The organism is Celeribacter halophilus (genome assembly GCF_018860305.1).
Lineage (GTDB): Bacteria > Pseudomonadota > Alphaproteobacteria > Rhodobacterales > Rhodobacteraceae > Celeribacter > Celeribacter halophilus_A.
In genome coordinates this window covers 1-111,601 of sequence record NZ_JAHKPE010000013.1, presented here as the reverse complement: position 1 = coordinate 111,601, position 111,601 = coordinate 1, and the positions used below count along the sequence as shown (strand labels likewise).

115 protein-coding genes and 2 tRNA genes (1 of these 117 cut by a window edge) are annotated in these 111,601 nt (G+C 57.7%); 40 read left to right on the top strand and 77 right to left on the bottom strand.

Annotated features, from left to right (window positions below; all coding sequences use genetic code 11):
- The 7 genes from KO492_RS02260 to KO492_RS02230 form a co-directional block, all read right to left on the bottom strand.
- Nucleotides 1-432 carry the 5' portion of a holin family protein gene (locus tag KO492_RS02260; protein ID WP_216043474.1) on the bottom strand. 168 nt of this gene lie to the left of the window's left edge, so only the first 432 of its 600 coding nucleotides appear in the window; it begins with the start codon at nucleotides 430-432; the stop codon falls past the left edge of the window.
- Complete coding sequence (locus tag KO492_RS02255) at nucleotides 423-1,034, bottom strand: holin-associated N-acetylmuramidase (protein WP_216043473.1); 612 nt, start codon at nucleotides 1,032-1,034, stop codon at nucleotides 423-425. The genes KO492_RS02260 and KO492_RS02255 overlap by 10 nt, the downstream gene beginning before the upstream one ends.
- Before the next feature lie 149 nt (nucleotides 1,035-1,183).
- The gene (locus KO492_RS18845; protein ID WP_354668218.1) at nucleotides 1,184-1,558 is read right to left on the bottom strand and encodes a thermonuclease family protein; all 375 of its coding nucleotides are present in this window, start codon (nucleotides 1,556-1,558) and stop codon (nucleotides 1,184-1,186) included.
- A 369-nt stretch (nucleotides 1,559-1,927) separates the two neighbouring features.
- On the bottom strand, nucleotides 1,928-2,371 hold the full coding sequence (gene ccmE, locus KO492_RS02245; protein WP_216043705.1) for a cytochrome c maturation protein CcmE: 444 nt from the start codon (nucleotides 2,369-2,371) through the stop codon (nucleotides 1,928-1,930).
- A gap of 52 nt (nucleotides 2,372-2,423) precedes the next feature.
- Nucleotides 2,424-3,452 (bottom strand): N-acetyl-gamma-glutamyl-phosphate reductase, encoded by a 1,029-nt coding sequence (gene argC, locus KO492_RS02240; protein ID WP_216043472.1) that lies wholly within the window; start codon nucleotides 3,450-3,452, stop codon nucleotides 2,424-2,426.
- A gap of 142 nt (nucleotides 3,453-3,594) precedes the next feature.
- A complete protein-coding gene (murI, locus tag KO492_RS02235; RefSeq protein ID WP_216043471.1) occupies nucleotides 3,595-4,407 on the bottom strand; it encodes a glutamate racemase in 813 nt (270 codons plus the stop codon).
- 1 nt (nucleotide 4,408) lies between these two features.
- Complete coding sequence (locus tag KO492_RS02230; RefSeq protein WP_216043704.1) at nucleotides 4,409-5,332, bottom strand: lysophospholipid acyltransferase family protein; 924 nt, start codon at nucleotides 5,330-5,332, stop codon at nucleotides 4,409-4,411.
- A 313-nt stretch (nucleotides 5,333-5,645) separates the two neighbouring features.
- On the opposite strand from KO492_RS02230, the gene KO492_RS02225 reads away from it, so the two are divergent.
- The 5 genes from KO492_RS02225 to grxD all read left to right on the top strand — a co-directional run bounded on the left by KO492_RS02225 (nucleotide 5,646) and on the right by grxD (nucleotide 10,503).
- On the top strand, nucleotides 5,646-6,557 hold the full coding sequence (locus tag KO492_RS02225; protein ID WP_216043470.1) for a LysR family transcriptional regulator: 912 nt from the start codon (nucleotides 5,646-5,648) through the stop codon (nucleotides 6,555-6,557).
- Between the two features lie 451 nt (nucleotides 6,558-7,008).
- Nucleotides 7,009-9,168 carry a phosphoribosylformylglycinamidine synthase subunit PurL gene (gene purL, locus KO492_RS02220; RefSeq protein WP_216043469.1) on the top strand — a complete coding sequence of 720 codons (2,160 nt, stop codon included), beginning with the start codon at nucleotides 7,009-7,011 and terminating at the stop codon, nucleotides 9,166-9,168.
- A gap of 66 nt (nucleotides 9,169-9,234) precedes the next feature.
- Nucleotides 9,235-9,720 (top strand): hypothetical protein, encoded by a 486-nt coding sequence (locus KO492_RS02215; RefSeq protein WP_216043468.1) that lies wholly within the window; start codon nucleotides 9,235-9,237, stop codon nucleotides 9,718-9,720.
- A 65-nt stretch (nucleotides 9,721-9,785) separates the two neighbouring features.
- Nucleotides 9,786-10,016, top strand: coding sequence for a BolA family protein (locus tag KO492_RS02210; protein WP_216043467.1), 231 nt, complete (start codon nucleotides 9,786-9,788; stop codon nucleotides 10,014-10,016).
- Nucleotides 10,017-10,143: 127 nt separating this feature from the next.
- Entirely contained in the window at nucleotides 10,144-10,503 is a 360-nt protein-coding gene (gene grxD / locus KO492_RS02205; RefSeq protein WP_216043466.1) for a Grx4 family monothiol glutaredoxin, read from the top strand.
- Between the two features lie 82 nt (nucleotides 10,504-10,585).
- Here grxD and KO492_RS02200 read toward each other — a convergent pair whose 3' ends face one another.
- Together KO492_RS02200 and KO492_RS02195 are read right to left on the bottom strand one after the other, a co-directional pair.
- A complete protein-coding gene (locus tag KO492_RS02200; RefSeq protein WP_216043465.1) occupies nucleotides 10,586-10,999 on the bottom strand; it encodes a cell division protein ZapA in 414 nt (137 codons plus the stop codon).
- A 3-nt stretch (nucleotides 11,000-11,002) separates the two neighbouring features.
- A complete protein-coding gene (locus KO492_RS02195; protein WP_216043464.1) occupies nucleotides 11,003-11,683 on the bottom strand; it encodes a hypothetical protein in 681 nt (226 codons plus the stop codon).
- 334 nt (nucleotides 11,684-12,017) lie between these two features.
- On the opposite strand from KO492_RS02195, the gene tkt reads away from it, so the two are divergent.
- From tkt to KO492_RS02165, 6 genes are all read left to right on the top strand, one after another.
- Nucleotides 12,018-14,039 carry a transketolase gene (tkt, locus tag KO492_RS02190; protein ID WP_066605926.1) on the top strand — a complete coding sequence of 674 codons (2,022 nt, stop codon included), beginning with the start codon at nucleotides 12,018-12,020 and terminating at the stop codon, nucleotides 14,037-14,039.
- Between the two features lie 193 nt (nucleotides 14,040-14,232).
- Nucleotides 14,233-14,385 (top strand): hypothetical protein, encoded by a 153-nt coding sequence (locus tag KO492_RS02185; protein WP_170125643.1) that lies wholly within the window; start codon nucleotides 14,233-14,235, stop codon nucleotides 14,383-14,385.
- Between the two features lie 167 nt (nucleotides 14,386-14,552).
- Nucleotides 14,553-15,551, top strand: coding sequence for a type I glyceraldehyde-3-phosphate dehydrogenase (gap, locus tag KO492_RS02180; protein ID WP_216043463.1), 999 nt, complete (start codon nucleotides 14,553-14,555; stop codon nucleotides 15,549-15,551).
- A 338-nt stretch (nucleotides 15,552-15,889) separates the two neighbouring features.
- Complete coding sequence (locus KO492_RS02175) at nucleotides 15,890-16,033, top strand: hypothetical protein (RefSeq protein ID WP_170125642.1); 144 nt, start codon at nucleotides 15,890-15,892, stop codon at nucleotides 16,031-16,033.
- Between the two features lie 150 nt (nucleotides 16,034-16,183).
- On the top strand, nucleotides 16,184-17,185 hold the full coding sequence (gene gap / locus KO492_RS02170; protein ID WP_216043462.1) for a type I glyceraldehyde-3-phosphate dehydrogenase: 1,002 nt from the start codon (nucleotides 16,184-16,186) through the stop codon (nucleotides 17,183-17,185).
- 335 nt (nucleotides 17,186-17,520) lie between these two features.
- Entirely contained in the window at nucleotides 17,521-17,679 is a 159-nt protein-coding gene (locus tag KO492_RS02165) for a hypothetical protein (protein ID WP_170125641.1), read from the top strand.
- An 82-nt stretch (nucleotides 17,680-17,761) separates the two neighbouring features.
- On the opposite strand, the gene coaD is transcribed toward KO492_RS02165, so the two are convergent.
- The 3 genes from coaD to KO492_RS02150 form a co-directional block, all read right to left on the bottom strand.
- A complete protein-coding gene (gene coaD, locus KO492_RS02160; RefSeq protein ID WP_216043461.1) occupies nucleotides 17,762-18,271 on the bottom strand; it encodes a pantetheine-phosphate adenylyltransferase in 510 nt (169 codons plus the stop codon).
- 122 nt (nucleotides 18,272-18,393) lie between these two features.
- Nucleotides 18,394-18,828, bottom strand: coding sequence for a CBS domain-containing protein (locus KO492_RS02155; protein WP_066605910.1), 435 nt, complete (start codon nucleotides 18,826-18,828; stop codon nucleotides 18,394-18,396).
- Between the two features lie 88 nt (nucleotides 18,829-18,916).
- Nucleotides 18,917-19,810, bottom strand: coding sequence for a LysR family transcriptional regulator (locus KO492_RS02150; protein ID WP_216043703.1), 894 nt, complete (start codon nucleotides 19,808-19,810; stop codon nucleotides 18,917-18,919).
- A 168-nt stretch (nucleotides 19,811-19,978) separates the two neighbouring features.
- Between KO492_RS02150 and KO492_RS02145 the strand changes: the two genes are divergently transcribed.
- On the top strand, nucleotides 19,979-21,478 hold the full coding sequence (locus KO492_RS02145; protein ID WP_216043460.1) for a CoA-acylating methylmalonate-semialdehyde dehydrogenase: 1,500 nt from the start codon (nucleotides 19,979-19,981) through the stop codon (nucleotides 21,476-21,478).
- A gap of 212 nt (nucleotides 21,479-21,690) precedes the next feature.
- Entirely contained in the window at nucleotides 21,691-21,885 is a 195-nt protein-coding gene (locus KO492_RS02140; RefSeq protein WP_216043459.1) for a YgaP family membrane protein, read from the top strand.
- Between the two features lie 106 nt (nucleotides 21,886-21,991).
- Here the strand turns inward: KO492_RS02140 and KO492_RS02135 are convergent, their stop codons facing one another.
- The 3 genes from KO492_RS02135 to KO492_RS02125 all read right to left on the bottom strand — a co-directional run bounded on the left by KO492_RS02135 (nucleotide 21,992) and on the right by KO492_RS02125 (nucleotide 23,561).
- Nucleotides 21,992-22,648 carry a Crp/Fnr family transcriptional regulator gene (locus tag KO492_RS02135; RefSeq protein WP_216043458.1) on the bottom strand — a complete coding sequence of 219 codons (657 nt, stop codon included), beginning with the start codon at nucleotides 22,646-22,648 and terminating at the stop codon, nucleotides 21,992-21,994.
- Between the two features lie 149 nt (nucleotides 22,649-22,797).
- On the bottom strand, nucleotides 22,798-23,127 hold the full coding sequence (gene soxZ, locus KO492_RS02130; protein ID WP_216043457.1) for a thiosulfate oxidation carrier complex protein SoxZ: 330 nt from the start codon (nucleotides 23,125-23,127) through the stop codon (nucleotides 22,798-22,800).
- 26 nt (nucleotides 23,128-23,153) lie between these two features.
- Nucleotides 23,154-23,561: a thiosulfate oxidation carrier protein SoxY gene (locus KO492_RS02125; protein ID WP_216043456.1), complete on the bottom strand. Its 408-nt coding sequence runs from the start codon at nucleotides 23,559-23,561 to the stop codon at nucleotides 23,154-23,156.
- Between the two features lie 423 nt (nucleotides 23,562-23,984).
- Between KO492_RS02125 and KO492_RS02120 the strand changes: the two genes are divergently transcribed.
- Nucleotides 23,985-24,317: an ArsR/SmtB family transcription factor gene (locus KO492_RS02120; RefSeq protein WP_216043702.1), complete on the top strand. Its 333-nt coding sequence runs from the start codon at nucleotides 23,985-23,987 to the stop codon at nucleotides 24,315-24,317.
- A gap of 127 nt (nucleotides 24,318-24,444) precedes the next feature.
- Here KO492_RS02120 and KO492_RS02115 read toward each other — a convergent pair whose 3' ends face one another.
- Entirely contained in the window at nucleotides 24,445-25,689 is a 1,245-nt protein-coding gene (locus KO492_RS02115) for a glycerate kinase type-2 family protein (protein ID WP_216043455.1), read from the bottom strand.
- Nucleotides 25,690-25,807: 118 nt separating this feature from the next.
- Here KO492_RS02115 and KO492_RS02110 point away from each other — a divergent pair, with 118 nt between their 5' ends.
- Entirely contained in the window at nucleotides 25,808-26,959 is a 1,152-nt protein-coding gene (locus tag KO492_RS02110) for an FAD-dependent oxidoreductase (RefSeq protein ID WP_216043454.1), read from the top strand.
- 12 nt (nucleotides 26,960-26,971) lie between these two features.
- Here KO492_RS02110 and KO492_RS02105 read toward each other — a convergent pair whose 3' ends face one another.
- The 15 genes from KO492_RS02105 to KO492_RS02035 all read right to left on the bottom strand — a co-directional run bounded on the left by KO492_RS02105 (nucleotide 26,972) and on the right by KO492_RS02035 (nucleotide 40,633).
- Nucleotides 26,972-27,565 (bottom strand): pentapeptide repeat-containing protein, encoded by a 594-nt coding sequence (locus KO492_RS02105; protein ID WP_216043453.1) that lies wholly within the window; start codon nucleotides 27,563-27,565, stop codon nucleotides 26,972-26,974.
- Complete coding sequence (locus KO492_RS02100) at nucleotides 27,562-28,014, bottom strand: flavodoxin domain-containing protein (RefSeq protein ID WP_216043452.1); 453 nt, start codon at nucleotides 28,012-28,014, stop codon at nucleotides 27,562-27,564. The genes KO492_RS02105 and KO492_RS02100 overlap by 4 nt, the downstream gene beginning before the upstream one ends.
- Entirely contained in the window at nucleotides 28,014-29,267 is a 1,254-nt protein-coding gene (locus tag KO492_RS02095) for an FAD-dependent oxidoreductase (RefSeq protein WP_216043451.1), read from the bottom strand. Before KO492_RS02095 ends, KO492_RS02100 begins: the two co-directional genes overlap by 1 nt.
- Before the next feature lies 1 nt (nucleotide 29,268).
- On the bottom strand, nucleotides 29,269-30,777 hold the full coding sequence (locus tag KO492_RS02090; RefSeq protein WP_252735181.1) for an aldehyde dehydrogenase: 1,509 nt from the start codon (nucleotides 30,775-30,777) through the stop codon (nucleotides 29,269-29,271).
- A gap of 55 nt (nucleotides 30,778-30,832) precedes the next feature.
- Nucleotides 30,833-31,648 carry an aspartate dehydrogenase gene (locus KO492_RS02085; protein ID WP_216043450.1) on the bottom strand — a complete coding sequence of 272 codons (816 nt, stop codon included), beginning with the start codon at nucleotides 31,646-31,648 and terminating at the stop codon, nucleotides 30,833-30,835.
- Between the two features lie 3 nt (nucleotides 31,649-31,651).
- Nucleotides 31,652-33,325 carry a thiamine pyrophosphate-binding protein gene (locus tag KO492_RS02080; protein WP_216043449.1) on the bottom strand — a complete coding sequence of 558 codons (1,674 nt, stop codon included), beginning with the start codon at nucleotides 33,323-33,325 and terminating at the stop codon, nucleotides 31,652-31,654.
- Nucleotides 33,326-33,335: 10 nt separating this feature from the next.
- Nucleotides 33,336-34,127: an SDR family oxidoreductase gene (locus KO492_RS02075; protein WP_216043448.1), complete on the bottom strand. Its 792-nt coding sequence runs from the start codon at nucleotides 34,125-34,127 to the stop codon at nucleotides 33,336-33,338.
- Complete coding sequence (locus KO492_RS02070; protein ID WP_216043447.1) at nucleotides 34,124-35,062, bottom strand: VOC family protein; 939 nt, start codon at nucleotides 35,060-35,062, stop codon at nucleotides 34,124-34,126. The genes KO492_RS02075 and KO492_RS02070 overlap by 4 nt, the downstream gene beginning before the upstream one ends.
- Nucleotides 35,059-35,877: an alpha/beta fold hydrolase gene (locus KO492_RS02065; protein WP_216043446.1), complete on the bottom strand. Its 819-nt coding sequence runs from the start codon at nucleotides 35,875-35,877 to the stop codon at nucleotides 35,059-35,061. The genes KO492_RS02070 and KO492_RS02065 overlap by 4 nt, the downstream gene beginning before the upstream one ends.
- Before the next feature lie 7 nt (nucleotides 35,878-35,884).
- Entirely contained in the window at nucleotides 35,885-36,625 is a 741-nt protein-coding gene (locus KO492_RS02060; RefSeq protein WP_216043445.1) for an SDR family oxidoreductase, read from the bottom strand.
- Nucleotides 36,622-37,653, bottom strand: a complete 1,032-nt coding sequence (locus tag KO492_RS02055) for an aromatic ring-hydroxylating oxygenase subunit alpha (protein WP_216043444.1) — start codon at nucleotides 37,651-37,653, stop codon at nucleotides 36,622-36,624. The genes KO492_RS02060 and KO492_RS02055 overlap by 4 nt, the downstream gene beginning before the upstream one ends.
- Before the next feature lie 78 nt (nucleotides 37,654-37,731).
- Nucleotides 37,732-38,568 (bottom strand): ABC transporter permease, encoded by an 837-nt coding sequence (locus KO492_RS02050; protein WP_082715416.1) that lies wholly within the window; start codon nucleotides 38,566-38,568, stop codon nucleotides 37,732-37,734.
- Complete coding sequence (locus KO492_RS02045) at nucleotides 38,565-39,539, bottom strand: ABC transporter substrate-binding protein (protein ID WP_216043443.1); 975 nt, start codon at nucleotides 39,537-39,539, stop codon at nucleotides 38,565-38,567. Before KO492_RS02045 ends, KO492_RS02050 begins: the two co-directional genes overlap by 4 nt.
- Before the next feature lie 31 nt (nucleotides 39,540-39,570).
- Nucleotides 39,571-40,341: an ABC transporter ATP-binding protein gene (locus KO492_RS02040; RefSeq protein WP_216043442.1), complete on the bottom strand. Its 771-nt coding sequence runs from the start codon at nucleotides 40,339-40,341 to the stop codon at nucleotides 39,571-39,573.
- Nucleotides 40,331-40,633, bottom strand: coding sequence for a recombinase-like helix-turn-helix domain-containing protein (locus KO492_RS02035; protein ID WP_216043441.1), 303 nt, complete (start codon nucleotides 40,631-40,633; stop codon nucleotides 40,331-40,333). The genes KO492_RS02040 and KO492_RS02035 overlap by 11 nt, the downstream gene beginning before the upstream one ends.
- 324 nt (nucleotides 40,634-40,957) lie before the next feature.
- On the opposite strand from KO492_RS02035, the gene KO492_RS02030 reads away from it, so the two are divergent.
- Nucleotides 40,958-41,764, top strand: a complete 807-nt coding sequence (locus KO492_RS02030; RefSeq protein WP_216043440.1) for an IclR family transcriptional regulator — start codon at nucleotides 40,958-40,960, stop codon at nucleotides 41,762-41,764.
- A 41-nt stretch (nucleotides 41,765-41,805) separates the two neighbouring features.
- On the opposite strand, the gene KO492_RS02025 is transcribed toward KO492_RS02030, so the two are convergent.
- The gene (locus KO492_RS02025) at nucleotides 41,806-42,603 is read right to left on the bottom strand and encodes an IclR family transcriptional regulator (protein WP_216043439.1); all 798 of its coding nucleotides are present in this window, start codon (nucleotides 42,601-42,603) and stop codon (nucleotides 41,806-41,808) included.
- Between the two features lie 202 nt (nucleotides 42,604-42,805).
- Between KO492_RS02025 and KO492_RS02020 the strand changes: the two genes are divergently transcribed.
- Nucleotides 42,806-43,753 (top strand): cupin domain-containing protein, encoded by a 948-nt coding sequence (locus KO492_RS02020; RefSeq protein ID WP_216043438.1) that lies wholly within the window; start codon nucleotides 42,806-42,808, stop codon nucleotides 43,751-43,753.
- 137 nt (nucleotides 43,754-43,890) lie between these two features.
- Here the strand turns inward: KO492_RS02020 and KO492_RS02015 are convergent, their stop codons facing one another.
- The 7 genes from KO492_RS02015 to KO492_RS01985 all read right to left on the bottom strand — a co-directional run bounded on the left by KO492_RS02015 (nucleotide 43,891) and on the right by KO492_RS01985 (nucleotide 51,588).
- Nucleotides 43,891-45,105, bottom strand: coding sequence for a Bcr/CflA family efflux MFS transporter (locus KO492_RS02015; RefSeq protein WP_216043437.1), 1,215 nt, complete (start codon nucleotides 45,103-45,105; stop codon nucleotides 43,891-43,893).
- A 199-nt stretch (nucleotides 45,106-45,304) separates the two neighbouring features.
- Nucleotides 45,305-46,045, bottom strand: a complete 741-nt coding sequence (locus KO492_RS02010) for an ABC transporter ATP-binding protein (RefSeq protein ID WP_216043436.1) — start codon at nucleotides 46,043-46,045, stop codon at nucleotides 45,305-45,307.
- On the bottom strand, nucleotides 46,042-46,899 hold the full coding sequence (locus tag KO492_RS02005) for an ABC transporter ATP-binding protein (RefSeq protein ID WP_216043435.1): 858 nt from the start codon (nucleotides 46,897-46,899) through the stop codon (nucleotides 46,042-46,044). The genes KO492_RS02010 and KO492_RS02005 overlap by 4 nt, the downstream gene beginning before the upstream one ends.
- Nucleotides 46,899-47,810: a nickel transporter permease gene (gene nikC, locus KO492_RS02000; protein ID WP_066605831.1), complete on the bottom strand. Its 912-nt coding sequence runs from the start codon at nucleotides 47,808-47,810 to the stop codon at nucleotides 46,899-46,901. The genes KO492_RS02005 and nikC overlap by 1 nt, the downstream gene beginning before the upstream one ends.
- Entirely contained in the window at nucleotides 47,810-48,883 is a 1,074-nt protein-coding gene (locus KO492_RS01995) for an ABC transporter permease (protein ID WP_216043434.1), read from the bottom strand. The genes nikC and KO492_RS01995 overlap by 1 nt, the downstream gene beginning before the upstream one ends.
- The gene (locus tag KO492_RS01990) at nucleotides 48,884-50,479 is read right to left on the bottom strand and encodes an ABC transporter substrate-binding protein (protein WP_216043433.1); all 1,596 of its coding nucleotides are present in this window, start codon (nucleotides 50,477-50,479) and stop codon (nucleotides 48,884-48,886) included.
- Between the two features lie 47 nt (nucleotides 50,480-50,526).
- Complete coding sequence (locus KO492_RS01985) at nucleotides 50,527-51,588, bottom strand: dipeptidase (protein WP_216043432.1); 1,062 nt, start codon at nucleotides 51,586-51,588, stop codon at nucleotides 50,527-50,529.
- Between the two features lie 114 nt (nucleotides 51,589-51,702).
- On the opposite strand from KO492_RS01985, the gene KO492_RS01980 reads away from it, so the two are divergent.
- Both KO492_RS01980 and KO492_RS01975 read left to right on the top strand, forming a co-directional pair.
- On the top strand, nucleotides 51,703-52,611 hold the full coding sequence (locus tag KO492_RS01980) for a LysR family transcriptional regulator (protein WP_216043431.1): 909 nt from the start codon (nucleotides 51,703-51,705) through the stop codon (nucleotides 52,609-52,611).
- A 90-nt stretch (nucleotides 52,612-52,701) separates the two neighbouring features.
- On the top strand, nucleotides 52,702-53,265 hold the full coding sequence (locus tag KO492_RS01975) for a hypothetical protein (RefSeq protein WP_216043430.1): 564 nt from the start codon (nucleotides 52,702-52,704) through the stop codon (nucleotides 53,263-53,265).
- Nucleotides 53,266-53,357: 92 nt separating this feature from the next.
- Here KO492_RS01975 and KO492_RS01970 read toward each other — a convergent pair whose 3' ends face one another.
- The 15 genes from KO492_RS01970 to KO492_RS01900 form a co-directional block, all read right to left on the bottom strand.
- Nucleotides 53,358-53,693: a hypothetical protein gene (locus tag KO492_RS01970; RefSeq protein WP_216043429.1), complete on the bottom strand. Its 336-nt coding sequence runs from the start codon at nucleotides 53,691-53,693 to the stop codon at nucleotides 53,358-53,360.
- 60 nt (nucleotides 53,694-53,753) lie between these two features.
- Nucleotides 53,754-54,164, bottom strand: a complete 411-nt coding sequence (locus tag KO492_RS01965) for a hypothetical protein (RefSeq protein ID WP_216043428.1) — start codon at nucleotides 54,162-54,164, stop codon at nucleotides 53,754-53,756.
- A gap of 187 nt (nucleotides 54,165-54,351) precedes the next feature.
- A tRNA-Phe gene (locus tag KO492_RS01960) sits at nucleotides 54,352-54,426 on the bottom strand.
- 91 nt (nucleotides 54,427-54,517) lie between these two features.
- Entirely contained in the window at nucleotides 54,518-54,724 is a 207-nt protein-coding gene (locus tag KO492_RS01955; RefSeq protein ID WP_216043427.1) for a DNA gyrase inhibitor YacG, read from the bottom strand.
- Complete coding sequence (locus KO492_RS01950) at nucleotides 54,721-55,761, bottom strand: ribonuclease E/G (RefSeq protein ID WP_216043426.1); 1,041 nt, start codon at nucleotides 55,759-55,761, stop codon at nucleotides 54,721-54,723. Before KO492_RS01950 ends, KO492_RS01955 begins: the two co-directional genes overlap by 4 nt.
- Nucleotides 55,758-56,336: a Maf family protein gene (locus KO492_RS01945; protein ID WP_216043425.1), complete on the bottom strand. Its 579-nt coding sequence runs from the start codon at nucleotides 56,334-56,336 to the stop codon at nucleotides 55,758-55,760. The genes KO492_RS01950 and KO492_RS01945 overlap by 4 nt, the downstream gene beginning before the upstream one ends.
- Nucleotides 56,337-56,353: 17 nt before the next feature.
- Nucleotides 56,354-56,572 (bottom strand): translation initiation factor IF-1, encoded by a 219-nt coding sequence (gene infA / locus KO492_RS01940; RefSeq protein ID WP_009573923.1) that lies wholly within the window; start codon nucleotides 56,570-56,572, stop codon nucleotides 56,354-56,356.
- Nucleotides 56,573-56,653: 81 nt separating this feature from the next.
- On the bottom strand, nucleotides 56,654-57,523 hold the full coding sequence (locus tag KO492_RS01935) for a nitrilase-related carbon-nitrogen hydrolase (RefSeq protein ID WP_216043424.1): 870 nt from the start codon (nucleotides 57,521-57,523) through the stop codon (nucleotides 56,654-56,656).
- A complete protein-coding gene (locus KO492_RS01930; RefSeq protein WP_216043423.1) occupies nucleotides 57,520-58,107 on the bottom strand; it encodes a GNAT family N-acetyltransferase in 588 nt (195 codons plus the stop codon). The genes KO492_RS01935 and KO492_RS01930 overlap by 4 nt, the downstream gene beginning before the upstream one ends.
- A 31-nt stretch (nucleotides 58,108-58,138) precedes the next feature.
- On the bottom strand, nucleotides 58,139-58,597 hold the full coding sequence (locus KO492_RS01925) for a low molecular weight phosphatase family protein (protein ID WP_216043422.1): 459 nt from the start codon (nucleotides 58,595-58,597) through the stop codon (nucleotides 58,139-58,141).
- 4 nt (nucleotides 58,598-58,601) lie between these two features.
- On the bottom strand, nucleotides 58,602-59,078 hold the full coding sequence (locus tag KO492_RS01920) for a UPF0262 family protein (RefSeq protein ID WP_066605804.1): 477 nt from the start codon (nucleotides 59,076-59,078) through the stop codon (nucleotides 58,602-58,604).
- Nucleotides 59,071-60,396, bottom strand: coding sequence for a histidinol dehydrogenase (gene hisD / locus KO492_RS01915; protein ID WP_216043421.1), 1,326 nt, complete (start codon nucleotides 60,394-60,396; stop codon nucleotides 59,071-59,073). The genes KO492_RS01920 and hisD overlap by 8 nt, the downstream gene beginning before the upstream one ends.
- A gap of 61 nt (nucleotides 60,397-60,457) precedes the next feature.
- Nucleotides 60,458-60,937, bottom strand: a complete 480-nt coding sequence (locus KO492_RS01910) for a DUF2948 family protein (RefSeq protein ID WP_216043420.1) — start codon at nucleotides 60,935-60,937, stop codon at nucleotides 60,458-60,460.
- The gene (murA, locus tag KO492_RS01905) at nucleotides 60,937-62,205 is read right to left on the bottom strand and encodes a UDP-N-acetylglucosamine 1-carboxyvinyltransferase (protein ID WP_216043419.1); all 1,269 of its coding nucleotides are present in this window, start codon (nucleotides 62,203-62,205) and stop codon (nucleotides 60,937-60,939) included. The genes KO492_RS01910 and murA overlap by 1 nt, the downstream gene beginning before the upstream one ends.
- Before the next feature lie 9 nt (nucleotides 62,206-62,214).
- The gene (locus KO492_RS01900; RefSeq protein WP_216043418.1) at nucleotides 62,215-62,367 is read right to left on the bottom strand and encodes a hypothetical protein; all 153 of its coding nucleotides are present in this window, start codon (nucleotides 62,365-62,367) and stop codon (nucleotides 62,215-62,217) included.
- A gap of 233 nt (nucleotides 62,368-62,600) precedes the next feature.
- Between KO492_RS01900 and KO492_RS01895 the strand changes: the two genes are divergently transcribed.
- Nucleotides 62,601-62,675, top strand: a tRNA-Thr gene (locus tag KO492_RS01895).
- 248 nt (nucleotides 62,676-62,923) lie between these two features.
- Here the strand turns inward: KO492_RS01895 and KO492_RS01890 are convergent.
- On the bottom strand, nucleotides 62,924-63,583 hold the full coding sequence (locus tag KO492_RS01890) for a cupin domain-containing protein (protein ID WP_216043417.1): 660 nt from the start codon (nucleotides 63,581-63,583) through the stop codon (nucleotides 62,924-62,926).
- Between the two features lie 212 nt (nucleotides 63,584-63,795).
- Between KO492_RS01890 and KO492_RS01885 the strand changes: the two genes are divergently transcribed.
- From KO492_RS01885 to KO492_RS01845, 9 genes are all read left to right on the top strand, one after another.
- Nucleotides 63,796-64,974, top strand: a complete 1,179-nt coding sequence (locus tag KO492_RS01885; RefSeq protein ID WP_216043416.1) for a branched-chain amino acid ABC transporter substrate-binding protein — start codon at nucleotides 63,796-63,798, stop codon at nucleotides 64,972-64,974.
- A 68-nt stretch (nucleotides 64,975-65,042) separates the two neighbouring features.
- Nucleotides 65,043-65,963, top strand: a complete 921-nt coding sequence (locus KO492_RS01880; protein ID WP_066605771.1) for a branched-chain amino acid ABC transporter permease — start codon at nucleotides 65,043-65,045, stop codon at nucleotides 65,961-65,963.
- Between the two features lie 11 nt (nucleotides 65,964-65,974).
- Nucleotides 65,975-67,159, top strand: coding sequence for a branched-chain amino acid ABC transporter permease (locus tag KO492_RS01875; protein WP_216043415.1), 1,185 nt, complete (start codon nucleotides 65,975-65,977; stop codon nucleotides 67,157-67,159).
- Nucleotides 67,156-67,932, top strand: coding sequence for an ABC transporter ATP-binding protein (locus tag KO492_RS01870; RefSeq protein ID WP_216043414.1), 777 nt, complete (start codon nucleotides 67,156-67,158; stop codon nucleotides 67,930-67,932). Before KO492_RS01875 ends, KO492_RS01870 begins: the two co-directional genes overlap by 4 nt.
- 4 nt (nucleotides 67,933-67,936) lie before the next feature.
- A complete protein-coding gene (locus tag KO492_RS01865) occupies nucleotides 67,937-68,644 on the top strand; it encodes an ABC transporter ATP-binding protein (RefSeq protein WP_216043413.1) in 708 nt (235 codons plus the stop codon).
- 22 nt (nucleotides 68,645-68,666) lie between these two features.
- A complete protein-coding gene (locus KO492_RS01860; RefSeq protein WP_216043412.1) occupies nucleotides 68,667-69,791 on the top strand; it encodes a M20 family metallopeptidase in 1,125 nt (374 codons plus the stop codon).
- Nucleotides 69,788-71,062, top strand: a complete 1,275-nt coding sequence (locus tag KO492_RS01855) for an amidase (protein ID WP_216043411.1) — start codon at nucleotides 69,788-69,790, stop codon at nucleotides 71,060-71,062. Before KO492_RS01860 ends, KO492_RS01855 begins: the two co-directional genes overlap by 4 nt.
- Before the next feature lie 359 nt (nucleotides 71,063-71,421).
- Nucleotides 71,422-72,672 carry a metallophosphoesterase family protein gene (locus KO492_RS01850; protein ID WP_216043410.1) on the top strand — a complete coding sequence of 417 codons (1,251 nt, stop codon included), beginning with the start codon at nucleotides 71,422-71,424 and terminating at the stop codon, nucleotides 72,670-72,672.
- Nucleotides 72,669-76,157, top strand: coding sequence for an ATP-binding protein (locus KO492_RS01845; RefSeq protein WP_216043409.1), 3,489 nt, complete (start codon nucleotides 72,669-72,671; stop codon nucleotides 76,155-76,157). Before KO492_RS01850 ends, KO492_RS01845 begins: the two co-directional genes overlap by 4 nt.
- Before the next feature lie 130 nt (nucleotides 76,158-76,287).
- On the opposite strand, the gene KO492_RS01840 is transcribed toward KO492_RS01845, so the two are convergent.
- From KO492_RS01840 to KO492_RS01785, 12 genes are all read right to left on the bottom strand, one after another.
- Nucleotides 76,288-77,268 carry an asparaginase gene (locus tag KO492_RS01840; RefSeq protein ID WP_216043408.1) on the bottom strand — a complete coding sequence of 327 codons (981 nt, stop codon included), beginning with the start codon at nucleotides 77,266-77,268 and terminating at the stop codon, nucleotides 76,288-76,290.
- Nucleotides 77,269-77,279: 11 nt separating this feature from the next.
- Entirely contained in the window at nucleotides 77,280-78,473 is a 1,194-nt protein-coding gene (locus tag KO492_RS01835) for an ABC transporter substrate-binding protein (protein ID WP_216043407.1), read from the bottom strand.
- Nucleotides 78,473-79,594 carry a CobW family GTP-binding protein gene (locus KO492_RS01830; protein ID WP_216043406.1) on the bottom strand — a complete coding sequence of 374 codons (1,122 nt, stop codon included), beginning with the start codon at nucleotides 79,592-79,594 and terminating at the stop codon, nucleotides 78,473-78,475. Before KO492_RS01830 ends, KO492_RS01835 begins: the two co-directional genes overlap by 1 nt.
- Complete coding sequence (locus KO492_RS01825; protein ID WP_216043405.1) at nucleotides 79,591-79,923, bottom strand: hypothetical protein; 333 nt, start codon at nucleotides 79,921-79,923, stop codon at nucleotides 79,591-79,593. The genes KO492_RS01830 and KO492_RS01825 overlap by 4 nt, the downstream gene beginning before the upstream one ends.
- A gap of 74 nt (nucleotides 79,924-79,997) precedes the next feature.
- On the bottom strand, nucleotides 79,998-80,876 hold the full coding sequence (locus tag KO492_RS01820; protein WP_216043404.1) for a polysaccharide deacetylase family protein: 879 nt from the start codon (nucleotides 80,874-80,876) through the stop codon (nucleotides 79,998-80,000).
- A 23-nt stretch (nucleotides 80,877-80,899) separates the two neighbouring features.
- Entirely contained in the window at nucleotides 80,900-81,967 is a 1,068-nt protein-coding gene (locus KO492_RS01815) for an ABC transporter ATP-binding protein (RefSeq protein ID WP_216043403.1), read from the bottom strand.
- 82 nt (nucleotides 81,968-82,049) lie between these two features.
- Complete coding sequence (locus KO492_RS01810; RefSeq protein ID WP_216043402.1) at nucleotides 82,050-83,270, bottom strand: ABC transporter substrate-binding protein; 1,221 nt, start codon at nucleotides 83,268-83,270, stop codon at nucleotides 82,050-82,052.
- Between the two features lie 66 nt (nucleotides 83,271-83,336).
- Nucleotides 83,337-84,089 carry an SDR family NAD(P)-dependent oxidoreductase gene (locus KO492_RS01805; RefSeq protein ID WP_216043401.1) on the bottom strand — a complete coding sequence of 251 codons (753 nt, stop codon included), beginning with the start codon at nucleotides 84,087-84,089 and terminating at the stop codon, nucleotides 83,337-83,339.
- Between the two features lie 33 nt (nucleotides 84,090-84,122).
- Nucleotides 84,123-84,851, bottom strand: a complete 729-nt coding sequence (locus tag KO492_RS01800) for an SDR family NAD(P)-dependent oxidoreductase (protein ID WP_216043400.1) — start codon at nucleotides 84,849-84,851, stop codon at nucleotides 84,123-84,125.
- Nucleotides 84,848-85,693, bottom strand: coding sequence for an ABC transporter permease (locus KO492_RS01795; protein ID WP_216043399.1), 846 nt, complete (start codon nucleotides 85,691-85,693; stop codon nucleotides 84,848-84,850). The genes KO492_RS01800 and KO492_RS01795 overlap by 4 nt, the downstream gene beginning before the upstream one ends.
- Before the next feature lie 3 nt (nucleotides 85,694-85,696).
- The gene (locus tag KO492_RS01790; RefSeq protein ID WP_252735180.1) at nucleotides 85,697-86,629 is read right to left on the bottom strand and encodes an ABC transporter permease; all 933 of its coding nucleotides are present in this window, start codon (nucleotides 86,627-86,629) and stop codon (nucleotides 85,697-85,699) included.
- Nucleotides 86,629-87,666, bottom strand: a complete 1,038-nt coding sequence (locus KO492_RS01785) for an ABC transporter ATP-binding protein (RefSeq protein WP_216043398.1) — start codon at nucleotides 87,664-87,666, stop codon at nucleotides 86,629-86,631. Before KO492_RS01785 ends, KO492_RS01790 begins: the two co-directional genes overlap by 1 nt.
- 251 nt (nucleotides 87,667-87,917) lie before the next feature.
- On the opposite strand from KO492_RS01785, the gene KO492_RS01780 reads away from it, so the two are divergent.
- Complete coding sequence (locus KO492_RS01780; protein ID WP_216043397.1) at nucleotides 87,918-88,928, top strand: GntR family transcriptional regulator; 1,011 nt, start codon at nucleotides 87,918-87,920, stop codon at nucleotides 88,926-88,928.
- 227 nt (nucleotides 88,929-89,155) lie between these two features.
- Here KO492_RS01780 and KO492_RS01775 read toward each other — a convergent pair whose 3' ends face one another.
- On the bottom strand, nucleotides 89,156-90,118 hold the full coding sequence (locus KO492_RS01775) for a LysR family transcriptional regulator (RefSeq protein ID WP_252735179.1): 963 nt from the start codon (nucleotides 90,116-90,118) through the stop codon (nucleotides 89,156-89,158).
- A gap of 262 nt (nucleotides 90,119-90,380) precedes the next feature.
- On the opposite strand from KO492_RS01775, the gene KO492_RS01770 reads away from it, so the two are divergent.
- The 8 genes from KO492_RS01770 (at nucleotide 90,381) to KO492_RS01735 (ending at nucleotide 98,382) form a co-directional block, all read left to right on the top strand.
- Nucleotides 90,381-91,160 (top strand): 5-oxoprolinase subunit PxpA, encoded by a 780-nt coding sequence (locus KO492_RS01770; protein WP_216043396.1) that lies wholly within the window; start codon nucleotides 90,381-90,383, stop codon nucleotides 91,158-91,160.
- A 30-nt stretch (nucleotides 91,161-91,190) separates the two neighbouring features.
- Entirely contained in the window at nucleotides 91,191-91,424 is a 234-nt protein-coding gene (locus tag KO492_RS01765) for an acetyl-CoA carboxylase (RefSeq protein ID WP_216043395.1), read from the top strand.
- Nucleotides 91,425-92,801: an acetyl-CoA carboxylase biotin carboxylase subunit gene (locus KO492_RS01760; protein WP_216043394.1), complete on the top strand. Its 1,377-nt coding sequence runs from the start codon at nucleotides 91,425-91,427 to the stop codon at nucleotides 92,799-92,801.
- The gene (locus KO492_RS01755) at nucleotides 92,798-93,673 is read left to right on the top strand and encodes a 5-oxoprolinase subunit B family protein (protein ID WP_216043393.1); all 876 of its coding nucleotides are present in this window, start codon (nucleotides 92,798-92,800) and stop codon (nucleotides 93,671-93,673) included. Before KO492_RS01760 ends, KO492_RS01755 begins: the two co-directional genes overlap by 4 nt.
- Nucleotides 93,663-94,634, top strand: coding sequence for a biotin-dependent carboxyltransferase family protein (locus KO492_RS01750; protein ID WP_216043392.1), 972 nt, complete (start codon nucleotides 93,663-93,665; stop codon nucleotides 94,632-94,634). Before KO492_RS01755 ends, KO492_RS01750 begins: the two co-directional genes overlap by 11 nt.
- A gap of 89 nt (nucleotides 94,635-94,723) precedes the next feature.
- Nucleotides 94,724-95,788, top strand: a complete 1,065-nt coding sequence (gene torT / locus KO492_RS01745) for a TMAO reductase system periplasmic protein TorT (protein WP_216043391.1) — start codon at nucleotides 94,724-94,726, stop codon at nucleotides 95,786-95,788.
- An 81-nt stretch (nucleotides 95,789-95,869) separates the two neighbouring features.
- On the top strand, nucleotides 95,870-97,372 hold the full coding sequence (locus KO492_RS01740; protein ID WP_216043390.1) for a sugar ABC transporter ATP-binding protein: 1,503 nt from the start codon (nucleotides 95,870-95,872) through the stop codon (nucleotides 97,370-97,372).
- Nucleotides 97,369-98,382, top strand: coding sequence for an ABC transporter permease (locus KO492_RS01735; RefSeq protein ID WP_216043389.1), 1,014 nt, complete (start codon nucleotides 97,369-97,371; stop codon nucleotides 98,380-98,382). The genes KO492_RS01740 and KO492_RS01735 overlap by 4 nt, the downstream gene beginning before the upstream one ends.
- Before the next feature lie 126 nt (nucleotides 98,383-98,508).
- Here KO492_RS01735 and KO492_RS01730 read toward each other — a convergent pair whose 3' ends face one another.
- Nucleotides 98,509-99,090 (bottom strand): cupin domain-containing protein, encoded by a 582-nt coding sequence (locus tag KO492_RS01730; RefSeq protein WP_216043388.1) that lies wholly within the window; start codon nucleotides 99,088-99,090, stop codon nucleotides 98,509-98,511.
- A 144-nt stretch (nucleotides 99,091-99,234) separates the two neighbouring features.
- On the opposite strand from KO492_RS01730, the gene KO492_RS01725 reads away from it, so the two are divergent.
- Together KO492_RS01725 and KO492_RS01720 are read left to right on the top strand one after the other, a co-directional pair.
- Entirely contained in the window at nucleotides 99,235-100,521 is a 1,287-nt protein-coding gene (locus tag KO492_RS01725) for a 4-aminobutyrate--2-oxoglutarate transaminase (RefSeq protein WP_216043387.1), read from the top strand.
- A 1-nt stretch (nucleotide 100,522) separates the two neighbouring features.
- Nucleotides 100,523-101,977, top strand: coding sequence for an NAD-dependent succinate-semialdehyde dehydrogenase (locus KO492_RS01720; protein ID WP_216043386.1), 1,455 nt, complete (start codon nucleotides 100,523-100,525; stop codon nucleotides 101,975-101,977).
- 79 nt (nucleotides 101,978-102,056) lie between these two features.
- Here KO492_RS01720 and KO492_RS01715 read toward each other — a convergent pair whose 3' ends face one another.
- The 8 genes from KO492_RS01715 to KO492_RS01680 form a co-directional block, all read right to left on the bottom strand.
- Nucleotides 102,057-103,481, bottom strand: a complete 1,425-nt coding sequence (locus tag KO492_RS01715) for a gamma-aminobutyraldehyde dehydrogenase (RefSeq protein ID WP_216043385.1) — start codon at nucleotides 103,479-103,481, stop codon at nucleotides 102,057-102,059.
- A gap of 17 nt (nucleotides 103,482-103,498) precedes the next feature.
- Nucleotides 103,499-104,308, bottom strand: a complete 810-nt coding sequence (locus tag KO492_RS01710) for an ABC transporter permease (protein ID WP_216043384.1) — start codon at nucleotides 104,306-104,308, stop codon at nucleotides 103,499-103,501.
- On the bottom strand, nucleotides 104,298-105,251 hold the full coding sequence (locus KO492_RS01705; RefSeq protein ID WP_216043383.1) for an ABC transporter permease: 954 nt from the start codon (nucleotides 105,249-105,251) through the stop codon (nucleotides 104,298-104,300). The genes KO492_RS01710 and KO492_RS01705 overlap by 11 nt, the downstream gene beginning before the upstream one ends.
- Nucleotides 105,248-106,255, bottom strand: coding sequence for an ABC transporter ATP-binding protein (locus KO492_RS01700; RefSeq protein WP_216043382.1), 1,008 nt, complete (start codon nucleotides 106,253-106,255; stop codon nucleotides 105,248-105,250). The genes KO492_RS01705 and KO492_RS01700 overlap by 4 nt, the downstream gene beginning before the upstream one ends.
- 62 nt (nucleotides 106,256-106,317) lie before the next feature.
- Nucleotides 106,318-107,481: an ABC transporter substrate-binding protein gene (locus KO492_RS01695; RefSeq protein ID WP_216043381.1), complete on the bottom strand. Its 1,164-nt coding sequence runs from the start codon at nucleotides 107,479-107,481 to the stop codon at nucleotides 106,318-106,320.
- A 121-nt stretch (nucleotides 107,482-107,602) separates the two neighbouring features.
- A complete protein-coding gene (locus KO492_RS01690; protein WP_216043380.1) occupies nucleotides 107,603-108,505 on the bottom strand; it encodes a LysR family transcriptional regulator in 903 nt (300 codons plus the stop codon).
- A gap of 1,141 nt (nucleotides 108,506-109,646) precedes the next feature.
- A complete protein-coding gene (locus KO492_RS01685) occupies nucleotides 109,647-110,450 on the bottom strand; it encodes a hypothetical protein (protein WP_216043379.1) in 804 nt (267 codons plus the stop codon).
- A 347-nt stretch (nucleotides 110,451-110,797) separates the two neighbouring features.
- Nucleotides 110,798-111,601, bottom strand: an 804-nt coding sequence (locus KO492_RS01680; protein ID WP_216043378.1) for a zinc ribbon domain-containing protein, incomplete at its 5' end; no start/stop codon positions are given.

Here is a 111,601-nt window from a genome sequence, read left to right as displayed (position 1 = left end):
GACTTGTGGAACCTGCGCCACAGAAGCGGCAACAGAGCGTTGAAACTCCTGCGATTTCACTTGATAGCGGGCGCCGAAATAGAAAGACACGATAGTGCCCAAGAGCCACCAGAGCGGCTCGGGGACCAGCGCAATGCCCTGCATCCGTGAGGCAAACCAGACCGGATCGACCATGGCCGAAATACACAGCCCGATGGTGCCGAATGCCATCAAGGGACGCGGCACGCGGTTGAGCCCGTCCATGAACCGGTCGAAATGCCCTTTGCGCTCCATGGCAAATTCGGAGGCGAATTGTTCCAGAGCCGCCGCACGGCTTTTGGCTTCGCGGGAGGCGGAGTTTTCCGAGTTTTCGAAAAACACCTCCGCCGTGTCCTTGAGTACATTGCGCCCCTCGCCGAAAAGCAGTTCGAAGACTTTGCCGATCATCCCCATGAGGCCACCCGCGCCGCATGTTCGGCCTCTGTCAGATGATAGCGCGGCGAGATAAACTCTTCCGCGCGGGTGATCCAGCCGCCCTTGCCACCATCACGCCGCCGCGCATATTTGCGTGCACTGGGCCGCCGGTCTGCCAGCGCATAATAGTAATTCCGCCGCGCAATGCCGTAAGCATCCGCGAGATGATGCGGTGCCAGAGACTGCGCCAGAAACGCCGCCTCGATGGTCTGTGGCCCGATCACACCGTCAATGGCGATGCGCTGCCCCATGTCATTGAGAAGCCTCTGTAAAATCCGCACCGCATTGCTGCCCGCGTTCACATACATGTCGAAAACACTCGCCTGTAAACAGGGGGGCAATTCGTCGATACGCGGGCGGTGAAAGTAATGCTCCACGAAAATGTCGCGGGCTTTCACACGGGTCAGCCGCTTGACATCACGCGCACTCACCTGACCATCGCCGTCGAGATCAATCCCGAGCCGTTGCAGCGTGTCCTGCGTGACCCCGTATTTGGTCGCCCCGCCCGGATCATCCGGATCGTTGACATAGCCACCCTCGCGGGCGACGATTTCCATCGCGATTTGCTGTACTGTTTTCATATGCCTCAATCCCACCAATTGACGGGATCAGGCTGACGCAAAAAGGTTAATACCGGCGGAAACCACCGCACGCCTGCAGATTTACGGTTTGGTTACATTTACGGTTTGGTTTCCATGTCTCCCATCAGGGAAGCGCCGCCACAGAAGCTTCAGGCGTTCTCTTGCCGCTCTTTCTGCTTGGCATCGTATTTGTCCCAAATGTGCATCCGGCCCTTTTGACGGGCATCGGCCAGCCAGAGTTTCTTGCGCACATCCGGCACTTCCAGCGATCTATACGCGCCATCGGAAAATTTAGGCCAGTCTATCGCAAGACCGAGTTTCACCATTTCCGCAGACAGATCGCGCCCGTCCGGCAAAAAGCACTTGGCCACCGTGCGCCCATGCGCATCCACATCCGTGACCTCGGCTTTGACCTCCTGACCTTTGCAAAGTTTCACCAAGGCCCATTTCGCCTTTTTCCCGTAGGGGTGGTTCATTTCGGGAGCATCAACACCAAAGAGCCGGATTTGCGTCTTTCTGATCACAACCGTATCGCCATCCACGACATAGGCCCGCCCCCGAATGACGGGCTTTTCTACCGCATCCCGCGCTGTTTTCTCGTTGAACGGACTGGGCGTTGGCGGCGCATAATAGGTTGGCCGGCTCTCGGATGGTGCCTTCCCGGATGGAGACCTCTTGGGAAAAGGGATCACGGACGGCGGGGTTTCTTCTCGCTCCGAGCGTATTGGATCCTTTTTCTCCCTCAGGAAGAAAAATAGGCCCGCGATTACCGCAATAAAAATAAGTCCCTCAATCAAAATCCCGTCTCCCCTAAAATCAGGAGATATAAAACGCGGGCTTTATTGAGATTTCAAGGAAAACATCGATTTTTATGAGGGCCGTCGTGCGCGCCCTTAGCTCTCCGGCTCTACATAAACGCCGGTTTCCTTGAGCGAATCCATCACCTCTTTGGGCATGTAGGTCTCGTCATGTTTGGCCAGAATTTCAGTCGCCACAAAGACCCCGTCCACCATGGAACCGGTGCCGATCATGCCTTGGTTCTCGCCGAAGAGATCCGGCAGGACGCCTTCAAAGGACACAGGGACACTCTCTGCCCCGTCGGTGACGGTAAAGGTCACATGCGTGCCCTCGCCACGGACCAGAGAGCCCCCTTTGACCAGCCCGCCCAAGCGGAAAATCTCGCCTTCGCGGGGCGGTTCGGAGACAACTTTCGACGGATCGCGGTAGAGGTTGATCCCGTCACGGAAGGCGTAGCCGATGAGCGATACCGAGACGAGCAGAGCCAGAGCCGCGATGAAAACCACCTGAATACGGCGTTTCTTTTTCAAGTTTTTCAAGCCTGCCATGGTGTCTCTCCTCAGCCCCGCTCGGGGTGCGATCAAGGGTGGATTACGGATACACGGGCGCGTTCATGAGACCGGTGGTCTCGTCGAGGCCCAGCATCAGGTTGGCGTTCTGGATGGCCTGACCGGACGAGCCTTTGGTCAGGTTGTCGAGCGTGCCGATCACGATGGTGCGTCCCGCGATCCGGTCCGCGACCACGCCGATATGACAGAAATTCGAGCCGCGCACCTGTTTCATCGCGGGCGTCTGGCCAAAGGGCAGCACCTGAATGAAAGGTTCGTTCATATAGGCCTCGGCCAAAGCATAATGCACGGCACCGGCTTCGCCCTGCACATAGGCGGTGGCGAGGATGCCGCGTGTGGCGGGCACGAGATGCGGGGTGAACTGGATGCGCACGTCCCGTCCGGCAATCTTGGAGAACTCCTGATCGAATTCGCCCAGATGGCGGTGCTTGCCCCCGACCGCATAGCCGAAGGCATTGTCTTCCAGCTCGCCGAAAAGCAGGTGTTCTTTCAGGGACCGCCCCGCGCCGGACACCGCGACCTTGAGATCAAGGATGATCTGGTCGAGATCAATCACACCGGCAGCAATGAGCGGGCGCAAGATGAATTGCCCCGTGGCCGCGTTGCAGCCTGTCCCCGCCACGAGCCGCGCGGTTTTGATCTCGTCGCGGTAGAATTCGGTGAGACCATAGACCGCCTCGCCCTGCAGATCGGTGGCGGAATGTGGCTTGCCATACCATTTCTCATATTCTTCAGGGTCGCGCAGACGGAAATCTGCCGAGAGATCAACCACTTTCGTGGTGGCAGGAAGGTCCTTGATCACCGCTTGCGAGGTGGCATGAGGCAAGGCGCAGAAGGCCAGATCGACCTGCGTGAAGTCAATGTCGGCAATCTTGCACAGTGCGGGCAGGTCCATGTGGCGCAGATGCGGGTAGACCTCCGCCATCTCCATGCCCGCCTTGCGGTCACCGGAGAGCGCCACAATCTCCATCATCGGATGGGTCGCGATCAGGCGGACAAGTTCGGCCCCAGTGTATCCGGAAGCTCCAAGAATGGCGATTTTATAAGTCATGTCTGTCGTCTCTCACATCGGCCCAGCCTGTCCCTTGACCGTGATCAAGTCGGGCCCTCAATTTAGAAGGATTCTGAATTCGGCGCAATTGCGACCCGTGGGCGCAGGCTCCAAGCCATGCGAGGTCACCTGCCATACGGGGTCACGCTTTGGTAAACTCGACTTTTCGTCGCAAAAACTGCGTCGCTCCGCGCGAGACTTTGGCCGGATCACCTGTGGTCAGAAACAGGCTCTCTGTCCCCTCGCCCAACATTTTCGGGTGCCGCGCCAGATAGTCGGCAAGGCTTTCGGCCACCAGATTGGCCTGACTGAACACACGCACGTCCTCGCCAAGCGCCTCCTGAAAGGCCGTTTCCATGATCGGGTAATGGGTGCAGCCCAAAATCGCCGCGTCCGGTGTCGGCATCTTGCGTTTGAGCGCATCGACATGGGAGCGCACCAGCGCATCGGCGAGGATCATATCGCCCTCCTCGATGGCATCGACCACACCGCCACAGGCCTGTGCCTCCACATCAACGCCGATGGCGCGGAAGGCCAGCTCCCGCTGGAAGGCGCGCGAGGCCACCGTCGCGGGCGTGGCAAAAAGCGCGATATGTTTGACAGCCACCTCACGCGGCGGGGAATTGTCGCCCCACTGGCGTTCGGTAAGCGCCTCGATCAGCGGCACAAAGACGCCCAACACACGTTTCTCCGGCGGGATCCAGCTTTCCTGCATCCGGCGCAGCGCGGCGGCCGAGGCCGTGTTACAGGCGAGGATCACAAGATCGCATCCCGCGTCCCAGAGCCGCTCCACCGCTTGGGTGGTCAGGTTGTAGATGTCATCGGCCGAGCGCACACCGTAAGGCGCATGGGCATTGTCCCCGAAATAGACCAAAGGCACATCGGGAAGACGTTTCGAGACCGCGTCATAGACCGTCAACCCACCCAGTCCACTGTCAAAAATGCCCACTGCCATATCAATACCGATCCTTCAGACCCTTGCGAGGCTTGGCCCCATGTTCCGCCTTGCGGTCCGTTCTGTGTTTCGCTTCGAACTCAAAGCCAAGCCCGGCCTCTGCCAAGGGCTTTTGAGATAGTGAATAGGTCTCGGCACGCAGAAAATCCATCAACTTTTTCGGGTCCCCGCGAAATTCGGCCAAACGCTCCGGCCCGATGGGCTCGCCAATTGCCACGCGCACCGGTGTGCCGACCCGCGCGCGGAACTCGCGGATCAACAGCCCCATGCGCAGGGTCGAATGGAGATGGCTTGCCAACTGGAACAGGCGTGAATTGGCCCCGTCAAAATAGACAGGCACCACGGTCGCACCGGATTTTGCCACCATTTTCGCGGTAAACGCCCGCCAGTTCGGGTCCATCGGGCGCCCCAGCGGCTTGGCCGCCGTGGACACCGTGCCGCCCGGAAAAATACCGATACAGCCGCCCTCGGAGAGATAGCGCAGTGCCTCCTTGCGGGTCTCCAGATTGAGCGCCACGGCGTCTTTGCTTTCCTCGAAAGAAATCGGCAGGATCACGCGGTCGATATCTTCGGCCTTCTTGAACACCCGATGGGCCAGAATGCGAAAGTCGCCCCGCGTGACCGACAGCATATGGCCCAGCATCAAGCCGTCAAGAATCCCGTAAGGATGATTAGCCACCACGATCAGCGGCCCCTCTGCGGGAATATCCGTCAATGCGCCGCGCACGACGTCAAGGCTCAACCCGTAGCGCTCCGCCATCACGGCCCAGAAATCACGGCCCTCCGCGACATCCGCATCATAGCCCTCTGCGCGCCGGATCAAGCCGATCCGCCCCGTGGCGTTTTCCATCAGACGGATCAATGTCCGCCCGACGCCGGTCGCCGCCGAACTCGCATAGGAGATGTCGCGGGCAACCTGCCGCATATCCAGCTTTGCCTCTGCGCCCGCCTGCGCCGGCTCGGCGTCCGCCTCACGGTCTTCGACTTGCGTCATTTGTCACCCTTCCCCGATCGTCTGGTGAAGATAGGCAAACATCCACGCAATGCCAAGACGCGGACACCGCCGCCCTACGCCCTAAAAACTTGCATTTGCCCAACAGTTCTGCGGCAATTTGTGTGACCTAACTGCAATTTGCTTGCGATTTATGCAAAAACATCGAAATAAGCGGCCAAAACACATCGTCGTTCCCATGTCCTGTGACTATATGAATGGCGTTGTATGAGAACAGGTGACGGGTATGGACTGGGACAAGCTGAGAATTTTTCACGCGGTGGCGGATGCGGGGTCTTTGACTCACGCAGGCGATACGCTGCATTTGAGCCAGTCTGCCGTCTCGCGCCAGATCCGCGCACTTGAAGAATCGCTCTCCACCACCCTGTTCCATCGCCACGCCCGCGGCCTGATTCTGACAGAGCAAGGCGAATTGCTATTCGAGGCAACCCGCGCCATGGCGAAACGTCTCGACGCTGCCGCTGCCCGCATTCGTGACAGCGAAGAGGAAGTCTACGGCGAGCTGCGTGTCACCTCGGCCACAGGGTTTGGCACGCTCTGGCTCGCGCCGCGCCTGTCGAAACTCTATGACAAATACCCCGAGCTCAAAATCGACCTGATGCTCGAAGAACGCGTGCTTGATTTGCCCATGCGCGAGGCGGATGTGGCCATTCGGATGAAAGAGCCGAGTCAGGCCGATCTGATCCGCAAACGGCTGATGAACATCCGCATGCGTCTTTTTGCGACAAAAGAGTATCTCGACAAACACGGGATGCCCGAAAGCGTGGACGATCTCTCGTCGCATCGCCTGATCTGTCAGAACCCGAATGCACATCAGGTCGCCGCCGGTGCGCGCCTTGTCGAGGAGTTGAATGAACATGACATCCGCTCCAAGCTCTTTGTGAACAACTATTTCGGTGTGCTTCAGGCCGTGCTCAACCATCTGGGCGTCGGGGTTCTGCCCGACTACCTCGTGGAAAGCGCGCCACATCTGGTGCGTGTACTCCCCGATCTGGAAAGCGGCGAAGTGCCTGTTTTCCTCGCCTACCCCGAAGAACTTCGCCATTCGAAACGGATCGAGGTTTTCCGCGACTTCATCACCGAGGAAATCAACGCCCACCGCCGCAACATGCGGGACGAAGATGAGACCAAAGCTTGAGCCATTCCCAGCCGCATTCCACATGCGACACAGACGGATAGCGCGAAACGCGGCGATGGGGACGCACCTACGCCCTATGCGCCAACCTCTCGGCCCGACAGGTTCCGAGAAATGACCCTCACAACAGCCGCTTCGCAGCCTTCCCGTCAGGCTATGCGATTTCTGCATGGCGGCATTGCGCCGCATGCGCAGAAATTTCCTTGAACGATTCACAAACTGCCCCTAAATGCAGCATTGAGGCCGCCAATTGAGGAAACTCGCGGCGGTTTTACCTCCCTGTTGGACTTAGGCCGAGCTTTGCTCGGCCTTTTTTTTGTTCTCGGATATAAACGGCCGGTTTTGCCGTGCCAGCCCCTGTTCAAACGCGGTTCCAATGCCTTTGCCCCTTCCCCAAAGCCGTCAAACATCTTATGAGGACGCCAAAGACGACGCTTCCGCTTAGGGGACCCCAATGACCGAACCAGCCATCACCGAGGACATTATCGCCGCTCATGGTCTCAAGCCGGAGGAATACGCAGAAATCCTGCGTATTCTGAACCGCGAGCCGACCTTCACGGAGCTGGGCGTCTTTTCGGCGATGTGGAACGAGCATTGCTCCTATAAATCCTCCAAGAAACACCTGCGCGGCCTGCCCACATCCGGCCCGCAAGTGATCTGTGGTCCCGGCGAGAACGCCGGTATTGTCGATATTGGCGACGGGCAATGTGTGGTGTTCAAGATGGAAAGCCACAACCACCCCTCCTACATCGAACCCTATCAGGGTGCGGCCACGGGTGTTGGCGGCATTCTGCGTGACGTGTTCACCATGGGAGCACGACCGATTGCGGCGATGAACTCGCTCTCCTTCGGCGTCAAGGATCACAAGAAGACCAAACAGCTTGTGCACGGCGTGGTCGAGGGCGTTGGCGGCTACGGCAACTGTTTCGGCGTGCCGACGGTCGGGGGCGAGGTGCGCTTCCATGAGGCCTATAACGGCAACTGCCTTGTGAACGCCTTTGCCGCCGGTCTCGCCGATACGGACAAGATTTTCTACTCCGCCGCCTCCGGTGTCGGGATGCCCGTGGTCTATCTCGGCGCGAAAACCGGCCGAGACGGTGTCGGTGGTGCGACGATGGCCTCCGCCGAATTCGACGACACCATCGAGGACAAACGCCCCACTGTGCAGGTGGGCGACCCGTTCACCGAGAAATGCCTGATGGAAGCCACGCTCGAACTGATGGCCACAGGGGCCGTGATTTCCATTCAGGACATGGGCGCCGCGGGCCTGACCTGTTCTGCTGTGGAAATGGGGGACAAGGGCAAGCTGGGCATCCGCCTTGATCTCGAAAACGTGCCGCAGCGCGAAGAGAACATGACCGCCTACGAGATGATGCTCTCCGAGTCTCAGGAACGGATGCTCATGGTGCTCAAGCCGGAAAAAGAGGCCGAGGCCCGCGCCGTGTTCGAGAAATGGGATCTGGATTTTGCTATCGTTGGCGAAACAATCGCAGAAGATCGTTTCCTCATCATGCACAATGGCAAATGCATGGGCGATCTGCCGCTGTCCACACTGGCCTCCTCCGCACCGGAATACGACCGCCCGTGGGAGCCGACCCCCGCTGCCGCCCCCGTCGAGGACGTGCCGCAAATCGATCCGGTAGACGGGCTGAAAGGTCTGATCTCCTCGCCCAACTACACGTCGAAAGCATGGGTCTACGAGCAATACGACACGCAAGTCATGACCGACACGGTCCGCGCACCCGGCCTTGGTGCCGGTGTTGTCCGCGTGCATGACACCGGCAAGATGCTGGCCTTCACCTCCGACGTGACCCCGCGCTACGTCAAGGCCAACCCCGTCGAAGGCGGCAAACAGGCCGTGGCCGAAGCCTTCCGCAATCTCTGCGCCGTGGGGGCCAAACCGCTGGCAACCACCGACAACCTGAATTTCGGCAACCCCGAAAAGCCCGAGATCATGGGCCAGTTCGTCGGCGCGCTGGACGGGATCGCCCAAGCGGTCTCCTTCCTCGACATGCCGATCGTGTCGGGCAACGTCTCGCTCTATAACGAAACCGACGGCGAAGGCATCCTGCCCACCCCCACCATCGGCGCGGTGGGCCTGATCTCCTCGGAAGACGAACTGATCTCCGGTCTGGCTCAAAATGGCGATGTGGCCATTCTCGTTGGCGAGACTGAAGGCTGCCTCGGCCAATCGGCTCTGCTTTACGAAGTGTTTAACCGTCAGGACGGCGATGCGCCGCATGTGAATCTGGCCGATGAAAAGCGCAACGGTGACTTCATCCGCACTAACGGGGCGCTCTTCCATGCCGTGACCGATCTCTCCGATGGCGGGCTGGCACTGGCCGCGTTTGAACTGGCCGATGAAGCGGGCGTCGGCGTCCATCTCGACAGCGATGACACAGCCACGCTCTTTGGCGAAGATCAGGCGCGCTACCTGATCGCCTGCTCCTTTGATCAGGCCGAAGCCCTCATGGTCGCCGCCGCCCAAGCGGGCGTGCCCGTGGCCTCTGTCGGCAAATTCTCCGGCGACACGGTAAGCTTCGGCGCCTCCAGCGCACCGCTTGGTGAGTTGAGCGCGATCTATCGCAACAGCTTCGGTGAAATCTTCGGCTAAGTTTCCTTTGTGCCAAAATACTCAAAGAAAGGCCCGCTCGCGGGCCTTTTGCTTTATGAGACCACTATGACCGACCTGCCCGAACTCACCTCCGATTGTGCAAACTGCGCGGCCCTGTGCTGCGTGGGGTTGACGCTCGACAAAGGCGCGCTGTTCTCTTTCGACAAAGCGGCAGGCACCCCCTGCCCCAATCTGCGCGGGCATCTGTGTTCCTGCCACGAGACGCTCGAAGAGATCGGCAATCGCGGCTGTGTGCTCTATGATTGCGCGGGCGCGGGCCAAAGGGTCACGCAGATGCGGTTCAACGGCGAAAGCTGGCGGGATGATCCGACGCTCTTGCCCGCGATGATCCGCGATTTCAAGCGGCTCAAACCCTTGCATGAGCGGATGAAGCAACTGCGCGAGGCCGGACAGGTCCATCTGCCCGTCGATCTCGAAACCGAACGCCAGCGGCTCCTGCGCAAATGCGCGCGGCTTTGGGCAGACACGCCGACATTGGCCGCAGATTACGACCGGTTCCTGAGCGCCCTTGCACAGCATCACACCGCCTGAACGCTTGCAGCGCCGCCTGACAGTGCTTACATTTCACAACGACGACCAACGAAGGAGCGCCCTACATGGCCATCACCGCCGCCGATATCGAAAACCTGATCCGCGCTGGATTTCCGGACGCAAAAATCATTGTTCAGGGAGATGACGGTCAGCATTTCGCCGCAGAGGTGGTGGACGCCTCCTTTGCGACAATGAACCGGGTGCAGCAACAACGCGCCGTCAATGCGACGCTGAAAGAAAAGCTCGACAGCGGCGAGTTGCACGCACTGGCGCTCACCACCCGCGCCCCCGATTAAGCGGACCCTCTGGTCGAAACGCGGGAAACGCCCTATATACTGCACAAAACCGCGCAAAGCGTCCGCGCCGACCTCAACAAATTCCGACTTCGCGGACTCCGTGGAGATCATCCAAAGGACATTGACCATGACTGCTCAAGAAACCATCCAGAAAACCGTCTCCGACAATGATGTCGTTTTGTTCATGAAAGGCACCTCGCAGATGCCGCAATGCGGTTTCTCGTCGAAAGTGGCGGGAATTCTGAATTTCATGGGGGTCGACTATACCGATGTGAACGTGCTGGCCGATCAGGACATCCGTCAGGGGATCAAGGATTTCTCCGACTGGCCCACCATCCCGCAGCTTTACGTCAAAGGCGAATTTGTCGGCGGCTGTGACATCGTGATCGAAATGACTCTTTCGGGCGAGCTGGACCAGATGTTCGCGGACAAAGGCATCAGTTTTGACACGGAAAAAGCCGAACAGATCCGCGCCGCCAACAGCTGATTGCCGGAAGTCAAAGCACATAGAAAAGGCCTGCGGTCATACCGGCAGGCCTTTTTTTATATCTGTTTCTCTGTCGAGAAAATCAGTTCTCGAAAGTATCCGTCACGCCCAGACGTTCTTCAAAGGCTGCCGCCATGCTTTCAGCCCGTGCGGCCATTTCCGCCAGACTGTCCATCACTTCCCCCGGCACCACCGGCACCTCGATCTTTTGCGGTTCGGGTTCGGGACGCGCACGCATTTCTTCGATCAGCGCCTCTTGTGCGCCAAGTTTGCTTTCGAGATTGCGCATCTGCTCTTCCATACCCGCGGTCTTGTCCGCCAGCATCAGCCCCGCCATCAAAAGCATCCGCTCCGCAGGCAAACGCCCGATCTGGCTCGACAGGACCGAGGCCTCATTGTCCAGAAGCTGCGCCGCCGCTTTGAGGAAATGTTCTTCGCCCGCCTGACAGGCCACTTCAAACTCGCGTCCGCCGATGGAAATTTTCACTTCGGGCATGATTTAAACCTCCTCATCCGGGGTGATCTGCGCAGCGGCGGGATTGGGGGCGGCTTCGAATACGGGGGCTGAGGTGTTGCTCTCCGGCGATGCAGGGGCGGTCTCTGCCCCCTCTTCCGGTGCCGCGTCTGCTGCAGGTGCTTCAGAGGTCTGACCCACGGTCTCCGTATCCTGCTGCTGTCGCGCCATGACGGCTCGCAACTCGGTCAGGATCGCGTCCAGCTCCGTCACATCCGCCGCGCGCGTCACCTTGAGCGCCTCAAGCTCTGCCCGCATCCCGCTGTCGATCAGGTCGGCATTGCCCACCCCTTCGGCATTGGCCTCGCGCAGGGCCGTGTTGTTCTCGCGCAATTGCGTGTTCACAAGGCGCAGTTTCTGCATCTCGCGGTCATGATCCGCCAGTTGCCGCCGGAGTGTCTCCACCTCGGTCTCCAGCGCGGCCACATGGGTCTCCTGACGCTCGTGAATGGCTTTCACGCGGGTCTCCAACTGGCTGTTGGCCGCTTTCTCCTCGTCCAGCGCGTCACGCAGGCGGGCAATCTCCGCCTCAAGCTCCTCGCTGGCGATTCCCCCCGCCGCCTCTGCGGCCATGGTCTCGGCGCGCTCTTCAGCCACCGCAACAGCCCGCCCGATCCGCTCAAGCGCTGCTGTAATCCGGGCTTCGAAATCGGAAATCTCGCTCATTGCCGTCCACTCATACTCTGCTCAATCGGCCCTCTCGCGTCCTTTTGACGCCCTATCCGGAGCCATGAAAGCCGAAACTTCCTTTGTCCTCAAGGGCGAAGCGCGCGGGCTTCATCCGTTTTCTCTTGATTCGCGAGCCTAGCCTATAGGACCGGAATTACCAATATGCGACCGCAAAACCGGCGAAAACCAACCGCAGCCCCTGTTTCCTTTGGTCTCACAGGCCGCTGGCGGCTTGCACTTTGACGCTACATCGGTAACAGAGGGCACAGAGGCCGGAATACGCAGATTTGCTGCGGTTTTGGCACTGTTGGAGCCTAAAGGAGATCCGCCCGTGGATATCGCAAAGCTGCGCGAGGCGCACCCCGATCACTGGATGCGTGCTGCCGCCATCCGCACCCTGACGCTCGATGCCGTCGCTGGTGCCAATTCCGGTCACTCCGGCATGCCGATGGGCATGGCTGATGTGGCCACCGTGTTGTTCGGCAAGCATCTCAAATTTGACGCCGCCGCCCCCACTTGGCCGGACCGCGACCGGTTCATCCTGTCGGCAGGCCACGGCTCCATGCTGATCTATTCCCTGCTCTATTTGACCGGCTACAAGGAAATGCCGATTGAGGAGATCAAGAACTTCCGTCAGATGGGCGCGAAAACCGCAGGCCATCCGGAGAACTTCCTTCTCGACGGCGTCGAAACCACAACCGGCCCGCTGGGTCAGGGCATTTCCAATGCGGTGGGCTTTGCTATGGCCGAAGAGGCCCTGCGCGCCCGTTTTGGCAAGAAGCTTCAGGATCACTACACCTATGTGATGGCCGGTGACGGTTGCCTCATGGAAGGCGTGTCCCAAGAAGCCATCGCGCTCGCCGGTCGTCAGAAACTCGGCAAGCTCGTTGTGTTCTGGGACAACAACAACATCACCATCGACGGCACCGTGGACATCGCGGACCGCACCAACCAGCCGATGCGCTTCAAAGCCGCCGGTTGGCATGTGCAGGAAATCGACGGGCACGATCCGGAACAAATCGACGCCGCCATTGAGGCCGCGAAGAAATCCAAGAAACCGTCGATGATCGCCTGCAAAACCCACATCGCTCTGGGTCACGCGGCACAAGACACCTCCAAAGGCCACGGCGCTCTGACCGATGCGGACCAGCTTGCCGCGGCCAAAGCCGCCTATGGCGTGGACTGGGGCCCCTATCAGGTCGCCGCCGACGTCAAGGCCCAGTGGGAGGAGATCGGCGCCCGTGGTCGCGAAGAACGCACTGCATGGGAAGCCCGTTTTGCCGAGCAAAGCGAGCGCCGTCAGGCCGAATTCAACCGCGTTTTCGCAGGTGAAGCGCCGAAAAAGCTCTCCGCCACGATCAAGGCGTTCAAGAAACAGATTTCCGAAGAACAGCCGAAAATGGCCACCCGCGCCTCGTCGCAAAAAGTGCTTGAAGTGGTCAATCCGATCATGCCCGAGACCATCGGCGGCTCTGCGGATCTGACCGGTTCGAACAACACGCTCACCGGCGATATGGGGGTCTTTGACGAGACCAACCGCAAAGGCCGTTACGTCTATTACGGCATCCGCGAACACGGCATGGCGGCTGCGATGAACGGCATGGCGCTGCATGGCGGTATCCGTCCTTACGCGGGCACGTTCTTCTGCTTCACCGATTACGCCCGCCCCGCGATGCGTCTGTCAGCCTTGATGCAGATTCCGGTGACCTATGTGATGACGCATGACTCCATCGGTCTTGGCGAAGACGGTCCGACCCACCAGCCGGTCGAACATCTCGCCATCTGCCGCGCAACGCCCAACACGATGACGATCCGTCCGGCCGATACGGTCGAGACGGCGGAAGCATGGGAAATCGCGCTCACTTCGCAAAAGACGCCCTCTGTTCTGGTGCTGACCCGTCAAGGCGTTCCAACGCTGCGCACGGAGCACAAGAACACCAACCTCGTCTCCAAAGGCGCCTATGTGCTGGCCGAGGCCGAAGGCAAACGCGAGGCGATCCTGATCGCTACCGGTTCCGAAGTGGCCATCGCAATGGAAGCGCGCAAGATGCTGCAAGACAACGGCATCGGCACCCGCGTGGTCTCCATGCCCTGTATGGAACTGTTTGCCGAACAGGACGAAGCCTACCGTCGCAAGGTTCTGCCCGCAGGTCCGGTGCGCGTCGGCGTCGAAGCCGCTGTGCGTGCTGGCGGCTGGGATCGCTGGCTTCTGGGCGAGCGTGGCCGTGAGGCGAAACAAGCCTTCGTGGGTATGACCCGCTTCGGAGCCTCTGCCCCTGCCGGTGAGCTTTACGAGAAATTCGGCATCACCGCCGACAATATCGTGGCGCAGGTGAAAGCCCTTCTCGGCTGATCGCCTCACAGGGTTCGGATCCTTTGGTTCCACCCAGCCCTTTTCAGGAAACGCCCGCCGATTCGGTGGGCGTTTTTTGTGGCATATGATCCAGATCATCGCTGCAAAGCCTCTGCGGCAGGACACTCCCTCCATTCAATCGCCCCAAAGACCACAGGGGTTTCAAGGCGATCTATCAAAAGGGAGGCTTCTCATGCGTTATCTTCTTATTCTTCTGAGCTTCGGAGTGCTGGTCGGCTGTATGGAAAAAGAGCCGGAGGTTTACCCGGTGACCCACGAAACCTGCGGGCCGGAAGATCCGGTCAAAGATGTTGATGTCATTGATTGCGTTCCGGCGGCCATTTGACCTCCGCCCAGCTTTCGAACCACCGCTGCAAGCGTTGCCTGCGCTTGTGGCGGGAATGTTTGCGATAACACGTATGTTTGCGCCAACATGTTGGCGTTAAACACTTTTCCGAGACCGCACACCTTTGTATACGGCGTTTATCGCCTGCAAAACCTCGGAGACGCATCATGACCATCAAACTCGGTATCAATGGCTTTGGCCGCATCGGACGCTGCACGCTGGCGCACATCGCGGAAGCTGGCCTGAACGAGGTGGAAGTGGTCAAGATCAACGCCACCGGCCCCATCGAAACCAACGCACACCTTCTGAAATATGACTCGGTGCACGGACGCTTTAACGGATCGGTCAAAGTGGCTGGCAACACGATGGATCTGGGTCAGGGTCCGATTGAAGTCATGTCCACCTACAATCCCGAAGAGCTGGATTGGGAAGGTGTCGATGTCGTGCTGGAATGTAGCGGCAAGTTCAATGACGGACACAAGTCGGACGTCCACCTGCGCCGTGGTGCCAAGAAAGTGCTGATCTCTGCCCCCGCGACCAATGTGGCGCGCACCGTGGTCTTTGGCGTGAACCATCGCGACATTCTGGCCGAGGACAAAATCATCTCCAACGGCTCCTGCACGACCAACTGCCTTGCCCCGCTGGCCAAAGTGCTCAACGACGGGATCGGCATTGAAAGCGGGATCATGACGACGATCCACAGCTATACCGGCGACCAGTCCACCCATGACCGCCGTCACAAGGATCTCTACCGCGCACGCGCGGCAGCCATGGCGATGATCCCGACCTCCACAGGCGCGGCCAAGGCGCTGGGTCTGGTGCTGCCGGAGCTTCAAGGCAAGCTTGACGGTTCCGCCATCCGCGTGCCGACCCCGAACGTCTCCTGCGTGGACCTGACGTTCCAGGCTGGCAAGGATGTGACAGTCGAGGATGTAAACGAAATCGTGCGCGAGGCCGCCGCCGGTCACATGGGCGCGGTGCTGGGCTATGACGAGGAGCCGAAAGTCTCCATCGACTTCAACCACACCACCGAATCTTCCATCTTTGCGCCCGACCAGACCAAAGTTGTGGGCCGCACCGTCCGCGTTCTGGCATGGTATGATAACGAATGGGGCTTCTCCGCCCGCATGGCGGATGTTGCCGCGACCATGGGCCGCCTGTCCTAAGCGCTGGCCCAACGGGGCGGAGGAAGAGGAGCCTCCGTCCTGTCTTAATCCGCACACTGCGAAGGACTGGGTGCAGCACTGATTTTCCCGAATTTAGGGGCCGAAGGAAAAACCTCGGCCCTTTTTGCTTTTCGCACACGGCTTGCGGGCACAGATTGCGAACACAGGACGGCCCGAGACCTTGCGTCCTTACCTGTCAAGAAACGCGGCACTCTGTCGCGCTTGTGCCGGTGTAACGCCCGAAACCCGCGACAGATTTCACGAAAAATGCTTTAGCCCCTTTTTTTCTCCCGTCCCCTGACGCATTGTGCCCTCAAGACAGATACAAAGCGTGGAACATGACCAACCCAATCGCCGTCGGGCTTGCCATCGTCATCTTGATTGCGCTCGCCCTTGATTTCGGGATCAACGCAGGCGCCGGATCGCTCTTTCTGGCGCGTGAATTTCTCCGATTGATCCATTGGGTCGCGTTCTGGCGCTGAGTCTCTGATTTCCCGTGGTGTTTCCGCTAACATCGCGCTAAAACTACGGGGACACATAAGGACCGCGAGGCCACGGTGGTCTCCGGTTTTCGTTAGCGAGGGAACATCCTCCCGTTCCCTCTCCTGCCAAAGCGTCAAGGAGGTGCTGTTATGGCCGTGAAAGTCGCAATCAATGGATTTGGACGTATCGGACGCAACGTGTTGCGTGCCATCATCGAATCGGGTCGGACCGATATCGAAGTTGTGGCGATCAACGATCTGGGTCCGGTGGAAACCAATGCCCACCTGTTGCAGTTCGATTCCGTACATGGCCGGTTTCCGGTCGAGGTGAAATTCACCGAGGACACGATCGACGCCGGTCGAGGCCCGATCAAAGTGACCGCCATCCGCAACCCCGAAGACCTGCCTTGGGGTGACGTGGATATCGCGCTGGAATGCACCGGTATTTTCACCGCACGCGAAAAAGCCGCGCTGCACCTGAAAAACGGGTCCAAGCGCGTTCTGATCTCTGCACCGGGGGCCGGTGCCGACAAAACCATCGTCTATGGCGTAAACGACAGCGAACTGTCCGCCGATGACATCGTCGTGTCCAACGCATCTTGCACCACCAACTGCCTTGCCCCTGTTGTCAAAGTGCTCAACGACAACATCGGCATCGTCAAAGGCTTTATGACCACGATCCACTCCTACACGGGGGATCAGCCGACGCTCGACACGATGCACAAGGATCTCTACCGCGCGCGTGCAGCCGCCTTGTCGATGATCCCGACCTCCACAGGCGCCGCGAAAGCCGTGGGTCTGGTGCTACCGGAACTGGCGGGCAAGCTCGACGGTGTGGCCATTCGCGTGCCGACACCGAATGTCTCCGTCGTGGACCTGACCTTTGAAGCGCCGCGCGAAACCTCGGTTGAGGAAATCAACGATCTGATCCGCAAAGCCGCTGATGGCCCGTTCAAAGGTGTTCTGGGCTATACGGACCGCAAGCTCGTCTCCTCGGATTTCAACCACGATCCGCACAGTTCGATCTTCCACACCGACCAGACCAAGGTCATGGAAGGCACTATGGTGCGCATCCTGACTTGGTATGACAACGAGTGGGGCTTCTCGAATCGTATGAGCGATACCGCAGTCGCCATGAGCAAGTTCCTCTGAAGCACTGTATCGGCGGGGCGAAAGCCCCGTCAGAGCCTTTCCCGCGCGAACGGGAGCGCCCCGAAGCATCGCTTCGGGGCTTTTTTCTATGCTGTTTCCATACGGGGCACCTTCCAGCCCTCCCCCTGAGCCGCGACACAGCGGCATTTCACGGCGCCTCTATCCCACGGTTTTGACAAGAGTTTTCAATCTCCGCGCTGAAAACATATGCAAAATGTGAACAACCCATGCATAAATCGCATATCGAACTTGGTGATCCGGCATTGGTGTTAGCGCTAAATCAGGCGCATATAAAAGGCAGAAAGAAACACACCAAACCCGAAAGGACCGGTACGATGAAAACTCTCTCCTCCCTCGCCTCGGCCGCCCGCAAACGGGCCGCCTATCGCCGCACACTCGCCGAACTGAACGGCCTGCCGAGCAAAGTCAAAGCCGACCTCGACATTGACGAAGCCCGCGCATGTGAACTGGCCCGCACCGCCATCTACGGCTAAGACGCAATAGTCTCATTACGCACAGACGCAAGAAAAAGCCCCCGACGGGGCTTTTCTCATGTTCAGGGCTGAGGCTCCGGCCTCAATTCCCGAACTTTTCCCGAATCCGCTTTTCGACCTCGGGGGCGACGAATTTGGAGATATCCCCGTCCAGACGGGCGATCTCTTTCACCAGTTTAGAGGCAATCGCCTGATGCCGCGCGTCGGCCATGAGGAACACCGTTTCGATCTTGCTGTCGAGGGCGCGGTTCATCCCCACCATCTGATATTCATATTCAAAATCCGCCACAGCGCGCAGACCACGCACGATGATTGATGCATTCACGTCGCGCGCGCATTGGATCAGAAGGTTCTCGAACGGATGCACCACGATTTCGCAGCCGGTCTCACGAGACAGCCCCGCCGTGTATTCGGTCAGCATCTCCACCCGTTCCTCCAACGAGAACAGCGGCCCCTTGTCACGGTTGATAGCAACACCGATCACCAGTCGATCAACCAAAGCACAGGCGCGACGAATGATGTCGCCGTGTCCGTGGGTCACTGGGTCAAACGTGCCTGGGTACAATGCAATGCGCCTTGGGCCGGTTGGCATGGGGGATCCTCCTCTTTTCTGCAGCGCACGCAACAATATTGCAGGTGCGAAATCAAGAGGATTGACGCACGAACGCTTCGTTACATGTCATAAACTTGTCGCATCCCGCCCCCTGATCGGGGTCAGTGGCCCATGATCATGCCTTCGAGCGCATTGTTCTCCATCGCAAGCTCTTCGAGCCGAGCCTTGACCACATCACCGATGGAAACAACGCCGAGCATGTCGCCATCATCCATCACCGGCATGTGGCGGAAGCGCCCCGTGCTCATCTTTTCCAACACCGCAAGCGCCGTTTCATCGGGACGGCAGGACACGAGCTTTCGGGTCATGAAGTCCGACACTTTATGCGTCAGGATTTCACTGCCTGTCTTGCCCAGTTCGCGCACGATGTCGCGTTCCGACAGGATGCCTTCGGGATGTTTGGGATCTGTAGCCACGATCAACGCACCGATCTTGCGGCTGGACAACAGTTTGGCCGCCTCTGCGACCGTCGAGTCCGGACGAACCGTGATGGCTTCCCCAATGGCTTTCGTTTTTAGAATCTGACCTACGAGCATAACACCTCCCTGAATTTTAATATGCTGATTTCCCAGCGGCTTTCCCTCTGTCTCCCTACCCTCAGCGTCCAACGCCTGCGCCAATCTGTCAAGCTTCACGTTCGAGCTTGTCCACTTCATCACGCATCCGGCGACAAAATACATCGGCAAAGCGCGACAAACGCTCCACCTTCCGGTCATCCGCGTGGCGCACCAGATAGAATGCCCGTTTCAACCGCAACTCCTGTGGCAGAACGCGGATCATCTCGGGCACGAAGGGCAGGCAGAAATCATGCACAACGCCAAGCCCCAGCCCTGCGCGGATCATATTGAGCTGCACGGAGACCGAATTCGACGTGTAATCCGCCTCGCTCGCGCCGGTTTCCTCCAAGTAATCCAGTTCCTTGTCGAAAATCAGATCGGAGACATAGCCCACAAGCTTGTGCCCCTGCAAATCCCCCAAACCCGCAATCTCTGCGTGCTGTTCGAGATACCAGCGCATCGCCGCCAGTGAGAGATGGTAGTCGGTGATCTTTTGCACCAGAAGACGGCCCGAGGTCGGCGGGGAGACGCTGACAAAAAGATCGACTTCGCGTTTCGACATGTTGAACAGCCGCGGCTGGGCGATGATTTGCATCTCCAGATCGGGATGGTCCTCGGCGATTCGGGCCATGACCCGTGGCAGAACATAGTTCGCACAGCCATCAGGGGCACCGATGCGGATCACCCCTTTTAACCGCTCATCCCCGTCGCCAGACAAATCATCCTGCCCCAGAGACACCGCCTGCTCCGCTGCCTCCGCATGGGCCAGAAGCCGTCCTCCGTCGCGGGTCAACTCGTAGCCTTGCGGAGATTTTGCAAACAGAGACACGCCCAACCCCTCCTCCAGCCGCGCGATGCGCCGCCCGACTGTGGCCGGATCAATCTTGAGCTGCCGCCCCGCGCCGGAGAGGCTTTCGGTGCGTGCAACGGCCAGAAACACCCGCAAATCATCCCAGTTCATCGACATATCCGGCCCTCGTCCTCCCGCATTGCGTCTGGGCACCTGCGCCAGACCTTTGCCGTAGATGACCATAGATCATTGCAAAAATGCAAAATGTTTTTGAAATCTTCTCTCTTTTGAACCCAAAAACGCAAAGTTAAGCTGTCACCAACAGATCAGGAGGATCCCATGGAAGAACTTAAACATTTCATCAACGGCGCATATGTCGCTGGCACATCCGGTCGCTTCTCCGAGGTGCGCAATCCGGCAACCGGCGAAGTCATCGCCAAAGTCCCGCTGGCCACCCCTGCCGAGCTTGACGCCGCCGTAGAAAAAGCCGCCGCTGCGCAAAAGAAATGGGCCAAGGTCAACCCGCAGCGTCGGGCACGGATTTTCATGAAATTCGGCGCGCTGCTGAACGAAAACATGGACCGCCTTGCCGAATGTATGTCGCGTGAACACGGCAAGACGCTTCCCGATGCGCGTGGCGATGTCCAGCGCGGTCTCGAAGTGGTCGAGGTCTGCATGGGCGTGCCCTCGCTCATCAAGGGCGAATACACCGCAGATGCGGGCACCGGCATTGATCTCTATTCCATGCGTCAGCCTCTGGGCGTTGTCGCCGGTATCACGCCGTTCAACTTCCCCGCGATGATCCCGCTTTGGAAAATGTCCCCTGCGATTGCCTCCGGCAATGCGATGATCCTGAAACCCTCCGAGCGCACACCGATGACCTCGCTGATGCTCGCCGAGATTTTCAAGGAAGCCGGCCTGCCCGACGGTGTGTTGCAGGTTGTGCATGGCGACAAGGAAGCCGTGGATGCCATTCTCGACAACGAGACAATTCAGGCCGTGGGCTTTGTCGGCTCCACCCCGATTGCGCAATATATCTACGGGCGTGCGGCGACCAACGGCAAACGCGCACAGTGTTTCGGCGGCGCGAAAAACCACATGATCATCATGCCGGACGCGGATATGGACAAGGCTGCCGATGCGCTGATCGGGGCCGGTTTCGGGGCCGCAGGCGAACGCTGCATGGCGATTTCCGTGGCTGTTCCCGTGGGTAAGGAAACCGCCGATGCGCTGATCGAACGCCTTGTGCCGAAGATCGAAAAGCTCAAGGTTGGCCCTTACACCGCAGGCGATGATGTGGACTACGGCCCTGTCATCACCGCGCAGGCCAAAGAGCGGATCGAGGGGCTGATTGCCTCCGGTGTGGAGCAAGGTGCGAAACTCGTCACCGACGGGCGGAACCTGAACATCCAAGGCTATGAGAACGGCTATTTCGTCGGCCCGACCCTGTTTGACGAAGTGACGCCGGAGATGGATATCTACAAGGAAGAGGTCTTCGGTCCTGTGCTCTCCATGGTGCGCAAGGACAGCTATGAAGATGCGCTTGGCCTGATCCTCGACAATCAGTATGGCAACGGCACCGCGATCTACACCGCCGATGGCGACGTGGCGCGCGACTTTGTCAACAAGGTCGAAGTGGGCATGGTCGGCGTGAACTTCCCGATCCCCGTGCCACTGTCCTACTACTCCTTCGGCGGCTGGAAGAAATCGGCCTTTGGCGATCTGGACCAATACGGGCCGGATGCGTTCAAATTCTACACCAAGACCAAGAAAGTCTCTGCCCGCTGGTTCTCCGGCATCAAGGATGGCGCGGCGATGAACTTCAAATCGATCGACTAAAATTGTCCAAATCGAACATTTCAGGCGGGTCCTCAAAAGAGGTCCCGCCTTTTATATGGCAAAATCCGATATTTCCGCCGCGTCTTTACCTCTGGCGGCGATGCTGGGTTTTCCCTGCCCGTGCAACCTTGCGGGGGTGAGTTTGTCACAGACAGAACGCCCGTTGAGGCGTAGACTCTTTTCAAGATTCATGAGTCACATAGGAGAGTTCCATGAAAAAGAATGTTGGCAACCTCGACCGTATCCTGCGCATTGTCGTAGGCCTTGCTCTTTTGCTGGGCTTCTTCCTGAACCCCGGCGCCTCGCTGCGTTGGCTCTATCTCATCGGGATCATCCCGCTGGTCACCGGATTGATGTCGAGCTGCCCGCTCTATTCGATCTTCGGGATCAACACCTGCAAGAAATAAACGTTTCGCAATCGACTTGATACACACGTCGGTTGCGAAAGCATCCCCGTCTCAACAGGTCGTGCTACGCAGCCCTGTGTCTCAGGGTCTTCGTAATGGGCTTGTGTCAGCCGGAATTCGCAAGCGCGTCGAGCGCCTCGCGATCAATAAGTCGGACCTCGCCGCGGGCGGTTTGCACCCACCCGCGACGCTGGAATTCCTGCAACTGGCGTGAGATCACCTCGCGCGCCGAGCCAAGCTCTGCGGCAAGTTGCGCATGTGTCACCTTCAACACAGGCTCCCCGTTCGTCAGTTCCAGAAGCTTTTGCGCCAGTCGAATATCGACCTTTTGAAAGGCGATCTCTTCGATCACATGGAACAGATCGGTGATCCGGCGCGAATAGGCCGAAAAGACGAAATCGCGAAAGCTCTGGGAGTGCGCGATCAGATCGTCAAAGACGCGACGCGGAATGGCCACCGCATCCACATCCGTTTCCGCGATGCCCTCGGCGGTGTAATCCTCATAGGCCAAGAGGCAGGCCGTGGTCATCACACAGCTTTCGCCGCCGTGAACACGGTAAAGCACGATCTCGCGCCCGCCTTCGGTGGTCTGTTGCACCCGCACCGTGCCCTCGGTCAAAAGAAGCAGGTTTTCAGGGCGCTTCCCCGGACCAAAAAGCACAGTGCCCGCAGGCAGATGGACGATCTGGGATTGGGCCACAAGGCGCGCGCGCAGCCGTGGTTCCAATGTCGAGAGCCCCGCAAACCGGTCGATCCAATCCATCTTTCACCCCTTGTCCGTGAAAGCCCTTCCGCGAAAGGCGTTAAGGGGTCTTAAAAGCTTATCGCGGCTTCGACAATCTCTGTCAGCAAATCTTCGCCCGCGCATTGATTGCAGAGGGACAGGTCCGGCGTCAGATGCGATTGCAGCACTTAGCCAATGGCGATCTCTTGGGCCGTCTCATAGACAGAGCCATCGTCGGCATACCATGTGAAACTGAACACACCGGCTTCAGGCACAGTGGCCGCAAATTCGAAATCCGGATTGGCCGACACCGACGGCTCAAGCCGCACGTCAATCACGCTTTCGCCGTTAAACTCACAGGTAAACCGGTTGATGATCGAGCGCGGGATGGTGTTGCCATCCCTGTCCTTGCGCTGTCCGGATTCCATCGGATGCGGAATCAGGGTCTTGATCGTGATCTCCGCACCCGCCGCAGCGGTGTCGGGCATTTTCACACGCGGTTTGTCACCTGATGCCATAGGGATGCCTCCTGAAATTAAGCCGTTCAGCCGCCGCGGGTCACTTTGACCGTCACAGAGGTTCTCACAAACGCACCGTCAGCCAGCTTCGCAACCGCAACCACATCTTGCGTCGCGGCAAGGCGAATACGGGTGGAGGCAAAGCTGCGACCGGCCATTGGACCAAAGTTAAAGGTCGCCACCTCCGGCGTCGGATTGCCCGAGGCAAAGACCGCAATGGCCACCGCACCGGGAGCTTCGACCGAAATCGGCACCCTGTTGCCATTCTCGATGGTCTCGGGAGCGGTCAGAGTTATATCCCCGGCGCCTGCCTCCACTCCACCGGTGAAAACCGCGATGGCGTCTTCGGCAGCGGCAGTTGCGCTCATCGGCAAAAGCGCCGCAGCGGTCGCACCAAGCCCCAACGTCAGAGCGTCGCGTCGTGTCAGTTTCATGTTCTGCTCCTCCGTTCCACCGTATCAACTCCGCAGTATCAGCACATCAGCGTCCCCGAACAGGAACCACATCCCTGATCTTCTACGCCTTTTGTTTTCACTATACCAGAATTGCACCACACGCATAGCGTCGCGCATCACTATGGCGCAGGGCAAGAAACAAATTCAAATAACCCGATAATTCTGCTCTTCAACACCCCCAACCCGCCTCTTGCTCTTGGAGGCGGCCTTGTGGTTGACGTCGCAAAAGCTATAGTGGCCAAGATCGGTGTTTCGGTGCCACGGCTCCGACCTTGATGCAGACTGTGCCCGAGCAGGCATTGACGCCACCATGGATGACATCGCGTTTTGAACCAGAGCAACTCTTCGAGGACACACAAGGTGGACAAAGTGACTTCGCCTGCCCCCATCACCTCCGGCACCATGTCCGAGACGGAACTGGACGTGATGATGTCAAATGCCTGCGAAGCCTCGCAGCTTTTGAAAGCCCTCTCGCATGAGGGTCGTCTGATGATCCTGTGCCATCTTGTGACCGGTGAAAAATCCGTCACGGAGCTGGAAGAACTGCTGTCGGCACGACAGGCGGCGGTGAGCCAACAGCTTGCCCGACTGCGCCTTGAAGGTCTGGTGACCCCACGACGTGAAGGCAAGGCGATCTACTATTCCCTCACGGATGACCGCCCGAAACGTATCCTTGAGTTGATCCACGACATGTACTGTTCGGTCGACGGCGCAAAACAGGCACAAGACGACTGAACCCTTTTCACGCCCGCGTGCCGGAGCGAGGGAATATGCCCGTCAATACTGGAAGCTGAGAAATTTCACGGCTTGGGCTGCGGCAGTTGAGTGCGGAATTGATGCCGCCCGCTGAGGCTTGCGGGGCTTATTTGCGGATCAGCACCTGAAGATCGGCAACATTGGTGCCCGTCGCACCGATTTGCAGCAAGTCACCCGCCGCCTGAAGCCCGTGATAGCTGTCGTTGCGCGTGAGAACCTCCTGAGGGTCAAGCCCTGCGGCCCGCATCCGATCCAGAGTGCCGGGATCAACCAGACCGCCCGCCGCATCGGTCGGCCCGTCGCGCCCGTCCGTGCCGCCGGACAGGAATACATAGTCAGTCAGCCCCGCCTCTTCGGCCAGCACCGCCACACGCAGCGCCAGTTCCTGATTGCGACCGCCCAAACCGTCGCCTGCAAGCTTCACCGTAGTCTCGCCACCAAAGAGGATTACGCTTGGCGCACCCGTTTCAACAGCCGTATCAACGACAACACGCGCGGCCTCGGAGACGTCGCCTTCGAGCGGCGTCGGGGTCACATGAACATTCTCCCCCTCACCCGCCGCACGCGCCATCGCAGCAACAGAAATCCGGTTCGAGCCGATCAATGCCACCTCGCTGTCGGGCAAGGCGCCGAGATCAGGCTGCGGACGGCTGAGATAGGCGGTGACGGAAGCCGGAATTTTCTCCCAAAGCCCCAGATCCCGCAACACTTGCGCGGCGTCTTCGCGTGTGCCGATGGGAGAAACGGTCGGGCCGGACGCGATGGCGCGCAGGTCGTCCGACACCACATCAGAGAGCAAAAGCGCAGTCACCTTCGCAGGGGCCGCCGCACGCAACAGCCCGCCGCCCTTGAGCCGCGACAATTGCTGGCGCACGAGATTCATGGTGACAATATCGGCCCCGGAGGCCAGCAAAAGCCGGTTGACCTCGGCCTTATCCTCCAAGGAGACCCCCATCACAGGCGCGGGCAAAAGCGCCGAACCGCCGCCGGAAATCAGCGCGATCACATCGCCCTTGGCGTAGGAGAGTGCCTCCTCCACCCGAAGCGCGGCCCGTGCCCCTTCGGCATCGGGCACCGGATGGCCTGCGGCGCGGATTTCCGCACCGTCCAGCGGCTTGGCATTTTCGTAATTCGTGACCACGATCACCGTGTCTGCCGACACATGTTTCATCGCGGCTTCCGCCATCGTTCGCGCGGCCTTGCCCACGGCAATGATCAGCGGATCCTTGAAGCTTCGGCCTTTCAAAGCCGCCTCGACCGCATGGGCCGGATCGGCAGCCTCGACACCTTCGAGGAAGATTTCACGCGCCTTGGCACGCATCGACTCAAACGGAGAAGCATCGTATGTCATGGCGCGATGTTGACACGCCCGCTGCGCCACGTCCAGCACCCTTGCCAAGCAGATCACCTAACGTCAGTTTTACGCCACATACAGGCCCGCACAGACCCGCGACAGATTGGACCCACCGATGAACGCTCTCCCCGCGCCACGAAACCTCGTCCTGATCGGCGGCGGACACAGCCATGCCCTGATCCTCAAACACTGGGGGCTGTCGCCGCTGCCAGATGTGCGGGTGACGGTGATCAACCCCGGTGCAGTGGCGGCCTATTCGGGGATGTTGCCCGGATTTGTCGCCGGACATTACCCGCGCGAGGCGCTGGAGCTTGATATTCTCCGGCTGGCCGAATTCGCAGGCGGGTGCGCGGTGATGGGCCGCGCCACGGCCATTGACCGCGAAAACCGTCTCGTGCATATCGAAGGCCAGCCGCCGATCCCCTATGACATCGCCTCTGTCGACATCGGCATCACCTCCGCCATGCCGGACCTTGCGGGTTTTGCCGACCATGGCATCCCCGCCAAACCGCTGGAAGCCTTTGCAACCCGCTGGGACGCCTTCAGACGCAAGGCCCACGCCGGAGAGATCGCACCGGAGGTTGCCATCATCGGCGGCGGCGTTGCAGGCGCGGAGCTTGCCTTGGCGATGGCCTATGCGCTCCGGTCTGTCAGAAACACGCAGGTTTCCCTGATTGATCACTCGGACATTCTGAGCGAGATGCGACCAGCGACGCGGCGCGCTGTCTTGAAAACACTGGCGAAAGCTGGCGTCCAACTGCGCCCGCAGTCTCGCGTTGCGGAGGTCCGTGCTGATGAGATGGTTTTCGCCGATGGCAGCACACTTCCAGCGCAGTTCACCTTGGGCGCGGCAGGTGCGCGGCCCTATGGCTGGCTCACCCAGACGGGGCTGGCGCTACAGGACGGGTTCATCAAGGTCGGCCCGACGTTGCAATCTTCGGACCCGCGCGTTTTTGCCAGTGGCGACTGCGCCCATCTCACCCACGCCCCGCGCCCGAAGGCCGGTGTGTTTGCGGTCCGGGAAGCGCCCGTGCTGTTCGACAATCTACAGGCCGCGTTGCGCGACGGGAGCGAGGCCAGACTGCGCCCGTATCATCCGCAAAAAGATTATCTCAAACTCGTTTCCTTGGGCCGCAAATCCGCTCTGGCCGACAAATCCGGCCTGCGCGTCTCGGGCCCGTTGATCTGGCGCTGGAAAGACCACATCGACCGCACCTTTATGAAGCGGGTTAAAGACCTTCCGCAAGCCTCTGATAAAGCGATTTAATTAAGAAACGCGTCAGACGTAACTATAGCCAAAGCTGATCTCGAAACTGTCCGTCGGAACAGGCCGGTTACCGAGTTGCGCCTGTTTGAGCCAAAGACGGCCATGCACCAGCATGTCGCCCGTCTCGATGGAGGAAAACCGCGTGTGATCAAGCCAAAGCCCACCGAACCACTCGGAGCGGGCAAGCTGTGTCTGGCCAGAGATCTCTGCGTTTTCCAAGGAGCAATTGCCAAAGCCCTGCACCGCGGAGAGGCCCAATGTGCCGCCGATACGCGCACTGTCGAACTGGCTCACACCGCGGAATTCGGCCTTGGTGAAATCGGCATCTCCCGCGATCTGCGCCCTGTCAAAACGGGCATCGTTGTGAAACAGCGCACCCGAAAAATCCACGTCCCGCGCCGTGATCTCGTGAAACCAGCTCAGACCGAGAAACTCGGTGCCGACCGCGCTGATCCCCTCGGGGAAATGCGCGCCGGTGAAGTCCACCCCCGTGATCCGCGCGCCGTCCAGCACAAGACGCCCCTCACAGGTGATCCCGCGCAGATCGACGCAAGCGCCGAATTCATACGGGATGGTGATGCGGCTCAGGATGTCTTCCGGTGTCATGCGTCCGCTCCCACAGCTTCGACCACAGCCTCCGCCCACGGCAAGGCGACATCTTCGGCCATATCATCGCCGGAGGCATCGTGGGTCACGCGCTCGCCGATCCGCACGGCCCCTGCAGCCACGAGCATCTCTTCGATCTGTTGCGAGCCCATGTTGAAGGTTTCATATTCGCTGTCGCCCAGTCCGAAAATGCCAAAGCGCAAACCGCTCAGGTCCGGCGCGTCTTTCATCGCCTCGCCGAAAGGCTGCGCAGAAGCGGGCAATTCGCCATCTCCATAGGTTGAACAAATCACAAGATGCAGGCGCGACACGTCCAGATCGGCAGGCGCAACATCGGAAAGGTTCTCAACCACAACCTCATGCCCCGCATCTTCGAGCGCGGACTGGACGTCCTCGGCCAGCATCTCGGCATTGCCCGTTTCGGTGCCATACAGAATAGTAATGTCCATCACTTCAACTCCTCAATCTTCTGCGCCAGACGCAGCATGTCCGGCCGCGTCGGGATTTTTGTTCTGCACCGTCCGGCCATCGCCTGTGCTTTTTCGATCGCGTCAAGCCGCTGCCAGCCCGCATGATCCACGGTTTCGCAGGTCAGGCCAAGCCCCTCATGCCCTGCGCGCGACGTCTCGGGCGCGGTTTCCAGATCGTCCACGATCCTGGCCGCAAGCGCCAGACTGTCGGCGCGGTTTTCAGGAATAGTGCCACGCGGACCACGCCGGAACCAGCCCGCAGCGTAAAGCCCCTCCGCGATCCGGCCCGTCTCGGCATCTTCGGCCCCGGACATCACCGCATCCCTCCCGAGGCGACCATCGCAGCAAAACCCGATGGCCGTCACCAGCGCATCACAGGGGAGATATTCGCCCTCGGAACCGTCTGGGCCAGCCGCAAGACCTGTCACTTTTCCGTCTTTTATTTGAATGCTTTGCAACGGCATGTTGAAGCGAAAGGTGATCGGCAGACGCCCTGTCGACAGACCGTCAATTTCGCGCAAGGCAGAAAGCAGCTTCTCCTTGCCCGCATCCGGCATCTCTCCCTCCGGCAAATCCGCCACACGGATCGTCACCGCCTGAAGCTTGGCCAGTTCGCGGATCATCACCGGATCAAACTTTGCCAGTTCAGCCGCAGAGCGCCCGACAATCGTGAGACTGTCGATCCGGCGCGACATCAACCACTCTGTCGCACGCGGCGAAAGGTCGGAGCCTTCCAACTCGCTTTCGCTTTTCGCCAGCAGACGCAGCAGGTCCACGGAGACATTGCCATTGCCAAGGATGACCACATGCCCGCCGATATCGGGCAAATCCCCCGCATCGGGATGGTCGTAAAGCGCGCGCGTCAAAGAGCCTGCGCCGATCATCCCTTCCGGCGGGTCACCACCCTCCACAAGCTCGGGAACGCGGTCCCCCGCAAGTCCCGTGGCCAGCACAACCGCGTCATAGGCCGCGCGCATCTGCTCCAGCGTCACGTCACGGCCCAGCGTCACATTGCCAAAGAACCGCGCCCCTTGCCGCTCGAACACCCGTTCGAACTGTCGCGCGATACCCTTTGTCCCCTGATGGTCGGCCGCCACACCGTAGCGCACCAGACCATAGGGCACCGGCAGGCTGTCATAGACATCCACCTGCCAGTCTGGTCGCGCCTTGAGCAGGCCCTGCGCGGTGAAACAGCCCGAAGGTCCCGCTCCGATGATCGCCACTTTGCGCATGTCAGACCTCCGCAACCGTTGCTGCGGCCCAAGGATGCGGCTCTCCTGTCAAATCGACATAGACCGCTTTTTGCACCATATAGGCCCGCAGACCATCGCGGCCCTTTTCGCGGGCCATGCCGCTGTCTTTCTCGCCGCCGAACGGGGTCGAGACCGAGAATTGTTTGTAGGTGTTGATCCAGACCGTGCCCGTTGTGATCGCCCGCCCGATGCGCAGGCTGCGCGGGAAATCGCGGCTCCAGATGCCACAGGCCAAGGCGTAGTCATTGTCATTGGACTTGGCGATGACCTCGTCCTCGTCGTCAAAAGGCATGACCACAAGCACAGGTCCGAAGACCTCTTCGCGACAGATTTTATCGGTATTGGACACATCCGCCAGAATTGTCGGCAAGTAATAAGCCCCCGAGGCCAGTTCCGGATCATCAGGGCGTTTGCCACCGGCAAGCACGCGTGCCCCTGCGGCGACGGCCTCTTCGACATATCCTTCGACCGAGGCACGATGATCGGGATGCACGAGACAGGACACCTGCGTCGCAGGATCATGGGGATGGCCGACATTCAGCCGCTTGGTGGCCGCCACTAGACGCGCCACGAAACCGTCATAGATCGAGCGCTGCACGAACAGCCGCGCGCCCGCGATACAGCTTTGCCCCGTCGACGAGAAAATGCCAAAGAGGATACCGGAGAGCGCCAGATCCTGATCCGCATCCTCAAATACGATGGTCGGGGATTTGCCGCCCAGTTCGAGCGAGACCGGCATGAGCTTTTCCGCCGCCTGAGCCGCCAGCCGCCGCCCTGTGGAGGTGCCGCCTGTGAAAGAAACGCGCCCGATATCGGGGTGTTCGACCAGAAGGTTGCCAATCTCGCGCCCTGCCCCCGGCAGGACAGAGAACAAGCCTTCGGGCAGGCCGGAGGCCTCGACAATCCGCGCCAGTTCCAGCGAGACCAGAGGCGACCAGCTTGCCGGTTTCAAAAGCACCGCATTGCCCGCTGCAAGAGCTGGCGCGACCTTTTGTGCGTCCGAGGCGATCGGCGAGTTCCAAGGCGTGATCGCCGCCACAAGCCCGATGGGCTCCCACACCGACATGGTCAGCGCCGTGCCGCGTTGCGTGGTCAGCGCCTCGTCCGAGGTCTCAAGCACCGCGCCGAAATAGCGGAATGTCCCCGCTGCAGAGGCGGCCAGTGCGCGGGTCTCGGTCAGGGTCTTGCCCGTGTCCCGTGTCTGGATCCGCGCGATCCGTTCAATATTCTCCTCGATCCCGTCGGCGATGCGATAGAGATAGCGCGCCCGTTCATGGGGTTTGAGATTGCGCCACGCCGGATCGGCCTGTGCCACCTTTGCCCGCGCAATGGCCCGCTCGCCATCGGCGCGCGAGGCACCCTTGAGCACGCAGTTGACAGAGCCGTCTGCGGGGAAGATCGAGGTGATCTCCGCCCCCGTGCCCTCTTCCCATTGCCCGCCAACAAACAGTTTGCCATCGGGCAGGTCGATTTTGATCTCGTCTTTCATCTCGCTCTCCTCACATTACCCGTATCCCAACCGGACCCGCGCACATATGCGTTCTTCAAATGGCGATCGGCCCAAGCCGGTTACGGATTTCGCGCAGCACCGAATAGACGGTTGCCAGCGAGGTTTTCACATTGCCACCACTGGCCTTGTTGGCGATCTCGATCGACACGCTGGCCAGCGGGGATGTCAATTCGTAGCGGTGGGCGTTTCCGGTGGCTTCAGGATCGGCAACCAGCGTCACCTGCGTGGTCTCGAAACCGCCGCCCGCCAACGCCAGTGCTGCCGCCACATTGGCATTTTTCGGATAGGCCAGCGCCGCTTCCCGCGCTGTGCCGTGGAAAAACTCCAAGGCGTGATCCAGAGCATCCAGATCAACCGTCTCCGCCACGGGCGTGCCCGCCCATGCTTTCGGCGGTTTGGTCCCGAAATAGCGCAGGGTCATGTCGCCTGCGGGGGCAAGTCCGGCCAGAATGTCCAGCCCCCCGACCGCACCCGAAGGCAGGATCAGACGGGCCTGCCCCGCTTTGGCAGCAGCAAGAAGCGCGTCATGCAGGCTCTGGTCGGAAAGCGCGCCGATGGACACCACCACCAGATCCGTGCCCGTTTTCAACACCTTCGCGGCATAAGCCTCAACGGCATTGTGACCGGCCACTTCCACCACGAAATCCGGGGCGGCTGCGAAGAAATCCGCGTCCTGTTCCACAAACGTGGTGCGTGCAACCAAGTCCGGCGCGATCTGTTGAAGCGCCTCTGTGCTTGTCGCGGCACGTCCCGCGCGGACCAGCACCGTGATCCGTGCAATGTCCAGATCTCCGAGCAAGCCGAACAATTCGCGGCCAATGCTCCCGAAACCGATCACTCCCAGATGCATGGCTTACTCCGTCTTCCCTGCGGCACCGGCGGGCGGGCCTGCGAAGCTTTGCGCAAAGGGCCCGATGGCGCACATATCCACCTCGACCACATGCGGGCCGTCCTTGGCCATCGCCGCTTCGAACACGGCTTCAAAATCACCAATGGCGCTTACCTTGCTGTGCGGCATGCCGATGGAGCCGCAGAAGGCCTCGAAATTCGGGGTGTGAAGCGCGCTGTAGTGGTGTCGCGAGTCATATTGGGCGTCCTGAATGTTCTTGATCACACCATAGGCCTGATCGTTCATCAGGATATAGACAAGCGGCGCGTTTTCTTCGACTGCGGTGATCATCTCCGCAATGCCGAGCATCGTGCCCCCGTCGCCCAGAAGCGTCACCGTTTTGGCGGTTTGACAGGCCAGCGCGGCACCGATCCCCATGGCAACACCTTGGCCGATGCCACCGCCCAGAGCGTGCACCCCGTGACGCGGATCGGCGATGCGCACATGGCGGTTGCCGAAGGTCGAGTTGGAAATCGTCACATCACGCACCCAAGGATGCCCGCCAGCCGGAACCCGTTCGGCCAGAAAGTCCGCCAGTTGGCGATACGGCCCAAGCTGGTCGCGCAACACGCCTTCGCTCTGCGCCCGCGCCTTGGCGATGTCAAAACGCAGCCCTTCGTCCGTGTCCAGTTTCTCCGGCAGAAGCGCCAGTAGCCGCTCCAGCGTGTCGCAGGCATCGCCGTGAATGAACTGCTCCACCGAATAGTTGCGTCCGCCTTGGGACGCATCGGCATCAATCTGCACCAACGGGCGCGGCAGCGGCATTTTGTTGTTGCGGGTCTCGTTGCCACGCAGACGCGAGCCGACCACAATCATCAGGTCACAGCTTTCGTAAAGCTCAACCGCCGCAGGCGTCATGTTGTAGGCCCCAAGGTTGGCGGGATTGTCCTCCGGCACCACGGCACGGCCATTGGTCGAGGACACCGCCCCAAAGCCGCGACGGACCAGTTCGCGCGCCGGTTCACAGGCGGCAATCGCACCGCCCCCGAGCCAGAGCATCGGACGGCGGGCGGATTTCACCCGTTCGGCCAGTTCCTCAAGCGCCTCGTCGCGGGCCTGCGGACGTTGGACCAGCGGCGGATAGGCCCGTGCAGAGCCTTCGACCGGCCCGCGTTGCACATCCACCGGAATTTCAAGGCTGACCGGACCGGAGGGCGCAGACATGGCAGCCGAACAGGCCGCTGTCAGCGCACCGATCGCGCTTTGGCCGTCCCACATGCGGAAGACCGCCTTGGACAGACCGCGCAGCATTTCCGGCTGGCGCGGCACATCGTGGATCGCCGCACGGTCGCGGTCGGCAAATTCGCGGTCCACCTGCGTGGTAATGTGCAAAAGCGGTGTGCCCGCAGTCAAGGCTTCGGCCTGTGCCCCTGCCGCATTGCCTGCCGCCGTGCCGGTCGAGGTCAGACAGACGCCCAACTCACCGGACACCCGCGCAAAGGCATCGGCCATATTCATCGCACCGGCCTCACCGCGTGCGGGCACAAAACGGATGCGGCCCTGACGCGCCACGGCGTCCAGAATTGGCATGTTATGGATCGAAATGACCCCGAAAATCGTCGAAACGCCGATGTCGGCAAGGTAGCGGGCGATGAAATCCCCCACAGTTTCGGTTTGAAGCGTGCTGTCCATTTTCATACTCAAGTCCTTAGATGTAACGCGACAGCCCGCCGGAAACTTCCAGCTGTGCGCCTGTGATATAGCTTGCGGCCCGAGAGCCGAGGAACGCGATGGCATGGGCGGCCTCTTGCGGATCACCCAGACGCCCGAGCGGGATGCCCTTGCGTTTGGCGAGCGCTCCGTACCATTCTTCGCGGGACACGGATTTGTCTTCGCGTTCGGCAAAACGCCGTGTCCACTGACCGGAGCCGACAAGGCCCAGCAGGATCGAATTCACCCGCACATCGGGGGCCAGTTCGACCGAGAGGCTTTTGAGCAGGTTCTGAACCCCTGCACGCGCCGAAGAGGTGCAGACCATATGTGGCTCGGGCTGATAGGCCAGCAGCGAGTTCACCGCGACAATCGCACCTTTGGCCTCTTTGAGCATCGGCATGAAAGCGCGGGTCGGATAGACTTGGCTGAAGATTTTCAGCTCGTATTCCGCGCGCCAGTCCTCATCAGAGGTGTCCGCAAAAGAGGACAAACGCCCCTGCCCTGCATTGTTCACCAGCAGGTCACAGCCCCCGAAACGGGCCTGCACCTCGGCGGCAAAGGCATTGACCGCCTCCGGTTCAAGCACGGAGAAGGCTTGGGTATAGACATTTTCCTCGCCAAAATCGCGTTTGAGAACCGCGCTGACATCGCTCAAACGGTTTTCGTTGCGCGCACAAAACGCCACCTTGGCTCCGCTGGCCAGAAGCAGCTTGACGGTTTCAAGCCCGATCCCCGAGGAGCCGCCGGTCACGACAGCCACGCAGCCTTTGTAATCATAGGTATTCATTGAGAAGCCTTTCCGACAGTCGCCTGTTGGGCCAGTTCCGGCCATCCTGCATCCGGTCGCCCCTGCATCACCGCACGTTGCGCGGGGGTGGGCGGACCTGCGGTCATCCATTGGTCCATTTTTTCGGGCACATCACGCGGCCAGACCTGTGCCTCGTGGGTGGTCTCGTCGATCTGTTGCAATTCCGTGGTAAATTCGATCACGAACCCCGAGGGGGACACGAAATAGGCAAAGGGATTGTCCCCCGGCCCGTGCCGCCCTGGTCCCCAGCTCGGCACATGGCCTTTCTGTTTCATGCGACCAATTGCGCGCATGAATTCGTTGATTGTGGGCACTTCGAAGGCGACGTGGTTCACGGACGGGTAATGCGCCCGCACCAGAGCAATCGAGTGATGGTTCGAATTGCAGCGCAGGAACACCATCTGGTCGGCGGAATAGTCGGAGGCGCGGAACCCCAGAACCCGTTCCCACCACGCTTCGCGCCCCTCAAGGTCGGGCGTGTTGAGCACCACATGGCTCACCTTGCGCGGCATGGCCCATTCCTCGCGGTCGTCCAGCTCACGCGCCTCGCAGCGGAAGCGCAGGCGGCGCATGTCGGGGTCAAGCATCTCGAACCCGTAGCCGCCAATCCAGTCGTCAAACTCCGCCGGTGCACCCAGCACGGTCTCGCCCATGCCGCTGACCTGTGCATAGAGCGCATCCATATCGGCGCGACTATCCATAGCGAAATGGATATATTCGATGCCGAACACCTCCCCCTCTTTGAGCCCGTAGAGACAGGGTTCGGGACCGGTGCCGCGCAGATAGGCGACGCCTTCTTCTTTATGGGCCAGAGAGAGACCCCACATATCTTCGTAAAACGGGAGTGTCTCGGGCAATCCCGGACCGCGCATGACAATGCCACGCAGCGCTCCCACACGAACCATCTCGGTCATGATGACCCTCCTTCAGGTGTCAGGCAGCGCACAACGGCAGCTGCGAATTCATTCGGGCATTGTTGATAGGCGGCATGACCTGCGCCTTGAATGGCGACCATCTCGCGGCGATAAGCGTCGGGGATGGCGGCATGGGCCTTGTGACTGCTCAAAGGCGGCGTGATCACATCTTCGGCCCCGTAAATCACCGAGGCCGGCACCGCGCAGTGCGCCAGATCTTCGAGCAACCGGCCAGAGGCCAGCATCCGTGCTGCCTGCCCGTAGCCGGGCATGGAGACCTGCGCCATGCCATCGGTGACGAAACGCGCCACCTCGGGATTGGCCTCAGGCGCAAACACCAGACGCGGCGCACGGGCGGCGGCAAAAGCATCCGGCCCCATCTCTTCCAGATCCGCGATCCGTGCCTTGGACGCGTCCGACAATTCCGTTCCGGCCTCAACCCCGTGCCCCAAAGCACAGCAGGCCAGAACCATCCCCTGCACCCGTTCGGATGCACGCCGAACAAAAGACGCCGCCGTCAGACAGCCAAGCGAATGGCCCAGAAGCATGACCTTGTCCAAACCCAGCCGGTCAAGAAAACCCTCAAGCGCCGCCGCATAATCCGCCGCTTCGGGCCAGTCCTGCGCCAGCGGCTGCGACGTGAGATAGCCCGGCGCATGCCATGCGATCACGCGCCAGTCGGCAGGCAGCTTGTCCTCAAACGGCGCAAAAGAGCCGCCATTCGATCCGATCCCGTGCAGACAGACCAGAACCGGCCCCGAACCTGCACGTTCCAGATAGGACAGGCCCTCAGAGATATGTGCCTCGAACCCCATCAGCGCCTCACTTGAACACGAAACCGTTGTTGACCGGCAGCACCTGCCCCGTCAGCGTCAATGCGCCTTTGGTCAGCAGAAACGCGATCACATCGGTGATTTCTTCCGGCCCTTGCGGACCGGGCACAGCACTGTTCTCCTGATAGAGTTGATGCCGCGCTTCCGGCACATATTCGGTGCTTTGCGTGGTCAGGATACCCGGTGCAACCGCCGTGACCCCGACACGGTCAGGACCGAGTTCGCGGGCGTAGGAGCGCGTCATCGACATGACGGCCCCTTTCGAGGCGGTGTAAGCCATAAGGCGCGGCGCTCCCCAAAGGGCGGTGTCAGAGGCAAGATTGACCACACGACCCGAGCCCGAGGCCTTGAGCATTTCTGCGCAGGCACGGATCATCAGCCATGTGCCACGCACATTGACCTGCATGACCTTGTCCCAGACATCAATGTCGATCTCGTCATAGGTGATCCCGCCGATACCCGTGGCAATCGCACCACAATTCACCAGCCCGTCGAGCTTGCCTTCACACAGGGCGGAGGCTTTTTCGGCCAGTTCCGAAATCGACGCGGGATCGGCCAGATCAACCGGCAGAAACTGCGCACCAAGCCTTTGGGCGGTGGCTTTTCCCTCCTCGACCAAAAGATCGGCCAGAATGAGCTTCGCCCCTTCGGCGGCGAGCTTTGAGGCGATTTCCGCCCCCAGCCCGCGCGCAGCTCCGGTCACAAGGATATGTCGATCTGCAAGGATCATTCCGCTGCAACCTTGAGTTCGGCTTCAACCTGCTTTTTCGCAGCCCGTGTCAGAATCTGGCGCAAGCGGCTGACGCCGAGGTCGTGCTGGTAGAGCATCTCGCGTTTGCGGGCGTCGTCGGGCATGCCCTCCAACATGACACGGTCCTGTTCGAGCACATCCCAATGGGTCTTTTCCATCTTCGCCCGATAGAGGAAGCGCCAGCTTTCACGCGCGAACCCTTCGACCTGACGCATCCGCCAGAAGAAAACCTTGCACTTGCGCGGCCCCATCGGGGACACGAACCCGATGATGCGGAACACGCCGCCGGGACCTGCGGCGGGCGGATAGGGAATATCGAGGAAACAAAACATATTGCCCGGATGCACTTCGAATTCCGTCCAGTCGAAATTCGCCCCGACCTGCCCCACGCGGCTGATGAGGAAACCGTCATCCGTCTTCTTCAACTCCATGAGATCCTGTTTGGACCCGAACGCCAGAGTAAAACTGTCCGCATGGAGGTAACAGCCGTGCATCGGGTCGGCGAGGTTGTCGAGCGCGTAGCGGTAGTTACATTCCCAGATCGATGTGCACAGGAAACCGGCCCATTCGTCAGAGGAGAACTCTTTCGGCAGGGTCAGTTCCGGCGGCTCCGGCTGTTCAACGGAGGGCACATAGACGAACACGGCGTCATAGGCTTCGGTCACGGGGAAATGGTTGAGCGCCTTGCGGCCTTCCAACGCACATTCCGGCATGGCGGGCACACGCTGCACCACACCTTCGCCATCGACGATCACACCGTGATAGCGACAACCGATATTGCCGTCATGGATTTCACCGTAAGACAGCGGCGCACCACGGTGCGGGCAGAAGTCCTCGATACATTTCAGCGCGCCATTCTCGTCGCGCCACAGCACGATCTTCTCCCCAAGCAGCTCGGTGCCATAGGGGCGATCCTTGCGTATCTCGACAGATTTCGCGACAGGATACCACTGACCCCGCAGGCCGGTATTTACGCGTTCTTCGATCAAAGCTTTCTTGTCGGTCATCGTCTTTCCTTTCGACAGGAAGTGTATGGTAGGGACCGCGCGCAGCCTCTCGGCGCGGTCGAAATGTTCAGATGCGGATCAGTGCTGGGCCTTGGGCAGGTAATGGAGCACCCGCGTTTCCACCCGTTCGAGCACCATGTAGAGCGCGGTGCCGATCAGGGTGAGCAGCCCGATGGCGTTGAACACCATCGCCGCATTGGCCTGACCGCCGCCATAGGAGATCAGATAGCCAAGCCCCACATTACCACCAACCAGTTCGCCCACGGTGACACCGATCACGGCCAGAGTTGAGGCGATGCGCAGCCCCGCCATCAGGTTCGGCAAGGTCGAGGGCATTTCGATCTTCACGAAAATCTGCCAGCGGCTCAGCGAATAGGCCCGTGCCAGATTGACCAGATCACGATCCACCGTGCGCATGGCTTGCAAGACGTTCACCAGCACAGGGAAGAACACGATCAGCACGGTCACAAGGAGCTTCGGCATCGCATTATAGCCGAACCACATGATGAACAGCGGCGCAAAGGCGACTTTCGGCGCGATCTGGAGCGCCAGAATATAGGGCGAGACAACCTTTTCCCAAAACGGCGACATGCCAAGCAGATAGCCGATGGCCGCGCCCAAGGCCGACCCGACCGCAAAGCCGATCACGGTATAAAGCGCAGTCGAAGCCGTATGGGACACAAGCCGGTCAAAGGTATACATCCGCCCCAACTCGGCCAGACAGTCGCTCAAGGTCGGAATGATATAGCGCGGAATATCAAGCGCCGTCGGCAGCACCTCCCACAGCACCAGAACGACAAGCAGAATACCTGCCGAAACATAAAGATGTGTGCGGGACGTGGACATAGCGGAAACCTTTTTCTTGGATTTCAGAGGAAGCTGTGGAGCCGCCGCTCCTTGTGTCGTATCGGTCATTCGATGAACTCATTGGTATAGAGGTCTTCCACAGGGGTTCTGCCGCGCACGATCCCTGCGTCGACGTAGAAATCCTGCACTTCGGCCATCTGGTCGGCAGAGAATGTGCCAAGCGGGTGGTCGGATGCTTCGGCGTAGACCTTTTCCGCATAGGCGCGCATGATGGCTTCGATCTCGTCTTCCTTGCCGGCGTGTTGCGGAACGAAGGATACGTAATCCGCCGCAGCCTGCGCAGGATCGGCCTTGATGTCCTCAATGGCGTGGATCACCGCATTCACAAAACCGGAGACCACTTCGGGGCGCTCTTCAATCGTTTCGTCGGAGGCAAAAATCGCCTGAGCCATTGCCGGGAAATAGGTATCGACCGGCACTTGCTGCATCTCAACGCCCGCGCCTTCGACGGCGGCAATCCATTCCGGCACGCCGGACATCCCGTCGAGATCGCCGGAGATCGAAAGCTGGATCACACCGCCAGCACCGACAGCCTGAATATCGACATCATCCTTGCTCAGGCCAACAGAAGAGAGCACGCCCAAGAGGTTGTAATAGGTCGTGTCCTGATAGGCGAGCACACCGAAGGTCTTGCCTTTGAAATCCTCGGGCCCCGAAATGCCACGATCAGCGCGCCATGCAAGCTGGGTCAACCCGCGACCACCAAGCAGGGCCACCCCTTTGATCTCAAGACCATTGGCCCGCACGATGATCGGCGTGTCACCAATGCCGCCACCCAGATCGGCGTTTCCGACAGCCACCTGCGTGGCAACATCCGCTCCGCCCTTACCGATGCGGAAGGTCACATCCAGACCCGCCTCGTCGAAATAACCCTTCCCCTTTGCAATGTGGAACGGCGAGAAGGCCGGAAGGAAGTCGGGGGCCGGAAAGAGGTAGGTCACGGCTTCGTTGGCATAGGCCGCAGCGGCTCCGAACAGGACCGCAGTGGCGGTTGTCGCAGAAAGAATGAAACGTTTCATGGTTTTCCCTGTTGTTGGAATGGCGCCTTGTTCAGAAGGCTTTTTCTTCGAGCTTGAGGTAGGCAAAAATCTGCGCCGCATATTCGGACACTTCCGGCAGAGCGCGGCGTTTGAGCGGCTCGTCGCGGTGCGGCAGGTCAACATTGATCTCCGCGATCACCGTTCCCGGACGTTCCGAGAGCACAAGAATACGGTCGGACATCAACACGGCTTCCGACAGATCATGGGTGATGAGCAGCGTGGTTTTCTTCTGCTCGGCGATGACCTTAGAAAAACTGTTTTGCAACAGAAGCTTGGTCTGGGCATCCAGCGCCGAGAACGGTTCATCCAGCAGGATGATCTCAGGGTCGATGGCCAGCGTGCGCGCCAGAGCCGCGCGTTGACGCATGCCGCCGGAGAGCTGATAGGGGTAATGATGCTCGAACCCACCGAGGTGACAGGCTTGAAGCACTTTCATCGCCCGCGCACGGCGCTCGTCCCGTTTCAATCCGCGGGATTCGAGCCCGAATTCCACGTTGGAGATAATATCCCGCCACGGCAGCAAAAGGTCTTTCTGGAGCATAAAGCCCACATGGGCATTCGGTCCGTCAACCTTTTCGCCGGACACAAGCACTTCGCCCTCGGTCGGCTGATACAGCCCCGCCGTCATGCTCAGGATCGTGGATTTCCCGCAGCCCGAAGGCCCGACAACGGAGACGAACTCGCCCTGCTCCACACGGAAGTCGACGTCATTTACCGCCGTGAGCGTGTCGCCCGTCTTGGACGGAAAGCGCTTGATGACATGGCGGAATTCAAGCGCCATAGCCGTGCTCCTGATAGGCCGCATCAAAATCGGCATTGATCGCCTTCAACTCTTCTTCGAGCAGATCGGCGGTCCAGTCGGAGCGGCCCGAGACCGGCCCCTTGATGCCTTTGGCAGCCAGACCGGCAGCGAGATCGGCAGCTTCGGTCACGCCTGTGCCGTAGACCTCCATCATCGCCTCGGCAAAAGCCATTTCCACGTCGGTCAGCGCGCGACCGCATGATTGGTGTCCAAGCGCCGGGCGCGACGTATCCTGTGCGCGTTGAGAAAGGCGGTCTTTGAATGCGTCCATCTGAGTTTCCTCACCTGCTGTTGGGGCAAATGTGCCGGACATTGCGAATTGTTCTATATCGAACACTGTGTTCATAATGGGCGAGATGATTTTCACCTGTCAACCTTTTCACGCCCTCAAACGACAATTTTTTGATCATCGCCCAAAACTAAAGCAGGGCGAAATCTTCAACTTGTCATAGGCTTTTGGCAAAATCAGGTGATCGTCAGAGCCCATTTCCGGCATCGATGACGTCGCGTTGTTTTCGGCTTGGACACGGGACAATTATCGTTCATTATTGAATAAATAGTTCTAATAATAACTCTTAGCCCTCTGGAGTTTTGCATGGCCGCACCCACAAGCGAAACAACCGACCCCAAGACCAATGCCTATGACGTGCCCCCCGTGACGCGTGCAATCAACCTGCTGCGCTACATTGCGGCGGGGAACCGTTGTCGGAACACCTCCAAAGCCGCGAGCGCCCTTGGAATCAATCGCACCACCTTGATTCGCCTGTTGCACACGCTGGAGCGCGAACAGATGATCGAAAGCGACCGCGAGGGCGGCGGCTATATCTTGTCCTACGGCTTGCTCGAACTGGCGGCGAATATGCTCTCGGGGCGCAATGTCGTCCGCCTCGCCCGTCCGATCCTGTCGCGGCTCGCCACCGAGATCGGCCTGTCGGCGCATTTCGGCGTGCTCTCGGGCACCGAAGTGATCGTGCTGGTGCGCGAGACGCCTAACGTCCAGATCATCAGCAATGTCCATGAAGGCTCGCGGCTTCCCGCCCATGCGGCGGTGATGGGGCGGATCATTCTGGCCAATATGCCGCGCGAAGAGGTGCTTGCCCTCTTTGCCGACCACCCCATGAGCGCGGTGACCAGCAAAACCCCCACCTCTCTGGACGATCTGAGCACCCAGCTTGACCATGATGCCCGCGAAGGCCTCGCATGGTCTGTGGCCTTTTTCGAAGAAGGCATCGGCTCTTGCGCGGCGGTGGTGCTGGATCACTCCAACACCCCCGTCGGCGCCATCAGCGTCTCTGGCCCACAAGCCACATTCGATCTCGGCGCAGACAAACGCGACCAGATCGCCGTAGCCATCCGCGCCGCGGCCAAGCAGCTTTCGTCACTGATGGGACATGCCGGGTGAGTGGAAGGTGCCCGCGACCCTGAAGGTGCCTGCCTTCTTGCTCACGCTTCTTGATCACGCGGATCCCAGCCCAGAAGCCTTGAAATCCGGTGCGCTGTGGAGGACAGGTCGTCGCGGACCTCTGCTTGCAACTCCTGCTCTGCCTCTGCGGATTTCGGGGCGGTCACATTGATGGCGGCCACGACCTGTCCTGTCATGTCACGCACAGGAGCGGCGGCGGAGACGATGCTGGCTTCGAAATCTCCGGTATGGATCACCACCGCGTGCAGCCTGTCACGCGCGGCTTGCTCCAGAATCCCCGGAAGTGCAGGACCTTTTCCTTTGGGGCCGGAGGCGAGGTCTTTGCGATAGAGCGCGATCAGTTCCTCCTCTCCCAAACCGGCGAGAAGCACGCGGCCCATCACCGTGCCCCGCGCAGGAAGGCGGCTACCGACCTGCACGATTGACGGGTCACGGCGCGGCGCGGGCACGCGCAGGACATAGAGCACTGAGGTGCCGTCCAGAATCCCCATATGCGACGACCAGCCCGTGCGCTGGCGCAGGCGCTCCAGTTCCGGTTGGGCAATTTCCACGATCTCGCGGGTGGCCACATAACCATAGGACAGGCGCAGCACGGCAGGGCCGAGCACATAGCGATGTGCCCGCTCGTCGAGCAACAGATACCCCGCTTCGGACAGGGTATAGACCGTGCGAAAAGCCGCAGAGCGGGTGATGTCCAGCGCCTTGGCGATCTCCGCCAGACTCATGGCGGGGCGCTCCGGTGTGAACAGCCGGATGACGGAAAGCCCGCGCATCAGCCCCGGCACCAGATAGCGATCCTCGTTTGTCTTTTCTGCCATACCTCTCCACACCCTCTTTTGCCCGCGCCCGATCCGATACGGGATGGGACCACGCCTCAGGGGCATGCCCCCGTTCGCCTCATAGCACCTACAGGCAATACGTTTTACAGGCAAAACGCAACATCACGCACAAAACATTTTTTCCTATAGTGAGTCCGGTAAGGAAAAACTTCCGCCACCAACAGTTCAGAGGATCACGCACATGACTGTACAAGATAAGGACTTCGCAACGCTTGCAGATGCGCTCAAAGCGCACACCGGTCGCTTCACCGACAAACAGTTCGACTGGAAAGCCTTCCCCTCGAATGTCGGCTATGAGGATCTGGCCCGCGCCCAGATGCGCTACATCGGCGCTGGCGGTTCTCCGAAAGTGGGTGACACCAGCACGCTCAAGCCCGAGCATTTCACCCTGTCGCTCATCTACAAAGAGCCGGGACGCTACGCCGCCTGTCACAGCCACGAGATTGAAGAGAGCTTTCTCATCATCAACGGTGCACTGATCGTCGGTTGGGAAAAAGACGGCGAAGTGGTCGAAGTGAACCTCGGCCCGAAAGACATGATCCTCAACGCCCGCGAAATCGGCCACGGTTTCCGTGTGGATGGCGTCGAGCCTGTGATGATGTCGATCTCTGTCGATGTGGGCAAACCCCTGCCGCCGGTCTATCACTACCACCCGAAAGACTGCGCCCCCGAGCTGGCACGGACCTTCGGCGCGGAACCGGGCAAGACGCTCAAATTCGACCCTGAGGGCGATCACCCGCTGCAAAAACTCATGGCGAAATATGTCGTGCGCCACTCCGAACTGGAAACCCATTGGGAAGACGCCGGCTTCACCCGTAAAATCTACTGCGGTCCTGGCGGCGTTGAAACCGACACCTGCCGCAAGGAAATGCTCGGTGTGCCGTCACGTGTGGGCGTCAAACCCTTCTCCCGCGATGTCGAAGACGCCTTCCTCGTGCTCGAAGGTTCCCTGATTGTCGGCTGGGAAGAAGATGGCGAAACAGTCGAAGTCGAACTCGGCCCACGCGATCTGGTACAAACCCCCGCAGGCCGCAAACACTGGTTCCGCAACAACGGCGCAGGCCATGCAACCGTCTGGTATGTCGTTGGCACAGCCGAGCCGGAAACGGTCAAATTCGAAGCGATCTAAGCGCGCGCGACCAGAGACGAAACAATGCCGCAGGTCCCCCCCTGCGGCATTTTTATATGCCCGGCACATGTGACCCGACACCATACTAGGCAGCGCTATGAGGCCGGGAAAACATCAACGATGCCTTCCGCCTCCCTTCACTCCGCGGCCCTGTTCTGCGGAAGCACATCCGTCACAAAAGGCCGATGTCGCACAATCAGCCACAGCGTCGCGCAGGTGGTGCCGATGATCAGCAACAAAAGACCATAGTTGCGGATCAGATCATGGGCATTGGCGGACACGATCTGCACCGCCGCCGCGCCCATCATGGTGCCGCTGAACTGGATCAGGGCCGCAGCAGAGCCGGTGTCTTTTGTCTGCTGGTCCAGCAACAGGTTTGCCCCCGGCACACGCACAATGATCACAGCGATGGTCGTCATGGCGGCCAGTGCGGCAAACATCCACGGCGATAGCCCCCCGACCGACAACATCATGGCCCCCGTGACAATCACCACGAGGAAACAGCCGAGGATAATCGTCTGGACCGGAAGCCTGCGCGAGAGCCGCAGGTAGAGTGTCGGACCGAACGCCGCACAGACGGCGTTGAAGGCAAAGATGAAACTGAAGGTCTGCTCCGACATGCCAAACCCGTCGATATAGACATAGGCCGCGCTGCCGAGGAAGGCGGTCAGGCACATAGGCACCAGTGAGAACAGCAAAAGCAGATAGGCAAAATGCGGGTTCTTGAGGACCACGCCCAAACGGTTCCATGATTTCAGGATCGGAGCGGTGGATTTTTCCTCAACGGTTTCACGATAGAGCATCACAAACACGCCCGCGATACAGGCAAACAGAGCAAGGACGACAAACATCGCGTGCCATGATGCCACCCTCAACAGAAAGGCGCCAAGAACCGGCGCGACCATCGGGGCAATGATGACCAGAGACATGACCGTTGCCATGACCTTTTCGCGCTCACGCCCGTCGAACATATCCTTGACGATTGATGTGCCGACGACCGTCACCCCGCCACCGGCAAGCCCCTGCACACTACGAAATGCGATCAAGCTTTCGACGCTGGAGGACAGGGCACAGAGCAGGCTGGAAATGATGTAGATTGCAAGGGCGGTGAACAGGATCGGCTTGCGCCCTGTCCTTTCGCTCAGCGGGCCCCAAAATAACATTCCGACCGAAAAGGCGACCATATAGGCCCCGAGGGTCAGGTTGATCATGGCGTGACTGGTTCCGAACGTATCCGCCATATGAGGCAGTGCCGGCAGGTAAAGGTCCATCGTCAGCGGCGGGAAGGCCCCCAGAACAATCAGCAACACCAGCGTGCCACGCCGCCCCAATCTTGGCTGTTCGACATTCATATCACTGTGTTCCATCCTTGATGACGCGGCAAAGAATCGGGGAATGACCAATACATTCAACGCGGTAACATCGGTGATGTGCCACAGAAGGTCTGAAATGACGAGACGTGTTTTCGATCACGATTTTGTGGGCGGACAGAATGTCGGTATGACAAAGGGCGGAGTTGCTCACCCCGCCCTAATTGCCAAGCCATCCCGCTCAGAGGGAGGCTTGCAGAAGTTCCTGTGAATAGGGATGCTGCGCTTTGAGTTGCCGCAGCTCTGCGACATTCAGGATCTCGACGATTTCCCCGCTTTTCATCACGGCCAGCCGGTCGCACATGTGCCCCACAACAGACAGATCATGCGAGACCATCACATAGGTCAGGCCACGGTCCTTGCGCAGATCAACCAGAAGGTTGAGAATCTCCGCCTGCACCGAGACATCCAGCGCCGAGGTCGGCTCGTCCAGCAGTAAGAGCTTGGGTTCCGGTGCAAGCGCCCGTGCGATGGCCACACGTTGCCGCTGCCCGCCAGACAGTTGGTGCGGATAGCGGAAGCGGAATTTCTGCCCCAGCCCCACATCGTCCAGAAGCTTGACCACACGCGCGTCGATGTCACGAAACCCGTGCAACGACAGGGTTTCACCCAAGACCTGATCGACCGAATGACGCGGATGGAGCGAGGCATAGGGGTCCTGAAACACCATCTGCACGGTTTTGTAGAAACTCTTCTCGCGCTTCTTGCCCAGCTGCATCCCGTTGACGCTAATCTCGCCAGACCATTGGCCCGCCAGTCCGGTGATGGCGCGCAAAATGGTCGATTTGCCGGACCCGCTTTCCCCGACAAGGCCAAAGCTTTCCCCTTCAGCAACCGAGAATGTCGCCCCTTTGACGGCATTCACCCGATTGTGGCCATGGCCAAACCAGACGTTCAGGTCTTTGATTTCGAGCATATTCATATCCGTCCACTCACACTCGGGGCTTCGGACCACGCAGGGTCGCGTTGCAAGACTTCAAGCCGGTCGCGAGGCTTGTCCAGCCGTGGCAGGGAATTCAAAAGCCCGCGCGTATAGGGGTGTTTCGCCTCGTGGAGCTTGTCCGCCTCGCAGACCTCGACAATCCGACCCGCATACATAATCAGCACGCGGTCGCAGAAGTCGGAGACAAGGTTCAAGTCATGGCTGATAAAGATCAGCCCCATGCCGCGCTCCTTGACGAGACGGTCCATGATATCAAGCACCTGACGCTGCACCGAGACATCCAGAGCCGAGGTCGGTTCATCCGCAATGAGAATTTCGGGGTTCGGGATCAGCATCATGGCAATCATGATCCTCTGCCCCATCCCCCCCGACATTTCATGCGGATAGGCGCGCATCACACGTTCGGGATCACGGATCGACACGGCTTCGAGCATCTCGACGGATTTCGTATAGGCCACCGATTTCGACGCCTTGGTGTGGAGGCGATACGCCTCCATGATCTGATCCCCGATGGTCATCACCGGATTGAGCGAGAATTTCGGGTCCTGCATAACCATGCTGATCCGCTGGCCCCGCACTGCCCGCATTTCTTTTTCGCTCATCTTGAGCAGGTCCTGCCCCTCCAGAGAGATATGATCGGCCTCGACCATCCCCGGCGCACGGATCAGGCGCAAAATGGCGCGTCCGGTCATGGATTTGCCCGAGCCACTCTCCCCTACAATCCCGAGCCGCTCGCGCCCGAGCGTGAAGGACACGCCGCGCACCGCGTCAAAGACGCCATTGCGGGTGGGGAATTTCACCCAGAGGTTTTCAACATCAAGAAGCGTGGACATCAGTCACCTGCTTTCGGATCAAGAACATCGCGCAAACCGTCGCCCAAGAGGTTGAAGGCCAGCGAAACTGTGAAAATGGCAAGCCCCGGCATGGTGGCAACCCACCAGTGATCGAGGATGAACCGGCGCCCCTCGGAGATCATCGCGCCCCATTCCGGACTGGGCGGCTGCGCGCCAAGGCCGAGAAAGCCGAGCCCCGCCGCCGCAAGGATGATCCCCGCCATGTCGAGCGTCACCCGCACGATCAAGGACGAGATGCACAGCGGCCAGATGTGCTTGGTGATAATCCGCAGCGCGCTTGCACCCTGAAGTTTGATGGCGGCGATATAGTCCGACGACCGGATGGTAAGCGTCTCCGCCCGCGCAATCCGCGCATAGGGAGGCCATGCTGTCAGGGAAATCGCGATCACCGCGTTTTCGATCCCTGCCCCGAGCGCGGCCACAAAAGCCAGCGCGAGGACAAGGCGCGGGAAGGCCAGAAAAATATCGGTGATCCGCATCAGGACCGTATCGACCCAACCGCCGACATAGCCCGACACTGTGCCGACCAGAAGCCCGACCACCGGTGCGATCAATGCGACCAAGGCCACGATATAGAGCGTGATCCGCGAGCCGTAGATCAGGCGGGACAGGATATCGCGGCCAAGACTGTCTGTGCCGAACACATGACCCTCACTGCCCAGCGGCAAGAGACGCTGGCCAAGGTTCTGCTCGAACGGGTCATGCGGCGACAGCCACGGCGCGAGCACTGCAATCAGCACCAGCGCCACGAGGATCAGCAACCCGATCATGGCCATAGTATTCGAACGAAAGGACAGCCAGCCATGATAGAGCGCCGAGAGTTTCGCATGTCTGCGCGAGGTCGGCGTTTCCGTGAGCAGCCATGCTCTGAGACTTTGTGTATCTGACATTATTTCGCCCTCGGATCGAAGATCTTGTAGAGCAGATCGGAGAATATATTGAGCAGGATAAAGATCAGGCCCACGACCACCGTGCCACCCAGAACCGCGTTCATATCCGCACTTAGAAGCGCGGTGGTGATGTAGCTGCCGATGCCCGGCCAACTAAAGATGATCTCGGTCAGCACCGAGCCCTCCAGTAGCCCTGCATAGCTCAGTGCAATCACGGTAATCAGCTGCACGCGAATATTCTTGAACGCGTGTTTCCAGATCACATCCCATTCCGACATACCTTTGACCCGCGCGGTCGTGATATATTCGGCACTCATCTGTTCGAGCATGAAAGAGCGCGTCATACGGCTGATATAGGCCAGCGAATAATAGCCCAGCAGCGAGGCCGGAAGGATGATGTGGCTGAAAGCATCCTTGAACACGTCGATATTGCCGTCAAGCAGACTGTCCACAAGGATCATACCCGTCACGGTCGGCACGATATCGACATAGAAAATGCCCACACGCCCCGGCCCTCCAACCCAGCCCAGAATGCCGTAAAAGATCAGAAGGCCCATCAGGCCTAACCAGAAAATCGGCATGGAATAGCCGACGAGCGCGACAACACGGGCGATCTGGTCGATCCACGACCCTTTACGCACGGCGGCCAGAACGCCCAGCGGAACGCCGATCACAACGCCGAACACAATGCCCAGAGAGGCCAGTTCAAGCGTTGCGGGGAAGACGCGGGCAATGTCTTCGGACACCGGACGCGCGTTCAGCAGCGACGTTCCGAAGTCGAGATGCAGCACGTCCCAGAGATAATAGAAAAACTGGACAAGCAGCGGCTTGTCGAGACCGAGCTGATGATAGACAGCGTCATAGGTCTCTTGCGATGCCCGTTCACCAACGATGGACAAAACCGGATCGATCGGCATGACGCGACCAATGATAAAGGTGATGAACAAAAGTCCCAAAAGCGTCACCGCAACGGACCCGAGGGTGCGCAGGACGGTTTTAAGCGTGGGCCACAGGCTATGAGAGAGAGGCGCCCGCTTCGGGCGCCTCCCCTTCGAGATGTCGTTCGCGGACATTTACTTGGTCACCTGCCAGTATGCCGCAGCCGTCACAGCCTGACCGGTGGAGAAGTTGGTGACATTCTCCTGCATGGCCGATTGTTCGATCTGCTGGAACATGACGACAAAGGGCGACACTTCGCGGAATTCGGCCTGCATGTCCTCATACATCTTGATCCGCGCTTCCCGATCCGTCTCCGTCACGGCGGCTTCGACCTGTTCGTTCAGATCACCCGGATACCATGCGGTCCGCCATGCCAGAAGACCCGTGGCATTGGCTTCGTCGCTGTTGTCAGGATTATAGGCAAAGGTGCCTGCGTTGGTTTGCGGATCGGGATAATCCGGTCCCCATGCGCCAAGGTAGACATCCAGATCGCGGGCACGGTAGCGGGCAAGGATCTGTTTCGCGGTGCCAACGGTGATGTTGAGCTTGATCCCCACCTGCCCCAAGGTGTTTTGCAGCGACTGGGCGATCTCGATACGCTCCTGCGCCTCACGCACGCCGACTTCGATTTCCAGCCCGTCAACACCGGCCTCGGCAAGAAGCGCCTTGGCTTTTTCGATGTCGAGCGAGAACGGATTCTCGTCCGATGCCCCGAGATAGGTCGCCGGCAGGAAGTTCTGGTGGATCGTATATTGACCGTTCAGGAAGCTGTTCACCATGCCTTCGTAATCAACGAGATATTTGAAAGCTTCGCGCACTTCCGGCTTGGACAGTTCGGGGTGCTTGCCGTTGAGCGCCAGATACATAAGACGGCCCTTGAGTTCGTCAACGACCTTGATGTCCTCGTTATCGGCCAGACCCGCGATGTCTTCGGGGTTCAGGTTACGGGCGATATCAATGTCACCGCGCTCCAGAAGCAGACGCTGCGACGCGCTTTCCTGAACGTGGCGCACGATCACGCGTTTCATTTCCGGAGCACCGCCGTAATAGTCCTCATAGGCGGACATGGACACGCTTTCGTTGGGCTTCCAGCTGTCCAGCTTGTAAGGCCCCGAGCCTGCCGTATTGGTTTTGAGCCATGTGTTGCCCATATCGCCATCGACCTCATGGGCCATGACTTCCTTTTTATCGACGATCCCGCCGATGGTGGCTGTCAGACAGTTGAGGATAAAGGATGTTGCGTATTTCTTGTCCGTTGTGATCAGGAGCTTGCCATCTTCGACGCGGATCATCTCTTCCACGTTTTCAGGGGTAAAGCCGAATTGCGACAGGATGAAAGCCGGAGTCTTGTTCAGGATGACCGCGCGCTGGAGCGAAAACGCCGCATCTTCTGCACGCACCGGATTGCCGGACTGGAAGGTCACCCCTTCGCGCATGGTGAAGGTGATGGTCTTGCCATCCTCGGACACTTCCCAGCTTTCCGCGAGATCGGGTTTGTAACCGGCTTCCAGATCAAGCGGGTCGAGATACACAAGGCGGTTATAGACGTTGCGGCTGATGTCCGCGCCGGCGAATTCAAAGCTTTCCGCCGGATCCAATGTGGTCACATCGTCAATACGGTTCGCAATCACCAACATATTGGCAGGCGTCTCGGCCCATGCGCCAACGGAACTCACGCTGACAGCAAGGCCAAGGGCCGCACCACAAAGCAATCGATTCATGACATTCATATTTCATCTCTCCTGTTAAATTATATTTAACGCATTCTGTTATCTGGCTATTTTTTCCAGATTTTTTCCAGAACGCGCAACCAGTTTTCATGACACAGCTTGGCAATCAACGCCGCGTCATATCCGTGTTGTGCCATGGCCTCTCTCAATTTGGGCAGGCCTGCACATGTCGTCAGGTCGGGCGGCACAATGGCCCCGTCATAGTCGGAGCCCAACCCCACCCGATCTTCGCCCAGATGCTCAATCAGATGGTCGAGATGCCGCAGCATCTGTTCCAGCGGAACATCAGGCACCATACGTCCGTCATCGCGCAGAAACGCCACGGCGAAGTTCAAACCGACCATCCCGTCACTCTCGCGAATGGCCGCCAGTTGTTTGTCGGTGAGGTTCCGGCTGTGCGGGCAAATCGCGTAGGCGTTCGAATGCGTGGCCACAAGCGGCGCATCCGAGAGATTCGCCACATCCCAGAACCCCGCCTCGTTGAGATGGGACAGATCAATCATGATCCCCATCTCGTTGCACGCCCGCACCAGCCGCTTCCCGTCCTCGGTCAACCCCGGACCGGTGTCGCCGGTGCTGGGGTAGCGAAAGGGCACGCCGTGTCCGAAAATGGTCGAGCGGCTCCAGACCGGCCCGAGCGAGCGTAGCCCCGCCTGATACAACACCTCAAGCGTATGGAAATCGGGATCAATCCCTTCGGCCCCTTCAATATGGAAAATCGCGGCCATCTTGCCTGTCGACAGGCAATCACGAATGTCCTGCACCTCGCGACAGATTTTGAGCGCCCCGCGCTTCTCCAACTCGAACAGGATCGCGGCCTGCGCCATGACGACGGGAATCGCATCCGCCCATGCAATCGGGTCGGGCAAAGGCATGTCATAGCTCGCCTGCGTCATCTGGTCGAACTTCAACTCCCGATCAACCGGAGACGGAACATAGACCGCAAAGAACCCGCCGCCGAATCCCCCTGCCGTTGCGGAGATGGCGTCAATCGCGCCTTCGCGACCGGTCAGAAAGCTGTCGACAGCCTCAAGCCCCCCTGCATTGTAAAGTTTCAACAAAACATCATTGTGTCCATCAAAGACGGGGGGAATTGTATCAAGGGGCATATGGTTTTCTTTTCTTTCGTCTTTTCCCCATCATAGTAGGAAATGAATTCTCATAGAAAACAAAAAAATATATGATAATTACTCATATGATTATGAGTTAAGCGGATAGTCCCGATGCCCCCTAAAACCTGGCACAGTTTGCCTGAATATCAGGCACTTCGCGCCATGATGGAATGCGGAACGACCTCTGAGGCGGCAAACCGTCTGGGATTGTCGCAGTCTGCCGTGAGCCGATCCATCGCAAGTCTGGAGGCCCGCACGGGGCGGATTCTCTTTGAACGCGACGGGCGGATGCTGCGCCCCACAAATGAGGCCGCGCAACTCAACATGCGTCTTGATGCGCTGTTCGAAGCCTTGGAAAAGCTGGACGGACCGCCGGAGCTGGAGCAGGAAACGCTTCAGATCATCGCCCCGCCGACCTACGCCCACCGCTATCTCGTGCATCACATCGCGAGTTTCCTCAAAGCCAATCCGCATTTCTTTGTGGGGCTTGAGGTGGCCTCCTCCGATATGGTGGTCCGCGGCATTCTCGACGAGCGCTACGACCTCGGATTTCTCGGCGTCGAACTGCCGCGTGACGGTGTTAAGCTGACCCCGTTTCGCACCTCCCACGCGGTTTGCGCCATGCCGCAGGGGCATGTTCTGGCCGATCAACAAGTCATCCATCCCGAAGACCTCCACGGGCAAGCTCTCATTGCCTTGAGCCCGCGCCACGCACGCCGTGCCGAGCTTGAGAAAGTGCTACAGGCCTGTCAGAGCGAGCCACGGGTGGTGGCCGAAGTCTCCACCTCCTTCGCCGCTGTCGATCTGGCCCGCGAAGGGCTCGGGCTGTCCATCGTCAACCCCTTCCCCGTGGTGCAGTATCGCGCGCAGGACGTGGTCTTTCGCCCCTTCGCCTCCCAAATCCGCTACAGTACCTATTATGTGACCCCGAAACGCCGCGCGACCACAGCAATCGCGCGGGCCTTCCTCCAGCACCTGCAACTGCTCACCGCACGAGACCCGTTTTCCGAAAAGGTCTGACGGCGCCTTCGCACCCGTTTTTCGGGTGGCCACCGCCGCGTCAATCGGGCACTTTAACGATCACTTCATCTTGTAAACGGGAAATATTTCATGAGTTTCAGAATACAGATCGCCACATCCTGTCTCGTCCTGGCCCTGTCCTCCGCCGCAGCCTTTTCCGAGGACACGGTCGAATTGAAAGACGAGAATGCCAAATACACCATGCAGCTTGGCGGAAACATTGCGTGGAATGCCGATGTTGATTTGACGGGACCGCAGTCCACCCTTGTCGCGCAATCTCCCGAGGGGCATGAGCCGCTCACGGTGGTGTCGGCCATGACCTACCTCGAAAAGAACCCGATGGTGATGCTTGGCGATGAGGTCAAGAAAAAGACCACCGAAGGGTTTCTGGAAGGTCTTTGCGGGAACTATCAATGCGCAGATATCTCCGCGCGCAGCTATGAGGATATTGGCGGGCGCATGGCTTGGGTTGTCACGACCAAACTGGATTTGCCCGCTTATATCGACATGGGCATCCCCGAGGCCGTCCTGATCGCCGCCTCAACCCCAGACGGGTATATGCAGTTGTTTTCCCTGCATACCGCAGATGGCAAGGCGGACGAGCTCAAACCCATCCTGATCGAGGCATTCAAATCCGTCACACCGTTTGAGTGACGCCCTGTTTGAGTGACGCCATCAGGGCCCTGCCCCAGACGCACGACAACACGATAATGCCGGTGGCGCAGAACCCGCGCCACCGGCTCAAATCACTGCAAGACCGCCGCGATGTCCGCCAGGCACCGTGTCGGCAGAATAATCGGCTCTTCCCGCTCGAAATTGCGGGCATTGACCGCCGTGACTGTGACAAAAGTTTCCGCACTTTCCTCTAGCCCTGCCTCTTCGATGATCTCGAACAGATCCTTGGCAGAAAACCGCGTTGTCTGCGCATAGGTCAGGTTCTGTCTGGGCGTTATCACGGTCGGACCATCCGGCCCGAGCGCAATGATTTGCACCGCCACCAAATAGGCCGCAGCCGGCGTTTTCGGCGCAACCGAAATCTGCGCAGCGCAGGACACGCCGACCAGATCGTTCTCAAAGCTCACCGGCGTGCCATTTTCCACATCCGGCGCAGACTTCAGATAAAACGTACCTTCGGGCGCGATCTAATACTGGATACAGCCCTCAACGCGGTTGAACTGTTTGCCTCCGTCAACCGTATAGTCGCCCGCGATAACGCCATCTGACTGCACCTCACCGTCAAACGCACCGCTTTGTTCGGTCTGATCGACAGTGCCGGACCAGTGTCCCGTCAGTTTGCCTTCGGTTTTCGTGCCTTCAATATGGCCGATATTCCGCGTCTGGCAGCCAACAAAGGAAAAACTCATCTTTCCGGAAAACGCGCCGCCGTCCGAAGGAAGCACGAGACTGATACTGCCAAAGGTCGGATCTTCCGGATTGGACGCGGGATCTTCGAAATACGCGCCGTGGTAGACATCCAATGACTTATGATCATCGGCCTGCGCCGCTGTCGAAAAAATGCAAAAACCCAGAAAAATCCCTGCAAGATGTTTCAACTCAAACCTCCTCACTGATTGAAAAAATTCCGTGGGCAATATGATTTTTACAAACTGATTTATAAAGAGGAATTTATTTGAAACGTTGCGGAAAAACTGAGACCCACGTCTCAAAGCGCCCCGACAATATGTGCGCAAACAGCACAGGTCGACACGCAACACAGCTATTTTCAATTGTGTTATTAAATGGTGCCCGGGGGCGGAATCGAACCACCGACACGAGGATTTTCAATCCACTGCTCTACCCCTGAGCTACCCGGGCACCGGGAGCGATTTCTCGCTGAACGACGTATCGTTCGGGTAGCGGGTTTCTAGTCGGGGGGCGCGGGCGTGTCCAGAGGAAAATGAACGCTTTAGTGAGGTTTTTTTCCTGTCGCTTCAAACTCGTCGCGCAAAGCCTCTTCGATCGCGTTTGCGATCTCTTCCGGAACTTCCTCACGACCGCTGGGAACGGCATATGCACCGTTCATCCAGTGTCCCAGATCCACATCCGCGCAACGTTTCGAACAAAACGGGCGGTATTTCTGAATCGATTCCCCGCCACAGATCGGACAACTCATCGCAGAACCTCCGCAATCGGCACCCGTTCCCGTTTCTTCTGGATTTCAAAATGCCCGAGCGGCGTCCAGCCGGCCAGAATCGTATCGTGACCTTCGGGTTTGAACGCGGCCTTGAGGCTGTGTTCGAACTGGCGGCGGTCCTTCTTGGCCATCGGCGCGAGATCAAGTGTGATCTGGCCAGCCAACCCGCGCACGCGCAACTGACGCGGCAGGTCACGGGCGAGCGCGATATTGGCTTTCAGGCCAGACGCGGTGGAGAAATCCCCGCCGGTGTTCACATCGACCGCAACCAGCGCACGGGTAGGTTCGATATACATGGACCCCGCGCCTTTGAGCGGCACACAGGGATCAAGGGCGGCATCAATCAGCTCATGGACGCCATGATTATCAAAGGCCGCGTCGCTGTCGTCAAACAGATCGGCCTTGGGCCAGTCGCGCCATGCCACCTCCCATGCATCCGCCCCGTCGACCAGAAGCTCCGGTTCACCTGACAGGTCGGCCAGAACAGCCTCGCACAGGCCGCGCATGGCGGCGATGTCTTCGGCGATCACGTCATCCGTGGCACCTTCACAGGAGGAACGCAGAATCAGGCCGAGCGTCTCGTCGGCGCCCTCCATCCCCTGCTCTGCCAGATCGTGCAAACGGATAAGCTCCTCGTCTTCGGTGATCTGGCGGGAAATATTCAGCCCCGGCGCATCCGGTGTGACGATGGCATATTTGGATTTGAACAGCACACGGGTAGTGACGGGAACCGCTTTGCCTTCTTCGGCAATGTGCGTGACCTGCACCAGCATCGGCGCGCCGGGCTTGAGTCCCTTGTTGCCGCGCAGATAGGCTTTCGCGCCACCGGGCAAATCGAGCAACGCGCCCCCCATGCCTTTGAGGCTGCGCCCGCCTTTGGCACGGAATATCGCGCCCGGTGCAGGGGGCGCCCCCTCCCCCGCATCAACAAGGAAATCATCCAGCACACCGTCGCGGATCATTGCCGCGGCCCGTTTGCCTTGAACTTCGCCCAGTGCAATCACTGTGCCCTTCATGTGTGATCTCCATAAACCGGATAGCCTGCGGCCATCAAAAGATTGGCGGTCTCAGCCACGGGAAGTCCCATGACGGCAGAATAACTGCCTTGTATCCACGGGATAAAGGCCCCTGCGGGCCCCTGAATGCCGTAGCCGCCTGCTTTGCCGCGCCAATCGTCAGAGGCAAGATAGCTGTTCAGTTCGATATCCGAGAGCCGCTTCATCTTCACCGTGGTGACGACATCGGCCTCCCAGATACGGTCTCCATGTGCCACGGCCACGGCCGTGATCACTTTATGACGTCGCCCCGACATGGCCAAAAGAAATTCGGCACATTCCTTTTCATCGATGGGTTTACCCATGATGCGCCGTCCCAAAGCCACCGTGGTGTCGGCACAAAGCACAACCTCCCCGGCAGCACGCGGCACAGCCATCGCCTTTTCGCGCGCCATACGGGCGCAGTAAGGACGTGGCAACTCGCCTTTGCGCGGGTCTTCGTCAATATCGGGAGAACGAATGTCGTCGGGGGTAAGGCCAAGCTGCGCCAGAAGTTCCTTCCGGCGCGGGCTGCCTGAACCGAGAATAAGCTTCATGTGGAAGCCAATACCGCTCAGCGGAAGCGATAGTTGATCCGACCCTTGGTCAGATCGTAGGGGGTCATTTCGACTTGTACTTTGTCGCCAGCGAGAACGCGAATGCGGTTCTTCCGCATTTTACCTGCCGTATGCGCGATGATCGTATGGCCGTTTTCCAGCTCGACCAGGAATGTCGCGTTCGGCAGGAGTTCCTTAACGACACCGGGAAATTCGAGCATTTCTTCCTTGGCCATGGTCACTCCGTAATTGTTTCACCCACCAGTATGCAGGCGCGCTAGTAAATGCGCTTTTCACGGTGCAGATTCAAGGATCATTTAGCGCAAATTCAGCGTTTTGACCGCTTTCTGGGGCGTTTCGCTCTCCGGCCAGTGGGTTTTTACGCTCACAGCCCCCCCTTTTCGGGCTTCGGCGACCGACTCGCCCAATGTTTCGAGCGTGGCGGTGCTCTGGAAATGTTTCGTCCCGGTGGCCAGAATGCCTGTGGCGGGGAAGGCCCCGTCCGGCGGGCCGAAAATCGCGGCCTGACCGAAATTCACATCGATCACCTCACAGTCTGGCACTTCGCCGACAAGCGGGGCCATGGCGACGATCATCTGCCCCTCAAGCGCACGGGCGCGGCAGGCGATCTCCACCCGCATCGCGCCGTGTTCTGTATCCGTGCAGGACGGCACCAGAAGGATGTCCGCCCCCGCTTCGGCATAATGGCGCGACAGGCGGGGAAACTCGCTGTCGTAACAGATCAGCCCCGCGACCTTTCCGAACCGAGTCTCGAAGAGCGGTGAGGCCTCCCCAGCCGACAGGTCAATGTCGCGTTCATAGAGCGTGGGCGTGCGCTTGTTGATATAGCCCTCGCCTTCGGGCGCGCAAAAGAGGGCGCGGTTGATGATGCTGTCTCCGACGCGGGCAAAACCGGACCCGCCCAGAATCGTCGCACCGGTTTCCGCCACCAGCGTGCGGATGCCATCGCAATAACTCTCGAAATGATCCGCACCGCGTGTCATCCAGCCGCGCGCATCCAAATTTACATCACCATATAAAGCCGCCTCCAAAGCGGCATATTCGGGGAATACCACCAGAGAGTCCCGATCCGCTTCCGCGACAGACAGGGCCGCACGATAGCGTTCCAACCAGTGGTCCGGTGTTTGCGCCCAATCGGGCTGCCACGAAAAAGCAATCAGTTTCACAGTGGTTTTCCCCAGAATTGTAAGGACTTGTCAGAGATTTCCGCCTCATCCACGTCTTTCCACGCAAACCGCGCCACAACGCCCTCAAGGGGCCGGTAACCGCGTTTGCGCCAGAATACATCATGACTGCGTGCGGCTTCGGGACGCAAGGGGTGATTTTCAGGACGGATCACGGAGCAAAAGGCCGAATAGCCCAATCCCAGAGCGCGGGCATGGGCTTCGCGCCCGTCAAAAAACGCATGTCCCGCGCCTTGGCCGCGATATTCCGGCAAGAGCACGGATTCCGCACAATAGAATATGCGCTCCAGCGGCAGGTCGCTGCCGGAGAAGGCTACGGCGAAATCTTCCGCGTGATCGGCCAAGGGCGATCCAGTGGCCGCACCGACAAGAGTTGCGCCATCGAATGCAGCGATCAGAACCGCACGCGCATTCCCGATATAGCTGGCCATATAATCGCGCTCATAGTCCAGCGAGCCGTCATAGAGATAGGGCCAGTCCCGAAACACCGAAATACGCAAACGGGCCAGATCGTCGAGCGCCGCTTCGATCTCGGAGCCGCGGAGCGTGCGAAAGGTCACCGCCATAGGTCCGCCTTCATAAGTCAGTCTTCATACATCAATCCTCACGCGGCGGTCCGAAACGGGCCTGCATCCGCGTGATGATCTGGTCGCGCGCCTGACGATAGGCGTCGAGCTTGGCCTCACGGCTCTCCCCGATCCCCGTCGGGTCCATGATCTGCCAGTATTCCACATCAAGATGATAATAACGGGTGAGTTCGAGCGCCTGACGTTGCGAGGCCGGCGAGAGCGCAACGATCAGATCATAAGAAGAAATATCATCGCCCCAATCCTTGAGGTCTTCAAAGGAACGGGCGCGATGGCGATGCAATTCGACCCCCATCTCGTCACAGACCGCAACGGCAAACCCGTCCACATCGAGATCGGAGCGCACGCCTGCGGATTGCACATAGACCTCGCAGCCGTAGAACTTTTTCATCAACCCTTCGGCCATGGGCGAGCGCACCGCGTTATGGTCGCAGCAGAACAGAACCGAATGAGGGAGATCTGCCGCCACGCATTTACCTCCAGTGCAACACGCATATCAGGGTAAACAGACGCCGCGCCGTGTCGATGTCCACATCCGCCTTGCCTTCGAGACGTTCCTGCAAGACCCGCGCACCTTCGTTGTGAATACCGCGCCGCGCCATATCAATGGCTTCAATCTGGCTGGGCGGCATTTTCTTGACCGCATCGAAATAGCTTTCACAAATCTGGAAATAGTCTTTCACGACCTGCCGGAACGGCCCGAGGGAAAGGTGGAACTCCGCCGCTTTCTCTCCCGTCTCGGAGGTCAGATCAAACACCAGCCGCCGTTCGCGGATCGCCAGACCCAGCTTGAACGGCCCCTCCGGCACCGTGCGATCCTCCCGTGCGGGCAAGGAAAAGGAATTGTCTTCCAGAAGATCGAAAATCGCGACTTTGCGCTCCTGTTCGATCTCGGGGGTCGGCGGGGCCAGCCCCGTGTCGTCAATCTCGACAGAGATCAGTTTACTCATCACACTCCCCATCCGCACCTGCGTTCAGACGATCCAGCCGCGCCCGCACGGACAGCCCGTGCGCTTCGAGGCTTTCCGAGGTCGCCAGACGCTCCGCCGCCGGACCGATGGCCTTGAGCGCCTCGGGAGACATCTTGGCAAGTGTTGTGCGTTTGAGAAAGTCCAAAACGGACAGTCCCGACGAAAACCGTGCCGAGCGCGCCGTGGGCAGAACATGGTTCGGGCCGCCGACATAGTCCCCGATGGCCTCCGGCGTCCATGCACCGAGGAAAATCGCCCCCGCGTGATGGATTTTTGCGGAAATCGCATCCGGATCCTCGACACACAGCTCAAGGTGTTCCGGCGCGAACCGGTCCGACAGCATCGCCGCCTCGTCAAGATCGCGCACGGTGACGACAACGCCGAAGTCAGCCCAGCTTTTGCCCGCAATCGCACGGCGCTCCAGCGTCTCCAGCCGTTTCTCGACGGCCTGCGCCACGGCGGCCCCGAACTCCGCATCATCGGTGATGAGAATCGACTGGGCGCTCTCGTCATGTTCGGCCTGAGACATCAAATCCACAGCAATCCAGTCGGGATCATTGTGCTTGTCGGCAATCACCAGAATTTCCGACGGGCCCGCAATCATGTCGATCCCCACCTTACCGAATACGCGACGCTTGGCAGCGGCGACAAAGGCATTGCCCGGTCCGGTGATCTTGTCCACAGGCGCAACCGTCTCTGTCCCGTAGGCCAGTGCGGCAATCGCCTGCGCGCCGCCGATGCGGTAAATCTCGTCCACGCCCGCAATCCGCGCGGCCATGAGCACCAGAGGATTGGCCACCCCGTCCGGTGTCGGCACACAGATCGCCAGACGCTCGACGCCCGCGACCTTGGCCGGAATGGCATTCATCAGGACCGACGACGGGTAAGAGGCCAGCCCGCCCGGCACATAAAGCCCCGCCGCAGACACAGCCGTCCAGCGCCAGCCCAGCGTGGCCCCGTCGGGATCGGTCCACATCTGGTTATCGGGCATCTGGCGCACGTGATAGGCGCGGATGCGTTGGGCGGCGAGTTCCAGCGCCTCGCGATCCGCCGCAGACACTTGCGCACACAAGGATTCGATCTCACCTTCGGAAAACCGCAAGCCCTCCGCAGTCAGCTCCAGCCGGTCGAATTTCGCGGTCAGTTCCAGCACGGCCGCATCGCCACGGCGGCGCACATCCGCGATGATCCCCGCCACGGCCTCGTCCACATCCGGACTATCCTCGCGCTTCATGGTCAAAAGCGCGGCAAAGCGGGTCTCGAAATCGGTATCCGTTGTGGACAGGAAATGGGGCATATCGGTCTCCTTGATCCTTTCGCCATACAGCGCCCACGGGCACCGGACAAGCGCTCAGGCCTCAGTCGTCGTGCGTTGGAATATGTTTGGACGGAGCCACATAGGGCCGCGTCACGTCTTTGAGCGTCACGTCCAGCGCCTCGACATCAAGAGCGATCTCTCCGTCTCCGGCCAGCGTAATCTCCACCGTGCCCATGCCGTCCTCGGCAGGGATGAAGGACAACGCGAGAATCGACAGGATCATCTCCTTGTCATCCGCAGGCACGCCCGAAGACCGCGCCGCCATCACATCGTCAAAGACCAGCACGGCTTGCACACGTTCAACCGGTCGTCCCCGCTTCTCGGCGGCTTCGACATCTTCCCAGCGGAAGCGGTTGACCAGAAGCGCGAAGCGGCGGCGGCTGGCGTCATAGGAAATTTCTCCCATCGGCACGACCGCGTCCTGAGCCAGCGCCGAGATCACCTTCAGGTCATCCGCGTCCAGCCCCTTGAGAAACAGCGGACGTTCACCGCCATCTTCGAATTTTGCATCTTCGACCATCAGCTTTTGATCCTTTCGACCTGCGCCCCGATGCCGGACAGTTTGCGCTCGATAAACTCGTAACCGCGATCAAGGTGATAGACCCGCGAGACCACGGTTTCCCCTTCAGCGGCCAGCCCCGCAAGAATAAGCGACACGGAGGCGCGCAAATCTGTGGCCATCACCGGCGCACCTTTGAGTTTCTCGACACCATGCACCGTGGCATGTCCGCCATGCACTTCGATATTCGCGCCCATACGGATGAGTTCCGGCGCGTGCATGAAGCGGTTTTCGAAAATCGTTTCTTCCAGCACAGATGTGCCCTCCGCCGTACAGAGAAGCGCCATCATCTGTGCCTGCAAATCGGTCGGGAATCCGGGGAACGGTTCGGTGGTCACATCGACCGCCTGCACCCGTCCGTTCTTGCGTGACACGGTGAGGCCGCGCTCGTTCTCTTCGACCGAGACACCAGCCTGTTCGAGCTTGGCCACGAAACTCTCCACCAAGGACAGCTTGCCGCCCAGACAGGTGACTTCGCCACCACAGATCGCAGGGGCCAGCATGAATGTGCCCAGTTCGATCCGGTCGGTGACAACGGGATGGGTCGCGCCGTTCAGCCGGTCCACCCCCTGAATTTCGATCCGCGAGGTCCCTGCCCCTTCGATCTGCGCGCCCATTTTATTGAGGCAATCAGCAAGATCGACAATCTCCGGCTCGCGCGCAGCGTTTTCCAGCACGGAGGTGCCCTTGGCCAGCGAGGCCGCCATCAGGAAGTTCTCTGTCGCGCCCACAGAGGGGAAGCGCATCTTGTGGACCGCGCCTTTCAGACGCCCGCCCGCGACCTTCGCGTGCAGATAGCCGTCTTTCAACTCGATCTGCGCCCCAAGCGCCTCCAGAGCCGTGGTGTGCAAATCCATCGGACGCGCGCCAATGGCACAACCACCGGGCAGCGACACAACCGCATGCCCCAGACGCGCCAGCAAAGGCCCGAGCACAAGGTTCGAGGCCCGCATCTTGCGCACGATTTCGTAGTCGGCCACCGGATTGATTTCGCCATGACACGACATGGCCTGCACCTTGCCCTCCTGCAAAGAGGACACCTCCGCCCCCAAAGAGGCCAGAAGCGCGGTCATTGTCTTGATATCCGACAGGCGCGGTGCGTTGGTGAGCGTCAGCGGCTCATCAGACAACAACGTCGCCGGCATCAAAGCCAGACAGGCGTTTTTCGCTCCGGCAATCTCGATATCGCCACTCAGAGGCCCATTGCCCCGCACCAGAATTGAATCCATGCCCTTGCCTCACTCGTCTTTATCGGTCTTGTCGATTGCTTTTCGCGCACGCGCCTGTGCCTTGCGTCGCTGAAGATTGGCCTTCAGAGCCGCCTTTAGCCTGTCTTCGCGGGCATTCTCCGGTTTTCCGGGTTTCCGTTTGGGATCAGTCTTGTCTCTCATGGCTCCCCATGTAGCCAAAGCACCGCCCCCCGTCCAGCCTTAGAGGCATGGCACACTAGGGTTTCCCCGCGCCACCGCGCACCGGCCAAGACCCGCACCAGCCCGCTTCGAAACAGGGCGACAGAAAGAAACTTTGCCCAGATGCAAAATTTTCTCGAAAATCCGCTTGCGCCCCCGACCGATCACGTCTAATTAGCCGCCCACAGCAACGGTGACACACCAATGCAACCGGCGCTGCTGTAGCTCAGAGGTAGAGCACTCCCTTGGTAAGGGAGAGGTCGAGAGTTCAATTCTCTCCAGCAGCACCATCAATTTCCCTTATTTCTCAAATACTTCAGAGAAAACAGGCCTTTACTGGGGTTGATGTGTTACACAAAGGTGTGACACATGGCTTTCGCTATGCCCCATCTCGTCCCACGAAAAAAATGGTGTCTCGACCTTCGCATTCCTGCGGATGTGCCAAGGACTGGACCCATTAATTGTGGTCGGGAGTTCTGAATCACTGCGGCTCCGAATGGAGCGATGAGATGAGTGATTTCTGGCTATGAGGCCTGACCTAAAAAGTTGGCGGAGTATTCACCCATAAAATGCGGGTCGTGCCGTCGAAAGTATTCCGGTACCGATGTGGAAGCGCAGAAGCGAAGTAGAAAGAGTCGCCCTGCACCAACGGAATAACCTCACCATTCACGCAAAGTTCAGCCGCGCCTTCGAGAACATACCCGATTTCTTCTCCATCGTGACGAATGTCTCCGCCACTGTCCGCTCCGGGTTCGAGAGTGTGAATATTCGCATCAAGCATTGTGCCCGCATAAGTCGGGGAGAGGCGCTCAATGTAGATAGCCGGTTGATCACTTTGTCGCCTCACCATGACCGATGGCCGTTCTCCATGGCGGTAGAGGCTGACATCCTGACCGCCGGCCTCCCTGAACAGTTGTAAAATAGACGTGCCCAGAGCCGCTGTAATTTGATGCAGTGTTTTAAGAGACGGAGATGCCTGTTCTGTTTCGATTTTTGAGAGCATGGAAAGCGAACAGCCAGCCCGGTCGGCCAGCTGTTTGAGCGTAAGGCCTTTATTTTGACGCTCTGCACGCAACCGTGCCCCGAGGTCCTGAATCGGCATTTGTCCTTGATCCGAGTTTTCCATGGCGGGCCTTCGATCTTCAGCGGTTTCTTGGTTTTCTGTATGAGCAATATGGGGCGGTTTGCAATCCGGCATAAAGTCATTCTTCTCCAACGAGCATTTGAATGTCACAAGGGTGAATAATTGCCCAAACTTTCACCAAAATAAAAAATTTTCTAAATTAATTGGAAATTTCCCAATTAATTTGAATGTGGTTCAAATTTTCCTCCATACAGACACATGAAACGTATCAGTTGGCATCTTTTAGCCTACTGCAACCTTATTGAATGAAAAGTGGGAAAACTGTCATGACACACTCCGGAAACCGGCGCACACTCATCTCCGCTGCGCTTGCAGCCTCTCTTTCCCTAAGCTTCGCAAGCGGGGCACTGGCCAAGGACACCGTCAAAGTCGGCTTCATCGGGCCGCTCACCGGCGGGGTCTCCAGCATTGGACTTGGCGGCCGCAACTCTGCCGAACTTGCTGTCGCGCTGCGCAATCAAGACCCAGATGCCAAATACGAATATGAGTTGGAAGTTCTGGATGATGAATGCAAACCCAACGTCGGCGTGCAAGTCGCCACAAAGCTCGCCGCAAGCCGCGATGTTCTAGGCGCTGTCACACATTATTGTTCTTCTGTCGCCATGGGCGCCGTTGATATCTATCACAAGTTCAACTTGCCTGTGATTGTGTGGGGGGCTGTGCTGCCTGATATTACCTACGGGAACGACTATACCGAAGTGCATCGTATCAACGGGACCATGATCAACCAGAACGAAGCGGCTGCCAAGTTCATGACAGATCAAGGATATAAAACCTGGGCCATCATTCATGACACAACGGACTATGGCAAAGGTCACAACGAATATTTCTCCAAATATCTGGCAGAAAACGGTGGCGAGATCCTTGGCACATTCGGTGTGACTTCGGATCAACAGGATTTCACGGCCGAGCTCACCAAAATCAAACAGATGAACCCCGAAGTGGTTTACTTCGGTGGCCTGACCCCTCTCGCCGTTCGCATTCGTCAACAAATGGACAAACTGGGCATCGACGCTCAATTCCAAGGTGCGTCCGGCCTCAAATCCGAATCCTACTTTACCGGTTTGAGTGGCGATCTGGCCGAAGGCACCGTCACCTTCCTCGAAGGCGCACCTGCCGAAAAACTTCCGGGCGGCGAATACTTCATGGCCGAATATGAAAAAGAAGGATATGGCGAGTCATTCGAAGCCTACGGTCCTTTCTCCTTTGCGGCTATGAACCTGCTCATGGATGCAATTGAAGAAGTCGGTGCCGATCGTAAAAAGGTGACCGAATATCTTGCCGATGTTCAGGAACACGCCTCCATCACCGGACCTGTCACATTTGACGAACACGGCCAGAACACCGTTGCGTTGATTACGCCATATGTCGCTCAAGATGGTGAATGGGTTGTCTGGTCAGATAGCGCATATGCCGATGGCACGCGCACACTGACAGGCAAGTAATTCATAGGAACTTATCGGGGCGGGCTGCACATTGCATCCTGCCCTCTTCTCTTGTTGGAGGTACACCGATGGATATCGGTCTCTTTGGTCAATATTTGGCCAACGGTGTCATGTTAGGAACAATGTACGCCCTCGTGGCTGTCGGTTTCACACTGTTTTTCGGTGTGCTTGATGTGATTAAATTTTCCCACGGCGATGTCCTTATGCTGGGCTCGTTCACGGGGTTTACAGTTTATATCGGTCTCTTGTCTCTCGGGATCGAAAACCCTTGGGTCATGATTGCTGCAATTCTGGTGGTGTCCATTATCACCACCGCGGCTCTTGGCGCGATCATCGCACGTTACTTGGTGTTGCCGTTAAAATCGGCTCCGCCCCTCAACATTCTTCTCATCACCCTCATGCTCGGAACAGCCATTCGCGAGGCTGTGCGGTTGTTCTACCCCGACGGGTCCAACCCCAAAGCCTTCCCTGCCCTGTTGCCTACAGCTTCGGTCGACTTGGGTGGTTTTGCTCTACGCGCCGACAGTGTCATCCTTGTTGCCGCAGGCATTGCCGTGATTATCGGATTGAATCTGGTGATCAACCGGACCCGTTTGGGCCTCGCAATCCGTGCTGTTGCACAGGATGAAGAGACCGCAAAAATCATGGGCATCAATTACACGATGATTGTGCTGGTCACCTTTGCAATCGGCTCGGGTGCGGCGGCTTTTGCCGGGATCATGAATGGCCTTTACTACAATGAGGTCAATTTCGGCATGGGCCTGTTGTTGGGGCTCATCGGGTTTTGCGCCGCCATCATCGGTGGTCTGGGCAATATCTACGGTGCGATTTTAGGGGGCTTCCTCTTCGCAGGGCTGCAAACCATTGGCGCCGTCGCATTGCCTTTTGCCAGTGCATACAAGGACGTCTTCGCCTTTGGTGTGGTCATTGCGCTGATGGCCTGGAAACCAACCGGACTGATTGCTGAACGCAGCAGCGACCGAGTTTGAGGGCTTTTGACATGCAAAACAAAACAATACCTGACACAAGCTGGATGGGCCTCCCGCATTTGGCCGTTGGTCTCATCGTCATCGCCGTCATCGCACTCTTCGGGTGGCAATTCCTGTTGGCCGACTCTGAAATCGCCGTGCTCGGCATGGTCGCACTCGCGGCTGTTGCGGGGTTCGGAGTAGGTAAAACCGGTCTGAACAAGAGCATGTCTGCGGCCATGCGCAATCATGGACGCAGCATGAATATCGCTATTCTTCTGGCTTTGGTCTGTGTGATTTTTCTGCTGGGCGGAGAGCATTTCCCGCTGTTGATGCTGACCACGACGCTGCTCTACATGACTGTAGCCTTCGGGTTGAACGCACAATTTGGCTTGACCGGCATGGTCAATTTCGCGGGTGCCTCCTTCTTCGGCGTCGGCGCCTATACCGCTGCGGTTCTAACCAATCACAGCGCCCTGCCCCCCATCCTCATTCTGGTCGCAGGCGGCGTCTTCTCCGCCTTGATCGGATGTTTGTTGATCGTGCCCGTTGTGCGCACTGCCGGTCACTATTCAGCCGTGGTGACCATCGCGTTCAGCGTCATGTTCAAGACATTTCTCGAGGTCAATGACGTGCTTGGCGGCCCGCAAGGCTTGATGGTCGGCTCCATGAAAACCTTTGGCTGGGACTTCAACTCAAGCCCTTTACTAATGGGCATGGAACTGTCCTTCTACGTTAACTACGCCCTTCTCGGCGCCGGACTGGCCGCGCTTGCGTTCATGTTCGTGCAACGGCTTGAGCGCTCCTGGATTGGCCTCACTCTCGACAGCGTCCGTCTGGATGAAACCGCATCTGCCTGCTTTGGCTTGAACGTGGTTCGCGCCAAAGTGCTGGCGTTTACATTCGGCAATATTCTCATCGGTGTAGCCGGCGCACTTTACGGCATGATGATCAGCTTCATTGCCCCCAACAGCTTCAGCTTTTCCGACAGTCTCTTGATGGTCGCAATCGTTCTTCTCGGCGGATTGGGAAGCCTTTGGGGGACAGCCCTCGCAGCCGTCATCGTCGTTCTTTTGCCCGAGAAACTGCAAATCCTTCAGGAGTATCGCTTCTTGCTCTTCTCCGTCGTTGTGATCCTCATGCTTCTCTTCCGGCCAGAAGGTTTGATGCCCCGAAAAGTCCGCAGCTACTTTCCGAACTGGAGGCCTGAACAATGAGCGAAGTGCTTCTCGAATTTAAGAACCTTGGCAAAAATTTCGGGGGTGTCCGCGCTCTCGACGGGTTCGACATGCAAGTCAAACGCGGCGAAATCATCGGGCTGATCGGCCCGAACGGGTCCGGCAAAACCACCAGCTTCAACCTGATAACCGGCATCTATGCCCCAAGTCAGGGGGAAGTGCATTTTGACGGGGCCGACATTACCGGCATGAGTGCGCGCAAGGTGTATGAGGCCGGCATTGCAAGGACATTCCAACGCTCGCGCCTGTGCCTGCCTTTGTCGATCTTTGACAACATCATGATCGGCAACCACGCACGGCTGAACACCGGCCTCTGGTTCAACCTGTTCCAGCGTCGTGCCCTTCGTGGTCAAATCGAAGAGTTTTACACGCAAGCGCGGGACCTCGTGGCAGGCTTTTCCGAAGATCTGGCCGGTCGGATGTTCGACCCTGTCGGCTCTCTGCCCATGATCGAGCGCCGCCGGATCGAAATTTGCCGTGCATTGATCTCCAAACCCAAATTACTGTTGCTGGACGAACCTTCAGCAGGGATGACACATGACGAAACCGCCCAGATGATGGATGATATTCTGGCCGTGCGTGACCGCATGGGGGGGCTGTCGATCATCATTATTGAACATGAAATGGGCGTGATCGAGCGTTTGTGCGACCAATGCGTCGTGCTCAGCTATGGCCGGAAGATCAGTGAAGGCAGCTATGCGCATATCGCCGCCGATCCGGAAGTCCAAAGCGCCTATCTGGGGATGGATTGATACAATGAGCTCTATCAAAATTGAAAATGTCTTCACCGCCTATGACAAAGCGGATGTCCTCATGGATGTCTCGCTTGAGGTGTTCTCCGGAAAAATCACCTGCTTGCTCGGCTCGAACGGAGCTGGCAAGTCGACATTGATCCGCTCCATCCTCGGGCTGACACCTCCACGATCCGGTCGTATCCTCGTAGGCGACAAAGACATCACAGGCACCGCAACCCACAAAGTCGTCGCGGAAGGGATCGCATGTATCCCCGAAGGCCGGAAAATGTTTCCAAAACTCACCGTGACCGAGAACCTTCGTCTCGGCGCGTTTCAGGTCACGGACGAAAGCCTCATTCGCGAGCGACTGGATACTGTGTTCACCACATTCCCACGACTGGCGGAACGGCGTGACCAGCTTGCCGGCACGATGTCCGGAGGGGAGCAAGCCATGGTGTCGATTGGCCGTGGCTTGATGGGAGGGCCGCGTATCCTGTTGATCGACGAGCCGTCTCTGGGTCTGTCCCCGCTTTATGTCAAAGAAAACTTCAAGATCATTGAAGGAATCCGCAACAGCGGCATCACAGTGTTTCTGGTGGAGCAAAACGTGCGCCAAACACTTGCAATTGCGGATTATGGGTACGTTTTGTCGGGTGGCCGTGTGGTCGCTCAGGGCACGGCTGATGCACTAAAGGAAGACGAGGAAGTTTATGCAGCCTATTTCGGATAAGGTCGGCGAACAGCAACATAATATGGATGTTATTGAATTGACCCGACGACTGGTTCAATTCGACACGGTCAACCCGCCCGGAAACGAACGCGCTTGCGCTCAGGAACTTCAGACACTTCTTGCGACGGCAGGATTTGAAACGTCACTAACCGACATGGGTGAGGGCCGCGCCAATTTGATCGCATATCTTGGAGATGGTTCCGGCGCACCTTTGGGCTTCACCGGCCACCTAGACACAGTGCCTTTGGGGGCACAGGATTGGCAGCATGACCCCTTTGCCGGCATTATTGAGGGCGGGCGTCTCTATGGTCGTGGCACAACCGATATGAAAGGCGGCGTGGCAGCCTTTGTTGTCGCCTGTCTGAAAGAGGCCGACATATTGCGAAACGGCCCCGGTGTTGTTCTGTTGATCACAGCGGGCGAAGAAACCGGCTCCGATGGCGCCAAGGCCATGGTCGCGCAAGGTGTGCCCCATGTTCCCGGCGCATTAGTTGTGGCGGAACCCACTTCAAACCGACCGCTTGCCGGACACAAAGGGGCCTTGTGGCTGCGCGTGATTACCGAAGGCAAAACCGCGCATGGGTCCATGCCTGAACAAGGCGTGAATGCCGTCGTCGCCGCCGCTCGTGTCATCCAGAAACTCGTTGCCTTCGATTTTCAAGTTCCTTCCCACCCCGACATGGGCGCACCGACATTGAATATCGGGACAATCTCTGGTGGGCTGAACCTGAATTCCGTGCCGGACCGCGCCGAGATCGGAGTGGATATTCGCAGCGTGAGCGGACAAAAACACGAAGACCTGCGCGCAGCGTTGACGGCTCTTCTAGGATCTGATGGTCGTATCGAACCCATCATTGATCTGCCATCCGTGTGGACCGACCCCGAACACCCTTGGCTCGGGCAGGTCTGCAAAACGGTTGCGAAAGTGACCGGAGACACACACACGCCTGGATGCGTCAGCTATTTCACCGACGCTTCCATTTTCACTCCTGCTTTCGACACCGTGCCAACGGTTGTTTTGGGACCAGGAGAGCCGACCGTGGCGCATATGACCGATGAGTATTGTGAAGTCAAAAAGCTGCAAGACTCGGTTGGGATTTACGTCGAACTCATACGACGTTGGAACACCTCGGACGCAACATCATGACCGACACTCCTCAAACCGCGCTTGAAGCCCTCGCAGCATTTGATGCCGGAACGTTGACGCCGGAAGCCTATCTGGACGCCCTTTTGGACCGTTGCGCACAAACTGAATCCGATGTGCGTGCATGGAGCCATCTTGATCCGAGCACCGCCAGACGCGAGCTTGCGCAGGCCCAAAGAACGGGCGCATTGCGCGGCTTGCCTCTGGGCGTGAAAGACCTCTTTCATGTTAAATCCATGCCGCGCAGCTGTGGCTCTCCGATCTATGCAGATTATATGTCGAGCGTGGATGCCTCTGTTGTGGCCTTGGCCCGACTTGCGGGCGCATATGTCATGGGCAAAACTGAGACCACCGAATTTGCCACATACAAACCCGCTCCGACCCGCAACCCGACATCTTTGGCACACACACCCGGAGGCTCCTCCAGCGGATCGGCCGCCGCCGTCGCCGCAGGGATGGTGCCATTGGCATTCGGATCACAAACGGCAGGCTCTGTCATCCGTCCAGCCGCCTATTGTGGCGTTGTGGGCTATAAACCCAGTTTCAACCTTATTGATACGTCCGGCGTCAAAGGGCTGTCTCGCAGTTTTGATACCATTGGCGTCTTCGCCCGCAGCGTCTCTGACGCAGCCCTGTTGGTGGAAGCCGTAACGGGCCAGCCCTTTTTGCAAGCCACGCAGAACGTCTCGGCCCCCTCCGTGTTGGGCCTGTGCCAATCTCCTGTCTGGAATGAAATCGAACCGGAGATGCAAAGCGCATGGGATCGCCTGTGCGCCCGACTTCAAACCAAGACCTCCACCCGAGACATTGTTCTCCCCCCGCCTTATGCAGGCGCTGTGCAAGCACATCCCATGATTATGGCGCAAGAAGCATTTCAGGCCTTGGCCTATGAATGGCAAGCCCACCGCGACCTCCTAAGCCCCGCTTTGCGCGATATGCTTGCCAACGGACAAACCCGAACAAGCACACCCCACAATGATGATCGCGTGATGATCTCCACATTGAAGGCGCGCTTTGAAGCTGATTTGGGCAACACACCCATTTTCATCACCCCGTCCGCGCCCGGCGCCGCTCCCGCCTATGAGACAGGGACCGGATCGCCCGTATTTAACCGCTTGTGGACTCTTTTGGGCGCACCCTGCGTCAATGTCCCCGGCCTCAAAACATCAGACCAGCGCCCACTTGGGATACAGGTCGTTGGCCCTATCGGGCAGGATGCAGAAGTTCTCAATGTGGCGACATGGCTGGCGGACGTCTTGATGGATGATGGTTAGAGTTCAGATTTACGGAAATGAACTGGACCACATTTTGCTGCAATATCGCGTGCATTCATCAGCACCGTTGAAACCTCTATGAGCTATGACTACTGTCCGAAACTGCTTCATATCGTGCAGATTTCGCCCCTCATCGTTCTGATTTCAAAAAATAATACCTGTGTTTACGACGACCATCATCACCACCAAAGATTGATGCGCGCCCGCGCCACCGTGTGACACAGAAATCTCGGCATCGGAGACAAATGCAAGAGCGTGACAGGAGCAATTCCCGCTGATACACACTTTACGTTAGAAGAGATCGGCGCTTTCATTGTGAGCCGAGACATATAGTCAAACCATTACCTCCGGCATTTCCAGTGATTAAAATTCTCCACACCGCTGACATCCACCTCGATTCACCGTTGCGCTCTCTGGCCCTGCGCGATGCGGAGCTGAGGGAGACGGTGATGGCAGCGTCGCGCAAGGCCTTCAGCCGCCTTGTCGATGTCGCCCTCTCCGAACAGGTCAGCGCGGTGCTGATTGCGGGGGATCTCTTTGATGGCAGGGAACGCAGCGCACGGACCGGCGCCTATCTGACCGGCGAGTTGGACCGGCTCCGCGCGGCGGGGATCAAGGTGTTTTACATCAAGGGCAACCACGATGCCGAAAACCCGATCACAGGGTCGCTTGACCTGCCCGACAATGTGCATGTCTTCGACGCCCGCGGCGGAAAGGTTCAGGTAACAGACGAGGTCTGGGTCCACGGCGTCAGCTTTGCCCAGAAACACGCCCCGGACAGCCTGCTGCCGCGCTTCCAGCCCCCCGTGGCGGGGGCGGTGAATATTGCCATGCTGCACAGTTCTCTGGCCGGTGCCGAGGGTCATGACGTCTACGCGCCCTGTCGCGTGGCGGATCTGTGCGCGATGGGGTTTGACTATTGGGCGCTCGGGCATATCCACAAACGTCAGGTGCATAGCGAGGCCCCTTGGGTCGTCATGCCCGGCATTCCGCAGGGGCGCGACATTGGCGAGGCCGGGCCGAAATCCGCAAGCCTTCTGACGATTGAGCGCGGCGGGATCACCGTGGCGGAAGTGCCGACCTCTGTGGTGGAATTTCAGAACAGCACGCTGGACATCACAGGTACCGAGGATGACGACGCGCTGCGCAGGATGTTGCGAGCGCATCTGTCCGAGCTTCGCCAAAGCATTTCCGCCCCCACCGGCGTGGTGCGCCTGACGCTGACGGGGCAGTCCAGACGCTACTGGCAAATCCTGCGTGATCGCGATGTCTGGACCGAACAACTCTGCGACATGATGCGTGCGGCGGGGGATCTCTGGCTCGACAAGCTGATGCTCGATATTGCGCCCCATGAGACCGCCACCACCAGTGCCGCAGAGACCACCGGCGCCGTGGGCGAGCTATCCGCCACGATGCAAGCCATCAGCACAGAACCCGGCTTTACCTCCATCGCCCAAGAGGAAGTCACCGCCGTCTTGCAAGACCTGCCCCCTGCCCTGCGCGCGCGGCTCATGCCGGATGAGGCCGCGCGGGATGCCCTCACACAAGAGCTGGCCCAAGGCGGCGTCAACCGTGTTCTGGCCTTGATGAAAGGGGTGGAAAACACATGAGACTCCAGCGCCTCGACCTTGACCGTTTCGGACATTTCACCGACCGCAGCTTTGACTTCGGCACAGGTCTCGGCGCGGGTGGAGACCGTCCTGATTTCCACATCATCTACGGGCCGAACGAGGCCGGGAAAACCACCACGATGGAGGCCGCGCTCCGGCTGTTCTATGGCTTCCCGATGCGCGAGGGCTATGCGTTCAAACATCCGCGCAACAACCTTCAGGTCTCTGCCACGCTGGAGATCGACGGCACGGTGCGGCGCTTCACCCGCCTGCCCAAACGCAGCGGCGCGCTTGTTGACGAGACCGGCACGGTCTTGCCGGAAACCGCACTATCGGCCCATCTGGCGGGGCTTTCCGAAGAGGACTACCGTCAACTGCTATGCCTTGACGACGAAACCATCGAGCGCGGCGGCGAAGAGATCGCCAATGCACAAGGCGACATTGGACGGCTGCTGTTTTCGGCCGCAGCCGGCGTGGCCGATCTCAGCGGGGTGCTTGATGGCGTGCGCGAGCGGGCCGACACACTCTGGAAGAAACGTGGCCGGACCACGCGCATTGCCGAACTGAAGCGTGAACTCGCCACAATTGAAAGCGAGATACGGGAAAGCGATGTTTCCGCCAGCGCATGGAAAGGGCTGAAACACACGCTGTCTCAGGCGCAGCACGCCGAGGAAGAAGCGCGCGTCACCCGCAACGCGCTCTTTGCCACCAAGGCACGGATCGAGGGCCAAAGACGCGCCCTGCCCCTTATGGCGGAGATCAGCGCACTGGAGGCCCGTATCAACGCCCATCCGGACACACCGGTTCGGCTTGATTTCGATCCCGAACGGCTAATAGCGCTGCGCACCGATCATGGCACGGCCACCGCCAATATCGAACGCCTCACCAAAGAGATCGCCGCACTTGAGACGCAAATAGCCGAGATCACGGTTGACCCCGAACGTCTCGAACTGGCCGAAGATCTCGACGCGCTCCAAGACCTCAGCATCCGCGACAGAGGCGCACAGCTGGACCTGACCCGCCGGAAAGGCGAACTCCGCGCGGCAGAGGCGGCCATGAACCGTGCAGCGCAGGACTTGGGCGCGGCGAAAGATGTGGACCCGCAGAGCCTCGCCCTGTCGCAGGTCGAAATTGCGCAGCTAGAACAGGCACGGGACGCCCTCATTGACGCCCGCAGATCGGCCCTCAATGAGGCGCGCGAACTGGACGATCTCACGGTAAAATACGACGCGGCAAAAGAGGCGCTGGTCGCCACCAAAGCCGCGACCGAGGCTACCATCGAGACCGCGCACAAGACCGCAGACGCCCCGCTTGATGCGCCGCGCGTCACCGACCTCCTCGCCCGTTTCGACGTGGACCGCCTTGCCCCCGCCCATGCCTCCGCCTTGCAAGCCATTCACGCCGCGGAGGCCCGAGCGCGCAAATCCCTCTCTGCGCTACGAATGGGTGCGGTCACATTCGAAACCCTGCCGCCCTGCCCCGGCACGCACGCGCAGGCGCAGGCTTGGGCCGAGCGCCACAATAAGCTCACCCGCGCCATACAGGACGCCCGCGAAAAATGCGCGGAACATCACGAAACGCTGGCAGCCCTGACCGCCCGTGCCGAAGCCCTGACCGCAAGCGGCACTGTCACCTCCGACCGTGAGGAAGAGACCCTCTTTGCCGCCCGCGAAGCGCGTTGGGCCGAGCATTTGAACACACTGGATGAGGACAGCGCACGCACCTTCCGCGAGGCCCTGCTCCAACATGACACCGCGATGAAAACCCGCGTGGCCCATGCCAGCGAGCTTGGCCAACTGCGCCAGATCGAACAGGACAAGGCAGAGGCACACACCCGCGCCGAACACGCCGAGGCGCGTTTGAAAGAGCTGCAAGCCGAATGCGCAGCCCTTGAGGCCAGCGTGACAGCAATGGCAGAGCAAGCGGGACTGCCCACGCCGCTGACGCCTGCCGAATGGCTGGATTGGGTGAGCCGCCATGCCACCGCCGAGGAGGACGCCGAAGCCCTCCGCACCACACAAGAGGCCAACCGCAGCACGCTTGAACGCGCCGAGCGCCTGTGCGCCGCCTTGGCCCCCGTCCTGCCCTTTGACCCTGTTGATCTGGACGAGGCCATGGTGGCCGCGCGACAAATCGCGGAAGCCGAGCGGCATCAGGCCGAAACTGTCGCCAAGGCCAGAGAGCACCTCGCACAGGCGCAGCACGATCTCGACAAGCGCAAAACGAAACATCAAGCCGCGCAATCCGCCGAAGCCAAAGCGCTGCAAAACTGGCAGGCGCTGATTGCGGCGCTCTTGGGGGATCAAGTCCAGCCCGACACGGTGATGGCCTCACTTGCCCCACTGCGGGACTTGCGCGAACAGGAAAAGGCCCGCGCAACGGCCCTGCGGCGGGTGGAAGCGATGGAAGCCGACCAGACCCGCTTTGCCCAAGAAGTCACACGTCTGGCCGAGGCGCAGGGGCTGGAGCTCCGCGACAGCGCCGCCGAGACCTATACCGCGCTGAGAGACCTCTGCGAACAGGCCCGCACAGCGCATGAGAAGGCCAAAGACCTCTCTGATGCCATCACGCGCGCGCAGGCTCAACTGTCCGCCAACACGGACCGGCTGCGCGAGATCGACCAAGAGGTTGCCACCATCGCCGCCGCCTTCCCTGATCCCGACGCCCTGACCGATATCGACGCACTGCGCCAGCGGGTACAACAGGCCGCGCAGGTCATCGCCGAGCGCGAGGAACTGGCGAGGCTGCGCCAGACGGTGATGGCCGAGCTGGATGTGCAGGACATGGATACGGCCCGCGCGCGTCTTGCCAACCTGTCTCTTGCAGAACTGGACGCCGCGACGGAGAGCAATCAAGCCGATCTGGCCCACGCGGAAGAGGCGCTGACACAGGCCATCGAGCGCCGCAGCACCGCCGCCGAGGCGCTCAAACAGGTCACGGGAGATGCCGACATCGCCACGCTGGAGGAAAAGAAAGCCACGCTGGAACTGGAACTCGAAGAGGCCGCCCGCGCCCATCTCGAACTTTCACTGGGGCATTATCTGGCTTCAGACGCCATCCGCCGCTATCGCGACAGCCACCGCAGCGGCATGATGGCCGCAACGGAACGCTGTTTTTCCGACCTGACCCGCGGTGCCTATCCGACGCTGAGCACACAGCCCGACCGCGATGCCGAAGTGCTCATGGCCGTGACCGCTGACGGCACCAGCAAACGCGCCAGCGAGATGTCGAAAGGCACACGCTTCCAGCTCTATCTGGCCCTACGCGCCGCCGCCCATGAACAGCTTGTCGCCCAAGGCACCTGCCTGCCATTCTTCTGCGACGATATCTTCGAAACCTTCGACGAAACCCGCACCAGCGCCGCCTGCCGCGTCATGGAAACCATTGGGCGCCGTGGACAAGCCATCTACCTGACCCACCACCGCCACGTCGTCGACATCGCCCAAAAGGTCTGCGACACGCCGCCTGTGGTTCATGAAATTTGAGACATATCCACGAACCATTACTTGAATGTCGCTCCGCACAATTGCGCAAATACACACATTGAGGTTCCGCAAATCGCCAAACAGTTCGAAAATTCTTTCTCGCGTCCTGTTCGCTCGCCACGCCCGGCTTTCAATGGTAACTGAAATAATGTGCGATTTCATCCATACCACACCCCGCTCCTAACAAAACCGCAAGCAGAAGACGGGCCTTAATTGCGCTCAAGTCTCCCGCAAGACAGGCGCCTGCATCGACGAGTGTCACCCCACCGCTGTCATTGCCATAAATCGCATGGGTTCGCCCTTCGTGGCAACGGGAGGCCACAATCACAGGGATGCCCTGCGCGACCAAAGTCTTAACCTCACTGGCGAAACCTTTTGGTGCATTACCCCGACCGAAGGCGGACAAGACTATGCCACTTGCCCCCTGCGCTGCAGCGACTTTCATTACGCGCGGGGACGAACCAAGGCCGAGCGCGATCAACTCGACATCGGGGTCAATACGGCTGGCGGAAATGGCTGGACGCGGTTGTGCGGGCTTCTGGTAGAGATATACCCGCCCCATATCGACCTCGCCGAGTTTTCCCTGCCCGACCGAACGGAATGTGTCGACGCGCGCGGTATGGGCTTTGGTCACATAGCGGGCACCGTGAATATCTCCCTCAAACAGGATCACCGCCCCCACGCCATGCAGCGCGGGACTGGCCGCAACACGTAAAGCATCAGCAATATTGCGCGGCCCGTCCGTGTCGGTCTGCCCCGCGTGACGCTGTGCCCCCGTAAAGACAACAGGTTTGTCGGAGGCCACAAGACACCAAGCGAGAAAGGCGCTTTCTTCCATCGTATCCGTTCCGTGAGTGACAACCACCCCATCCACAGCAGGATCGGCCAGAACTACGTCAATACGTGCGCAAAGACGGTGGATCGTTTCCAGATCAAGCGCATAGCTGCCTGCTGCCTCGAAATTCTCGACACGAACCGAGATGCCCTCTGGCGCCTCGTGGAGACTGGCGAGGAGGTCCTCACCACTGATCCCCGCCGTCACCGCGCTGGCATTCGCGTTTTTCGCGGAGGCGATCGTGCCTCCCGTGGCCAAAAGCGTTACATTCTTCATCGGGATCATCCTCAGCTTACGCGTCGCTGGACGCGGTGTTTTTGCGCAGCCAGCGCCACCAGTTCTTTCCAGCGGCGAACGACGTAATTGTGTTCGTCCATCGTGGTATTCCAAATCGCAATATTGCGCCCTCGCGCCTTCCACGACCCGCCCGCACGGATATGCCCCGCTTTGATTGCAACGCGGCCTTCGACATCCGTCAAATCCTGACGCGCGGGCAGCCCCTCATACCAGTAATCCCAATACTCGGCTGGCAATTGCTCCTTCACCGGCCCGGATGCGGACATGTAATAGCCCTGCTTGGCCACAACTGCCCCCGCGTATCCACCAAGATACCAGTTGAGCCACTCATAGGCCTGATCCAGACGCCGCCCGGCGAGATGCCGCGACAGGCACATGCCTCCGTGCCACGCGCGATAGCCCTCCTTGGGGTGCGCTTGACGTGCGCGAATGCCTTTGCGTCGCATCTCGACAATGGTTGGAGACCAGATCGAGGCCAGTTTTAACTCGCCATTCTGGAACCGCTCAACAGGTTCGTCGGCCCGCAGCCAAAAAGGGCGTAAATGCCCGCGTGCGACAAGCGCTTTTGCTTCGTCAATCAGGCGGTCGATTTCCGCGACAGTCATATTGCCCATGTCCTTGAACTGAATCCGACCCGCCGCAGACAGAGCCATGGCAAGGTCAAACAGGCCAATAGCGGGTTCATCAACCAAGGCCACCTGACCCGCCCAACGCGGATCGACGAGCGCGGCCCAGCTGCCGATATCCTGATCCACGTCCAGCCCCGTCGTCTCGACGCCAAAACTGTCGAAATTGTAGAAGGTAGGCAGCATGGAGATATAACGGCTCGGCACATCCGAGAGCGTCTTGTCTCGTTGCACATAAAGTCTGGACGCGGGCACATCACCCGCCGCGCAGGTGCCTTTCTCAGGCAGAACACGCGACAGATCGTCAAGCGCGTCCCATTTCTCGATCCGCTTGGTGTCGATGGCCTGCACCGCACGCCAATACCAAACGATATCGAGGTTGTGGAAACACTGGTCGTAAACATCAAAACTTTCGGGCGCGAAGGCGGCTGTGCGCTGTGCGCTATTGAAATCCTTTTCGATGAATTCCAGAGGGAATCCCAAATCCGCCTCCGCGCGCGCTTGAAAACTGCGCCACGGCTGAATTTCAGTGGTCAGGATACGAAGCGGTTTGGTCATTATGCAACGGCTCGCACACGATCAGTTCCCATGAACGCCTCAAACGAGCGCCGAATGCGCTCGGGTTCGATGCCTTCGAGAATGAACACAAGCCGCGACTGTCGCTGGGGCTGGCCGTTCGCGTCGACGGGCCAATTCTCCATATGCGTGGGCGCGTGCACCAAGTGCTGGACGCCGTGGATCGCAACGGGTCGATCCTCGCCTTCGATCGCCAAAATACCCTTCACCCTAAAAATCCTGTCGCCGTAATGATGTAACAAGAGCGTAAGCCAAGTTCCGAACATTGTCCAATCTATACCATCATCAATCTGAAGGAAAAAGCTCGTAACACCAAGGGCTTCGTCGTGATGACTGTGGGCGTGGTGGTGATGTGCGTGATCATGGTGGTCGTGATGATCATGCACGACATCGGCGCCACGGTTATCGGAATGATGGTGGTGATGTTCATCGTGATCGCAAGTGCCAGCGGCGCAGGCCGCCTCTTGTGATCCTACGGGAGCCAATGCCTGCGCCCCCTCCAGAACCGCCGGCCCGAAATCTTGCATAATCCGCGCAACGGGGTCCATGCTTGTCAACACCGTGGCGGCGGGATTGATCCGTAACAGCCGCCGACGCAGGGCCGCCTCCGCCCCCTCAGGCGCAAGATCGGTTTTGGTCAGGAGAATCCGATCTGCCGCTGCAATCTGGCGCACGGCTTCGGCACGGTGTTCGACCTGCATCTCGGCGTTGACCGCATCCACCGTGGTCATCACGCCGCCATTGGTGAAATGGGAACGCAACACGGGATGCGCAGTCAGGGTTTGAAGCACGGGATAGGGATCGGCCAGACCTGTAGACTCGATCACAACGCGATCAAAATCCAACTCCCCCCGCGCGCGCATGGAGTGCAGATTGGAGAGCGCATCGGCAACTTCCCCGCGCACAGTGCAACAGATGCAGCCCGATTTGAGCAACACAACATTCTCGTCGATGCGGTCCAGCAGATGGTGGTCCAGCCCCACCTCGCCAAATTCGTTGACCAGAACCGCCGTGTTTTCCAGCGCGGGATCACGCAAGAGCCGTTGAAGCAGTGTGGTTTTCCCCGAACCAAGAAAACCCGTCAGAAGGATAACAGGAGTCATGCACGTGCCCCCTCTTCCATCCATGCGATCAGTTCCTCGTCCAACGGGTCGAAACCGCGCGAGGCCAACGTCTCGGCCTCGGGCCAGAGATGCGACAGCGCCTCGAACACGCTCGACGCGCCCGTGGGCGAGGTCACGACATAGGAACGCCCTTGCCAGACATCGAGCTTGAGGCGACGGAAGGACAAAACGGCATTGGCCGATTTCAATCGACGCGCAGTTTCAACGCGACGGGCGTGGTCGTCATGGTTGCGCGAATACACACCCGGTCGCGCAACCGCGTTTGTCCAATGATCATCACAGCCTAGAATGCCACAAAGAGAACACATACCCTGCCCCTGTCGTTTACTATGGTTTCGCCTGAATAAAGAACGCGGGCGGCGAACCGCCCGCGCATCCGCGCTTAGCCGCGCGGGAACTTCTTGTCGTAGTTGTCGGCCATCTCGTCCATTGTCACGAACTTCACACCCTCATGGGAGGCCATGTGCTTGAACAGTCGTTCCAGCATCAAAAGCACCTGCGGACGGCCCGAAACATCGGGGTGGATGGTGATCGGGAAGACCGCGTAATCCATATTGTCGTAGACCCAATCGAACTGGTCTTTCCACATCTGTTCAATGTCACGCGGATTGACGAAGCCGTGCGAGTTGGGGGATTTCTTGATGAACATCATCGGCGGAAGATCGTCGAGATACCAGTTGGCGGGGATTTCGATCAGATCGGTTTCTTCCCCGCGCACCAAGGGTTTCATCCAGTCCTCGGGTTTGCCCGCATAGTCGATCTTGGTCCAAGTGTCGCCCACGCGCACGCGGTAAGGCTCAAAGTCCTTGTGCATCAGCGAGTGGTCATACTTGATGCCTTTTTTCAAAAGCAACTCGTTGGTGACATTGGAAAACTCCCACCACGGCGCAACGTAGCCCGTGGGCCGCTTGCCCGAAAGCTCGGTGATCAGGTCGATACATTTGTCGAGTACCGCCTCTTCCTGCTCGGGCGTCATAGCAATCGGGTTTTCGTGGCTGTAGCCGTGAATGCCGATCTCATGACCGCGCTTGGCGACTTCGGCCATTTGCTCGGGGAAGGTTTCCGCCGAATGGCCCGGAATAAACCAGGTTGTCTTGATGTCCAGTTTGTCGAACAGGTCGAGAAGCCGCATCGAGCCGACTTCGCCAGCGAAAACACCGCGCGAAATATCGTCGGGGCTGTCCTCGCCGCCATAAGACCCGAGCCAGCCGGCGACGGCGTCCACATCAATGCCGAAACCTACAAGAATTTCTTTTGTCATGGGGTAGTCTCCTTTTTAGATGATCAAGCGTGAATGAGAGTGACGGAGGCCGGATCGACGCCAAGCGTCACCGGCGCACCAAGGGAAATCGCACGAACGTCTTCGCGGTCGGCCTGCACCTCGACGGCCACCTCGCGATGTTCGTCAAGGCGGACTTTGAGGTGCCCCACAGAGCCGACGATCTGGCGGCTGGCCAGCGTCCCGCTCAGGTGGATTTCGTCGGGCGTTCCCAACGGTTTGATGCGGAAGGCTTCGGCAGGGACAACGGCCATTGTCTCATCCCCGCGCCCGACTCCGCGCATCACTCCGTAGGGCGTCTCGATCAGACCAAAGCCAGTATCGGCGGCGCCTTTAGGCGTGCCCTCAATGAGCGTGTTCGCGCCGATAAAATCCGCAACGAACGGTGTTTGTGGTCTTCTGTATAAATCGCGCGGGGCGGAGATTTGTTCCACCACACCATTGGACATGACCACCACACGATCCGACAGGCCAAGCGCCTCGGACTGGGCATGGGTCACGAAGATGAAGGTGATGCCCAACTCGCGCTGCAACAGTTTCAATTCATTCTGGATGATGCGGCGCAAGTTGGCGTCCAGCGCCCCCAGAGGCTCGTCGAGCAACAGAATTTCGGGCTCAACCACCAGACCGCGCGCCAAGGCGATGCGCTGACGCTGCCCACCCGAGAGTTTGTCGGCCTTGCGATCGGCAAACTGTTCGAGGTCGAACATATCGAGAATACGGTCGACTTTCTGGTCCCGCTCGGCTTTGGGCGTCCCTTTGACATCTAGACCGAAAGCCACGTTCTCACGCACCGACATATGCGGGAACAACGCGTAATTCTGGAAAATCATCGAGGTCGGTCGCTTTTCGGGCGGCACATGGGTCACATTGCGACCCATCATCAAGACCTCGCCGTTGGTGATATCCTCGAACCCCGCAATCATGCGCAGCGTGGTGGATTTCCCGCAGCCACTCGGCCCCAGAAAGGCCACGAACTCCCCCTTCTCGACCTTGAGGTCGAAATCGGAGACAGCGACGGTGCCATCGGGATAGGTTTTGCCGACAGAAATCAGCTCAAGATCTTTGACCATGACGATCCGCTTTCATTTGGTAGTAGGGTTCAAAGGGCGCACACAGGGGAAGAGCAGAAACATGCGTGCGCCCCTCCTTGCGTTAGGCGTTCAGGAACTCATCCCAACGCTGAATCAGGTAATCGTATTCGTCAGGCCACTGGTGCCAGTAGGCGACATTGGAGGAACGCTCTTCGAGCGAGCCACCATCGCGCAAGTCGCCCGGATTGATGCCGCGTTCGGGTTCGCCTTTCCACGGCTGGCCTTCATACCAGAAGGCGTATTTGTCGGGGTCCATCGCGTCCTTGATATTGGTGGAAGGCGAGTAGTAACCTTGCTCGGTCACGGTGATGCCTGGTTCACCCGAAAGCCAGAAGTTGGCATAGGCGATGGCGGCCTCACGGTTCGGCGTGCCCTTGAGCATCGACGGACCGATGGCCCAACCGCGATAGCCTTCCTTCGGCGTCGCGTAGCGCGACGGTTTGCCCTGCGCCTTCACGGCCATAACCGCAGGTTGCCATGCGTCACAAACAACCATCTCACCTGAAGCCATCAGGTTCACAAGCTCGCCAAAATCACCCCAAAGTGCTCGGAACTGACCGGCTTTCTTCTTGGAAATGAGAAATTTGACTGCTTCGTCAATTTCCGCGACGGTCGGGTTGCCGGGGTTCTTGGCTTCCAGCAGCCCCAGAGAGTTCATCGCCAGAACGGCCTGACCGATGGCAATCAGCGGATCAACATTGAGACCCGATTTACCCTTCCACTTCTCGTCAAAGAGAGCGGTCCAAGTGTTGGCTTCCTCTTCGGAGAGAACATCGGGGTTATAGCCGATGGAATCAAAGTTGTAGACCGCAGGCACCATGTAGAGTTGCGTCTTGGCTTCATCAGCCCAGATCTGGCCCGCGATCTGTTCATGAGGCGCCCACTTGGGGTCGCTCTTGGTAAATGTGTCACGGATCGAACCCCAGTTGGGCAGTTCCGAAACGGGGATCGGCTCAACGTTATCAGTGGCGATCAACGCAGGCAGACGCTCGCCGATGATTTCCCAAACGTCATAATCCGACGAACCCGACAGGATTTTGGTCTGAGCGTCAGGATAAGTGGACGGCGTGCCAGAAGTGGCGGCAACACCAGACTGTGCCTTGAACATCTCAAGGATGCGGTCCTGCACTGTGGTAGACAGACCCGTGGTGCGCAACTCCTGATCGGAGAGGTTCTGCGCATAGGCCATGCGCGTCCACGGGTGCACCCCCGAACCAAGCGCCGCAGCCCCCGCGGCAGCGCCGTATTTCAGAAATTGTCGACGGTTAGATTTGAGTGTCATTTGAGTTTCCCTAATGTTGGAGAAGTTTGGTTGCGTCGGGCGAGACCCGCTTCTTGTGAGACAGGCCTAGTAGCGACCTGGTGTGAGCCCGCCATCCACGGTGACGACTTGACCCGTGAGGTAAGACGCATCGTCGGAGGCAAGGAATTTGATAACGTTGGCAATCTCGGACGGCTCTCCGAGGCGTTGCATCGGAATGTAGGGCGAGGCGATATCCGCCGCTTCGGGGCCGAGGCTGTGGCCGGGGTTGAGCAATTGCGCAGTGCGGATATAGCCGGGTGCGACACCGTTCACGCGAATGCCTTTGTCGGCATATTCCACCGAAAGCGCCCGCACAAAGCCGATCGCGCCGGATTTCGCAGTCGAATAATGGACATGCTCGTCCCATCCGTAATGCGATCCCATGATCGAACTCAGACAGATGATCGACGCCCCCTCCTTCATCTCGGGCAGCGCAGGACGGATCACGCGCATCATGCCGTAGAGGTCGATATCAATTGTCTGATGCCATACCTCGTCGGTCATCTCCGACATCGGCACACGCAGCGCAACGCCTGCGTTGGCAACGATCACATCGATCCCGCCAAACCTGTTGTTGAGATCCCCGACCAGCGCATCGGCCTCTTCGGTCGAGCGCACATCAAGGAGGTGGAATTCGGCACTGCCGCCCGCCGCTTCGATCTCGGCGACAACCGCCCTGCCCTCTTCTTGGAGCACATCCGTGACGATGACATGATCACCAAGGCCCGCGAAACACAGCGCCGCCGCACGACCGATCCCGATCCCTGCGCCCGTGATCAATACAATTCTCTTATCCATTGGTCCGTCCTTTGATTTGCATGGGGAGGAGCGTCACAGCATCACGTCGCCGGAATTCGGCCCGAGCGTCTGACCCACGAAAAGCGCGGCATCATCGGAGATGAGGAAGGACACAACGCCACCAACCTCGTCAGGATCGCCGAACCGCCCCAATGGCAGTTCCGCGCGTTTGGCCGCTTTCCATGTCTCAGAAAGCGCCTCGACCAGAGGCGTGTTGATCGGTCCGGGGGCGACGGCATTGACCCGCACGCCTTTGTCAGAGACTTCGCGCGCCAGTGATTTCGTCATCCCGATGATGGCGGCCTTGGCCCCTGCGTAATGGGTGAGCTCAACCCCGCCGATCTGGCCCAGTTGCGAAGCGATATTGATGATATGCCCCTGCCCCTTGGCGAGCATTGCCGGAAGGCAGGCCCGCGTGCATAGAAAGTTGCCGCGCACATGCACCGCGAAAATCTTGTCGAACATCTCCGGCGCGATATCCATGAACAGTGCCTGATGGCCAAAGCCCGCATTATTGACCAGAATTCCTGGTGCACCATGATCTTCCGTGATCTTGGCAACCATGTCGTTCACGGCCTGCTCGTCGCTCACATCGGCACCGTAAGCCGTGGCTTGCCCGCCATTCTCCCTGATCTGCGCTGCGGTTTCTTCCGCCGCCGCAAGCGTCAGGTCATTAACGGCAACCGTATGTCCGTCACGGCCAAGTCGTAGGGCGATAGCGGCTCCGATACCCGATCCTGCGCCAGTCACGAGGGCGATCATGCTGCGTCCTCCTGACCAGAGAAACGCGCGGCCTTGGCAGTGAAGCGCTTCATGAGCAACCCGTAGATCGCCAGCAACGTGAAGGAGAAAAGCGTCGTCAGCACGCCGAAGGCGAAGATATTCGGGTAAATCTCGACCGAGAATGTTCCGTAAATCGACAGAGGTAATGTCAGATCGCGCCCCGCAGTAAAGAGTGTGCGGGCAAACTCGTCGTAGCTGAGCGTGAAGGAGAACAGCATTGCCGACAGCACACCGGGGAAGATGAGCGGGAAAGTCACGCGACGGAAGGTCTGTGCTGGCGTCACACCCAGCGACATGGAGGCTTCTTCGACGGTGCGGTCAAAGCGGTTGAAGATCGCGAGCATCACCAGAAAGGCGAAGGGGTATGTATAGACCACGTGCAGCACGAAAGAGGTGCTCCACCATGCGCGGCCTATGCCCAAAGTGTTGGACAAAAGCGCCATGCCAAGCCCGACCAGAACCCCAGGCACCATCATACCCAGAATGATCAGGTAGAAGGCAGGTCCGGCCCCTTTGAACTTGGTGCGGAAGGCTTCCGCGCTCATCACACCCAGAACCGTGGAGACGACCGTGGTCATGAAGGCCAGCGTGATCGAACGGATCAGGCTATCGCCCACGGGCAGCTGCGACACGCGCGAACTTTCGGCCAGACCCAAAAGGTGCTGATACCAGTAGACCGACCAGTCGCGGATCGGGAACTGTGGCCCGCCGTCGATGCTTTGGAACGACAGGATCGCGAGCACGATCATCGGGCCGTAGAGGAAGAGAAGAAAGAGCGCGGTATAGGCACCCAGTGTAGGGCGGAGAATACGGGATTCCATAGCTCACATTTCCTTTCGCAGATCGACAAGACGCAGCGCGAGCGCGATGACAGCGGTGATGATGATGGTCAGGACCACGCCAGCGACGGCGGCAAAGGCCCATTTGAGAGAGCCGACCTGACTGACGATGATATTGCCCAGCAGGTTGACCTTGCGCCCAGACAGCGAGGCGGCGGTGGCAAATTCGCCCAGCACCATAACCGAGACAAAGATCGAGCCAACCAGAACCCCCGGAAGCGAAAGCGGAAGGATGATGCGGCGGAAGATCGTTGCGAAAGACGCGCCGAGATCCTGTGCCGCTTCGATGACGGATATATCAATCCGGCCGAGCATGAAGGTGATCGGCCCGACCATGAATACGCAGTAGATCTGCGTCATGCCGACAAGCACCGAGAACTCGGAAAACAGCAGGAAGGTCAGCGGCTCGGAGATGATCCCCAGTTTGAGCAGGATCGTGTTGATCGCCCCTTCTGTACCCAGCATGGGCCGCCATGCGATCACGCGAATGAGGAAGGAGGTCCAGAACGGGATCACACAGGCTACAAGCAGCGCGGTCTGGATCGTCTTGTTGCGCACGAACAACCCGATAAAGAGCGCAACGGGATAGCCCACCACGATGGTCGCGGCCAGAACGATCAACCAGATGCGCAGGGTGGTCCAGATGGCGGCCAGATAGGTCGGAGAGCTGAGGAACCGCTCCCAGCTAGCCGTTGTCAGCTCCGAATTCACGGCGAAGGTCGTTTGCGTCCAGAAGGAGACATAGACGACCATAATCATGGGCAGAACCATGAACAGCGCCATCCAGATCAATCCTGGTGTCAGAAGCGCAAAAGCTCGCCGGCGGTCCTTGCGTTCGCGCAAGGTGGCAGGAGAAATCGCTGCATCGGAGGGAGACAGGTCCGTCTCGGCGGGGGGGGCAGTCAACAGGGCGGACATCAGGCAGCTCCATGAAATTGGCGGTAGGCTTGAAGGGGGAAATGCAGATCATAAGCCTGCCCCTCGACGAGATTGGGAAGACGCGGCTGGCTCAGGTGATCGACGACTTGCAACAGCGAACCATCAGCCGCGCGGAAAAAGGCCAGCGCGGTCGGCCCGTTGAATTCCCCCGTCAGATATTGCGCACGCAAATGAGGGCGCTCCTGAGGAGCTTGGCCTTCGGCGCTGACATCCATCTGATCAAAGCGCACAGCGATCTCACCCGCGGGCGGCATCGCTTCGCACAAGGCGCTGTCGAATATGTTCCACGCGTTCAAGTGTCGTGCCGCCTCGACGGTTTCGGGGGCGCTGAACAATGTCTCGGGCGCATCGGCCTGCGTGATCCGCCCGTTGGCCAACACGGCAACGCGGTCGCCCATCGTAAGGGCTTCGGTTTCCGATCCCGTGACATGCAAAAAGCTCACGCCCAGACGCTCGCGGATCGCCCGCAACTCGTCGCACATCCGCGACCTCAGGTTGGCATCCAACGCGCCAAGCGGCTCGTCGAGCAGAACAATCCGTGGCTCGCACACCAAAGTGCGCGCAAGGGCAACCCGTTGACGCTGACCACCTGAAATCGCTCCCACGCCGCGATGGCCGAACCCGTCGAGCCCGACAAGTTCGAGCGCGTTTTGCGTACGGTCCTGAATCTCGCTTTCGTTGGTCATCGGGGAGACCGCCCGATGGCGCAAACCGAAGGATACATTCTCCGCCACCGACAGATGCGGAAACAGCGCGAAGTTCTGAAAGACAAATCCGATATCGCGCAGATGCGGCGGTTTGCCATCAATGCGCGTGCCGTTAATGGAAATCTCGCCCGCATCAGGCTCTTCAAACCCCGCGATCAGGCGCAACAAGGTCGTCTTACCCGATCCAGAGGCCCCAAGAAGGGACATGTAGGTATTTTCCGGCACAACGATATCGACGCCATCCAAGGCAACCGTCCCGCCATAGACGCGACTTACTCGGCTAAGTGTCAGCACAATCAACTTCCCCATCGTCTAATTTGATTTTTCTAATACAAACATCGTTTTTAGATATTCCGTAAAGCTAAAAATGATTTTTTTTATTAACAAAACACGTAATTCAAAAAATTTTCACCTACACGAAATGTGTTAACTACTGTTTTAACAATACTTTTATTGGAATCGCTCAATCTGTAATCATTTTGATTTTTGCACACAAAACTATAGGACTTCCCTCCCGTCGCGCCGGAGACTATGATTCTAATACGCAAAATGAGGTAGATATGAGCGTGCGCGACACAAATACTGCGAGACCGAAAGAACGGGACAAACGCGCCCCTCTTTTCGAAGTGGCCGCCGAATTCATTCGCAACAACATTGCGCAGGGAAATCTGTATTCGGGGCTGGTGCTGCAAGAGAGCGCACTGGCGGAACGGCTGGATATGTCGCGCGCCACAATCAAACGCGCTCTGAAAATAATTGAGGCCGAGGGACTGATCGAGCGATTCTCCGGTCGCGGTTTTCTGGTTTCAGGAGATGACATCACGCCCAAACGGATTAATTTGCGAGAATTGCATCTTGAGCACACCGATACAGAAGACAGCATGACCCAGCCGAGTTGGCTGCGGATCTATGACGATGTCGCGCGACATATCACGCGCAGCCCCGTGTTCGGACGGTTTCGTGTGCTCGAAGCACTCGTCGCCGAAGAATATGGCGTTTCGCGCACGATCGTCCGTGACGTTCTGGCCCGCTTACAAGAACGCGGCCTAATCCAGAAAAGCCGCACGTCACGATGGGTTGTAGAGCCGCTATCATCCAAGAAAATTAAGGATAAATACGAATTACGCAGAATATTGGAAGTCGCCGCCCTCGCCTCCGCCCAACTGCATGATGAGCCCTTGGAACGACTTGCCCAGGACATTCGACGCCTTACCGCTGAAGGCGCTATGACACCTGCAAAGTGGACCGAGATCGACGCGAAATTCTTCGAAATGGTCATTTTGTCCACCCCCAACGAAGACCTCGCCACAGCCGCAAGCAATAACAAATTGGCACTGGAAGCCTGTCAGTCGGCGCTCTTCGCCCTTGGACTGCCACCAGACTCGCAATCAATCCACGAACTGGGACAGGTCATCGAATTGTCCCTTGCAGGCTCTATCAACGATGCGTCTCGCAAACTCGCCGAACATCTCGAAAAGGCCTGCAACCGCACTGTTGCGCAACTCAAGATTACCGCGATCATCGAGCCACCCGACGACTTTCCGCCCTATTTGCAATTCTCACCAAGCTGAGGCGCGTCAGCCCCCCCCCTTCATGACGAGGGGCGATATCGGCAACAGCACAATATCGAAAACAATTACTTGCGGATCAAGGGTTAGAGACGCATCGCCACACGCTACGACCATTGCCCAAAACTCTTCCTCTCAGCCTGCGCTCTCGCCGCCGTTTTTATGTTGTGGCTATGATGCCTGCCCCTAGACGGCCTGTTTGATTATATTACTCTAACTACGCCCCCTTATTAACCCCGCTGCGCCTGATGCCCCATCTGAGGTTCCAGAAAGACTTCTGTAAAATAATCATAAAACACTCGTGTAGCCTCACTCCATTGCTGCCCCTTGCGCCAAGCCAATCCGACATCCATTGATGGGATTTCCATGTCCGTCATAACTGTGCCAATGCGCCGCCCTTCAAGCGACCACGGGCGATGAACCATGTCCGAAAGAATTGTGACACCTTGTCCATTCGCAACCATGGAGCGCACTGCTTCTGTTGAAGATGTCCTGAGTTTGATTTTTGGGGAAAGCCCCGTCGGCCCCCAGTATTTCATAGATGTGTTTGCAGCTTCATCAACGGTGAGCATGATGTAATCTTCTTGTGCAATCTCGGCAAAAGTTACGAGGCCTTTAAGTTGAAACGGATGGCTTTGGGGCACCCAGAGGCGACGCTGGGAACTTAACAAGGTCTGTGTTTCCAATTCACGGCTTTCTGTGTTCGAGGTCAAAAGGACAGCCATATCGAAACGATTCGTGATGAGCCCCTCCTCGATGCTTTCCCTGTTCAATTCGGTTAAACGGATATCAAGCCTAGGAAATCGGTGTTTGAGGCGGTCAAGGTGATAGGGCAGGAAATATCCTATCACCGTATAGGTCGCCGCGATATTGATAGTGCCCTCGATTTCAGAATGACTTTGCACCACATTGCGCGCCACCTCTACTTTTTCCATGATCTCCCGCGCGGCCCCCAAAAGCTCTCGCCCGGGAGGCGTCAGGTCCATACCATGTGCGGTACGCACGAACAAAATCGCGTCGAGCTCCTGTTCCAACTCCCGGATCGCGGAGGTGATAGAACTTTGTGAAATGCGCAATTCACTGGCGGCTCTACTGACTTGCCCCATCTCAGCCGTAGCAATGAAATACTTTAACTGACGAAGGTTCATGCCGTTACTCCCGTTCGGATTCTCTGAAATCGGTTTTTTATACATTGTACGAAACTTTTCTCGCACACCTAAAATCGGATAATTCGAATTTGCTTGTATCATATATCTGATAATTCAAATTCATTTTTGGGGATATTTTTCACAGATCGCCTAAAGTTACATCATTCGTGGTAAATTCTAATATTCATTTTAATCTTCTTTTGAATTATTCATTCGGAATATACGATAATGATCATGCTGATTTTTGTATTTTACAAACATACAGTTTTTTCCCGATGCTGGTCCCATAGAAATTTAAGGATCAGGAATGCGAAAGATCATCGACTTGAATTGCGATATGGGAGAGGGGTTCGGACATTGGACTCTGAGCGAAGCTCCTGATGAAGAGTTAATGGCTCTGATTTCCTCGGCCAACATTGCCGCCGGTTTTCATGCAGGCGATCCCAACTCCATGGACCGCGTGATCAAGCTAGCCCAAGCCTATGGTGTCGGTCTCGGCGCGCACCCTGGTTACAGGGATTTGCAAGGGTTCGGACGGCGTTATATCAAAACTACGCCTGAGGAACTGGTCAACGACATCATCTATCAGATCGGCGCAGTCCGGGAGTTCGGGCGGCGGCATGGCATTCGCCTTCAGCATGTCAAACCTCACGGGGCACTCTATATGGAGGCTGCTATCAATGAGGATTTGTCGCGGCACATGATCGAAAGTCTGTCTCGCATTAATGGCGATCTTCTGATCTTCTGCATGGGAAGTTCGATCACTTACGAAGTTGCCAAACGGCTTGGACAACCGGTGATCCGCGAATTCTATGCTGATCGTGACTACGGTGATGACGGAGCGATCGTGTTTACGCGTCGTGTTGCACGTCCTGATCCGGCTGAAATAGCGCAAAAATGTCTGCGTGCCTGCTTAGAAGGCAAGGTAACGACTGTTACAGGAAATGATATCGACATCGCGTTTGAGTCGATTTGTTTCCACTCCGATACACCTGGTGCCCTTGAAATCGGCCGCGCCATTCGAACCGCTCTGACCGAAAACGGCATCAACATAGGTCCGGCGTCCGCTGTACTCGAGACCGCCTAAACTGACTCCAAAGCAACAGGGACTAAACTAATGAGCAATATCCAATCCCCACTTCCCGGTACGTTTTATCACAAACCTTCCCCTGAAGATCCGCCTTTCAAGGCCCCCGGAGACAAAGTTGCCGTGGGGGACCAGATCGGTCTGGTTGAAGTGATGAAAACGTTCATCGCTGTTAACTCCGAAGTCGAAGGTACGTTCAAAGCTTATGTGGCTGAGGATGCATCCCCCGTCACTGCCGGGGCTATTCTCGCGGAGCTTGAATAAATGGCTATTAACCGACTTTTGGTAGCAAACCGCGGTGAAATAGCGGTGCGTGTCGTGAAGGCAGCTCAAGCACTGGGCATCCACACTATTCAGGTACACTCAGAAGCTGATGCAGATATGCTCGCCGCAAAACTCGCGAACGAAGCTGTTTGCATTGGTCCCGCTGCCTCGAAAGACAGTTATCTCAATATCGAAGCTGTTCTGAAGGCCGCAAAAGATACGGGGGCAGATGCGATCCATCCTGGCTATGGCTTTCTTTCAGAAAACGCCGCTTTTGCGCGGGCTGTCGAAGAGGCTGGTCTGATTTTTGTTGGCCCCCCTGCGGAAACGATAGAGCGCATGGGCGACAAAGTCGCTGCACGTCAGGTTGCCGAAGCAGCCGGCGTGCCCGTTGTACCGGGTTCAGACGGGCGCATTGAATTGTCAGAGGCGCTCTCCATAGCCCAAAGCATTGGCTATCCAGTCATGATCAAAGCCGCAGCAGGTGGCGGCGGTCGTGGCATCCGTATCGCGCAGAATGCAGCAGAGCTAAAAACTCTTGCCCCACAAGCTATGGCTGAAGCCGAAGCTGCCTTTGGTGACGGGGGACTCTATATCGAACGTGCCATCTTGTCGCCGCGTCATATCGAGGTGCAAATCCTTGGTGATGGAGAAAATGCCGTACATTGCTATGAACGCGAATGTTCCTTGCAGCGACGCCGCCAGAAGGTCTGGGAAGAAGCTGGTGCTGCCTGTCTCGATGATGAAACCCGCGAAAAGCTCTGTGCCTCCGCTGTGGCATTGGCAAAAGCTGTGAACTATCGTGGAGCGGGCACACTGGAATACCTCTACGACGAGGCAACGAATGAGTTCTTCTTCATCGAAATGAATACCCGTATCCAGGTTGAACATCCTGTTTCCGAAATGATCACGGGTATCGATCTTGTGGCCGAGATGATCAAGGTGTGCGGCGGCGACAAATTATCGATGACCCAAGATGAGATCACAAGAACAGGCCATGCGATTGAAGTACGGTTGTGCGCCGAAGATCCACACATGAACTTCATGCCATGGCCGGGAGTTGTGTCAAAACTGGTAGAACCAACGGGCGAAGGTATACGCTTCGATCATTTTCTCTACGAAGGGTATCAAATTCCACCATTTTATGACTCGCTGTTGGGCAAGGTTATTGTGCATGCCGATACACGAGACGCCGCCATAGACAAACTCGTATCTGCTCTTGAAAGCATGGAAATCGGAGGCACAAAAACAACTACGCCATTGCATTTGGCCTTGGCATCCGATCCCGACGTCCGCAAGGGGGCTTTCCACACCCAATGGCTGGAACCCTGGCTTGAGGCCGGAAACCTGTCTGTAACCGAAGGAGACGCCGCATGAAAACGCGTTATAGCTATGGCGGGGACGAACATATTTATGTCGAAATCGACGATGAAATGTCACTCGACGCCTTCTTCATCTGCCTGTCGCTCTCCAACCTTGTGCGTGAAGCGAATATCCCGGGTGTAACCGAGATTTTGCCTGCAAATGCCTCATTCGAGGTGCGATTTGATCCCGATGTGATCGCCCCCGAGGCAATGATGGAGAAAATCAAAGAGTTCGAGCATCAAGCAAAAGCACAAGAAAAGCGGCTCGACACCCGCATCATCGAGATACCGGTTTATTTTCAGGACCCATGGACACATGAGACCCTTATGCGCTTTCGCGAGCGGCACCAAGATCCATCAGGGACGGATCTCGAATACGCAGCACGGATCAACGGATATGATACGGTAGAGGCATTTATCGAAGCCTATCATTCGCAGCCGTGGTTTGTCTCCATGGTCGGATTTGTAGCTGGATTGCCCTTCCTCTACCAATTGGTGGATCGAGACAAACAGATTGAAGTGCCTAAATATCTGCGCCCGCGCACAGATACGCCGCGCCACACCGTTGGTATCGGTGGATGTTTCGGCTGCATATACTCCGTACGTGGTGCGGGTGGATACCAGATGTTCGGCATCACCCCGATGACCATTTTCGATCCGGATCAAAAGGTCAGCTATCTGAAAGACTTCATGGTCTTTTTCAAACCCGGCGACATCGTAAAATGGAAACCGATTGATCGCGAGGAATTTGACCGGATTACCAAAGCAATCGAAGACGGCACCTATAAACCGCGCATCGCAGAGGTCGCTTTTGATCTCGACGCATTCAACAACGACATGACCGGCTTCAATGCCAAACTGATGGAGGCCCTCAATGACGCTTGAAATCATCAAACCCGGCCTTGCCACAACCATTCAGGATCTTGGCCGGCCCGGCTACTTTCATCTTGGTATTCCAGAAGGCGGCGCGATGGATCGGCTGTCATTCCGGGCGGCAAATCTGCTTGTTGGCAATGATGAAACTGCCGCAGGCCTTGAGGCCGTATTTATGGGGCCTGAGATCAAGTTTGGAGCCGAGATGAGTGTTGCCGTCACGGGCGCAGAAATTCCAATGACGCTTGATGGTGAACCTCGGGAAACATGGACATCTTTTAGCGTAAAGCCCGGCCAAGTGTTGTCCTTCGGCTTTTTGAAAACCGGTGCCAGAATTTATATCGCTGTCTCCGGCGGTATCGATACAGAACCCGCTTTAGGATCCCGTTCCACTTATCCAATCGGAGCTCTAGGCGGCTTCGAAGGGCGTGCAATTGCTGCAGGGGATGTACTTCCCGTCGGCGAAGGGACTGTTGTAACGGAAGGGCGCGTAGTTCCCGACGCGCTGCGCCGTCGCCCCGCTACTCCCGCAGTCCTGCGCGTCCTTACTGGCCTCTATTGGCATCGCCTGACCGAGAAAAGTCAAAAAGCCTTTTTCGACGATGACTGGGTCGTTGCACCGGAAGCCGACCGTATGGGCTACCGGTTCCGGGGCGGCCAGCCCATGGAATTTGTGAATCGTCCTCAGCCGTTTGGTGCAGGCTCAGATCCTTCGAACATCGTGGATGGATGCTATTCCTATGGCTCCATTCAGGTGCCGGGAGGCTTGGAACCCATCGTGCTGCATCGTGATGCGGTGTCCGGTGGTGGATACTTCACCCTTGGTGCAGTCATTTCTGCCGATATGGATCTGATTGGTCAATTGCAGCCGAATACGCCGGTAAAATTCAAACGTGTTGAAATGGATGAAGCTCTAGCCGCCCGATCTGAACGAAAATCCATGATCGAAGAAATTCGTCAGTCCCTCTTATGAGGGCCTGACTTTGGGGCGCAAGCCCCCTCAAGCAACCAAAACAATCGGTAAAAACCGCTTCCCTGATGAACCAACAAGGAGTCAGAACCATGAAACTTGCCCTAATGACAGGAGTAGCACTTGCAACTCTGATCACTGCCCCCACCTTCGCTGAAGACTGGTTTCCGTATCCGGCCGAAGAAGTCACTCCGGCATTTTCCTCTGAAGGCACAGCCAAACCTGTGACATATGAACCGCTTGAGAAAGCCGCAGAGCCCCATGATATTTGCGTCTCATTTCCACACATGAAAGATGCGTACTGGCTCGGCGTCAACTATGGTGTCACCGAAGAAGCCAAACGTCTGGGGATAAAGCTGAATGTTGTCGAGGCAGGTGGTTACACAGAACTTGCCAAGCAGGTCAGCCAGATCGAAGACTGTGTGGCTGGTGGTGCGGATGCAGTTATCCTCGGTGCAATCTCTTATGACGGGCTGAACAACGTCATCAAGGAAGCTGCTGAAAAAGGCATTCCGGTGATTGATGTGATCAACGGCGTATCCTCTCCTGATATTGCTTCAAAATCCCTCGTGTCATTTTACACGATGGGCTACGAGACCGGAAAATATCTAACCGAAAAACACCCCGCCGGTTCGGAACCGGTTAAGGTCGGCTGGTTCCCTGGTCCTGCAGGTGCAGGTTGGGTCGAAGCTGCAAACTCAGGCTTCATGGACGCAGTCGAAGGATCTGCTGTCGAAGTGCTCGAAGCCCGCTACGGAGATACAGGCAAAGAAGCCCAGCTCAAACTTGTTGAAGATGTGCTGCAATCTGATCCTGATGTGTCGTATCTGGCAGGAACAGCTGTGACGGCAGAAGCAGCACAGGGTCTTTTGCGCGAGCGCGGTCTGACCGACGAGATCGGCCTGTTGGCCTTTTATATGACTCCCGGTGTCTACACCGGCATCCAACGCGGCATGATTTCCGCAGCCCCCGCAGATTCAATGGTTATTCAAGGCCGGATCGCAGTAGATCAAGCGGTGCGTATCATTGAAGGCCAAGATTACATTAAACATGTGGGACCGAAGATCTTCGTAGTTGATGAGGATACTATCGATGATGTGGATCGCGATGCGATCCTGCCGCCTGAAGGCTTTCGTCCAGTCTTCTCCGTAGAATGATCACTAAGTGATTGTTCAAACCTACTCCTGACCATTTCGGGTGGGGCAATTCCCCTTTTGTCTCACCCGCATGGAGGTCCTATGACACTTCCACTGTTGACTACACGCAAACTAACAAAAACCTACCCGGGTGTACACGCTCTCAAAGCTGTCGATTTCGACTTAATGGCGGGTGAAGTTCATGTGCTATTCGGTGAAAATGGCGCAGGAAAATCCACGCTCATCTCCATGCTGGCCGGCGCAAACACACCATCCGAAGGTAAAATCTATCTTGAAGGCCACGAGGTTGCATTCGTTTCTGTAGCGCGGGCCAAAGAGCACGGCGTTTTCACCGTGTTTCAGGAATTTTCTCTTATTCCGACTTTGACAGTCGCCGAAAATATGTTCCTTGGGCAGGAGCCGCGCTCTGGTCTCTTGATTGATCACGCAGAGATGCGTCGCCGCGCTCAAGAGATATTTGACACACTTGGATTTCCCATTTCCCCTACTGCACAGGTGTCCTCATTGTCGCGGGCACAGCAACAAATGCTGGAAATTTCCAAAGCATTCCATGGTGAACCAAAAGTCCTAATCCTTGACGAACCAACCGCATCTTTGACTGACCGTGAAGTTGACCACTTATTCAACTTCATAAAAATCCAAAAGGATAAAGGCGTCGGCATCATCTATATTTCTCATAGGATGCAAGAATTCGAGCGCATTGCGGATCGTATTACAGTTTTGCGCGATGGAGCCAAGGTCGGCACGGTCGGCATCTCAAACACAGATGAAGCCAGCCTCGTCGAGATGATGACCGGGCGTTCGATTGACGAGATTTACCCCCAGATTTCATCCAAGTTTGGCGAAGTTGTCCTTGAAGTAGACAACCTTTCGACCCAAGGCGTATCCCCAACATCTCTGACACTCAGGAGAGGGGAAGTTTTAGGAGTTGCTGGTCTAGTCGGCTGCGGTAAATCACGTTTTTTCCGAGCCATGATGGGACTTGCCCCAACACAATCCGGAACAATTAGGCTCAAAGGATGTGACATTACTGGTCGGCCAACCCGTCATATTATTCGTGCCGGCCTTTACTATCTTTCACCAGACCGCAAACATGAAGGGCTGGATCTCGCCAAAACCTCAGATGAAAACCTCTCTCTAAATGTCATCACCTCAGGCGCGCCCGTGAAACGCGGCTGGATCAACTGGCATTCTGTACGTAATGCGGTGGGAACTATTGCCACCCGCGTCGAGCTTCCCGACAACTACCGCACACGCCGTGTTTCTCAGCTTTCCGGCGGCAATCAACAGAAGGTGCTCTTTGGCAAAGCCTTTGGGCAAGAAGCCGATGTCTATATCTTCGACGAACCCACAGTTGGTGTAGACATGGGCACCCGCGCTGCCCTGTACCTCAAAATCAAAGAATTGGCGGAGGCGGGCAAAGCTGTCGTCGTTATCTCTTCAGATCTTCCTGAAGCGATCAACCTGTCTCACCGTCTTATGGTGTTTGCAAATGGCTTTGTCAGTGCGGAATTGCCGCGTATCGAAGCCACCGAAGACACTGTCCTCAAACATTTCTTCACAGAAAGAGAATCTGTCAAATGACCGATGTATCCGTATCGGCGCAAAACAAATCTCGACGCGCCAATCCGCTTAAAACACTGTTCATCCGTGTCGGCGTCCTCCCTTTTTTCCTTGCCATCGCTCTGGTGGTTTTCTCCTTCATGTCGAGCAAGTTTCTCACAGGACAAAACCTCGTAAATGTGGCTCGTCAATCCGTCTATCTGGTACTTGTCTCACTTGGACAAATGCTTGTGTTGGTATCTGGCGGCTTCGACTTGTCGGTTGGCACAGCAATTGCCTTGACCTCCGTCGTCTCGGCACTGTCAATGGTATGGGCCTCTGGCATGTTTGACAGCGCACTTATGATCATCACCATTGGCATTTTGGCCGGCGGTTTCACTGCACTTCTTGTCGGGCTGATTAATGGTGTGGGCGTCGCCTATTTCGAAGTTTCCCCCTTCATTATGACACTCGGGGTGTCATCTGTTGGAGCAGGGCTTGCCCTTTTTATGACTGGCGGAATCCCGATTTCCGGATTGCCATTTGCCTTTGGAGACACATTCGGATTTGGCCGCTGGTTCGGCATTCCAGTGCCTGTTTTTATAGCTTTAATCTGCATCGCAGTGATGTGGGTCGTGATGTCACGCACCCCCTTGGGGACGCGCATCTATGCAGTCGGTGGAAATATTAAAGCCGCACACTTGTCCGCAATAGATACCAAAAAGACTTTGGTTCTGGCCTATGTGCTTTGCTCGCTGATCGCTTCTTTGACTGGTCTGCTGTTGACGGCTCGCGTCGAAAGCGGAGAAGCGAACCTCGGCGGAACCATGGCATTGGAATCCATCGCAGCTTGCGTGATCGCAGGAGTGTCTTTGCGAGGTGGCATCGGACGCGTGCAAAACGTGGTATTGGGTGCATTTTTTATCGTCATGGTGCAAAATGGCATGAACCTCGCACGGGTAAGCTCCTATATGCAAATGGTATTGCTCGGTGCGCTTCTAATCCTAGCGGTGATCTTCGATCAAATACGTTACCGCATGATGATGAGGTAAACATTGCTTTGGCGCGTGTGCTTGTCATCACACTGACACGCGCCAAAGGATCCCATCGCATCAAGAGATTTGAAACCCAAGACCTTTAATCTAAAGTAATCCCGAGCTCCGCTTCCGCACCCCAATTCAAAACGTGGGCGGCGTGCAAGCGGAAAACAGGTGGCATGGCTCTGGCCCGACCTGTCGAAACCGATGCGGCAGACGGCTGTCGAAATAGTATGCATCACCGGGACCGAGGATCTTGCGCTCTTCCCCAACGGTGATCTCGATCCGACCGGACACGACAATCCCGCCTTCTTCACCTTCATGCCCGTACATGACACGTCCTGTATCGGCACCCGGCTCATATGTCTCTTTCAACAGCATCATCGCACGCCCGAACAGCGTTGCACCGACCTGTTTGAGCGAGACTTTCCCTTTCCCGATTTCCACCAATTCCTCGGACGCATAAAAGATTTGGCGCTCCGGTTCCGGCTCGAACGCAAAAAACTCCGACAGGCTGACAGGGATCCCGTCCAAGATCTTGCGCAGGGACCCAACCGAGGGGTTTGTCTTGCCTGACTCGATCAAGGAGATGGTCGAGTTGGGAATGCCAACCTTTTTGGCCAGAGCACGCTGAGAGATGCCGCTGCGTTCACGAATCACGCGCAAACGTTGCCCGAGCTCATAATTTTCGCGTGATACGCCAGAAGTGTTGAATGTGTTCATTATATCTAAACTCCATACACAAATATATTTATAAACAGTGGCTTAAAAAAATCAAGAAACAGACTTTTTGAAAATAATAAAACTCCTAACCTGATTGCTAGTCACAGGCTGCAGTGCAGACCTGATGCAGCGAAAGGACAGATCATGTTGAAAAAAGCGAAAAATGCCGAAATCGATTCACGCCGTAAGGCAGCACTCGCGCGTGGCGTGGGCGTGTTGACGGATCACTATGCAGTCAAGGCCGAGAACTCCGAGATTTGGGATGAGGATGGAAACCGCCTGATCGATTTTGCCTCCGGCATCGCCGTGCTCAACACCGGTCACCGCCACCCGAAGGTGATGGAGGCTGTCAAAGCCCAACTCGACGCTTTCACGCACACCTGCCATCAGGTTGTTCCTTATGAAAACTACGTCCGTCTGGCCGAACGGCTGAACGCACTGGCCCCCGGTGATTTCGAGAAAAAATCATTGTTTGTGACAACCGGTGCCGAGGCGCTGGAAAATGCTGTGAAAATTGTACGCGCTGCGACAGGGCGCTCCGCTGTTATTACATTTAACGGTGGTTTCCACGGTCGGACGTTCATGACCATGTCGATGACGGGCAAAGTGGTTCCCTATAAAGTAGGCTTCGGACCGATGTCCGCCGATGTGTTCCATGCCCCCTACCCCAACGAGCTGCATGGTATTTCCGTAGAAGACAGCCTGAACGCCATCGAGCATCTGTTCAAAGCGGATGTTGATCCTGCGCGCGTCGCCGCGATCGTGTTTGAACCGGTGCAGGGCGAAGGCGGGTTCAATCCGGCTCCCAAAGAATTTGTCGCCCGCATCCGCAAACTCTGTGACGACAAAGGCATCATCATGGTCGCGGATGAGGTGCAAACCGGTTTTGCACGCACCGGCACAGTATTCGCGATGGACGGTTATGACATCGCACCCGATCTGACCACGATGGCGAAAAGTCTTGGCGGCGGCTTCCCGATCGCTGCCGTTGTTGGCAAGGCGGATATTATGGACGCTGCCGGTCCGGGCGGCCTTGGCGGCACTTATGGCGGCAACCCGCTGGCAATTGCCGCGGCCAATGCCGTGCTTGATGTGATTGAGGAAGAGGCACTTTGTGACCGCGCCAATGTGCTTGGTGACAGGCTCAAAGCGCGTCTTGAGGCTCTGAAAGCAGACGTGCCGGAAATCGCTGAAGTGCGCGGACCGGGCTTTATGGTGGCGGCTGAATTCTGCCATGCCGACGGCACACCAGCACCAGAGCTAACTAATACAATCCGTGAAGAAGCGCTTGCCCGTGGCCTGCTGCTGCTGACTTGCGGCGTCTATGGCAACGTCATCCGCTTCCTTGCGCCGATCACGATTGAAGACGAGGTTTTCGCTGAAGCTCTTGATATTCTTGAGGCGGCGATCAAAGCGGCAAAAGGGCATTGACATGCGAACTCTGAATGATCCGAGCCTTCTGGAAACCCGCGCCTATGTGAATGGCGTGTGGGTGGACGGAGAAAAGACCTTTGACGTTGAAAATCCGGCTACGGGCGAGGTGATCGCCCGTGTGCCGGACCTGAACGCCGAAGATGTAAGAAGAGCCATTGATGCCGCTCATGATGCGAAACGTGGCTGGGCGCAGGCGGATGTAAAAACCCGTTCGGCCACCTTGCGCAAACTCTTCGATTTGATGGTGGAGAATGCGGACGACCTCGCCACCATTCTGACGTCGGAAATGGGCAAGCCTTGGGCCGAGGCACGTGGCGAAATCCTCTACGGCGCATCTTATGTCGAGTGGTTTGCGGAAGAGGCCAAGCGGGTCTATGGCGACATGATCCCCGGACCGCAAAACGACAAACGCATGGTGATCGTCAAGCAACCCGTGGGTGTTGTTGGGGCAATCACGCCGTGGAATTTCCCGAATGCGATGCTTGCACGCAAAATGGCGCCAGCTCTTTCTGTCGGCTGCGCCATGGTGGCACGGCCCTCGGAATTCACGCCGCTGTCCGCTCTGGCTTTGGCAAAACTGGCCGAACGTGCGGGTGTGCCTGCTGGTGTGTTCAACGTGCTGACAGGGCTGGATGCATCCGGCATGGGCATGGAGCTTTGTGCCAACCCGAAAGTGGCCAAAATCACCTTCACCGGATCGACCCGTGTGGGTAAAATCCTACTTAAACAAGGGGCTGGAACCGTTAAGAAAATGTCGATGGAGCTGGGCGGGAATGCTCCGTTTATCGTCTTTGACGATGCCGATATCGACGCCGCTGTCGAAGGCGCGATGATCGCCAAATTCCGCAACAACGGCCAGACCTGTGTCTGTGCCAACCGCATCTATGTGCAGGCGGGCGTTTATGATGCTTTTGCCGAAAAACTCGCCAAGGCGCTTGAGACGCTCACATTAGGCGACGGGTTTGACGATGGCGTCAACACTGGCCCACTGATCAATGCTGCGGCAGTTGCGAAAGTCGAGGATCACATTGCCGATGCTATCTCGAAAGGCGCCAAGGTTGTAACAGGAGGAAACCGTTCGAACCTCGGGCAAACCTTCTTTGAACCGACCCTTCTGAGAGGTGTGACACAGGCGATGAAAGTCGCCACCGAAGAAACATTCGGCCCGCTCGCACCTCTGGTCAAATTCGAGACCGAAGAAGAGGCGCTATCCTATGCAAATGCCACAGAATTCGGACTGGCCTCTTACTTCTACACCAACGACCTCAAACGCGCATGGCGCATGGGGGAGGCTCTGGAAACAGGCATGGTCGGCATCAACACGGGTGCAATCTCGACCGAAATGGCACCGTTTGGTGGTGTGAAACAGTCTGGTATGGGGCGCGAGGGCTCGAAATACGGATGTGACGACTATCTGGAGATCAAGAACCTCTGCTTCGGCGGCTTGGGTTAAAACCTCCGGCAGAACCGATATGAAATTTAAAGGGGCGGACCATAAACCGGTCCGCCCCTTTTACTTCTGATCACAGGGTTTAGTGCGCAACCATCACATGCCGCACTATCGAATAATCTTCGAGGGCATAGGATGACATATCTTTGCCGTAGCCCGATTGCTTCATCCCGCCGTGCGGCATTTCGTTTGTGAGCATGAAGTGTGTATTCACCCATGTGCAGCCATATTGAAGTCTGGAAGCGACCTGCATCCCCTTGGATGTGTCTTTGGTCCATACCGAAGACGCGAGACCGTAATCACTGTCATTGGCCCATTTGATTGCCTCGTCGGTATCGTCGAAACGGGTGACGGACACCACAGGTCCAAAGACTTCGCGACGAACGATTTCATCGGTTTGAAGCGCACCGGCGACAACCGTGGGTTTGTAGAAATATCCGGAACCTTCGGGGACTTCACCCCCCGTCGTAATGTCGATGTGGTTCGCCTCACGGGCACGCGCCACGAAACTTGCCACACGATCACGTTGACGGATCGAGATCAGCGGCCCGATTTCATTGAGGCTGTCGTCTTCATTGTCATAGCAAATATCCGCCACGGCATCCGTAAGACCGGCCACGAAGCGATCATAGATACCGCTTTGCACATAGACGCGACAGGCGGCTGTGCAATCCTGACCGGAATTATAGAAACTGAAAGCACGCAATCCTTCAATTGTCGCCTCCAAATCCGCGTCATCAAAGACGATGACCGGCGCTTTGCCACCCAATTCGAGATGGGTGCGCTTGATCGTTTTATTTGCTGCCTCAAGGATTTTCCGACCCGTTGCAATGTCACCGGTGAGTGAGATCATCGCCACTTTGGGATGGTTGATCAGAGCCGATCCAACCGTCTCTCCACGCCCCAAAATGATGTTCACCACCCCTTCGGGCAACACGTCGGCAAAGATTTTGGTCATGGCCAGCGCCGTGAGCGGCGTCTGTTCGGAGGGTTTAAAAACAACCGTATTCCCCGCAGCGATTGCGGGGGCGAGTTTCCATGCCATCATCATGAGCGGATAATTCCATGGCGCTATCGAGGCGACAATTCCGATAGGGTCACGGCGAACCATCGAGGTAAACCCTTCGAGATATTCTCCCGCCAAGGGTCCGTTCATGCAACGTACGGCTCCGGCGAAAAAGCGGAAACAATCGACAATAGCGGGCAGTTCGTCGTTCAACGCAAGGTGGCCCGGCTTGCCACAGTTGAGCGATTCGAGGGCTGCAAGCTGTTCTGCCTCCGCCTCGATCCTGTCTGCTATTTTAAGCAAATAACCCGAACGCTCGGCCGGCGTTGTCCGCGCCCAGCCTTCAAAAGCCTTCTCGGCGGCGTTTACGGCGTCTTCGACCTGCGTCAAAGAGGCTTCCGGCAGGGATGTGATCATCTCTCCGGTGCGGGGATTGAAGATGGTCTCTTCAGTTTCTGTGCCTGAGACCAGCTTTGCACCAATCAGCATTTGCGTATCCATAAGGTGTCTCCCTGTATTTACTTTTCAGAGCCGGCGGTGTGTTCGCCGTCTTTTGTGAGGTAATATGCCGCGAGGATCGGAAAGAACGTCACGATGACCACAGCCATAGCGACCACATTTGTCACAGGGCGCTGGCGCGGGCGGACCAGTTCTTCAAGCATCCAGATCGGCAAAGTGGTTTGGTTGCCGGCCGTAAAGGTCGTGACGATGACCTCATCAAAGCTAAGCGCAAAGGCCAGCATTCCACCCGCGAGCAAAGCCGTGGCGATATTGGGCAGGATCACGAGGCGGAAGGTCTGCAAACCGTCCGCGCCCAGATCCATCGCCGCATCAATCAACGCGCCGGACGTGCGCCGGAAGCGGGCGACAGCATTGTTATAAACGATCACAATGCAAAAAGTCGCATGGCCAAGCACAATCGTCCATGTGCTGAACGGAATGTCGAGCAGCGAGAAAGCCGAGCGCAGCGAGATCCCTGTGATAATGCCCGGCAAGGCAATCGGCAGGATTACCAGAAGCGAAATCGTTTCCCGCCCGAAGAACTTCGATCGTGCCACCGCCGCTGCGGTTAATGTGCCAAGAATCAAAGCAAGCACCGTGGAAATCGCAGCGACTTTCAAGGAAAGCGCCATAGCATCCCAGACATCCGCCCGCCCCAAGGTCACGCCGATCCATTTCGTCGTGAAACCTGGCGGTGGCCATTGAAAGCTCTTTTCCTCGGTCGAGAACGCATAGAGGAAAATGAGAGCAATCGGAGCCAGCAGAAAGAAAAGCCCACCGAATGCGGCCAGCTTCAGGGCCAATGGAGAACGGGTATCAGAGTGCATCGAAAGCCCCCATTTTGCGTGCTCCCCAGAGATAGAGCCCCATGATGATAATCGGCACCACGGTGAAGGCGGCGGCGAGGGGAATGTTTCCTGCCGTCCCCTGTTGGGTGTAGACAGCCTGCCCGATGAAGAGCCGTGAATTGCCTACGATCTGAGGAACGATGTAATCACCAAGCGTCAGTGAAAAGGTAAAGATTGATCCCGCGACAATGCCGGGAAGCGCCAGCGGAAAGAGCACCATGCGAAAGCTCTGTTTGGGTGTCGCGCCAAGATCGGCGGCCGCTTCGGTGAGGTCTTTTGAAACCCGCTCAAGCGCGGCCTGCACGGGGATAATCATGTAGGGCAGCCAGATATAGAGAAACACCAGAAATGTGCCGAGATAGCTGACCGACAAGGAATTCCCTCCGATCACAGGCAGCGACAGAACCCCCTCCAAAAGCCATGTCATGTGCAGTTTGGCAAAGACCCAGTTCAGAATGCCTTCCTTTGCCAGCACAAGTTTCCATGCATAGACCTTGACCAGATAGCTGGACCATAGGGGCAGCATCACACCGATATAAAACAACGCCTTCCATTTCCCCTTCGCGTATCGCGCGGCGAAATAGGCGATGGGAAAAGCCACGATTGCCGCAGCGACGGTCACAGACGCGGCCATCGCGACGGTGCGCACAATGATGTCGAGGTTATAGGGGCGCAGAAGTTCGCCATAAGTCTTGAGCGTGAACTCGTGGACCACCACCCCTGAAAACTCGTCAATCGAGAAAAAGCTTTGTATCAAAAGCGCAATCAATGCGCCGATATAGACGATGCCGAGCCAGAGCGTGATCGGAAGGACCATAAGGAAAACGAACATCCGAGGATGGCGAATGATCCAGTCGGCGCAGTGCGCCAGCCCCCCTGGACGCGGGGAGAAAATGGCCGCATTCGAGGAATGGTCGCTCATTTTTCCTGCTCCATCACATGCACACGAGATTTGTCCCAGGAGATGCGGGTCGCCTCGCCCACCTGCGGGGCATCCAGCTGCGCAGGCACGAGCGCAGTCACCGCTTGCCCTTTGACATCAAGGTTGAGCTTGATGACCCGACCGTGGAAAAAGCGCCCCGAAACGGTGGCGTCTATTGTCTGGCCTTCTGCGTGCGTGACCTCAGGAGCCTCCAGCGACACATCTTCGGGACGCAAGGAGGCCCATTGCCCCGCCGCGCCAACCCCCAGAAGGTCGGCAGGCAACACATTGGAAGAGCCCACGAAATCTGCAACAAAACGCGTATTGGGACGACGGTAGATATCTTCGGAAGACCCGATTTGCTGGATTTTTCCTTCGGCAAACACCGCCACACGATCAGCCATGGAGAGCGCCTCATCCTGATCGTGGGTAACGAAAACGAAGGTGAGCCCCAATGCGCGTTGCAATTTGCGCAGCTCCTCCTGCATCTGCTCGCGCAATTTCAAATCCAGCGCCCCAAGCGGTTCGTCAAGCAAGACAACACGCGGCTTGTTGACCAATGCGCGGGCCAAAGCGACCCGCTGGCGCTGACCTCCGGAAAGCTCTCCTGCACGCCGGTCTCCGTAGCCTGACAGTTCGACAAGCTCCAACGCCTCCTCGGCGGCTTTGAGGCGCTCGGCTTTCCCCACACCTTTTACGCGCAACCCGAAAGCAACATTTTCCCGCACATTCATATGCGGGAACAAGGCGTAGTTCTGGAACACGGTGTTTACGTTGCGCAGGTAGGGCGGCACACCGTCAGCGGTCTCGCCGAATATATCAATATGGCCCGCAGTGGGCTGTTCAAACCCCGCAATCAAACGCAAGCAGGTGGTCTTGCCGGACCCCGAAGGGCCCAACATCGCAAAAAACTCTCCATCGTGAATTGCAAGATCCACATTGTCCACGGCTTTTACTGTTCCGAAATGGCGCGAAACGCCTCGGAAGGTTACGGCATCAGTCATTGTTGTTCTTTCAGAATGTGCCCGGACGCAGTGAGGACGTCCGGGCTTTGGGAGATCAGAGCTTAGCGGCCGCCAATCACACCAATGTAGTCGGAGACCCAACGATAGTAGGGGACGCAGGTGCCTTGGCTCTCACATTTGGAAACCGGAGTGCGCCAGAAATTGATACGGTCGAAATCGTCGAGACCGTTGGCAGAACACCCTTCGGCCGTCTGCATACCAGAGCCGTCTGTGCAGGCTTCAGGCACCGAGGGCACGGCTCCAAACCAGACCGACAGGTCGGATTGCAGGTTGGAGTTGAGCGAGTGCTCCATGAAGGCATAAGCACAATTCGGATGCTCGGCATCTGCGTGCAACATCAACGTATCCGCCCAACCTGTCGCCCCTTCTTCGGGGATAACAGAGGCAACCGGAACGCCATCCGCTTTCAGCAGATTGACCATAAACGGCCAGGAGGACGAAGCCACCATGCCTTCGTTCTTGAAATCATCAATCTGGATAAATGCGTCATGCCAGTAGCGCGAGACCAGAGTGCGTTGTGTCCGCAATAGATCCAGTGCTGCAGCATATTGATCTTCGTTCAACTCATAGGGGCTGGTGATCCCCAATTCGGGTTGATGCGCCATCAGATACATGGCGGCGTCTGCCACATAAATCGGTCCGTCATATGCCTGCACACGGCCCTTATTGCTTTCCCCGTCCGGCAGTGTCATTTCCTCGAACACCACATTCCAGCTGGTCGGCGCTTCCGCGAAGACCTCGGTGTTATACATCAGGACGTTCGGTCCCCACATGAAGGGCGTGCCGTAGTGCGTGCCATCGACTGTATGCCAAGGCGCGTCTTTCAGACGGTCGTCGACTCGGGACCAGCTCGGGATCAAATCAAGGTTGATCGGCTGGACACGCCCGCCCGCGATCAGACGTAAGGAGGCGTCACCCGAAGCGGTCACAAGGTCGAAACCACCCTCGTTCATCAACGCAACCATCTCATCAGAGGTGTTGGCAGTCTTGATTTCGACCTTACAACTTGTCGCTTCCTCGAATTTCGTAACCCAGTCAAACGCAGGGTCGGTTTCGCCGCGCTCGATATAGCCCGGCCACGCTACAATAGAGACGGTGCCTTCACCCTCTCCAAGCTCGGTCATCATGTCGGCGGCATTCAATGGCAGTGTCGCGGATGCGAAGAGCGCAAGCCCTGAGACGCACCCTTTGAAAATCTGTTTCATATTGGCTTTCCCTGTTAAGATGGGAGCTAAGATCTCCCTTGCCGAAAGCCTGTCGAAAATATTCTGGTTTCACAAATTCAATTGTTTGGTTTTGGCTATCGGAAATACCGATACCTTAGATTTATTTATTATTTTTATGGGCTTGCGCGGTCATAATGAATTCTCTTGTGATCCGTGATGGCGGCGCACCCTTCCGCCAGACCGTTCCAACCTGCACAACTGGTAGGCTTCCTGATACATCTCTGGACACAATGCGATCCCCCTCCAGCGACCAGCGGCGATAAACCATCTCAGGCAAAAGCGCGATTCCGGCCCCCGTGGCCACCAGTGAACGCACCGCTTCAACCGAGCGCGTGCGAAAGGCCACACGCGGACGCGCCCCGAAAGCAGACAGGAGCTTACGCGTCGCCTCCTCAATCTCGTCGATCCTCAACATGATCATCGGCTCGTCTGTCAAATCTTCGATCGATACCGAGGTGCGTGTTGTGAGCTTGTGCCCGTTCGGCAACCAGAGCTGATAAGGAGAGGTTTCAATGATCTCGGTCTGAAGTGCCATCCTGTCGCGCATATTGGATGTCACCATCACCGCAACATCCAACTCCCCCCCCACCAGAAGGTGTTCGAGATAATCGCCTGAATCTTCCACCGCCGTAACCTCGACTTGAGGATTGGCGCGGCGAAAGCGCGAGAGAATATCAGACAACACATAGCCTGCCACAAGTGAGGTCACACCAACATTGAGCTTACCCTTCAAATCTTTGCTGTCTTCCGTAAGAGCATGGCGAGCATCCGAAACGCCTGCGAGGATGCTGCTCGCATGACGCAGAAACTGATGTCCTTTGTGTGTGATGTCGAGCCCGCGCGGATGCCGGTCAAAAAGCTGAACCCCCAGATCACTTTCAAGATCACGGATGGCTTCCGTGACAGCCGATTGCGAGATCGCCAAAGCTTGAGCCGCACCCGAAACAGTGCCTGCCTCAGCAACAGCCACGAAATACCGGAGTTGTTTCAGTGTGAAAGCCATTCCACATTCTTACAGTGCCAATCAAAGAATTGTCTATTGGCAAAGCGAGCACTTCAATGCCACCGTCGACAATGCCTCCCTACCATCTGCCTCAACACGCAACCATTACTGGCCACCACGTTTTGCAAACGGTGAACGAAGGTTGGACACACCCGTTCTCCCGCTCCCTTCCAGAGACTGACAATCCTCTCCCTGCGCCCCCGAAAAGGGAAAATCCGGAGTATCTATTGGCGGACCGAGTCACACAAAAAAGATGCAAAAACATTTATCGCAAAGCTGAAAAGCTTCTGATTAAATCTTTCCTAAACACATAAAAACAATGACTTATCCACAATTTCTCGCTCGTTTTTGAAACTTTTCAGGCAGCCTTTCAAGCGCGATCATTTATGATGAAAGCAAGAAACCTGCTCCCCCAAAATGGAGATTTCAAAAATGTTTGAGATGCCCCTTATGTATCGGGAGTTTGCCATCTGACGCAGAACCTTGGAAATTCCGCCCTTCATTCATGCCATTTGCTGTTGCAGTTCGCCATAGCGTTTGGGAACACGTTGCTTGAGATACCAAGCCGAACCCACGAAGGACAGGCTTTGACATACCGATACCCCTCACAATTTCGCCGTTTAGTGCAAAATGGGTAGCTATTCAGAGGAAGCAATCCGAAGTCCGTAGAGAATTAAAGACTAACTGACTGGATTTAAAACTAAATAAAACTTTACACTTAAAATGTAATGGCGGGCCGCAAGGGATGAAAATGGGCACCAAATCGAGCATGAAGTGGAAGGACCGTTTCCCTGGCAAATCAAACGATCACCACACATCACAAAGAACCGAATACTTGCGGAGGAATTAGTGGCGCAATACCTCCGAAATTACGGCCGAAAAGGCACTTATTCTCGCAAGACGGAAATAATTGATAATTTTCAGGCGTGCCATGGCATCACTCGGAAGCTCGCCTATAGAAATATACACAAAGCAATGGCTTATCTCGGAGTAATCTGATGGGATCCTGCACTAAAAGCAACTGCACGCATTTTGCGATTTCAGATTTAGATACTTGAAACAGGTTTCTAATACCGGCGGCCCATTCCTCTTTGGAGTTTCTGGGCCGCCTATCAAGTCTTAACTCTCAGCAAAGTCTTTCTTACGCTGGAATACGATTCATCTGCTGCTGGTTGGCATCTGCGGCTCGGATTTCTTCCAACTGGCCTGGTCTTTGATACAGAATGGACGCCGTACAACCCGCGATCTCTTCGTGTTGTACAATAACTCCAATCTCTGCGTTAAACTCGACATTTCCCGAGCTCAGATTTGGTTCCAGGTGATCGCTGATTTTCAATGCCCACTCTGAAAGATCACAGTCCGAACCGATATGATCTTCCAGAAAATCATCAGCCAACAAGGCACTCCAACCGGCATAATCCCATTGCCAATACATAGAAGGTTTGACAGCTGTGAAGCTCGGACGCATCGCTTGACGATTGCTCTGCCGATACATTCTGGAAAACCCGATATCGTTTGGCGGAAGACGACATCCATCGATTGTGAAATAGGCTGCCCCGTGAACTGCCATTTGCTTAAAAAAATTCTCCAGGCGTGTTTCGAAAGCCGATGGTAGCGTGATTTGTTCCCGAAAGTCTCGGATGCCGGTAGCCCGCGAGACACTTTTGGACAAGTCAATTATAGCGGCGTCCTGCAAGCTTGGAATATGAGCATCAGAAAGTTCCGAGATGCGGTGCCAAAACCGCTCCTTGCAAAATTCTACGCATTGCGGACGGCTTGCTCCCTCAAAGTCTTTGCGCATTGCAGCATTCGTTTTGAAACCGAACGCAAAGGCAAGAGCTTCAGTGAGATGTGAGGACTTAAAGGGTTTGAGACCTTTGTTGTGATAAAGAAGGTCACTCTTTACAGACTCAATTTGCAGTTCTGTGATATATGTCACGAGCATTACATAGTCCTTTTATGTATGTGCTTCCCCTTGCCGTTTAACGAGACGCACATTCAAAAAGACTGTAACGTCGAGCAATCAAAATTCATTTTTCAAACGCTTTGAGCCGGCAAGAACTCTGGAGGTCAGCCACGCTAAAAGATAGTAAGGCAGTCCGGTATTTCAAGAGCTATATCCGCGCCTTGATGTATATTTATCAAAAAAGAACCAAATGCAGCTTTGCGGGCGACTTTACCGTCCGCGCCATTACTGCCGCCGCTGGAAGGCATCAACCGAAGTCTTCCGAAAAAAGGTTACTGGCCGAAATTGGCCTCCCACCTACACTCGAAAGAAGGATGTTTCGCGTTTCAAGTAGCGTTCGCACCAAAGATTTTCACACTGTCTTCGTTGACGATGATTTTGTCGAGGACGGCGCGCAGATACTGGCGTTTGAATTGGAGGGTTCCCTCGCTGAGCTGTTTTCTGACGAAGGCGGCGAACGTTTTTACCGTTTTTTCTGTCAGCTTGGCAGTCGGCTGAAGTTCGGCTAAAGCGCGTTCTTCCGCCGCTTTTGCGAGGTTCCGTTTTTCAGTGAGCGCAGCCAGGCGCTCCTTGAACGTAGGTTCGGAGGGATCTATCGCGCCGGTTTCCATGGCGTCGTAGAAGCGCCTTAATCTTTTTTCCGCCTCGTTAATTTCGGCACGGATCTGGTCCAGCTGGCCATTTTTTTCGTAGCGCCGGATTGCTTGGCGCTCCATCAGGTCCAAGAGCATTTCCCGGACACGTTGGTTCGAGAACAGGTGATTGCTCAACGTCTCGATGATGAACTGATCGAAAGCATCCATCGGAACGCGCATACCTGGGCATGTGGATTTTCCGCGGCGCATCTCGCCAGAGCAACTATAGTATCGGTATTTTCCACCCTTGCCGGTCGAGATCGTCATACCCGAACCGCAATGACCACAAACTGCTATCTTCGAGAGTAGAATATTGCTTGTTGTGTCTCGTGGCGGTGTCTTTTTTGGGTTCCGTCCGCGAAGAATTTTCTGCGCCATATCGAAGCGATGTGCTGGAATAATTTCCGGTACGGAAATTCGAACTGCAGTCTCTATCCCTGCCTTTTTTCCGTATAGGTAGTCCCCTTTGATTGTGCTGTTCGTGAGCAGCCGGTG

What these genes read in the sequence shown, in the direction of transcription:
- KO492_RS02065 (WP_216043446.1), bottom strand. Translation starts at nt 35,877, where the DNA reads ATGGGGTTCGAGGCACATATCTCTGAGGGCCTGTCCTATCTGGAACGT.
- KO492_RS01890 (WP_216043417.1), bottom strand. Translation starts at nt 63,583, where the DNA reads ATGCCGGATTGCAAACCGCCCCATATTGCTCATACAGAAAACCAAGAA.
- KO492_RS02230 (WP_216043704.1), bottom strand. Translation starts at nt 5,332, where the DNA reads ATGCGGCAGGTTGCCCGCGACATCTCCTATGCGAGTTCGGCGGCGACC.
- KO492_RS02105 (WP_216043453.1), bottom strand. Translation starts at nt 27,565, where the DNA reads ATGACACCGGAAGACATCCTGAGCCGCATCACCATCCCGTATGAATTC.
- KO492_RS02215 (WP_216043468.1), top strand. Translation starts at nt 9,235, where the DNA reads ATGACCGACCTGCCCGAACTCACCTCCGATTGTGCAAACTGCGCGGCC.
- KO492_RS01770 (WP_216043396.1), top strand. Translation starts at nt 90,381, where the DNA reads ATGCGAAAGATCATCGACTTGAATTGCGATATGGGAGAGGGGTTCGGA.
- KO492_RS02040 (WP_216043442.1), bottom strand. Translation starts at nt 40,341, where the DNA reads ATGGCGCTTGAATTCCGCCATGTCATCAAGCGCTTTCCGTCCAAGACG.
- hisD (WP_216043421.1), bottom strand. Translation starts at nt 60,396, where the DNA reads ATGCCCCATTTCCTGTCCACAACGGATACCGATTTCGAGACCCGCTTT.
- KO492_RS01775 (WP_252735179.1), bottom strand. Translation starts at nt 90,118, where the DNA reads ATGTATAAAAAACCGATTTCAGAGAATCCGAACGGGAGTAACGGCATG.
- KO492_RS02085 (WP_216043450.1), bottom strand. Translation starts at nt 31,648, where the DNA reads ATGCATCTGGGAGTGATCGGTTTCGGGAGCATTGGCCGCGAATTGTTC.
- KO492_RS02210 (WP_216043467.1), top strand. Translation starts at nt 9,786, where the DNA reads ATGGCCATCACCGCCGCCGATATCGAAAACCTGATCCGCGCTGGATTT.
- KO492_RS02115 (WP_216043455.1), bottom strand. Translation starts at nt 25,689, where the DNA reads ATGACATACGATGCTTCTCCGTTTGAGTCGATGCGTGCCAAGGCGCGT.
- KO492_RS02125 (WP_216043456.1), bottom strand. Translation starts at nt 23,561, where the DNA reads ATGAAACTGACACGACGCGACGCTCTGACGTTGGGGCTTGGTGCGACC.
- murA (WP_216043419.1), bottom strand. Translation starts at nt 62,205, where the DNA reads ATGGATTCAATTCTGGTGCGGGGCAATGGGCCTCTGAGTGGCGATATC.
- KO492_RS01710 (WP_216043384.1), bottom strand. Translation starts at nt 104,308, where the DNA reads ATGCACTCTGATACCCGTTCTCCATTGGCCCTGAAGCTGGCCGCATTC.
- KO492_RS01780 (WP_216043397.1), top strand. Translation starts at nt 87,918, where the DNA reads ATGAGCGTGCGCGACACAAATACTGCGAGACCGAAAGAACGGGACAAA.
- KO492_RS01860 (WP_216043412.1), top strand. Translation starts at nt 68,667, where the DNA reads ATGGATGTTATTGAATTGACCCGACGACTGGTTCAATTCGACACGGTC.
- KO492_RS01730 (WP_216043388.1), bottom strand. Translation starts at nt 99,090, where the DNA reads ATGAACACATTCAACACTTCTGGCGTATCACGCGAAAATTATGAGCTC.
- KO492_RS02165 (WP_170125641.1), top strand. Translation starts at nt 17,521, where the DNA reads ATGAAAACTCTCTCCTCCCTCGCCTCGGCCGCCCGCAAACGGGCCGCC.
- KO492_RS01990 (WP_216043433.1), bottom strand. Translation starts at nt 50,479, where the DNA reads ATGAATGTCATGAATCGATTGCTTTGTGGTGCGGCCCTTGGCCTTGCT.
- KO492_RS01865 (WP_216043413.1), top strand. Translation starts at nt 67,937, where the DNA reads ATGAGCTCTATCAAAATTGAAAATGTCTTCACCGCCTATGACAAAGCG.
- KO492_RS01740 (WP_216043390.1), top strand. Translation starts at nt 95,870, where the DNA reads ATGACACTTCCACTGTTGACTACACGCAAACTAACAAAAACCTACCCG.
- KO492_RS01995 (WP_216043434.1), bottom strand. Translation starts at nt 48,883, where the DNA reads ATGTCCGCGAACGACATCTCGAAGGGGAGGCGCCCGAAGCGGGCGCCT.
- KO492_RS01880 (WP_066605771.1), top strand. Translation starts at nt 65,043, where the DNA reads ATGGATATCGGTCTCTTTGGTCAATATTTGGCCAACGGTGTCATGTTA.
- KO492_RS02035 (WP_216043441.1), bottom strand. Translation starts at nt 40,633, where the DNA reads ATGGACGCATTCAAAGACCGCCTTTCTCAACGCGCACAGGATACGTCG.
- KO492_RS01810 (WP_216043402.1), bottom strand. Translation starts at nt 83,270, where the DNA reads ATGACACTCAAATCTAACCGTCGACAATTTCTGAAATACGGCGCTGCC.
- KO492_RS02145 (WP_216043460.1), top strand. Translation starts at nt 19,979, where the DNA reads ATGGAAGAACTTAAACATTTCATCAACGGCGCATATGTCGCTGGCACA.
- KO492_RS02010 (WP_216043436.1), bottom strand. Translation starts at nt 46,045, where the DNA reads ATGAATATGCTCGAAATCAAAGACCTGAACGTCTGGTTTGGCCATGGC.
- KO492_RS01945 (WP_216043425.1), bottom strand. Translation starts at nt 56,336, where the DNA reads ATGAAGCTTATTCTCGGTTCAGGCAGCCCGCGCCGGAAGGAACTTCTG.
- KO492_RS02060 (WP_216043445.1), bottom strand. Translation starts at nt 36,625, where the DNA reads ATGATCCTTGCAGATCGACATATCCTTGTGACCGGAGCTGCGCGCGGG.
- KO492_RS01765 (WP_216043395.1), top strand. Translation starts at nt 91,191, where the DNA reads ATGAGCAATATCCAATCCCCACTTCCCGGTACGTTTTATCACAAACCT.
- purL (WP_216043469.1), top strand. Translation starts at nt 7,009, where the DNA reads ATGACCGAACCAGCCATCACCGAGGACATTATCGCCGCTCATGGTCTC.
- KO492_RS01725 (WP_216043387.1), top strand. Translation starts at nt 99,235, where the DNA reads ATGTTGAAAAAAGCGAAAAATGCCGAAATCGATTCACGCCGTAAGGCA.
- KO492_RS02200 (WP_216043465.1), bottom strand. Translation starts at nt 10,999, where the DNA reads ATGCCCGAAGTGAAAATTTCCATCGGCGGACGCGAGTTTGAAGTGGCC.
- KO492_RS01785 (WP_216043398.1), bottom strand. Translation starts at nt 87,666, where the DNA reads ATGGGGAAGTTGATTGTGCTGACACTTAGCCGAGTAAGTCGCGTCTAT.
- KO492_RS02045 (WP_216043443.1), bottom strand. Translation starts at nt 39,539, where the DNA reads ATGAAACGTTTCATTCTTTCTGCGACAACCGCCACTGCGGTCCTGTTC.
- KO492_RS01930 (WP_216043423.1), bottom strand. Translation starts at nt 58,107, where the DNA reads ATGGCGGTGACCTTTCGCACGCTCCGCGGCTCCGAGATCGAAGCGGCG.
- KO492_RS01885 (WP_216043416.1), top strand. Translation starts at nt 63,796, where the DNA reads ATGACACACTCCGGAAACCGGCGCACACTCATCTCCGCTGCGCTTGCA.
- torT (WP_216043391.1), top strand. Translation starts at nt 94,724, where the DNA reads ATGAAACTTGCCCTAATGACAGGAGTAGCACTTGCAACTCTGATCACT.
- KO492_RS01985 (WP_216043432.1), bottom strand. Translation starts at nt 51,588, where the DNA reads ATGCCCCTTGATACAATTCCCCCCGTCTTTGATGGACACAATGATGTT.
- KO492_RS01820 (WP_216043404.1), bottom strand. Translation starts at nt 80,876, where the DNA reads ATGACAAAAGAAATTCTTGTAGGTTTCGGCATTGATGTGGACGCCGTC.
- KO492_RS02225 (WP_216043470.1), top strand. Translation starts at nt 5,646, where the DNA reads ATGGACTGGGACAAGCTGAGAATTTTTCACGCGGTGGCGGATGCGGGG.
- murI (WP_216043471.1), bottom strand. Translation starts at nt 4,407, where the DNA reads ATGGCAGTGGGCATTTTTGACAGTGGACTGGGTGGGTTGACGGTCTAT.
- KO492_RS01835 (WP_216043407.1), bottom strand. Translation starts at nt 78,473, where the DNA reads ATGACCAAACCGCTTCGTATCCTGACCACTGAAATTCAGCCGTGGCGC.
- KO492_RS02120 (WP_216043702.1), top strand. Translation starts at nt 23,985, where the DNA reads ATGTCCGAGACGGAACTGGACGTGATGATGTCAAATGCCTGCGAAGCC.
- KO492_RS01695 (WP_216043381.1), bottom strand. Translation starts at nt 107,481, where the DNA reads ATGAAACAGATTTTCAAAGGGTGCGTCTCAGGGCTTGCGCTCTTCGCA.
- KO492_RS01720 (WP_216043386.1), top strand. Translation starts at nt 100,523, where the DNA reads ATGCGAACTCTGAATGATCCGAGCCTTCTGGAAACCCGCGCCTATGTG.
- KO492_RS02195 (WP_216043464.1), bottom strand. Translation starts at nt 11,683, where the DNA reads ATGAGCGAGATTTCCGATTTCGAAGCCCGGATTACAGCAGCGCTTGAG.
- KO492_RS01690 (WP_216043380.1), bottom strand. Translation starts at nt 108,505, where the DNA reads ATGGCTTTCACACTGAAACAACTCCGGTATTTCGTGGCTGTTGCTGAG.
- KO492_RS01715 (WP_216043385.1), bottom strand. Translation starts at nt 103,481, where the DNA reads ATGGATACGCAAATGCTGATTGGTGCAAAGCTGGTCTCAGGCACAGAA.
- KO492_RS01705 (WP_216043383.1), bottom strand. Translation starts at nt 105,251, where the DNA reads ATGAGCGACCATTCCTCGAATGCGGCCATTTTCTCCCCGCGTCCAGGG.
- KO492_RS02030 (WP_216043440.1), top strand. Translation starts at nt 40,958, where the DNA reads ATGGCCGCACCCACAAGCGAAACAACCGACCCCAAGACCAATGCCTAT.
- nikC (WP_066605831.1), bottom strand. Translation starts at nt 47,810, where the DNA reads ATGTCAGATACACAAAGTCTCAGAGCATGGCTGCTCACGGAAACGCCG.
- KO492_RS01800 (WP_216043400.1), bottom strand. Translation starts at nt 84,851, where the DNA reads ATGATCGCCCTCGTGACTGGCGCAGGATCGGGTATCGGAGCCGCTATC.
- KO492_RS01700 (WP_216043382.1), bottom strand. Translation starts at nt 106,255, where the DNA reads ATGACTGATGCCGTAACCTTCCGAGGCGTTTCGCGCCATTTCGGAACA.
- KO492_RS01950 (WP_216043426.1), bottom strand. Translation starts at nt 55,761, where the DNA reads ATGAAGGGCACAGTGATTGCACTGGGCGAAGTTCAAGGCAAACGGGCC.
- KO492_RS02055 (WP_216043444.1), bottom strand. Translation starts at nt 37,653, where the DNA reads ATGACCGACAAGAAAGCTTTGATCGAAGAACGCGTAAATACCGGCCTG.
- KO492_RS01825 (WP_216043405.1), bottom strand. Translation starts at nt 79,923, where the DNA reads ATGTGTTCTCTTTGTGGCATTCTAGGCTGTGATGATCATTGGACAAAC.
- KO492_RS02175 (WP_170125642.1), top strand. Translation starts at nt 15,890, where the DNA reads ATGACCAACCCAATCGCCGTCGGGCTTGCCATCGTCATCTTGATTGCG.
- KO492_RS02140 (WP_216043459.1), top strand. Translation starts at nt 21,691, where the DNA reads ATGAAAAAGAATGTTGGCAACCTCGACCGTATCCTGCGCATTGTCGTA.
- KO492_RS02110 (WP_216043454.1), top strand. Translation starts at nt 25,808, where the DNA reads ATGAACGCTCTCCCCGCGCCACGAAACCTCGTCCTGATCGGCGGCGGA.
- KO492_RS01685 (WP_216043379.1), bottom strand. Translation starts at nt 110,450, where the DNA reads ATGCTCGTGACATATATCACAGAACTGCAAATTGAGTCTGTAAAGAGT.
- argC (WP_216043472.1), bottom strand. Translation starts at nt 3,452, where the DNA reads ATGACTTATAAAATCGCCATTCTTGGAGCTTCCGGATACACTGGGGCC.
- KO492_RS01980 (WP_216043431.1), top strand. Translation starts at nt 51,703, where the DNA reads ATGCCCCCTAAAACCTGGCACAGTTTGCCTGAATATCAGGCACTTCGC.
- infA (WP_009573923.1), bottom strand. Translation starts at nt 56,572, where the DNA reads ATGGCCAAGGAAGAAATGCTCGAATTTCCCGGTGTCGTTAAGGAACTC.
- KO492_RS01975 (WP_216043430.1), top strand. Translation starts at nt 52,702, where the DNA reads ATGAGTTTCAGAATACAGATCGCCACATCCTGTCTCGTCCTGGCCCTG.
- KO492_RS02015 (WP_216043437.1), bottom strand. Translation starts at nt 45,105, where the DNA reads ATGAATGTCGAACAGCCAAGATTGGGGCGGCGTGGCACGCTGGTGTTG.
- KO492_RS01830 (WP_216043406.1), bottom strand. Translation starts at nt 79,594, where the DNA reads ATGACTCCTGTTATCCTTCTGACGGGTTTTCTTGGTTCGGGGAAAACC.
- KO492_RS01735 (WP_216043389.1), top strand. Translation starts at nt 97,369, where the DNA reads ATGACCGATGTATCCGTATCGGCGCAAAACAAATCTCGACGCGCCAAT.
- KO492_RS01920 (WP_066605804.1), bottom strand. Translation starts at nt 59,078, where the DNA reads ATGAGTAAACTGATCTCTGTCGAGATTGACGACACGGGGCTGGCCCCG.
- KO492_RS01815 (WP_216043403.1), bottom strand. Translation starts at nt 81,967, where the DNA reads ATGGTCAAAGATCTTGAGCTGATTTCTGTCGGCAAAACCTATCCCGAT.
- KO492_RS02005 (WP_216043435.1), bottom strand. Translation starts at nt 46,899, where the DNA reads ATGTCCACGCTTCTTGATGTTGAAAACCTCTGGGTGAAATTCCCCACC.
- coaD (WP_216043461.1), bottom strand. Translation starts at nt 18,271, where the DNA reads ATGCCAACCGGCCCAAGGCGCATTGCATTGTACCCAGGCACGTTTGAC.
- KO492_RS02070 (WP_216043447.1), bottom strand. Translation starts at nt 35,062, where the DNA reads ATGACCGAGATGGTTCGTGTGGGAGCGCTGCGTGGCATTGTCATGCGC.
- KO492_RS02025 (WP_216043439.1), bottom strand. Translation starts at nt 42,603, where the DNA reads ATGGCAGAAAAGACAAACGAGGATCGCTATCTGGTGCCGGGGCTGATG.
- KO492_RS01795 (WP_216043399.1), bottom strand. Translation starts at nt 85,693, where the DNA reads ATGGAATCCCGTATTCTCCGCCCTACACTGGGTGCCTATACCGCGCTC.
- KO492_RS01910 (WP_216043420.1), bottom strand. Translation starts at nt 60,937, where the DNA reads ATGGTCGAAGATGCAAAATTCGAAGATGGCGGTGAACGTCCGCTGTTT.
- KO492_RS01750 (WP_216043392.1), top strand. Translation starts at nt 93,663, where the DNA reads ATGACGCTTGAAATCATCAAACCCGGCCTTGCCACAACCATTCAGGAT.
- KO492_RS02095 (WP_216043451.1), bottom strand. Translation starts at nt 29,267, where the DNA reads ATGCGCAAAGTGGCGATCATCGGAGCGGGACCTTCGGGCTGTTTCACC.
- KO492_RS02150 (WP_216043703.1), bottom strand. Translation starts at nt 19,810, where the DNA reads ATGAACTGGGATGATTTGCGGGTGTTTCTGGCCGTTGCACGCACCGAA.
- KO492_RS02075 (WP_216043448.1), bottom strand. Translation starts at nt 34,127, where the DNA reads ATGAATACCTATGATTACAAAGGCTGCGTGGCTGTCGTGACCGGCGGC.
- KO492_RS01870 (WP_216043414.1), top strand. Translation starts at nt 67,156, where the DNA reads ATGAGCGAAGTGCTTCTCGAATTTAAGAACCTTGGCAAAAATTTCGGG.
- KO492_RS02080 (WP_216043449.1), bottom strand. Translation starts at nt 33,325, where the DNA reads ATGAAAATGGACAGCACGCTTCAAACCGAAACTGTGGGGGATTTCATC.
- KO492_RS01840 (WP_216043408.1), bottom strand. Translation starts at nt 77,268, where the DNA reads ATGAAGAATGTAACGCTTTTGGCCACGGGAGGCACGATCGCCTCCGCG.
- grxD (WP_216043466.1), top strand. Translation starts at nt 10,144, where the DNA reads ATGACTGCTCAAGAAACCATCCAGAAAACCGTCTCCGACAATGATGTC.
- KO492_RS02020 (WP_216043438.1), top strand. Translation starts at nt 42,806, where the DNA reads ATGACTGTACAAGATAAGGACTTCGCAACGCTTGCAGATGCGCTCAAA.
- gap (WP_216043462.1), top strand. Translation starts at nt 16,184, where the DNA reads ATGGCCGTGAAAGTCGCAATCAATGGATTTGGACGTATCGGACGCAAC.
- KO492_RS02090 (WP_252735181.1), bottom strand. Translation starts at nt 30,777, where the DNA reads ATGAAAGACGAGATCAAAATCGACCTGCCCGATGGCAAACTGTTTGTT.
- KO492_RS01955 (WP_216043427.1), bottom strand. Translation starts at nt 54,724, where the DNA reads ATGAGTTGTCCGATCTGTGGCGGGGAATCGATTCAGAAATACCGCCCG.
- gap (WP_216043463.1), top strand. Translation starts at nt 14,553, where the DNA reads ATGACCATCAAACTCGGTATCAATGGCTTTGGCCGCATCGGACGCTGC.
- KO492_RS01790 (WP_252735180.1), bottom strand. Translation starts at nt 86,629, where the DNA reads ATGTCCGCCCTGTTGACTGCCCCCCCCGCCGAGACGGACCTGTCTCCC.
- KO492_RS02100 (WP_216043452.1), bottom strand. Translation starts at nt 28,014, where the DNA reads ATGGACATTACTATTCTGTATGGCACCGAAACGGGCAATGCCGAGATG.
- KO492_RS01900 (WP_216043418.1), bottom strand. Translation starts at nt 62,367, where the DNA reads ATGAGAGACAAGACTGATCCCAAACGGAAACCCGGAAAACCGGAGAAT.
- KO492_RS01760 (WP_216043394.1), top strand. Translation starts at nt 91,425, where the DNA reads ATGGCTATTAACCGACTTTTGGTAGCAAACCGCGGTGAAATAGCGGTG.
- KO492_RS02050 (WP_082715416.1), bottom strand. Translation starts at nt 38,568, where the DNA reads ATGACCGATACGACACAAGGAGCGGCGGCTCCACAGCTTCCTCTGAAA.
- soxZ (WP_216043457.1), bottom strand. Translation starts at nt 23,127, where the DNA reads ATGGCATCAGGTGACAAACCGCGTGTGAAAATGCCCGACACCGCTGCG.
- KO492_RS01755 (WP_216043393.1), top strand. Translation starts at nt 92,798, where the DNA reads ATGAAAACGCGTTATAGCTATGGCGGGGACGAACATATTTATGTCGAA.
- KO492_RS01805 (WP_216043401.1), bottom strand. Translation starts at nt 84,089, where the DNA reads ATGGATAAGAGAATTGTATTGATCACGGGCGCAGGGATCGGGATCGGT.
- KO492_RS02155 (WP_066605910.1), bottom strand. Translation starts at nt 18,828, where the DNA reads ATGCTCGTAGGTCAGATTCTAAAAACGAAAGCCATTGGGGAAGCCATC.
- KO492_RS02255 (WP_216043473.1), bottom strand. Translation starts at nt 1,034, where the DNA reads ATGAAAACAGTACAGCAAATCGCGATGGAAATCGTCGCCCGCGAGGGT.
- KO492_RS02135 (WP_216043458.1), bottom strand. Translation starts at nt 22,648, where the DNA reads ATGGATTGGATCGACCGGTTTGCGGGGCTCTCGACATTGGAACCACGG.
- KO492_RS01875 (WP_216043415.1), top strand. Translation starts at nt 65,975, where the DNA reads ATGCAAAACAAAACAATACCTGACACAAGCTGGATGGGCCTCCCGCAT.
- KO492_RS02185 (WP_170125643.1), top strand. Translation starts at nt 14,233, where the DNA reads ATGCGTTATCTTCTTATTCTTCTGAGCTTCGGAGTGCTGGTCGGCTGT.
- KO492_RS01855 (WP_216043411.1), top strand. Translation starts at nt 69,788, where the DNA reads ATGACCGACACTCCTCAAACCGCGCTTGAAGCCCTCGCAGCATTTGAT.
- KO492_RS01845 (WP_216043409.1), top strand. Translation starts at nt 72,669, where the DNA reads ATGAGACTCCAGCGCCTCGACCTTGACCGTTTCGGACATTTCACCGAC.